At 64.4% G+C, this 113,628-nt stretch carries 103 protein-coding genes (2 of these 103 cut by a window edge); 47 read left to right on the forward strand and 56 right to left on the reverse strand.

What is annotated here, in order from left to right; all coding sequences use genetic code 11:
* From CKW40_RS05190 to ftsZ, 9 genes are all read right to left on the reverse strand, one after another.
* Positions 1-338, reverse strand: the start of a protein-coding gene (locus CKW40_RS05190) for a carbohydrate ABC transporter permease (RefSeq protein WP_023777019.1). 586 nt of this gene lie to the left of the window's left edge; only the first 338 of its 924 coding nucleotides appear in the window; its start codon is at positions 336-338; its stop codon lies off the left edge, out of view.
* Positions 339-496: 158 nt separating this feature from the next.
* Complete coding sequence (locus CKW40_RS05195) at positions 497-1,942, reverse strand: ABC transporter substrate-binding protein (protein ID WP_095198846.1); 1,446 nt, start codon at positions 1,940-1,942, stop codon at positions 497-499.
* 45 nt (positions 1,943-1,987) lie between these two features.
* The gene (locus tag CKW40_RS05200; protein WP_095198847.1) at positions 1,988-2,962 is read right to left on the reverse strand and encodes a sugar-binding transcriptional regulator; all 975 of its coding nucleotides are present in this window, start codon (positions 2,960-2,962) and stop codon (positions 1,988-1,990) included.
* A 235-nt stretch (positions 2,963-3,197) separates the two neighbouring features.
* Positions 3,198-4,433 (reverse strand): VWA domain-containing protein, encoded by a 1,236-nt coding sequence (locus CKW40_RS05205; RefSeq protein WP_095198848.1) that lies wholly within the window; start codon positions 4,431-4,433, stop codon positions 3,198-3,200.
* A complete protein-coding gene (locus CKW40_RS05210) occupies positions 4,426-6,669 on the reverse strand; it encodes a DUF5682 family protein (RefSeq protein ID WP_095198849.1) in 2,244 nt (747 codons plus the stop codon). Before CKW40_RS05210 ends, CKW40_RS05205 begins: the two co-directional genes overlap by 8 nt.
* A gap of 4 nt (positions 6,670-6,673) precedes the next feature.
* Entirely contained in the window at positions 6,674-7,753 is a 1,080-nt protein-coding gene (locus CKW40_RS05215; protein WP_095198850.1) for an ATP-binding protein, read from the reverse strand.
* A gap of 31 nt (positions 7,754-7,784) precedes the next feature.
* Positions 7,785-9,212: a DUF5691 domain-containing protein gene (locus CKW40_RS05220; protein WP_095198851.1), complete on the reverse strand. Its 1,428-nt coding sequence runs from the start codon at positions 9,210-9,212 to the stop codon at positions 7,785-7,787.
* Positions 9,209-10,594 carry an SWIM zinc finger family protein gene (locus CKW40_RS05225; protein WP_244571087.1) on the reverse strand — a complete coding sequence of 462 codons (1,386 nt, stop codon included), beginning with the start codon at positions 10,592-10,594 and terminating at the stop codon, positions 9,209-9,211. The genes CKW40_RS05220 and CKW40_RS05225 overlap by 4 nt, the downstream gene beginning before the upstream one ends.
* Positions 10,595-10,799: 205 nt before the next feature.
* A complete protein-coding gene (gene ftsZ / locus CKW40_RS05230) occupies positions 10,800-11,831 on the reverse strand; it encodes a cell division protein FtsZ (RefSeq protein ID WP_095199150.1) in 1,032 nt (343 codons plus the stop codon).
* Between the two features lie 564 nt (positions 11,832-12,395).
* Here ftsZ and CKW40_RS05235 point away from each other — a divergent pair.
* From CKW40_RS05235 to CKW40_RS05250, 4 genes are all read left to right on the forward strand, one after another.
* A complete protein-coding gene (locus tag CKW40_RS05235) occupies positions 12,396-13,094 on the forward strand; it encodes a GntR family transcriptional regulator (protein ID WP_095198852.1) in 699 nt (232 codons plus the stop codon).
* 220 nt (positions 13,095-13,314) lie between these two features.
* Complete coding sequence (locus CKW40_RS05240; protein WP_095198853.1) at positions 13,315-14,670, forward strand: glutamine synthetase family protein; 1,356 nt, start codon at positions 13,315-13,317, stop codon at positions 14,668-14,670.
* 118 nt (positions 14,671-14,788) lie between these two features.
* The gene (locus CKW40_RS05245) at positions 14,789-15,673 is read left to right on the forward strand and encodes a helix-turn-helix domain-containing protein (RefSeq protein ID WP_244571088.1); all 885 of its coding nucleotides are present in this window, start codon (positions 14,789-14,791) and stop codon (positions 15,671-15,673) included.
* A 136-nt stretch (positions 15,674-15,809) separates the two neighbouring features.
* On the forward strand, positions 15,810-17,999 hold the full coding sequence (locus CKW40_RS05250) for a TonB-dependent siderophore receptor (RefSeq protein ID WP_244571089.1): 2,190 nt from the start codon (positions 15,810-15,812) through the stop codon (positions 17,997-17,999).
* A 74-nt stretch (positions 18,000-18,073) separates the two neighbouring features.
* Here the strand turns inward: CKW40_RS05250 and CKW40_RS05255 are convergent, their stop codons facing one another.
* Positions 18,074-18,934, reverse strand: a complete 861-nt coding sequence (locus tag CKW40_RS05255; RefSeq protein WP_095198855.1) for a MurR/RpiR family transcriptional regulator — start codon at positions 18,932-18,934, stop codon at positions 18,074-18,076.
* A gap of 159 nt (positions 18,935-19,093) precedes the next feature.
* On the opposite strand from CKW40_RS05255, the gene murA reads away from it, so the two are divergent.
* From murA to CKW40_RS05305, 9 genes are all read left to right on the forward strand, one after another.
* The gene (gene murA / locus CKW40_RS05260; RefSeq protein ID WP_095198856.1) at positions 19,094-20,350 is read left to right on the forward strand and encodes a UDP-N-acetylglucosamine 1-carboxyvinyltransferase; all 1,257 of its coding nucleotides are present in this window, start codon (positions 19,094-19,096) and stop codon (positions 20,348-20,350) included.
* Positions 20,347-21,225: a glucosamine kinase nucleotide-binding domain-containing protein gene (locus CKW40_RS05265; RefSeq protein ID WP_095198857.1), complete on the forward strand. Its 879-nt coding sequence runs from the start codon at positions 20,347-20,349 to the stop codon at positions 21,223-21,225. The genes murA and CKW40_RS05265 overlap by 4 nt, the downstream gene beginning before the upstream one ends.
* Before the next feature lie 161 nt (positions 21,226-21,386).
* Complete coding sequence (murQ, locus tag CKW40_RS05270; RefSeq protein ID WP_095198858.1) at positions 21,387-22,310, forward strand: N-acetylmuramic acid 6-phosphate etherase; 924 nt, start codon at positions 21,387-21,389, stop codon at positions 22,308-22,310.
* Between the two features lie 123 nt (positions 22,311-22,433).
* Positions 22,434-23,951: an ABC transporter substrate-binding protein gene (locus tag CKW40_RS05275; RefSeq protein WP_095198859.1), complete on the forward strand. Its 1,518-nt coding sequence runs from the start codon at positions 22,434-22,436 to the stop codon at positions 23,949-23,951.
* A 34-nt stretch (positions 23,952-23,985) separates the two neighbouring features.
* Positions 23,986-24,945, forward strand: coding sequence for an ABC transporter permease (locus tag CKW40_RS05280; protein WP_095198860.1), 960 nt, complete (start codon positions 23,986-23,988; stop codon positions 24,943-24,945).
* Positions 24,945-25,784 (forward strand): ABC transporter permease, encoded by an 840-nt coding sequence (locus CKW40_RS05285; RefSeq protein WP_095198861.1) that lies wholly within the window; start codon positions 24,945-24,947, stop codon positions 25,782-25,784. The genes CKW40_RS05280 and CKW40_RS05285 overlap by 1 nt, the downstream gene beginning before the upstream one ends.
* A complete protein-coding gene (locus CKW40_RS05290; protein WP_095198862.1) occupies positions 25,781-27,529 on the forward strand; it encodes an ABC transporter ATP-binding protein in 1,749 nt (582 codons plus the stop codon). Before CKW40_RS05285 ends, CKW40_RS05290 begins: the two co-directional genes overlap by 4 nt.
* Positions 27,530-27,752: 223 nt before the next feature.
* Positions 27,753-28,751, forward strand: coding sequence for a serine hydrolase domain-containing protein (locus CKW40_RS05300; RefSeq protein ID WP_095198864.1), 999 nt, complete (start codon positions 27,753-27,755; stop codon positions 28,749-28,751).
* A 10-nt stretch (positions 28,752-28,761) separates the two neighbouring features.
* Positions 28,762-29,877 carry an anhydro-N-acetylmuramic acid kinase gene (locus CKW40_RS05305; protein ID WP_095199152.1) on the forward strand — a complete coding sequence of 372 codons (1,116 nt, stop codon included), beginning with the start codon at positions 28,762-28,764 and terminating at the stop codon, positions 29,875-29,877.
* On the opposite strand, the gene CKW40_RS05310 is transcribed toward CKW40_RS05305, so the two are convergent.
* The 3 genes from CKW40_RS05310 to CKW40_RS05320 form a co-directional block, all read right to left on the reverse strand.
* On the reverse strand, positions 29,874-30,296 hold the full coding sequence (locus tag CKW40_RS05310; RefSeq protein WP_095198865.1) for a GNAT family N-acetyltransferase: 423 nt from the start codon (positions 30,294-30,296) through the stop codon (positions 29,874-29,876). The genes CKW40_RS05305 and CKW40_RS05310 overlap by 4 nt on opposite strands.
* A 68-nt stretch (positions 30,297-30,364) precedes the next feature.
* Entirely contained in the window at positions 30,365-31,753 is a 1,389-nt protein-coding gene (locus CKW40_RS05315; RefSeq protein WP_095198866.1) for a sigma-54-dependent transcriptional regulator, read from the reverse strand.
* Positions 31,750-33,558 carry a sensor histidine kinase gene (locus tag CKW40_RS05320; RefSeq protein ID WP_244571090.1) on the reverse strand — a complete coding sequence of 603 codons (1,809 nt, stop codon included), beginning with the start codon at positions 33,556-33,558 and terminating at the stop codon, positions 31,750-31,752. Before CKW40_RS05320 ends, CKW40_RS05315 begins: the two co-directional genes overlap by 4 nt.
* 319 nt (positions 33,559-33,877) lie before the next feature.
* Here CKW40_RS05320 and CKW40_RS05325 point away from each other — a divergent pair, with 319 nt between their 5' ends.
* Positions 33,878-35,206, forward strand: a complete 1,329-nt coding sequence (locus tag CKW40_RS05325) for a dicarboxylate/amino acid:cation symporter (protein ID WP_095198868.1) — start codon at positions 33,878-33,880, stop codon at positions 35,204-35,206.
* Positions 35,207-35,278: 72 nt separating this feature from the next.
* On the opposite strand, the gene CKW40_RS05330 is transcribed toward CKW40_RS05325, so the two are convergent.
* The 12 genes from CKW40_RS05330 to CKW40_RS05385 form a co-directional block, all read right to left on the reverse strand.
* Positions 35,279-36,298 carry an ROK family protein gene (locus CKW40_RS05330; protein WP_095198869.1) on the reverse strand — a complete coding sequence of 340 codons (1,020 nt, stop codon included), beginning with the start codon at positions 36,296-36,298 and terminating at the stop codon, positions 35,279-35,281.
* Complete coding sequence (locus tag CKW40_RS05335; RefSeq protein WP_095198870.1) at positions 36,295-37,017, reverse strand: ribulose-phosphate 3-epimerase; 723 nt, start codon at positions 37,015-37,017, stop codon at positions 36,295-36,297. Before CKW40_RS05335 ends, CKW40_RS05330 begins: the two co-directional genes overlap by 4 nt.
* Positions 37,014-37,847 carry an alpha/beta fold hydrolase gene (locus tag CKW40_RS05340; protein WP_095198871.1) on the reverse strand — a complete coding sequence of 278 codons (834 nt, stop codon included), beginning with the start codon at positions 37,845-37,847 and terminating at the stop codon, positions 37,014-37,016. The genes CKW40_RS05335 and CKW40_RS05340 overlap by 4 nt, the downstream gene beginning before the upstream one ends.
* Positions 37,847-38,665, reverse strand: a complete 819-nt coding sequence (locus tag CKW40_RS05345) for a sugar phosphate isomerase/epimerase family protein (protein WP_095198872.1) — start codon at positions 38,663-38,665, stop codon at positions 37,847-37,849. The genes CKW40_RS05340 and CKW40_RS05345 overlap by 1 nt, the downstream gene beginning before the upstream one ends.
* Entirely contained in the window at positions 38,665-39,741 is a 1,077-nt protein-coding gene (locus tag CKW40_RS05350) for a Gfo/Idh/MocA family protein (protein ID WP_095198873.1), read from the reverse strand. Before CKW40_RS05350 ends, CKW40_RS05345 begins: the two co-directional genes overlap by 1 nt.
* 11 nt (positions 39,742-39,752) lie before the next feature.
* A complete protein-coding gene (locus CKW40_RS05355) occupies positions 39,753-40,574 on the reverse strand; it encodes a sugar phosphate isomerase/epimerase family protein (protein WP_095198874.1) in 822 nt (273 codons plus the stop codon).
* Between the two features lie 63 nt (positions 40,575-40,637).
* On the reverse strand, positions 40,638-41,480 hold the full coding sequence (locus CKW40_RS05360; protein ID WP_095198875.1) for a carbohydrate ABC transporter permease: 843 nt from the start codon (positions 41,478-41,480) through the stop codon (positions 40,638-40,640).
* Between the two features lie 5 nt (positions 41,481-41,485).
* Positions 41,486-42,382 carry a carbohydrate ABC transporter permease gene (locus tag CKW40_RS05365; protein ID WP_095198876.1) on the reverse strand — a complete coding sequence of 299 codons (897 nt, stop codon included), beginning with the start codon at positions 42,380-42,382 and terminating at the stop codon, positions 41,486-41,488.
* Positions 42,383-42,520: 138 nt separating this feature from the next.
* Entirely contained in the window at positions 42,521-43,768 is a 1,248-nt protein-coding gene (locus CKW40_RS05370; RefSeq protein WP_095199153.1) for an ABC transporter substrate-binding protein, read from the reverse strand.
* A 123-nt stretch (positions 43,769-43,891) separates the two neighbouring features.
* Positions 43,892-45,037 carry an ABC transporter ATP-binding protein gene (locus CKW40_RS05375; protein ID WP_095198877.1) on the reverse strand — a complete coding sequence of 382 codons (1,146 nt, stop codon included), beginning with the start codon at positions 45,035-45,037 and terminating at the stop codon, positions 43,892-43,894.
* Positions 45,038-45,128: 91 nt separating this feature from the next.
* Positions 45,129-46,079, reverse strand: a complete 951-nt coding sequence (locus tag CKW40_RS05380; RefSeq protein WP_095198878.1) for a PfkB family carbohydrate kinase — start codon at positions 46,077-46,079, stop codon at positions 45,129-45,131.
* Positions 46,080-46,082: 3 nt separating this feature from the next.
* Positions 46,083-46,883, reverse strand: a complete 801-nt coding sequence (locus CKW40_RS05385) for a beta/alpha barrel domain-containing protein (RefSeq protein WP_095198879.1) — start codon at positions 46,881-46,883, stop codon at positions 46,083-46,085.
* A 162-nt stretch (positions 46,884-47,045) separates the two neighbouring features.
* Between CKW40_RS05385 and CKW40_RS05390 the strand changes: the two genes are divergently transcribed.
* The 3 genes from CKW40_RS05390 (at position 47,046) to CKW40_RS05400 (ending at position 50,198) form a co-directional block, all read left to right on the forward strand.
* Complete coding sequence (locus tag CKW40_RS05390) at positions 47,046-47,807, forward strand: DeoR/GlpR family DNA-binding transcription regulator (RefSeq protein ID WP_095198880.1); 762 nt, start codon at positions 47,046-47,048, stop codon at positions 47,805-47,807.
* Between the two features lie 268 nt (positions 47,808-48,075).
* Positions 48,076-49,224: a Gfo/Idh/MocA family protein gene (locus tag CKW40_RS05395; protein WP_095198881.1), complete on the forward strand. Its 1,149-nt coding sequence runs from the start codon at positions 48,076-48,078 to the stop codon at positions 49,222-49,224.
* A gap of 23 nt (positions 49,225-49,247) precedes the next feature.
* Positions 49,248-50,198: an alpha/beta hydrolase gene (locus CKW40_RS05400; protein WP_095199154.1), complete on the forward strand. Its 951-nt coding sequence runs from the start codon at positions 49,248-49,250 to the stop codon at positions 50,196-50,198.
* Here CKW40_RS05400 and CKW40_RS05405 read toward each other — a convergent pair.
* The 12 genes from CKW40_RS05405 to CKW40_RS05460 form a co-directional block, all read right to left on the reverse strand.
* On the reverse strand, positions 50,186-51,220 hold the full coding sequence (locus CKW40_RS05405; RefSeq protein ID WP_095198882.1) for a LacI family DNA-binding transcriptional regulator: 1,035 nt from the start codon (positions 51,218-51,220) through the stop codon (positions 50,186-50,188). The two genes, CKW40_RS05400 and CKW40_RS05405, sit on opposite strands and share 13 nt — an antisense overlap.
* Before the next feature lie 194 nt (positions 51,221-51,414).
* Positions 51,415-52,941 (reverse strand): zinc-binding dehydrogenase, encoded by a 1,527-nt coding sequence (locus CKW40_RS05410; protein WP_095198883.1) that lies wholly within the window; start codon positions 52,939-52,941, stop codon positions 51,415-51,417.
* Positions 52,942-52,950: 9 nt separating this feature from the next.
* Positions 52,951-53,388, reverse strand: coding sequence for an SRPBCC family protein (locus CKW40_RS05415; RefSeq protein ID WP_095198884.1), 438 nt, complete (start codon positions 53,386-53,388; stop codon positions 52,951-52,953).
* Between the two features lie 41 nt (positions 53,389-53,429).
* The gene (locus CKW40_RS05420) at positions 53,430-55,616 is read right to left on the reverse strand and encodes a flotillin family protein (protein WP_095198885.1); all 2,187 of its coding nucleotides are present in this window, start codon (positions 55,614-55,616) and stop codon (positions 53,430-53,432) included.
* An 88-nt stretch (positions 55,617-55,704) separates the two neighbouring features.
* On the reverse strand, positions 55,705-57,936 hold the full coding sequence (locus CKW40_RS05425; protein ID WP_439330959.1) for an ABC transporter permease: 2,232 nt from the start codon (positions 57,934-57,936) through the stop codon (positions 55,705-55,707).
* Positions 57,929-58,714 carry an ABC transporter ATP-binding protein gene (locus CKW40_RS05430; protein ID WP_095198886.1) on the reverse strand — a complete coding sequence of 262 codons (786 nt, stop codon included), beginning with the start codon at positions 58,712-58,714 and terminating at the stop codon, positions 57,929-57,931. Before CKW40_RS05430 ends, CKW40_RS05425 begins: the two co-directional genes overlap by 8 nt.
* Before the next feature lie 23 nt (positions 58,715-58,737).
* Positions 58,738-59,985 carry an ABC transporter substrate-binding protein gene (locus CKW40_RS05435; RefSeq protein WP_095198887.1) on the reverse strand — a complete coding sequence of 416 codons (1,248 nt, stop codon included), beginning with the start codon at positions 59,983-59,985 and terminating at the stop codon, positions 58,738-58,740.
* 51 nt (positions 59,986-60,036) lie between these two features.
* Positions 60,037-61,065: a branched-chain amino acid ABC transporter permease gene (locus CKW40_RS05440; RefSeq protein WP_095198888.1), complete on the reverse strand. Its 1,029-nt coding sequence runs from the start codon at positions 61,063-61,065 to the stop codon at positions 60,037-60,039.
* Positions 61,062-62,108 carry a branched-chain amino acid ABC transporter permease gene (locus CKW40_RS05445; RefSeq protein WP_095198889.1) on the reverse strand — a complete coding sequence of 349 codons (1,047 nt, stop codon included), beginning with the start codon at positions 62,106-62,108 and terminating at the stop codon, positions 61,062-61,064. Before CKW40_RS05445 ends, CKW40_RS05440 begins: the two co-directional genes overlap by 4 nt.
* Positions 62,105-63,433 (reverse strand): metal-dependent hydrolase family protein, encoded by a 1,329-nt coding sequence (locus tag CKW40_RS05450; protein ID WP_095198890.1) that lies wholly within the window; start codon positions 63,431-63,433, stop codon positions 62,105-62,107. The genes CKW40_RS05445 and CKW40_RS05450 overlap by 4 nt, the downstream gene beginning before the upstream one ends.
* Before the next feature lie 52 nt (positions 63,434-63,485).
* Positions 63,486-64,265 carry an alpha/beta fold hydrolase gene (locus tag CKW40_RS05455; protein ID WP_095198891.1) on the reverse strand — a complete coding sequence of 260 codons (780 nt, stop codon included), beginning with the start codon at positions 64,263-64,265 and terminating at the stop codon, positions 63,486-63,488.
* Complete coding sequence (locus CKW40_RS05460; RefSeq protein ID WP_095198892.1) at positions 64,262-65,140, reverse strand: fumarylacetoacetate hydrolase family protein; 879 nt, start codon at positions 65,138-65,140, stop codon at positions 64,262-64,264. Before CKW40_RS05460 ends, CKW40_RS05455 begins: the two co-directional genes overlap by 4 nt.
* 224 nt (positions 65,141-65,364) lie before the next feature.
* Between CKW40_RS05460 and CKW40_RS05465 the strand changes: the two genes are divergently transcribed.
* Positions 65,365-66,036 carry a FadR/GntR family transcriptional regulator gene (locus CKW40_RS05465; protein ID WP_013896893.1) on the forward strand — a complete coding sequence of 224 codons (672 nt, stop codon included), beginning with the start codon at positions 65,365-65,367 and terminating at the stop codon, positions 66,034-66,036.
* A gap of 19 nt (positions 66,037-66,055) precedes the next feature.
* On the opposite strand, the gene pobA is transcribed toward CKW40_RS05465, so the two are convergent.
* Genes pobA through pcaD form a run of 6 tightly spaced genes read right to left on the reverse strand, consistent with a single transcriptional unit; the run spans position 66,056 to position 70,889 of the window.
* Complete coding sequence (gene pobA, locus CKW40_RS05470; protein WP_095198893.1) at positions 66,056-67,225, reverse strand: 4-hydroxybenzoate 3-monooxygenase; 1,170 nt, start codon at positions 67,223-67,225, stop codon at positions 66,056-66,058.
* Positions 67,225-68,277, reverse strand: coding sequence for a 3-carboxy-cis,cis-muconate cycloisomerase (locus CKW40_RS05475; protein WP_095198894.1), 1,053 nt, complete (start codon positions 68,275-68,277; stop codon positions 67,225-67,227). Before CKW40_RS05475 ends, pobA begins: the two co-directional genes overlap by 1 nt.
* A gap of 19 nt (positions 68,278-68,296) precedes the next feature.
* Positions 68,297-68,911 carry a protocatechuate 3,4-dioxygenase subunit alpha gene (gene pcaG, locus CKW40_RS05480; protein WP_095198895.1) on the reverse strand — a complete coding sequence of 205 codons (615 nt, stop codon included), beginning with the start codon at positions 68,909-68,911 and terminating at the stop codon, positions 68,297-68,299.
* Positions 68,911-69,666 carry a protocatechuate 3,4-dioxygenase subunit beta gene (gene pcaH, locus CKW40_RS05485; protein WP_095198896.1) on the reverse strand — a complete coding sequence of 252 codons (756 nt, stop codon included), beginning with the start codon at positions 69,664-69,666 and terminating at the stop codon, positions 68,911-68,913. Before pcaH ends, pcaG begins: the two co-directional genes overlap by 1 nt.
* Positions 69,656-70,063, reverse strand: coding sequence for a 4-carboxymuconolactone decarboxylase (gene pcaC / locus CKW40_RS05490; RefSeq protein ID WP_095198897.1), 408 nt, complete (start codon positions 70,061-70,063; stop codon positions 69,656-69,658). Before pcaC ends, pcaH begins: the two co-directional genes overlap by 11 nt.
* Positions 70,056-70,889 carry a 3-oxoadipate enol-lactonase gene (gene pcaD, locus CKW40_RS05495; protein WP_179297836.1) on the reverse strand — a complete coding sequence of 278 codons (834 nt, stop codon included), beginning with the start codon at positions 70,887-70,889 and terminating at the stop codon, positions 70,056-70,058. The genes pcaC and pcaD overlap by 8 nt, the downstream gene beginning before the upstream one ends.
* A gap of 68 nt (positions 70,890-70,957) precedes the next feature.
* Here pcaD and pcaQ point away from each other — a divergent pair, with 68 nt between their 5' ends.
* The 8 genes from pcaQ (at position 70,958) to CKW40_RS05535 (ending at position 79,052) form a co-directional block, all read left to right on the forward strand.
* Positions 70,958-71,875, forward strand: a complete 918-nt coding sequence (pcaQ, locus tag CKW40_RS05500; RefSeq protein ID WP_095198898.1) for a pca operon transcription factor PcaQ — start codon at positions 70,958-70,960, stop codon at positions 71,873-71,875.
* A gap of 141 nt (positions 71,876-72,016) precedes the next feature.
* Positions 72,017-73,333, forward strand: coding sequence for an ABC transporter substrate-binding protein (locus CKW40_RS05505; protein ID WP_095198899.1), 1,317 nt, complete (start codon positions 72,017-72,019; stop codon positions 73,331-73,333).
* Between the two features lie 21 nt (positions 73,334-73,354).
* Positions 73,355-74,098, forward strand: coding sequence for an ABC transporter ATP-binding protein (locus CKW40_RS05510; protein WP_095198900.1), 744 nt, complete (start codon positions 73,355-73,357; stop codon positions 74,096-74,098).
* Positions 74,095-74,823, forward strand: coding sequence for an ABC transporter ATP-binding protein (locus CKW40_RS05515; RefSeq protein ID WP_095198901.1), 729 nt, complete (start codon positions 74,095-74,097; stop codon positions 74,821-74,823). The genes CKW40_RS05510 and CKW40_RS05515 overlap by 4 nt, the downstream gene beginning before the upstream one ends.
* The gene (locus CKW40_RS05520; RefSeq protein ID WP_095198902.1) at positions 74,820-75,716 is read left to right on the forward strand and encodes a branched-chain amino acid ABC transporter permease; all 897 of its coding nucleotides are present in this window, start codon (positions 74,820-74,822) and stop codon (positions 75,714-75,716) included. The genes CKW40_RS05515 and CKW40_RS05520 overlap by 4 nt, the downstream gene beginning before the upstream one ends.
* Positions 75,713-76,780, forward strand: a complete 1,068-nt coding sequence (locus CKW40_RS05525; protein ID WP_095198903.1) for a branched-chain amino acid ABC transporter permease — start codon at positions 75,713-75,715, stop codon at positions 76,778-76,780. The genes CKW40_RS05520 and CKW40_RS05525 overlap by 4 nt, the downstream gene beginning before the upstream one ends.
* Before the next feature lie 2 nt (positions 76,781-76,782).
* Complete coding sequence (locus CKW40_RS05530; protein ID WP_095199157.1) at positions 76,783-77,568, forward strand: coniferyl-alcohol dehydrogenase; 786 nt, start codon at positions 76,783-76,785, stop codon at positions 77,566-77,568.
* Positions 77,569-77,606: 38 nt separating this feature from the next.
* On the forward strand, positions 77,607-79,052 hold the full coding sequence (locus CKW40_RS05535) for an aldehyde dehydrogenase (protein WP_095198904.1): 1,446 nt from the start codon (positions 77,607-77,609) through the stop codon (positions 79,050-79,052).
* A 34-nt stretch (positions 79,053-79,086) separates the two neighbouring features.
* Here CKW40_RS05535 and CKW40_RS05540 read toward each other — a convergent pair whose 3' ends face one another.
* Complete coding sequence (locus tag CKW40_RS05540; protein ID WP_095198905.1) at positions 79,087-80,013, reverse strand: aldose 1-epimerase; 927 nt, start codon at positions 80,011-80,013, stop codon at positions 79,087-79,089.
* Between the two features lie 61 nt (positions 80,014-80,074).
* Here CKW40_RS05540 and CKW40_RS05545 point away from each other — a divergent pair, with 61 nt between their 5' ends.
* The 8 genes from CKW40_RS05545 to CKW40_RS05580 all read left to right on the forward strand — a co-directional run bounded on the left by CKW40_RS05545 (position 80,075) and on the right by CKW40_RS05580 (position 88,338).
* Positions 80,075-80,866, forward strand: a complete 792-nt coding sequence (locus tag CKW40_RS05545) for a FadR/GntR family transcriptional regulator (RefSeq protein WP_179297837.1) — start codon at positions 80,075-80,077, stop codon at positions 80,864-80,866.
* Positions 80,863-82,590, forward strand: a complete 1,728-nt coding sequence (locus CKW40_RS05550) for an IlvD/Edd family dehydratase (RefSeq protein ID WP_095198906.1) — start codon at positions 80,863-80,865, stop codon at positions 82,588-82,590. The genes CKW40_RS05545 and CKW40_RS05550 overlap by 4 nt, the downstream gene beginning before the upstream one ends.
* 12 nt (positions 82,591-82,602) lie before the next feature.
* A complete protein-coding gene (locus tag CKW40_RS05555; RefSeq protein ID WP_095198907.1) occupies positions 82,603-83,382 on the forward strand; it encodes an SDR family NAD(P)-dependent oxidoreductase in 780 nt (259 codons plus the stop codon).
* A 32-nt stretch (positions 83,383-83,414) separates the two neighbouring features.
* Entirely contained in the window at positions 83,415-84,413 is a 999-nt protein-coding gene (gene araD1, locus CKW40_RS05560) for an AraD1 family protein (RefSeq protein ID WP_095198908.1), read from the forward strand.
* 52 nt (positions 84,414-84,465) lie between these two features.
* Positions 84,466-85,491 (forward strand): ABC transporter substrate-binding protein, encoded by a 1,026-nt coding sequence (locus CKW40_RS05565; RefSeq protein ID WP_095198909.1) that lies wholly within the window; start codon positions 84,466-84,468, stop codon positions 85,489-85,491.
* Between the two features lie 77 nt (positions 85,492-85,568).
* Positions 85,569-86,672, forward strand: a complete 1,104-nt coding sequence (locus tag CKW40_RS05570) for an ABC transporter ATP-binding protein (protein ID WP_095198910.1) — start codon at positions 85,569-85,571, stop codon at positions 86,670-86,672.
* The gene (locus tag CKW40_RS05575) at positions 86,669-87,541 is read left to right on the forward strand and encodes an ABC transporter permease (RefSeq protein WP_095198911.1); all 873 of its coding nucleotides are present in this window, start codon (positions 86,669-86,671) and stop codon (positions 87,539-87,541) included. Before CKW40_RS05570 ends, CKW40_RS05575 begins: the two co-directional genes overlap by 4 nt.
* Positions 87,538-88,338 carry an ABC transporter permease gene (locus CKW40_RS05580; RefSeq protein ID WP_095198912.1) on the forward strand — a complete coding sequence of 267 codons (801 nt, stop codon included), beginning with the start codon at positions 87,538-87,540 and terminating at the stop codon, positions 88,336-88,338. The genes CKW40_RS05575 and CKW40_RS05580 overlap by 4 nt, the downstream gene beginning before the upstream one ends.
* Before the next feature lie 25 nt (positions 88,339-88,363).
* Here the strand turns inward: CKW40_RS05580 and CKW40_RS05585 are convergent, their stop codons facing one another.
* The 7 genes from CKW40_RS05585 to CKW40_RS05615 form a co-directional block, all read right to left on the reverse strand.
* A complete protein-coding gene (locus tag CKW40_RS05585) occupies positions 88,364-89,761 on the reverse strand; it encodes an FAD-binding oxidoreductase (RefSeq protein ID WP_095198913.1) in 1,398 nt (465 codons plus the stop codon).
* A gap of 213 nt (positions 89,762-89,974) precedes the next feature.
* The gene (locus CKW40_RS05590; RefSeq protein WP_095198914.1) at positions 89,975-91,234 is read right to left on the reverse strand and encodes an ABC transporter substrate-binding protein; all 1,260 of its coding nucleotides are present in this window, start codon (positions 91,232-91,234) and stop codon (positions 89,975-89,977) included.
* Between the two features lie 49 nt (positions 91,235-91,283).
* Positions 91,284-91,715: a DUF4440 domain-containing protein gene (locus CKW40_RS05595; protein ID WP_095198915.1), complete on the reverse strand. Its 432-nt coding sequence runs from the start codon at positions 91,713-91,715 to the stop codon at positions 91,284-91,286.
* The gene (locus CKW40_RS05600) at positions 91,712-92,767 is read right to left on the reverse strand and encodes an aldo/keto reductase (RefSeq protein WP_095198916.1); all 1,056 of its coding nucleotides are present in this window, start codon (positions 92,765-92,767) and stop codon (positions 91,712-91,714) included. The genes CKW40_RS05595 and CKW40_RS05600 overlap by 4 nt, the downstream gene beginning before the upstream one ends.
* On the reverse strand, positions 92,764-93,117 hold the full coding sequence (locus tag CKW40_RS05605; RefSeq protein WP_095198917.1) for a TIGR04076 family protein: 354 nt from the start codon (positions 93,115-93,117) through the stop codon (positions 92,764-92,766). Before CKW40_RS05605 ends, CKW40_RS05600 begins: the two co-directional genes overlap by 4 nt.
* Before the next feature lies 1 nt (position 93,118).
* Positions 93,119-93,601 carry a DUF3830 family protein gene (locus CKW40_RS05610; RefSeq protein WP_095198918.1) on the reverse strand — a complete coding sequence of 161 codons (483 nt, stop codon included), beginning with the start codon at positions 93,599-93,601 and terminating at the stop codon, positions 93,119-93,121.
* On the reverse strand, positions 93,598-94,332 hold the full coding sequence (locus CKW40_RS05615; RefSeq protein WP_095198919.1) for a GntR family transcriptional regulator: 735 nt from the start codon (positions 94,330-94,332) through the stop codon (positions 93,598-93,600). The genes CKW40_RS05610 and CKW40_RS05615 overlap by 4 nt, the downstream gene beginning before the upstream one ends.
* Positions 94,333-94,460: 128 nt before the next feature.
* Between CKW40_RS05615 and CKW40_RS05620 the strand changes: the two genes are divergently transcribed.
* Genes CKW40_RS05620 through CKW40_RS05640 form a run of 5 tightly spaced genes read left to right on the forward strand, consistent with a single transcriptional unit; the run spans position 94,461 to position 99,193 of the window.
* Entirely contained in the window at positions 94,461-95,261 is an 801-nt protein-coding gene (locus CKW40_RS05620; protein WP_095198920.1) for an ABC transporter ATP-binding protein, read from the forward strand.
* Complete coding sequence (locus CKW40_RS05625; protein ID WP_095198921.1) at positions 95,258-96,007, forward strand: branched-chain amino acid ABC transporter ATP-binding protein; 750 nt, start codon at positions 95,258-95,260, stop codon at positions 96,005-96,007. Before CKW40_RS05620 ends, CKW40_RS05625 begins: the two co-directional genes overlap by 4 nt.
* Entirely contained in the window at positions 96,004-96,912 is a 909-nt protein-coding gene (locus CKW40_RS05630) for a branched-chain amino acid ABC transporter permease (protein ID WP_095198922.1), read from the forward strand. Before CKW40_RS05625 ends, CKW40_RS05630 begins: the two co-directional genes overlap by 4 nt.
* On the forward strand, positions 96,909-97,892 hold the full coding sequence (locus CKW40_RS05635; protein WP_179297856.1) for a branched-chain amino acid ABC transporter permease: 984 nt from the start codon (positions 96,909-96,911) through the stop codon (positions 97,890-97,892). Before CKW40_RS05630 ends, CKW40_RS05635 begins: the two co-directional genes overlap by 4 nt.
* Positions 97,889-99,193, forward strand: coding sequence for an NAD(P)/FAD-dependent oxidoreductase (locus CKW40_RS05640; protein ID WP_095198924.1), 1,305 nt, complete (start codon positions 97,889-97,891; stop codon positions 99,191-99,193). Before CKW40_RS05635 ends, CKW40_RS05640 begins: the two co-directional genes overlap by 4 nt.
* Positions 99,194-99,214: 21 nt before the next feature.
* On the opposite strand, the gene CKW40_RS05645 is transcribed toward CKW40_RS05640, so the two are convergent.
* From CKW40_RS05645 to CKW40_RS05660, 4 genes are read right to left on the reverse strand one after another with little or no spacing between them, the layout of a single operon-like run.
* Positions 99,215-99,871: a GntR family transcriptional regulator gene (locus CKW40_RS05645; RefSeq protein ID WP_095198925.1), complete on the reverse strand. Its 657-nt coding sequence runs from the start codon at positions 99,869-99,871 to the stop codon at positions 99,215-99,217.
* A 12-nt stretch (positions 99,872-99,883) separates the two neighbouring features.
* Positions 99,884-101,194, reverse strand: coding sequence for an aspartate aminotransferase family protein (locus CKW40_RS05650; protein ID WP_179297838.1), 1,311 nt, complete (start codon positions 101,192-101,194; stop codon positions 99,884-99,886).
* Positions 101,195-102,253 carry a phosphotransferase gene (locus tag CKW40_RS05655; RefSeq protein WP_095198926.1) on the reverse strand — a complete coding sequence of 353 codons (1,059 nt, stop codon included), beginning with the start codon at positions 102,251-102,253 and terminating at the stop codon, positions 101,195-101,197. It abuts the gene before it with no gap.
* Positions 102,250-103,551 carry an ArgE/DapE family deacylase gene (locus tag CKW40_RS05660; RefSeq protein WP_179297839.1) on the reverse strand — a complete coding sequence of 434 codons (1,302 nt, stop codon included), beginning with the start codon at positions 103,549-103,551 and terminating at the stop codon, positions 102,250-102,252. The genes CKW40_RS05655 and CKW40_RS05660 overlap by 4 nt, the downstream gene beginning before the upstream one ends.
* Before the next feature lie 177 nt (positions 103,552-103,728).
* Here CKW40_RS05660 and CKW40_RS05665 point away from each other — a divergent pair, with 177 nt between their 5' ends.
* The 8 genes from CKW40_RS05665 to CKW40_RS05700 all read left to right on the forward strand — a co-directional run bounded on the left by CKW40_RS05665 (position 103,729) and on the right by CKW40_RS05700 (position 112,794).
* Entirely contained in the window at positions 103,729-104,376 is a 648-nt protein-coding gene (locus CKW40_RS05665; protein ID WP_179297840.1) for a GNAT family N-acetyltransferase, read from the forward strand.
* A complete protein-coding gene (locus CKW40_RS05670; RefSeq protein WP_095199162.1) occupies positions 104,373-107,087 on the forward strand; it encodes a winged helix-turn-helix domain-containing protein in 2,715 nt (904 codons plus the stop codon). Before CKW40_RS05665 ends, CKW40_RS05670 begins: the two co-directional genes overlap by 4 nt.
* A gap of 84 nt (positions 107,088-107,171) precedes the next feature.
* The gene (locus tag CKW40_RS05675; RefSeq protein ID WP_095198927.1) at positions 107,172-108,293 is read left to right on the forward strand and encodes a class II histone deacetylase; all 1,122 of its coding nucleotides are present in this window, start codon (positions 107,172-107,174) and stop codon (positions 108,291-108,293) included.
* The gene (urtB, locus tag CKW40_RS05680) at positions 108,283-109,155 is read left to right on the forward strand and encodes an urea ABC transporter permease subunit UrtB (protein ID WP_244571092.1); all 873 of its coding nucleotides are present in this window, start codon (positions 108,283-108,285) and stop codon (positions 109,153-109,155) included. Before CKW40_RS05675 ends, urtB begins: the two co-directional genes overlap by 11 nt.
* The gene (locus CKW40_RS05685; RefSeq protein ID WP_095198928.1) at positions 109,152-110,138 is read left to right on the forward strand and encodes a branched-chain amino acid ABC transporter permease; all 987 of its coding nucleotides are present in this window, start codon (positions 109,152-109,154) and stop codon (positions 110,136-110,138) included. The genes urtB and CKW40_RS05685 overlap by 4 nt, the downstream gene beginning before the upstream one ends.
* Positions 110,135-110,839, forward strand: coding sequence for an ATP-binding cassette domain-containing protein (locus tag CKW40_RS05690; protein ID WP_095198929.1), 705 nt, complete (start codon positions 110,135-110,137; stop codon positions 110,837-110,839). The genes CKW40_RS05685 and CKW40_RS05690 overlap by 4 nt, the downstream gene beginning before the upstream one ends.
* A gap of 2 nt (positions 110,840-110,841) precedes the next feature.
* Positions 110,842-111,543: an ABC transporter ATP-binding protein gene (locus CKW40_RS05695; RefSeq protein WP_095198930.1), complete on the forward strand. Its 702-nt coding sequence runs from the start codon at positions 110,842-110,844 to the stop codon at positions 111,541-111,543.
* A gap of 81 nt (positions 111,544-111,624) precedes the next feature.
* On the forward strand, positions 111,625-112,794 hold the full coding sequence (locus tag CKW40_RS05700; protein WP_095198931.1) for a substrate-binding protein: 1,170 nt from the start codon (positions 111,625-111,627) through the stop codon (positions 112,792-112,794).
* Between the two features lie 43 nt (positions 112,795-112,837).
* Here the strand turns inward: CKW40_RS05700 and CKW40_RS05705 are convergent, their stop codons facing one another.
* On the reverse strand, positions 112,838-113,628 hold the 3' portion of the coding sequence (locus CKW40_RS05705; RefSeq protein ID WP_095198932.1) for an acetolactate synthase large subunit. 856 nt of this gene lie beyond the right edge of the window; 791 of the gene's 1,647 nt are visible here — the last part of the coding sequence; its start codon lies off the right edge, out of view; it ends in the stop codon at positions 112,838-112,840.

Consider the following 113,628-nt stretch of genomic DNA (forward strand, 5'->3'; position numbering starts at 1 on the left):
TTGTTCAGCGTCGAGCGCTTCTGCAGCAGCAAGGCTATGGCGAGGCCGAGAAGCAGTTCCAGCACGACGGTGGTGCCGGCATAGAGCAGCGAGACCTTGAGCGTGTTCCAGAACTTCGGATCGGTGAAGAAGGAGATGTAGTTGTCGCCCCAGTTGAACTGCCGCGCCCAGGGCTGGCTCAGCCGGTAGCGCTGGAAGGAATAGACGACCGAGGTCAGGAACGGGATCAGGATGCCGATGCAGACCAGCAAGGCCGGCAGGCTGAGCACATAGGGCAGTACCCGCTTGCTGATCCTGAAGCCGGATGGCTTGGGCCTTTGCGATACCACCGCGGTCATCGAGTTGCTCCGTTGTTGCTGTCGCTTCGCCCTGCCGGCCGCCTAAGGGAGCAAGGCGACCGGTCGGGCGAAATGGCGGCCACCTTCCGGCACCGCATCGCAAGCGTGAAACTTGTGACGAGGGCCGGCCCGCCAGGCAGGCCGGTCCTCGTTGCGACTTAGCCGAGACCGGCTTCCTTGAGCTGGCCGTTGATGCTTTCGGCGAGCTTGTCGAGGCCCTCGTCGACCGGCACTTCCTTGGCCACCATCTTTTGCAGCGTCGCCGCCCATTCGGTGGTGAGGTCGAAGAACAATGGCTGCGCCGTGAACTTGATCGAAGCGCCCGGCGCCGAGGCGTCGAACATCTCGACATAACCGGGATAGCTCTTGTTCAACTTGTCGCGGAACCCCTGGTCCTTCCAGACCGACTGGCGGACAGGATTGACGAAGTCCATCTTGGTGGCGCCGAACAGCCCATGTTCCGGGCCGGAGGCCCATTGCATGAAGTACCAGGTGGCGTCCTTGTCCTTCGAGAAGTTGGACATTGCCAGCGACCAGATCCAGATGTTGGGTGTCGCCGCCTTGGCTGCCGGATTGGCCTTGAAGTTCGCGAAAGCGAGCTTGCCGGCCATCTTGTTGTCACCGCCATTCATGAAGTAACCGAGGATGTCGGCGTCGAAGATCATCGCCGAGGCGCCGGCGCCGAGATCGGTACCGACCTGATACCAGGTGTAGGTCGACCAGTCTTTTGGACCGCTCTCCTGGATCATCTGAACCCACTGCTTGTGGAAAGCCTTGGATCCGGCGGTGTTCATCGCGGCTGACAGTTTGCCGTCGGCCGAGACATTCAGATCCTTCTGGTCGAAATTGGCATAGGCCGACAGGAAGCCCGGATGGATCGTCGCCCAGGAGCGCGAGCCACGCACGCCGATGCCGTAGACACCGCCGCCGACATCCTTGGTGAGCTTTGCCGCCGCGGCAACCATCTCGTCCATGCTGCCGGGAATGGTGACACCAGCCTTGTCGAACATCGCCTTGTTGTAGGTGATGTTGTTCTGCTCAAAGCCCCACGGAATGCACCACTGCTTGGCGTCGTCCGAACCCAGCGCGCCGCCCGGCTTGCCATTCCAGGCACAGGAATTCTTGACGCCGGGCAGGAAGTCGTCCCAGGCGTATTTCGGGTTGGTCTTGGCCGGATCCTTGATCCATTCGTTGAGGTCGGTGATCCAGCCGGCGGGGCCATAGGTCCAGGTCATGTAGGCGCCGGTCATGAAGGCATCATATTCGGGCGAGCTTGCCGAAAGCGCCGCTGTGACCTTGTCGAAATAGACGTCTTCGGGGAACACGTCATAGACGACGTTCATGCCGGTCAACTGCTTGAAGTTTTCCAGATCGGCGATCATCGCGTCGGCATAGGGATGCTTGTTGAGCAGGAGCTTGATGGTCTTGCCCTTATGCGCCTGCCAGTCGAAATCCGCGGCAAGCGCGCGGGTCTGCCCCAGATTGAGCAGCGTGCCGGCGGTGCCGGCGGCAAGGCCCATGGCACCGAGGCCCTTGATCAGTCCGCGACGGTCGACTTGTCCGCGCAGGAAGGCGTCAATGAGGTCTTTCTCTTTCTCATGCATTTCGTCTTCTCCTCCACAGGGTAGTTTCCACTAAAACGGTGCCGGCTACCCGACCGGCGTCTCTTCCACGAGTGATCGCGCCGTCCGCTCGTCTGTTATCAGGCCCTTGAGATAGCGGCCTTCGAGCACCGACTTGATGGCGCGAACCTTGATCTTGCCGCCGGCGACGGCGACGATCCGGCGGCTGGCAATGTCCTCACGTGTCAAGGCCAGCGCCCGGTCGGAAACGGTCGTCGCCACCGCCTTGCCGGCCTCGTCGAAGAAATGGCCGAGCAATTCGCCGACGCCGCCATTGCGGCGGATCTCCTCCATCTCGCCCTTTTCGATCATGCCGGTGGCGACCAGCGACGCCTCGCGTTCGGCGGTGCCGATACCGGCGAACAAAAGGTCTGCGGAGCGCGCGAGATCGAAGACCTCGCTGATGCCCTTCTGCCCGAGCAGGACGGTGCGGTCCTCGGCCGTGTTGGCGAACATCGGCACCGGCATGACATAGGCTTCGGCGCCGGTGCGTTCGGCGAGCCGATGAATGACATCATGCGGGTTGGCCGAGAATTTGCGCGTCAGGCCGCCAAGCAGCGAGACGAAGCGGATCTTGTCGGTCGAGGTGCGCGGCAGATATTCCACGCAAGCCGCCAGCGTGCGGCCGTGGCCGACACCGATCAGCGCCTCTTCGCCGCGCTCGATCTCGCGCTTGAGGAACTGCGCGCCGGCAATGCCGAGCGCCTTGAGCGGCAGATCCTCGGAATCGAAGTCCGGAACCACCTCGCAATAATCGAGGCCGTAGCGGCGGGACAGTTCGTCCTCGAGCTCGACGCATTCCGACACTTCGCCGTCGATATAGACCTTCACCAGCCCTTCCTGGTTGGCCTTGGTGATCAGGCGGTGGGCCTTGAGGCTGGTCAGCCCCAGCCGCTTGGCGACCTCGGACTGGGTCAGGCCGCCGGCATAGTGAAGCCAGGCGGCGCGCGTCGCCATGCTGGTTTCGTCGTCGCGCAGGAGACCGTTGCCGAACCCTACCATTTCCACCCTTTGATATTTTTATCAGTTGCTGCAAAATTTTTCACAAGGCTCGATCAGAGTCAAGCGACCCCTTGTGCAAATCGCGACATGACGGCCGAAACGGGTTTCGGCCGTCCGTCTGGCTGTGTCAGTGAATGGCGATGCGAGGGGCCTCTTCCAGCGTGCAGGTCAGCACCGCCGGCTGTTCAAGCCTGGTTTTGGATTGCCGCTTTTGATGACGCCAGGTCGAGCGCGGCTACGCGTCGGCCGCCGGACTGTCGTCCTCGGCGCGAACCAGCTTGATGTCGGCGCCTGCCGCCCATGCGCCGACATCTTCCCGACGCAGGGCCGCCGCCATCATGTCGGGAAACAGGTCCGGCGTGCAGGCGAAGACCGGAATGCCGAGTGCCGCCACCGAGCCCGCCATCTTTGGGTCATAGCCCGGCCTGCCCTGGTCCGTCAGCGCCAGCAGCACCACGACATTGACACCGGAGCGGACAAGCGCTGCCAGCCGCTGCAGCAATTCCTGGCCGTTGCCGCCTTCATAGAGGTCGGTGATCAGCACCATATGCGACTTGGTCGGCCGCTCGATGCGATCGGCGCAATAGGCGACGGCCTGGTTGATGTCGGTGCCGCCGCCGAGTTGCACGCCGACCAGGACCTCGACCGGATCGCTGAGTTCCTCGGTCAGGTCGACGATGGCCGTATCGAAACAGACGAGCTTGGTCCGCACCACCGGCAAGGAAGCCATCACGGCGGCGAAGATCGAGGCGTAGATCACCGAACTTGCCATCGAGCCCGACTGGTCGACGCACAGCACCACCTCATCCAGATCGACCAGCCTTCGCTGCTTGCGCATGAAGCCGACCAGCTTCTCCGGCACGATGGTCTTGTGCTCGGCCTGGTAGTGGCGAAGGTTGGCCGTGATGGTGCGCGGCCAGTCGATGTCGCGCGGGCGCGGGCGATTGGTGCGCTGCGACCGGTCGAGCGCGCCACGGATCGCCTCGGTTGTCTTCTGCTCCAGCCGCTGCATCAGCTTGGCGACGATGTCGGCGATGATGGTGCGGGCGATATCCTTGGTCTTGGCCGGCATGACCGCGCGCAGCGAGATCAGGTCGGCAACGAGATTGACGTCGGCCTCGATCGCCTTGAGGAATTCCGGCTCCATCAGCATCTGCTTCAGATTGAGCCGCTCGAAGGCATCCTTCTGGACGATCTGCACGACCTGCGCGGGAAAGAACGACCTGATATCGCCCATCCATTGCGCCACCTTCGGCGCCGAGCGGCCGAGCCCGCCGCGCCGCTTGCGCGGATCGGCTGCCGCATCGCCGGCGCCATCGCCGTAAAGCGCATCGAGCGCCGCCGACAGCCGCTTGTCGGTGTCCGAAAGCGCTGACGAGGTCTCGTCATCGGCGCCGATGGCCAGGCGCCAGCGACGCTCCCGGCCGTCGCCGGCCGGCTCGGTTTCGTTGATGTCGGCCTCGTCATCCATTGCCGCTCTCGCTCATCAGCAAAGGTCCAAGCCGTTCCAGATGCCGGCGCCAGGCCTCCTCGCCGTTCGGCGTCGGCGTCAGCCCGACCGGCAAGCGCCGGGCACGGCCGAGCACTGCTTCGATCAGCCGGCGCCGCTCCATCGAGTCGAGATGCGAAAACACCCGGCGCAGCAGCGGCAGATGCGCGATGAAGGCGTCCTCGTCGAGGGATTTGAGCCAGGCATCGACCGCGCCGCGCAGGCTTTCATCATAGATCAGCCTTTGGCCGGCGGTGCTGAAGAAGCCCTCGAAGAACCCTGCAGCCTCGGCGACAGGCGTGCCCGGCGACAGGCGCCGCTCGATCAGGCCCGCAGCTGCTTCGGCGGACAGGTGCCCGGCTTCGTAAAGCAGATGCGCGGCACAGCCTGCCACCAGCGCGGTCGATCGCGATCCGTCCAGCACCGCCGCCAGTCCGTTGCGCCAGGCGTCCAGAACGTCCTGTTCCGGTTCGACGAGCTTGATCGCCTCATCGGCCTTGCGCATCGCGCCGACCAGCGCCGTCGAAGCCTGGGCATCGAGATCACGGGCGGCATAGGCAAGCGCAATGCCGCCTTCGACGATCAGCCGCTCCAGCAGACCGGACAGGCGTGCCGTTTCCGTCTTGCGGGCTTCGCCATAGCGGATGATGTCGGCGAGCGGCGGCACCGATGCCAGGATTTCCAGGCATTCGCTGCTGCGTGCCGCGCGCTCCTCCAGTGCGGCAAGGCCGGCCGTCGAGGCCTCCGACAAATTGGCCGTGATGGCGCCCTGAACCAGCGCCGCCAGTGCGTCGAGCGATGTCGTGGCACCAATCATCTGAATCAGCCGGCCATTGGCGGCCTTTTCGATGGTCGGCCCATGGACCAGGTTCTCGACCAGGCGAACGGCATATTCCGGCTCCCATGACAGGGTCCAGCGCTCGCGAAACGTGCCGCGGCTGCGGCCGCTGTCGGTCAGCTTGCCCCAATGTACGCCAAGCACGTTCAAGCGGTGCAGCAAGGTCGACCGGAACAGCCCACTTTCGCTGCGCAGGTCGACCGACAATTCGCGCTCCAGCGCCTCCGGCTTCAGCCGCGCCGCCTTCTGGTTGCGCTGCAGATCCTCGATCAGCGGCGCCAGCGGGGTATCCGGTGGAATTTCACCGACATCGGCGCCCAGCAGAAGTTCGGCTTCGACGAGTGCCCACAATATGGCTTCGCCGTTGAACAAAGCGGCGATGGCCGCATCGCGCAATTCCTCGAAGCCGGGCTTTGGCCGCTCGCGAATCACGGCCAGCGTACGGGCCAGCCTTTCGGCTTCGATCAACGAGGCGGTCGAGACCATGTGCCCCTTGGCCCGCAGCACCGCCGCGATCATGGCGAGCCACAGGGTCGCGGCGTCGTGGCGGCCCCGCGTGCGCCACAGATGCTTGCACCAACCGGGCGCGACGACACCGGCGCCATAACCGAAGCCGAGCGCCAGGCGCGGGCCGGTCCATGGCGCCCAGGTCATCGTGCTCTTGCGCCGGGCGAGCCCCTTGAGCAGCGCCTGATCCTCCTTCAGCGGCCGCGTCGCCTGCAGCGCCGGCACATGGAAGGCGCCGCAGACGACAGCGATCGGCCCGTGGAATTCCTTGCGCGCGGCGGCGATTTCAAGCCGCATATGCGCTTCGCGCTTTGCCTCCAATTCGGCAAGCGGTCCTTCGCCCTCGCGCAGCGTCGTCATCGCGTCGGCGATTGCCGCGAAGATCGGGCCGGGCTCAGGGTTCTGCTCGATGATGTCGGCCCACCAGCTTTCGCCATCCTCATAGCCGGCGGCCTGCGCCAGCGTGCCGATCGGGTCGCGCAGATGCGGCGCCACCTCAGCCTCGACGGTGACTTCCGTCCCGTCGGTTTTTTCCGCGGCCTCAGCCGGTGCGACACGGGCCGAAGACGGCAGGTCGATGAACCGGACAATCGCTTTGTTGGCGACGGCCCAGAGCGTCGCCTGGTACTCCGGCGAGAACTCAGCAAAGGGCCAGAAACTGGTCGAGGCCGGATCGTCTTCGGGATAGCACAGCAGCGCCACCGGCGGCTGCATTTCGGGGCGGGCGAGCAAAGGCAGCAGCGCCGATGCATCGGCCGGCCCCTCGATCAGCACGGCGACCGGTTTCAACTCCTGCAACGCCTGCACCAGGCTGTCGGCGGAGCCGGGCCCGTGATGGCGTATGCCGAAATAGGAAACGTCGCTAAGCGCCATGGCGTCAGATCGCGGCGTTCAAGGCGGCGTAATAGCCGGCGTAGTCGGGCCGCTTCTTGAGCACGGTTTCCAGATATTCCTCCAGCACCAGCTTGTCCTGCACCGGATCCTTGACGATCGCGCCGACAAGGCTGGCGGCAAGGCCCTCAGCGCCGAGCTTGCCGCTGTCGAACCAGGCCGCCTGGCTGAGACCGCCAACCATGGTGGCAATCGCTTCGGCCGTGGACAGCGAGCCCGACGGCGTCTTCAACGTCACCTTGCCATCCGCCGTCGCGCCGGAACGCAATTCGCGGAAAATGGTCAGCACGCGGGCAATCTCCTCGCCGACATTTTTTGGCACCGGCAGGTCGAGGCCGCCGGCCATCTCGCCGACCCGCTTGGAGACGATCGCCACTTCCTCCGCCATGTCTTCGGGCAAGGGCAGCACGACGACATTGAAGCGGCGTTTCAGCGCCGAGGACAATTCGTTGACGCCCTTGTCGCGGTTGTTGGCGGTGGCGATGATGTTGAAGCCGCGCTGCGCGTAAATCGAGGTGTTGAGTTCGGGGATCGGCATCATCTTTTCCGACAGCACGGTGATCAGTGTGTCCTGCACATCAGAACCCATGCGCGTCAGTTCCTCAAGGCGGCAGAGCTTGCCGTCCTGCATGGCGCGGTAGAGCGGCGTCGGCACCAGCGCCTCCTGGCTTGGGCCCTTGGCCAGAAGCTGCGCGTAGTTCCAGCCATAGCGGATCTGGTTCTCGTCGGTGCCGGCCGTGCACTGCACGATCAGCGTCGAGTCGCCCATGATGGCGGCGGCTAGATGCTCGGACACCCAGGATTTGGCGGTGCCGGGAACACCGAGCAACAACAGCGCTCGGTCGGTGGCGAGCGTCGCCACCGCGGTTTCCATCAGCCGGCGGCGGCCGACATATTTGGGTGTTATCAGGGTCCCGTCATCAGCCTTTCCGCCAAGGAGATAGGTCAGCACCGCCTTTGGCGACAGGCTCCAGCCGGCGGGCTTTTGCCGGTCGTCATTGCGCGCGAGCGCCTGTAACTCAGTGGCATAGGCCTGCTCGACCGGAAGGCGGATGGCTGCGTTCATTTGCTGTTCTCCGGATTGATCATGTGTTGGTTCAAGGCCCGGCCAGGGATGCGTTGAGGCGCAGAAGACCGAGCGACGGTGCTGCCGGCGCCATGCCGGCCGCGACGACATCGCCGATCAATTTTTCCGCCGCCGCCGCGGTGGCGAGAAAGCCCAGCGTTTCCAGAAGCTGGTCGACGCCGCGCTTCACGGCGTCGTCGTTTCCCGCGACAGCGGCGCGCAGCGCCGGCAGCGTCTTGCCGTTGGTCAGGTCGGCCCAGTCCAGCCAGCCTGCTTCGACGCCCTCGGCGAGGCTGAGCGCACCAAGATATTGCGTGTCCTTCAGGATCAGCCTGACCAGGACACGCTGCCGGCGACTGTCCAGACGCGGCATCAAATGGAGGACGAAAAGCGCCGGCTTGCCGCCCTCGGCGACCAGCGTGTCGGCCATGTGCGTCACCGCGGCATCGCTGCCCGACGCTGCGACCATGCGGGCGACAAGGATATCGACATTGTTGTCGGCGCCGAACTGCCATGCGCCGATGAAATCAGACTCGGAGACGCCAAAGCGCGCGGCGAGGTCGACCAGGTTGCAGGTCTCGAACAGTTCAGCGCGGCGCCGTTCCTGTGCCGGGGATTTCAGCTTTGCCGGCGCGTAGGTGGTGCGGCGGCGGATGAAGCCGGATTTGCCTTCCGTGATGAAGGCGGCGAGTTCGGCTATCGGGTCTTCCGGCCCGCCATCGCCTGGCTGGCCGTGCTGGCCCAACCGCGCCAGCAGCCGGCCGGCCAATTCGCGCACCTTGCCGGAGCGGTCGGTAGACAGGCTTTTCAGGAAGGGCACGTCATCGACGCCCAGGCCGAAGTGCATGAGCGCGATGAGCGCAAGCCTGACCTCCGCCGGCTCGCTTGATCCCTTGGTCTCGATCAGCTGCCGGGCCACAGCCGGCGCGGTTCGGCGCATATCGGCCAGCGCCGTACGGCGTGCGGCGGGATAGAAATCGTCCCAATTCTCCGCTGTCAGTTGCTCCCGACTTGTGTGTTTTTCGCCGTCCACCCCGGCCTGCCAGTCGATCCACGGTGCATAGACATCCGGACTGGTCTGATCCGAGGCGGCCGGCATCCAGTCCATCGGATGCAGCACGAAGCCGCGGCTGGCGACGAGGGTCACCACGCGCGACTTGCCCCTTGCGTCGGCGGCCTGTTTCAGCGCCGCCCGCAAAAACGGCCGCAGCCGCTCAGGCAGCATCGGCAAGGCAAGCTCAGGCAGCGGCGGGCGACGCTTCAGCGTCTTTGGTGCTGCCGGCCGCAAGGCGATTTCGAGGGCTTGCGCGGCGATCGCCAGCAATCGGCGCTCACGCTCGTCGGGGCTGGCGCCAGCTGCGAACTCCTTCCACGCGGCCGGAGCCAGCTCAAAGCTCGTTCCGCCGGTGATCCAGCAATCGCGCATGGTCGCTAGGCCCGTCTGCTCGATCTCGTTCACGACAGATCCAGCCTCCCGAAGCCGCTTTGCGCCGCCAGAAGATGAAGCCGGCTGCCGCTCCAGAGTGCTGCCGTCGCCGCGAGGTCGAGACCGAGCAGCGTCGGGCTGACGGTATCGGCGATCGGCAAGGCGATGCCGTGCGGATCATCAGTGGATTGCCACCAGGCCTCGCCGCGATCGTCGAGCAGGATCGCACCGGGCGGGAGCATGACGGGACAATCGGTGAGCCAGGGGGCTGTGTCCTGGCAAGCGACATGGGCCGCGAGCGGATCGGCCGCGTCAAAGCCGAAATCCGGCCATTGCCCTGACGGGATATCGCCCTTGCGCTCGACCACCAACGCCCGCAGCGGCTGGCGCGCCGGATAAAAGACCAGCCTTGCATCGAAGCGATCGCCCGAAGTGAAAGCGTTGGACCGGCGACCGGCAGAGGCCGGGAAATAGTCGAGCAGGAGAGCAAATTGCGGGGCGGCGCTGTTCAGGTCGAGCAGCCAGGTCGAATGGCTGACAAGGCCGTCGCGGCGCGTTTCGATCTTCTCGCCAAGCACCTCCCAGATGCTTTCGACCTGGATCGCGTCGGGATTGGCGAGCACCTGCTCGCGACTTTCCGACGTCGACACCAGCCGTCTCAGTTCGGCGTCGTCAGGCGTCGATCGCCATGCCTTGGCCAGCAGCACGAGTTTGCCGAGCTCGCGGATCGCCGCATCCGGGCGTTCTTCGCTGCGCAGACCCATCAGCCGTGACGGAATCTCGTCGATGCGGCCGGCGAGCGCCGTCGCCTTCATGTCGACCAGCCGTGCTGCAATCCGGCGGCACCGATCGCTGCTGTTGTCGACAAAGCCGGCAAGACCAAGCCGCAACTGATCCGATATCCATTGATCGAGTTCGTCCAAAGCCGCCGAGACCGAGGACCGCGTATCCTCGGCGCGCTTGCGCTGCGCGGCCTCGCGGCGCTCGATCGCGGCGGGATCCTCGACAGCAGCGTTTTCATCGTCGCGCGCGGCCTCGCCAATGCTCTTGCCTGCCGCGCCGGGCGCGGGTGCGGCCGGCTGCGCTGCGGTCTTCCGGCGACGGCCGAGCCAATCGTTCACCCATTCCGGCGTCGAGCCGGCGGCGGTGAAACTCGCCGGCGCGGTGGCAGCGATCCACATCAGCGCGAGAGTGTGCTTGCAGGGGAACTTTCGCGACGGACAGGTGCATTTGTAGCCGTGGTCACCGGTGTCGACGACGACGCGATAGGGATTGGAGCCGGAGCCCTGGCATTCGCCCCAGATAAGCGCCAGCTGTTCGTTCTTTTCGAGCCGGGGCCAGTTCGATTGCTTGGTCAACTTGGAAGCGGAGCTCAGCGACGCCTGGTCGGGCGCGAGCGCTTCGATGGTTTTCAAGTCAAATTCCAAGCCGCGCCTCTCGTCGCTCGAACAAACGCCCATTGCCAGTATAGATGGCCTGATGTGACGGATTCTTGTAGCAGCAGAGGGATAGAGGTCGATACAGCCGACTGCAATAGTTGCGCCGGCCGATCCGGCCCGCAGGCAGACAGCTGTTTTTCGGCGATGTCTCCCGACAGAATGCTTATGCGACGGATATGGCTTATTGCAGCGTCCGCAATGGCGACTGAACAGCGCGGTCATGCGCGATGCCGGCATCGGCATCGCCGATCGCTCTATCGAGACCGGTCGCCACCACCGAGACCCGGAAGCGGCCTTCCATGCTCTTGTCGAAGATGGCGCCGACGATGATGTCGGCGTCCTCATAGACCTCTTCGCGGATGCGGGTGGCGGCCTCGTCGACCTCGAACAGGGTCATGTCGCGGCCGCCCGATATCGAGACCAGCACGCCCTTGGCGCCCTTCATCGACACTTCGTCCAGCAGCGGATTGGCGATCGCGGCTTCCGCGGCCTTCATCGCCCGGCTTTCGCCCGAGGCCTCGCCGGTTCCCATCATGGCGCGGCCCATGCCGCGCATGACCGATTTGACGTCGGCGAAGTCGAGATTGATCAGGCCTTCCTTGACGATCAGGTCGGTGATGCAGCTGACGCCGGAATAGAGCACGCGGTCGGCGATGACGAAGGCGTCGGCAAAGGTGGTCTTGGCATCGGCGATGCGGAACAGATTCTGGTTCGGGATGACGATTACCGTGTCGGCGGCCTCGCGCAGCCGCTCGATGCCCTCCTCGGCCATCTGCATGCGGCGCCTGCCCTCGAAGGTGAAGGGCTTGGTGACGACGCCGACGGTCAGGATGCCGGCCTTGCGCGCGGCTTGCGCAATGATTGGGGCTGCGCCGGTGCCGGTGCCGCCGCCCATGCCGGCGGTGACGAAGCACATATGCGTGCCGGCCAGATGATCCATGATCTCGTCGAGCGATTCCTCGGCCGCGGCACGGCCGATCTCGGGCAGCGAGCCGGCGCCAAGGCCTTCGGTGACATGCGCGCCGAGTTGGATCAGCCGCGTCGCCTTCGACATGGTCAGCGCCTGCGCGTCGGTGTTGGCGGCGATGAATTCGGTCCCCTGAAGTTGCTCCGTGATCATGTTGTTGATGGCGTTGCCGCCACCACCGCCGACGCCGATAACGGTGATCTTGGGTCTCATCTCGGAGATTTCCGGCTTCTTGAACTCGGCCATGCCTTGCTTCTCCTTCGCCAATTGCGCGCGCTTCACGACCCACGAGCAGACTGTCTCTAAGACATTGCAATCGACCGGCATGACGCGAATCAGTCCGTTCGGATGGGTGTCCCAAAAAGCCAGAGAGCGGCCGGACGTGCAAGTGCGGGGAAGGTCAAGATTTGTGATTGCGATATTGCAAATCGCAACGCGGATGCTGCGTGCCTGCAAACCAGGCCGAAAGGCCAGCAATTCCGGCTTCCTCGCGAATGTTGTGGCGAGGCGAGTTCCGACGCATAGCGCAAATGCTGATCATGCGTGCCAATCACCGGCAAAGCCAACGACGTGCCGGAGTGTCTCTACCGCGACTACCGCGTACGCAGGCATCGTGCCGCGCGACCCGCCCCTTGGGCGCATTGCTACACGGCTTGCCGCGTAACGATTGAGGCGTCTATCATGTGTCGACAAATCGCTGACTTCGGCGTCCCGCCATTCTCGGCCCAATCAGGATCATCTGCGGCTGTCGTCGTCAGACCAGATTTTAGAACGCCAGATTTCAGAACGAATGAAGTAGCGCCCCCGCCAATGGCCGACAAAACACAATTCGGGTTGAGCGCCGTCGACAGCGTGCCCCTGCATGAGAAGGTCTATCTGGAGCTTGTGCGGGCGCTGATGTCCGGCCAGTTCACGCCCGGCCAGAAGCTGACCTCGCGCAAGCTCGCCAAGGAACTCGGCACCAGCGACATGCCGGTGCGCAGCGCCTTCATGCGGCTGCAGGCACTGCGGGCGCTGAGCCCGATGCCGAACGGCAGCGTCGAGGTGCCGGTCATTTCGGCCGAACGGTTTTCGCAATTGACCGCCGTGCGCACGATCCTGGAAGGCTCGGCGACGGAGTTCGCGACAAAACGCATCAACGGCAACAATCTGCGGACGATCCGCCGCCACAGCACCGAATTGACCCTGGCGGCGCGCGGAGGCGATATCGACGACTATCTCAGGAAGAACTACGCCTTCAAATTCTCGATCTACCGCCATTGCGGCAACGAGCAGATGATCTTCCTGATCGAAACCGTCTGGATGCAGGTCGGCCCCTTCCTCAGGAACCTCGCCACGGGCTTCGAGGACGATCTCGCCTCGATCCTCGACATCGATTATCACGAGGAAGTCGTCGCCGCGATCGAGGCGCAGGACGCCGCCCGCGCCCGCGCGGCCATCGTGCGCGACATCGACGAAGGCGCGGCGCATATCCTGCGCCAGGCCAGATTTCCGGACGCTAGGCTCTAGAAATGTCCCTTGGCTTTCCGCCTTCTTGCCTCTATGTTGCGATCGCAGATCGCGCAATTGGTTTTGAAATGCCTCCAGACATCCCGGTTAGTGACTTGAAAAAATAAGGAAAAATATCCGGCAACTGTCGGATAGGCTTCCCGAAAACTCACAAGCATTTTTTACCAGGGACAGTTCAGCCGATCAGGCTGAGGCACCTTCGAAAACCAGAGGTTTTAAATTGAGCGATGCAATTGCGGACGTTCTGAGCTGGCTTGAAAGCAGAAGCGACATACAGAGCCTGAGGGCGGCGGTGTGCGACCTCAACGGCGTCATGCGGGGAAAACGCATACCCGTCGAGCAGGCCCGCAAGGCGCTGGAAGGCAAGCTGCGCATGCCCTACTCGCTGATCGGGCTCGACATCTGGGGCGAGGACATCGAAGGCAACACGCTGGTCTTCTCTACTGGCGACGCGGACGGGCTTTGCCAATGGACCGGGCGCGGCATCCTGCCGGTGGACTGGACGGCGCATCCGACAGCACTTGTCCCGCTCTGGCTCGCCGACGAAAGCGGCGCGCCCTATCTTGGCGATCCCCGGCGGGCGCTGGCCCGCATCCTCGACCGCTACAAGGCACTCGGCCTGACCCCGGTCGCGGCGACCGAACTCGAATTCTATCTGGTCGATCCGCAGTCGCAGCGGCCGGTCGGGCCGGTCTCGCCGGTCACCGGGCGGCGTCTCGATTCCGACGCGGCGCTGTCGATCGACGAGATCGACGATTTCGAATCCTTCATCCATGACGTCTACGAAGCCTGCCGGGCACAAGGCATTCCCGTCGACACGGCGATCGCCGAAAACGGCGTCGGCCAGTTCGAGATCAATCTGAACCATGTCGCCGACGCGCTGCGGGCCGCCGACGATGCCGTGCTGTTCAAGCGCACGGTGAAGGGCATTGCCCGCAAGCACGGCTTTGCCGCCTGCTTCATGGCCAAGCCCTATGGCGATCGGGCCGGCAATGGCTTTCACGTCCATTTCAGCCTGGTCGACGCCGAAGGCCGCAACGTCTTCGACGACGGCACGGATCAGGGTTCGGAAATCATGCGCCACGCGGTCGGCGGGCTGCTGGCGGCGATGGCCGAAAGCACGCTGGTGTTCGCACCGCACTTCAATTCCTATCGCAGGCTTCGCCCGCGCTCCTATGCGCCGACCGCGGTCGCCTGGGGCTACGAGAACCGCATGGTGGCGATCCGCATTCCCGGCGGTCCGACCGGGGCGCGCCGCATCGAGCATCGCGTGTCGGGAGCGGACGCCAATCCCTATCTGGTGCTTGCGGCGATACTGGGCGCGGCGCTGATCGGTATCGAAAGGCAGATGTCGCCGGGCGACCCGACCGGAAGTGATGGACAAGGCGCGGCACCAGCCAAGCTGCCGCCGGACTGGGCCTCCGCGATCGCCACCTTCGAAAGCGGAACGCATGTGGCGGAAATCTTCCCGGCGATCCTGCGCGACTCCTTCGTCGCCTGCAAACGCCAGGAACTGAACACCTTCGCCCTCAATGTCAGCGACTTCGAGATCGAGACCTATCTCGAAAGCGTCTGAGGCTCCACGGACCATCAGCTTTGGCGCGGCGATAAAGCAAGGGGCTTGCGGCGCAGTCGTCAACCGGGCATAAACATGATGATTTTTATCATGTATTATGCTTGGAGACAAACAGAAGTTGACCTTCGTTGCGCGCATGGAAAGCCGGATAGAGGGCTTTTCTGTCATCGGCGACCTGAAATGGCACCTGTGGGACGGCGTGGTTGCCGACCTCTGGGATGTCTCGTGCGGTGACAAGGCCGAGGGTTACTATGTCTCCCCCGATCCCCGACTGTTTGTCGCGCTCGACGTGGATGGCGACGGCGCCTTCTTCGTCGAAGGCGCCAAGGGCGAGCCGTGCCGCCACGACAGGGCCCTCTCCATGGCCTACATTCCGGCCGGCGTGCCGATCCGCGGCCGGGTCGAGGGGCTACGCCGCATCCGGCATCTCGACCTGCATTTCGACGTGGCGACGCTGACGCGCCGCTTCGGCCGCAGCCTCGACCGCGAAACCTTGCAGATGTCGCGCTTCCAGTTTCGCGACGACCGCATCGCCATGCTGGCCGGCCTGATCGCCGCCGAATGCGGCAGCGACCAGCCGCTGCATGATCTCTATGGCGAGGGCCTGCTCAATGCCTTGTTCGCCAGCCTTTTCCAGATCGACCCGCCGGATGTCGCCAGGCGTCGGTCACCGCTGTCGCGCCGCAAGCTGCGCCTGGTCACCGACTATATCGACGCGCACTGCCTGGACCGGATCCGGCTTGCCGATCTCGCCGCGCTCACCGGCCTGTCCGAAACCGCGATGAGCCATGCCTTCAAGGCGGCGACGGGCATACCGCCCCACCGCTGGCAGATGCAGGCTCGGGTCGACAGGGCCAAGGCGATGATGGCGCATGATGTCGCCTCGCTTGCCGACATCGCCGAGGCGACCGGCTTCTTCGACCAGGCGCATCTGACGCGGGTGTTCAAGGCTGTGGTCGGCGTGACGCCCGGCGCCTGGATGAAGAGCGCCGACAGCCCGTGACATTTCCGCAACATGACGCCGCGATGTCCCTCGTTTGGACAGGAATGGACAAGCCGCCCAAATCCGTCCAATGACCCGCAGATAAGTTGAGATAAATGATCAAGTATCTCAACGACGACAGGCGGGGACTTTCCTGATGAGCAGACTTTACCGGATGAAGGCGCTCCTGGCGGGCGGCGTCGCCGCTGTCGCTATGATCCCGCCGATGGCCGCCTTCGCGCAAACAGCGCCTGCGAGCACCCAGCTCGAACCGGTGGTGGTCGAGGGTGAGGCTGGCGGCAGCGCCACCGGACCGGTCAACGGCGTCGTTGCCAAGAAGACCACGACCGGCTCGAAGACGGCGACCGACATCAAGGAGATCCCGCAATCCGTCTCCGTGGTCGGCCGCCAGGAGATCGACGACCAGGGCGCGCAGAAGGTGGATGAGGCGTTGCGCTACACGGCCGGTGTCTTCGCCCAGCCGTTCGGCCCGGACAGCGACACCAACTGGCTGTTCATCCGCGGTTTCCAGGCGACCGCCACCGGCACCTACATGGATGGCTTGCAGCTGTTCAGCTACGGCTTCGGCGGCTTCTATGTCGACAGTTTCGGGCTCGAGCGCATCGAAGTGCTGAAGGGTCCGGCCTCGGTGCTTTATGGCGGCAGCAATCCCGGCGGCCTGGTCAACTATGTCAGCAAGCGTCCGGAGTTCGAACGCAAACGCTATGTCGAAACCGGCGTCAACGATGCCGGCAATGCCTATCTCGGCTTCGACGTCGGCGACGTGGCCAGCAACAACACGGTCAGCTACCGCATCAATGGCAAGGTCGCCGGCGGCGACACCTACAGCGACCTGCAGAACGGCTGGCGCGGCTTCATCTCGCCCAGCATCGCCTGGAGGCCGGACGAAGCAACCACGCTGACTATCCTGGCCAATTACAGCCACATCGACGAGAACCACAATGGCGGCAGCTTCCTGCCCTATGACGGCACGGTGACGGACCACATTGTCGGTGGGGTGAACTACGGCCGCATCGACCCCGATGCGAATTTCACCGAACCAAGCATCGATCCCTACACGCGTGAACAGGGCTCGATCGGTTATGAGTTCGAACACGATTTCGACAATGACTGGACCGTGCGTTCCAACGCCCGCTTCACCGCCGCCGACATCAATGAGGTCAGTGTCTATCCGAACGGCTGGTCGCTGACCGGCGGGCCTACCGACCTGGCACGAATAAATTTCGACCACGACACCACGGCAATGACCTTCCTTCTCGACAACCAGATCGAAGGCAAGGTGACGACCGGTCCAATCGAGCACACGATCCTCGCCGGTCTGGACTTCAAGTACTACAACATCGATCAGATACAGTCCTCTGGCCTCTACGATCCCAACTACGACAATCCCATTGATGCCTTCCATCCGGTATACGGCTCGCCGCTGACGCCGCGCGTCAGCTACCTCAACCAGAACCTGACGCAGAAGCAGCTTGGCTTCTATGCGCAGGATCAGCTGCGTTTTGGCGATGGCTGGCTGGTGACGCTGAATGGCCGCTACGACCGTGGCTGGCTCGACGCCGATAATCGTCCGACCTACTACTCGGCGAGTTCCAGCACGCAGAGCCAAACCGTCGGCGATTTCTCCGGCCGCGCCGGGCTCGCCTATGAGTTCGCCAACGGCGTAACCCCCTATGCCAGCGTCGCAACTTTCTTCAATCCAATCATAGGCACCGACGCGATGGGCAATCTGTTCAAGCCCGAAGAGGGTACGCAATATGAAGTCGGCGTGAAGTATGTACCGACCTTTGTCGATGGCCTGTTCACCTTGTCGCTGTTTGACCTGACGCGTCAGAATGTGCCCTCGAATGTCACCCTGTTCACGCAGATGCAGACCGGCGAAGTGCGGTCACGTGGCGTCGAACTCGAAGGCAAGGTGGATGTAACCGATGATTTCCGGATCACGGGCGCATTCACCGCCTACAATCTCGAAATCACCAAGGATGCCAACCCGGCGCTCATCGGCAAGACGCCCTTTATCGTCCCGGAAGTGATGGCCTCGGCCTCAGCCGACTACACATTCCGTGGTGACTGGTATGACGGCATCTCGATCGGCGGTGGTCTGCGCTATATCGGCTCGTCATGGGCCGACAACGCAAACACGGCCAAGGTGCCGGCCGTGACACTGGCCGACCTGAAACTCGGCTACGAGAAGGAGAATTGGGGCGTCGATCTCAACGTCACCAATCTGTTCAACAAGACCTATGTCGCCAGTTGCCAGACGACGCTGACCTGCTCCTACGGCGAAGGCCGCTCGTTCAAACTGAAGGTGCACAAGAACTGGTAGCCACCCACTTAGTCACAGCGTGCCAAACAGGCCAGTGATGCTCCATCCGTCCGACAGACGGCGGATGCTTGCGCTTACTCGGACCGCTCGGCCTTCAGCACCGAGACCGCCGCCTCGCTGTTGTGGACATAGTCGTTGGCGTCCGGCTGCCTCTGCACCAAGAGGATGAACAACAGGTCGGTCAGCGTCAGCTGCGCGTCGCGCGCGGTGATGGAGGAGGAGCGCGCGCGCTCCTCGTCGGCGATGGTGAAGAGGCGGATGTCGGCGACACGGCTCAGCGGATTGTCGTGCAGGCCGGTGACGGCGATCACCATCGTGCCGCGCTTGCGGGCAAGCTCGGCGATGCGCAAGGTTTCGATGCTGGCGCCGGAATAGGAAAGCGCGAACAGCACGTCGCCGGGCCCCAGCGTCGCCGCATTGGCCATCTGGATGTGGCTGTCGCTGTCATGCAGCACATTGCGGCCAAGCTTCATCAGCTTGTAGGAGAAGTCGCGCGCCACCAGCGAGGAGGCGCCGACGCCGACCAGATGGATGCGGCGCGCGCCATCCAGCAGCTCCAGCGTGCGGCCGATGATCCGCTCGGTGTTGGCGGCGACGGTCTGCTGCATCGACAGCAGCTTGCTGCCGATCAGCTTCTTCAGGATGACGGGAAAGCCATCGCCGACCTCGATCGAGCCGTGGATGACGCCGGCAGGCACCTGCCAATCCTGCGCCTTGGCCTCACTGACGGCGAGCTTGAGTTCCTGATAACTGGCATAGCCGAGTTTCTGGCTGAACTTGACCACACTCGACTGGCTGCGGCCGATCTCGGCCGCAAGCGCTGCCGTCGACAGGCGCAGCATCTGGTCGGGATTGTCGACGATGTACTGGCCGATCTCGCGATCGCCGGGCGCCATGCCGTCGAGCTTCGCATTGATCTGCTTGAGAACGGACATGAACCCTCTGGAGCGCTTCGGTGCTTGGAGGAATAAAATATTCCAATTTCGATTGACAGCCAAGAACGCAGAATTAATTCTCGGACTGGCCATGTTCGGGAATCGAATGGCTCTCCCGGAGAGACCGGCGCCCGGCTTTCGCCATACAAGGGTTCAGCCATGGACAGATTGCGGATCGTCGGCGGACGAAGACTGGAAGGCGCGGTCACCATATCCGGCGCCAAAAACGCCGCTCTGCCGCAGATCGCTGCCGCCCTGCTCAGCCCCTACCCGCTCGAACTGACCAACCTGCCAGATGTGACCGACGTCGAGAACATGCTCGGCGTGGTGCGGCTCCATGGCGCCGAGGTGACGCGGTCGGCGCATGCCGCGACGATCGACACCAGTGCCGCCGTGTCCAAGGAGACGTCCTACGACACGGTGCGCAAAATGCGCGCGACGGTGCTGGTGCTGGCGCCGCTGCTCGCCCGGTTCGGCCATGCCCGGGTTTCGCTGCCGGGCGGCTGCGCGATCGGCGCACGGCCGGTCGACATGCATGTCTCGGCACTCGCAGCACTCGGCGCCAGGATCGCCATCGAGAACGGCCTGATCGTCGCCTCGGCACCGAACGGGCTTGTCGGTACGCGCATCGTGCTCAGCTCGCCGTCTGTCGGGGCAACCGAAACCGCCATGATGGCGGCGACCACCGCCAAGGGCGAAACCGAGATCCTCAACGCCGCGCGCGAGCCCGAGGTGGCCGATCTCGCCGCTTGCCTCAACGCCATGGGCGCACGCATCGAGGGTGCGGGCACCCATCGAATCCTGATCGCCGGCGATACCAGCTGGCATGCGGCCCGCCACGACATCATCCCGGACCGCATCGAGGCCGGCACCTATGCCATCGCCGCCGCGATCACCGGCGGCCAGCTCGAATTGACGCACGCCCGGCTCGAGCACATGGCCTCGGTGGTGCAATTGCTGGAGGCCACCGGCGTCAGCGTCTGGCCTGGCGATCGCGGGCTCATCGTCTCGCGCGATCGGCCGCTCAAGGCCGCCGACCTCACGACGGAACCCTATCCGGGGTTTCCGACCGACCTCCAAGCGCAGTTCATGGCGCTGATGTGTTGCGCCGAGGGCGCGTCGCTGCTGCGCGAAACCATCTTCGAGAACCGCTTCATGCATGTGCCCGAACTGATGCGGCTTGGCGCCAACATCAAGCTGCAAGGCACCATGGCTTTGGTGCGCGGCGGCGAAAAACTGCATGGCGCGCAGGTGATGGCCACCGATCTGCGCGCTTCGGTGTCGTTGGTGCTGGCCGCGCTGGTCAGCGAAGGCGAGACGATCATCAACCGCGTCTATCATCTCGACCGCGGCTATGAGCAGTTGGATCGCAAGCTGCGCCTGTGCGGCGCCGACATCGAGCGGCTGAGCGCATGAGCGGCGCGGACTATTTTCTCGGCGTCGATGGCGGCGGCACCGGCTGCCGGGCCCGCATCGAGGATGCGGAAGGCAACGTGCTGGGACAGGGCCTGTCAGGCCCGGCGACGACACGGCTCGGCATCGACGCGGCCTGGGCCTCCATTGCCAAAGCCTTTGGCGCGGCGATCGAAGAGACAGGCTTCGGACCAGCCGAGACTGCCCGGATTCGCGCCGGCATCGGCCTTGCCGGCATCGGCCGCAAGGGTGCGCTTGAAGCGTTGCGGGCGATCGCGCATCCCTTTGCCAGCATCGATTTCGTCAGTGACGGCGTCGGCGCCTGTCTCGGCGCGCACTCCGGTCAGGACGGGGCCATCGTCATTGCCGGCACCGGTTCGATCGGCCTTGGCTTCGCCGAAGGCCGCGATTTGCGTGTCGGCGGCTACGGCTTTCCGATCTCCGACGAAGGCAGCGGCGCCGATCTTGGCCTGAAGGTCGTGCAACTGGCGCTGCGCGCCCATGACGGCCGACACGAGCGGACAGCGCTGCTTGCGGAGGTGATGCAGCGCTTCGAGGGCGACCCGATGGAGGCGGTCGCCTGGATGGACCGCGCCAGCGCCACGGATTACGCAGCGCTGGCGCCGATGGTGATGCGCCATGCCGACCAGGGCGATCCGGCCGGGCGGCGCATCGTGCAAAGTGCGGCCGAGCAGATCGACACGCTGGTGCGGGTGCTGTTCGAAAAAGGCGCGCCGCGCGTGACCTTGCTGGGCGGCCTCGCCAGCCCGCTCGAACCCTGGCTTTCGCCCGATGTAAGGCGTCGGCTGAAGCCCGCCGACGGTGACGCCGTGTCCGGCGCGATCATTCTGGCCAAACGGTCGCTCTGCACACAGTAAGCTTCGCGGGAGTTGGAATAAAATATTCCAATCTCCTGTTGACGATACGAATATCCAATTCTAAAAAGTTAACAAAGAAGAACTGCGACGACGGACCCAAGGTCCGTGTGCCCTGGCGCCAATTCAGCCACGCCGGGCAGCAGATTTTTGAAAGCACTGAAATGACCGAGCAAGGGTTGATGTCTGAGCTGGACCGGCTGGTTTCCGAAGGCCGCAACCCGCGCACGATGGACATCGACCTGCTGCCGACCATCGATGTGCTGCGCAGGATCAATGACGAGGACAGGCTTGTCCCGGCGGCTGTCGAAAAGGTGCTGCCGGAAATCGCCGCAGCGGTCGACCGCATCGTGCTTGCCTTCCAGAAAGGCGCACGGCTGATCTATATGGGCGCCGGCACCAGTGGCCGGCTCGGGGTGCTCGACGCTTCGGAATGCCCGCCCACCTTCGGCGTGCCCGAGGACATGGTGATCGGCCTGATCGCCGGCGGGCCGGACGCTCTGGTACGGTCCACGGAAGGCGCCGAGGACGACCCGAAAAAGGGCGCCAAGGCATTGCAGGAGATCGGGCTCACATCCGACGATGTGGTGGTCGGCATCGCGGTCAGCGGGCGCACGCCTTACGTCATCGGCGGATTGAACTATGCCAGGCAGGTCGGCGCTACCACGGTTGCCCTGTCCTGCAATCCGGCATCGACCATTGCCGGCATCGCCGACATCGCCATCTCGCCGGTCGTCGGTCCGGAAGTGCTCACCGGCTCGACCCGGCTGAAGTCGGGAACCGCGCAGAAGCTGGTGCTCAACATGCTGACCACCGCCTCGATGATCCGCATCGGCAAGAGTTTTCAGAATCTGATGGTCGACCTCAACCCGTCCAACAAGAAGCTGGTTGCGAGGGCGATCAGGATCGTCATGCAGACCACCGGCTGCACGGCGCAGCAGGCCAAACAGGCGCTCGCCCAGACCGGCAATGATGTGAAGCTGGCGATCCTGGTGACGATCACCGGCCTCGATGTCGAGGCGGCGCGGGCTGCCCTCGGCAAGGCAGGAGGCTTCCTGCGAAAGGCAATCAGCGACGGAGCGGCGTAAGGCCGCTTGAGACAAGACGGCGCGAAGCCGCTTAGACTGGGCCGATACTCCGAAGCATGTGTGTCTTGGAAGCGGCTCGCAGAAACTGCAAGGCACCAAGTCAAATCATAATGGGAGACGAAAATGATAGGACATCTCACAAGAACATTGCTGTCGGGCATCACGGTAGCCGCGATGCTAGGCATGGCCACGGTTTCAACACAGGCGGCAACACTGCACATGGCCTGGTCGCAGGACGCCACCGGGCTCGACCCACACAAGCAGACGGCCTTTTCGTCGCTGCGGCTGTTGGAACTGATCTATGAGCCACTGGTGCGGGTCGACGCCAGCCTGCAGATCATTCCGGCGATCGCCACCTCCTGGGAATTCTCCAAGGACGGCAAGGAGCTGACCTTCAAGCTCGATCCCAAGGCGAAATTCCAGGACGGTGCGGCCGTCACTTCCGCCGACGTCAAGGCCTCGTTCGAGCGCATCCTCGACGAGAAGACGGGTGCGGCCGCCCGCGCCAATTTCCTGTCGATCGCCAGCATCGACACGCCCGATGCGGCGACCGTCGTGTTCCATCTGTCGCAGCCCGACGTGCCTATCCTGACGGCGATGAGCGACGTCAACGCAGCCATCGTCCCGGCCAGCGAAATCAAGGCCGGCTCGATCGGCACCAAGGCGGTCGGCTCGGGCCCGTTCAAGCTCGACAAATGGGACCCCAACGCCAAGGAAGTTCTGAGCGCCAACAAGGACTGGGCCGGCGGCGCGACCGGTGTCGACGGCATCGAGATCAGCGTGCTTCCCGACGAAGCGGCGATCCTGGCCGCCATGCGCACCAAGCAGATCGATTTCGCGCTGCTCAACGACCCGCTGGTCGCCACGCTGGTGCCGAAAGAGGCCAGCCTGCAGCTGAACCGGGTGCCGGTGCTCGCCTACCACGTGCTACAGCTCAACCCGTCGCGCAAGCCGATGACCGAGCTCAAGGTGCGCCAGGCCATCTCCTGCGCCATCGACCGCCAGGAGGTGCTGGACACCGCTTCGCTCGGCGAAGGCAAGGTCACCGGACCGCTGACCATCCCGGCGCTGGCAACCGATCCCAGCCAGCTGTTCTGCTACAAGCGCGATGTCGAAAAGGCCAAGAAGCTGATGGCCGAGGCCGGCTTTGCCGACGGCTTTTCGGCAACCGTGATCGGCGCCACCGGCGAGCCGCCGACGGCGGCGGCGGAAGCCCAGGTCATCCAGTCGCAGCTCGCCGAAATCGGCGTCAAGCTCGACATCAAGATGATGGAGCTCAACGTCTATGTCGACGCCTGGCTGAAGGGCGATTTCGACATGGCGATCGCGCTGAATGGCGGCCGCGCCGACCCCTACACCATGTACAACCGCTACTGGACCAAGGCAGGCAATCTGCAGAAGGTGGCGAACTACATCGACGACACGCTGGACAGCCAGATGCAGCAGGGCCGCGCCGAGACCGACCCGGCCAAACGCAAGGCGATCTTCGCCGAATTCGAAAAGCACCTCGCGGAAGTGTCGCCGTGGATCTGGCTCTACACGTCCTACAGCTACACGGCCCAGCAGAAGAACATCGCCGGCTTCGTGCCGACGCCGACCGGCACGCTGTTCAGCCTGAGCAAGGTTACCATCCAGCAGTAGCCGCGGCAGGCATCGGACGAGAGGACTTCTTCGCGTGAACTATCTGATGCGACGACTGGCGACGTTTCCTCTCGTCCTGCTTGGCGTGTCCATCCTGGTCTTCGTGGCGATCCGGATGGTGCCCGGCGATTCGATCACGGCGATGCTCGGCACCGAAGCCGGGCTGCTGACGCCGGCACAGCGGGATTCGCTCGCCGCCTATTTCGGGATCGACCAGCCCTGGTTCGTCCAGTACTGGCGCTGGATCGGCGGCATCCTGCATGGCAATCTCGGCATCTCGGTCACCTATGGCAGGCCGGTGCTCGACGTCATCCTCGAACGGTTCCCACTGACGCTCGAGCTGGCCGTCCTGTCGATGATCATCGCGCTCATCGTCGGTTTGCCGGCAGGCATCTTTGCCGCCACGCACAATGAAAAACTGTCCGACCTCGGGGTGCGTATCGCCGCCATGATCGGCCAGTCGACGCCGAGCTTCGTGCTTGGCCTTTTGATCATCTACACGCTGTCGGCCGGTTTTGGCGTGCTGCCTGCGATGGGTGAATTCGCGCCGCTCTGGCAGGACCCCTTGCGCAATCTCAGCCAGCTGATCCTGCCCGCCATCACGCTCGGCTTCGCCTTCGCCGCCTCGGTCACCCGCATATCGCGCTCGGCCATGCTCGACGTGTTGAGCGACGACTATGTGCGCACCGCGCGCAGCAAGGGCGCCTCGGCGCGCAGCGTCATCTGGCGCCATGCCCTGCCCAATGCGCTGATCCCGGTGGTGACGCTGAGCGGCATCGAGTTCGGCTATCTCCTGGGCGGCGCCGTCATCGTCGAGCAGATCTATGCCTTGCCTGGCCTCGGACGCATGGTGCTCGACGCCATCCTGCAGCGCGACTACGCGCTGGTGCAGGGCGCCGTGCTGTTCATCGCCTTCAACTTCATGATCGTCAATCTCCTGGTCGACCTCGCCTATGTCGGGCTCGATCCGCGCATCCGGCTGGGAGAGCAGTGATGCGCATCCTGCGCGCCATCTTCGGACACGGCAGCGGCCGTATCGGCGGCGTCATCGTCGGCGTCTATTTGCTTATCGCCATCCTCGGCCTGGTCGGGCTGACGCCGCACAACCCGATCACACAGTTCCGCATCGACCGGTTGCACGCACCCAATGGCGCCTATTGGATGGGTACCGACCTCTTCGGCCGCGACGTCGCCAGCCGGCTGATGGCGGGCATCGGCCAGTCCTTCACGGTTGCCTTCTTCTCGGTGGCCTTCGCGGCCCTTGCCGGCACTGTTCTGGGGCTGGCCGCCGCCTGGCTCGGGCGCCGCTGGGATGGCGTGGTGATGCGGATCATGGACGTGCTGCTGGCCTTCCCCGCCATCCTTCTGGCCTTGCTCATCGTCACTGTCGCCGGGCCTGGCACATGGACTAGCGTCGTCGCCATCGGCATCGTCTACACGCCGATCTTCACCCGCGTGGTGCGCGGCCCTGCTTTGTCGCTCAAGGCGCGCGAATTCGTCGACGCCGCGCGCACCTTCGGCAGCAGTTCGTTCTACATCGTCACGCGCCATTTGCTGCTCAACCTGGTGGCGCCGCTGACGGTTCAGGTAACCTTGGCGCTGGCCTGGGCGCTGCTGACGGAAGCCGGCCTAAGCTTCCTCGGCCTCGGCACGCAGCCCCCCGCCGCCTCGCTCGGCCTGATGCTGAGCGACAGCCGCAATCTGATGGAAACCGCGCCCTGGCTGATGATCTTTCCTGGCCTGACCATCATGATCAGCATCCTCGGCTTCAACCTCCTTGGCGACGCCTTGCGCGATATCCTCGACCCCAGGATGCGGAGGGCGCCGGCATGACGCCGCTGCTGTCCGTCCACGATCTACGTGTCGGCTTCGGCCGCAAGCCGCAAGCCAATGAGGTGGTGCGCGGCGTCAGCTTCGATCTCGCCGATGGCGAAACACTGGCCATTGTCGGCGAAAGCGGCTCGGGCAAGTCCGTCACCGCATTGTCGATCAACCGGCTGATCGATTTCGGCGGCGGCCGCATCACCGGCGGCGCGATGACGCTGAAGCGGGCCGACGGCAGCCTGTTCGACCTGATGGGAGCCACCGAACCTCAGCTGACCGGCATTCGCGGCGCCGAGATCGGCATGATCTTCCAGGAGCCGATGACCTCTCTCAATCCGGTGCTGACCATCGGTTCGCAGATCGAGGAATCATTCCGCCTGCATCGCGGCCTGACCGGCAGGCAAGCCACTGCCGCGGCCAAGGATGCGCTCGACCGCGTGCGCATTCCCGATGCCGCGCGGCGGCTGAAATACACGCCCAACCAGCTGTCGGGCGGCATGCTGCAAAGGGTGATGATCGCCATTGCGCTCGCCTGCAACCCACGCCTGCTGATCGCCGACGAGCCGACCACCGCGCTCGACGTCACGGTGCAGGCGCAGATCATGGCGCTGCTGGCCGAATTGAAGCGCGAGACCGGCATGTCGATGATCTTCATCACCCATGATATCGGCCTGGTTGCCGGCATCGCCGACAAGGTGATGGTGATGCAGAACGGGCAGGCCGTGGAACAGGGCGAGCTGAACCAGATCCTCGACAGGCCGCGGCACCCCTACACGCAGCACCTGCTGCAGGATGTGCCGCATTTCGCCAACGGAAGCGCCGCGCGTGTCGACGGCCAGCGCGACAAGGGCGAGCACATGAAACCCGCGCTGAAGGTCAACGGCCTGGTGGTGCGCTTTCCGCTCAAGAGCAATTTCTTCAGCCGCGCTTCAGGTGCGGTGCACGCCGTCGATGGCGTCGATTTCGACCTGATGCCGGGCGAGACTTTGGCGATTGTCGGCGAGAGCGGTTCAGGCAAATCGACAACCGCAAAGGCGGTACTCGGGCTGGTGCGCTCGACGCGCGGCAGCTTCTCGGTCGGCATTCGAAAAGCCTCTGCCGCGCAAAGCGCCAAGCCCGTGCAGATGGTGTTCCAGAACCCCTATGCCTCGCTCAATCCGAGGCTGACCATCGAAAGTATCCTGGCTGAACCGGTGATCGCCACCAGTGGCCGCGTGGATGCCGGAACGCGGGCCAGGATGGCGAGCCTGCTGGAACGTGTCGGCCTGCCCGCGAACAGCTTGCAGCGCTATCCGCATGAATTTTCCGGCGGCCAGCGGCAAAGGCTGTGCATTGCGCGTGCGCTGATGCTCAACCCGTCCGTGGTCGTGCTCGATGAGGCGGTGTCGGCGCTGGACGTTTCGGTGCAGGCCAAGGTGCTGGAGTTGCTGGTCGACCTGCAGCGTGAGTTCGGGTTGGCCTATCTCTTCATCTCGCACGACATGGCGGTGGTCGAGCGGATCGCGCATCGCATCGCCGTCATCTATGCCGGCCAGATCGTCGAAATCGGCGATGCGGCCTCGGTGCTGTCGATGCCGAAGCATTCCTATACGAAGAAGCTGATCGCCGCCGTTCCGACCATCGACCGGCGGCGTGAGCATTTCGAGATCGACACACGCCAGGTGCCGTCTCTGGTACGGCCGCAAGGGTTTGAGCCGGCGCCGGCGCGGTGGGAGCAGTTTGGCGGGGATCATAAGGCGAGGGTGGAAGGGTGACGGCCCTCAGATATCTCAGGTTGGCGGGACAGCGCCCCCCTCTGCCCTGCCGGGCATCTCCCCCACATGGGGGGAGATCGAATGTCACGCCGGCTTTCGCCAATCTCCAACGTTTGAAGGCGAGCGGGGCGCTCGAACCGCCAATCTCCCCCCTCGTGGGGGAGATGTCCGGCAGGACAGAGGGGGGCGCCAAGGATCGCAGCCTCTCAAGTGGAGGTCGGCATTGACCACCCTCGCCAAGCTCTTCGACCGCGCGTTCGCACCGCTGGAAGCCGCAGTAGCCGCCAAGCGCATCCCGGGCGGCGTACTCGGCATCGTCGACAAAAATGGCCACCGCATCACCCGCTCAATCGGCTCGGCGCAGCTCGTGCCGAAGCAGCGGCCGATGACCGTCGAAACCTGGTTCGACCTGGCATCCCTGACCAAGGTGATCTTCACCACGCCGCGCATCCTGGCGCTGGCGGAAGACGGCGTCATCGATCTCGACGCGCCGCTGATCTCGGTGCTGCCGGACCTTCGCCAATATGATGCAGGGGCCTGGGAGCGGAAGGTGACGTTTCGCCAATGCCTCGGCCATCAGACGCCGTTTCCGGCCGTGGAGCCGATCTACACTTACGGGCGTGACCCTGACCTGCTGCGCGCCTTCGTCCTGCAGCGCGAATGGCGCGCCCGTGACCCTGTCTATTCCGATATCAATTTCATCCTGCTCGGCTTCGCGCTCGAGCGGCTGTCAGGGAAAACGATCCGCGACATGGATCCCGGCCTCGGATTCGCATGGTCCACGGAGCCCGACGCCGCCGCGGCGACCGAGGACTGCACCTGGCGTCACCGCGTCCTGTCCGGCGAGGTGCACGACGACAACTGCTCTGCGCTGCAGGGCGCCGGTCATGCCGGCCTGTTTGGAACAGCCGCTTCGGTACTGGATTTCGCGCATGGGCTGCTGACCGGCGCATCCGAGCATTCGACCGCGCTGATGCGCACGCCCTTGTCCGCCACCCGCACCCATGGTTGGGAACGCCCCAATGAGGGCTGGTCGGGTGGGTCATTGTGCAGCCCGGAAACCATCGGCCACACCGGCTTTACCGGCACGGGACTGTGGGTCGATTTCGACAGCGGCAAGGCCTGGACCTTGCTCACCAACCGGATCCATCCGACACGTCATTTCGACAGCGGAATCGTCTCGCTGCGGCAAGCGGTCGGCGATCTCGTCAATGGACTTTAGGAGCTCAATGATGGAACCAATCTGGGCCGTTGGCCTGATGACCGGCACCGTGCTTGACGGCAATATCGACGTCGCGCTGATCAAGACCGATGGCGAGCGCATCGACGATTTCGGCACCTACAAGCTGATGCCCTATCCCCAATCGATCCGCTCCCTGCTGGAAGAGACGCTGACGGCGGCCAGAGCCTGGAATTTTGTCGGGCCGGAACCGGCGATCTTCCGCAAGGCGGAGGAAGCCCTGACGCGCGCCCAGTCGGCGGCGGTCAAGGAATTGGTCGAGGGCTACGGCATGACGATGGCCGATATCGGCGTCGTCGGCTTTCACGGCCAAACCGTGCTGCATCGCGCGCCGCAGGTCGGACGGACTGGCCAGACGCGGCAATTGGGCGACGGCGAGCTGATGCATTCCCTATTGGGTACCAAGGTCGCCTATGATTTCCGTTCGGCCGACATGCGCGCCGGCGGGCAAGGCGCGCCCCTGGCCGCCGCCTATCACACCGCGCTGATGCGCAGCGCCGGCGCCAATGGCGAGGTGGCCGTGCTCAATCTCGGCGGCGTTGCCAACATCACCTGGTGGGACGGCGCCGACAATGTCGTTGCCTTCGACACCGGCCCCGCCAACGCACCGCTCAACGATTTCATCAAGTCGAAGGGGCTCGGCGACATGGACCGCGACGGCGCGCTCGGCCGTGCGGGAACGGTCGACGAGGCAAGGCTCGCCAAACTGTTGCAGCATCCTTATCTCGTAAAACCCTATCCCAAATCGCTGGACCGGTTCGATTTCGGCGCAGCCATGGCCGACGGCCTCAACGCCGAGGATGGTGCCGCCCTGCTCACCGCCTTCACCGCCGGCGCCGTCGGCAAGGCGCTCGACCTCTTGCCACACCGGCCCAGGAAATTGGTGGTCAGCGGTGGTGGTCGGCACAATCCGACGATGATGGCCATGCTGGCCAGCCGCGCCGGCGTCGAGGTGGTGCAGGCCGAGAGCCTCGGCTGGAGCGGCGATGCGGTGGAGGCCGAGTGTTTTGCCTTCCTCGCGGTGCGCGTGCTGCGCGGCCTGCCGATCAGTTTTCCAAGCACCACCGGCGCGCCGCAGCCGATGCGCGGCGGCAAGCTGGCCGGTTAAGCCAGTTTCTTCTGCAGGAAGGTGCGGCTGCGGCCGACGGGAAAATCGGCCAGCGTGCCGAAGGGCTGATAGCCCTGGCGCTGGTAGACCTTGGCGGCGTTGGGATTGAAGGTGTCTATCCAGGCATTTTGGCAGCCACGCGCCACGGCTTCCTGTTCGGCCGCGTCCAGCATCTTGGCGGCCATATGCTGGCCGCGCAGCCGCTCATCGACCCACAGCCATTGCACGTAGAGCCAGCCCCAGGCGGTGTAGCCCGAAATGCCGGCGACGACCGCGCCGCCCTCGTCGCGCACGAACACGGCCAGGGCCTGTCTTTCGGAAGCGCCGACGTCGCCGTCGTTGAACGCCGTCAGCTGTTCGCTGAGAAAGGCGAGGTCTTGCGGCAAGGGGTTTGCCGTCGTTTCGAGGGTCGTGTTCATGGCTCTTTCCGGAATGCTCGGCTGGATCGGATTGGAGCGTTACGAGGCGTTAGGCCCTCACGCAACTTCTATGTCTGCTCTCGAACTGAATGCGGATCGCCGCCATTGCGGAACTCGGACGCGGCAATGCCGTAGCGCTTGAGCTTGTCGTAAAACGTCTTGCGCGGCACGCCGAGCGCGTCGATGGCGCCGCGCACGTCGCCGCCATGATCGCGCAGCGCGTCGCGGATGAGCTGCGCCTCGTAGTGGCCGACGCGTTCGGGCAGCGAGGCGGCCGCTGGCTCCGGCGATTGCGGGGAAACCGCTTTCGTCTCGTCGTCCGGGCCGAGACCGAGCGCGACGCGATCGGCGAAATGCGCGAGCTCACGCACATTGCCCGGCCAGGCATGCGACTGGAGATGATCGCTGACCGCGGCGTTGACCTTGGCAACCGGACGGCCGAAGCGCTCGGCCGCCTTGCCGAGGAAATGGCCGAACAGCATCGGGATGTCGCCACGCCGCTCGCGCAGCGGCGGGATGCGCAGCGTCACCACGTTGAGGCGGAAATACAGATCCTCGCGGAAATCGCCGCGCTGGTCGGGCCGGCCGAGATCGACCTTCGTCGCCGCCACGACCCTCAGATCGAGGCGCCGGATCTCGTTCGAGCCGAGCGGCGTGAGGCTGCGTGTCTCCAGCACCCGCAGCAGCTTGACCTGCAGGGCCGGCGGCATGGATTCGATCTCGTCGAGAAACAGCGTGCCGCCGCTGGAATGTTCGACGCGGCCGATCCGCCGCCGCTGCGCGCCAGTGAAGGCGCCGGCCTCGTGGCCGAACAGTTCGCTTTCGATGACCGTCTCCGGCAAGGCACCGCAATTCAGCGCCACGAAGGGTTTGGCACGACGCCGGCCCCAGCGGTGCAGGAGGTCGGCCACAACTTCCTTGCCGGTTCCAGTCTCGCCTTCCACCAGCACGTCGACATCCATGTCGGCGATCTGGCGCAAGGTCTCGCGCAGCCGCCGGATGGCGGGTGCCTCGCCGATCAGCGGCAGGCCGTCGGCGGCCAGTGCCGCGGCTTCGCGCAGCCGCCGGTTCTCCATCACCAGCCGCCGCTTTTCGCTCGCCCGCTTCAGCGCCTCGACCAGGCGATCACCGGCATAGGGTTTTGGAATGAAATCGTAGACACCGTCCTTCAGCGCGGCCACCGCAAGATCGACATCGCCATGTCCGGTGACCAGGATCACGGGTATATCAGGGTCAATCGCCTTGATGCGATCGAACAGCTGCAGGCCGTTCATGCCCGGCATGCGGATGTCGCTGACGACGACGCCGTCGAAATCCCTGTCGACGACGGCAAGTGCGGCCTCGGCGGCATCGCGCGCCACCACGGTGAAGCCGGCAAGTTCGAGCAACTGCGTGGTGGCGTGCAGCAGGTCGGCATCGTCGTCGACGAGCGCGACCAACCCTGATCCCTGCGTCATTCAATTCGCCTCAAATCGATGGTGAAGGACGCGCCTTTGGCGCTGTCGGGATCGAGCCGCAGCGTGCCGCCCAATTCCTGGGCGATCTCCTGCGAGATCACCAGCCCGAGGCCAAGCCCCTTCTCCTTGGTGGTCTGGAACGGCATGAACAGATTGCCGGCCGCTTCCGGCCCGAGGCCTGGACCATTGTCGCGCACTGAAATCAGCACCCGATCGTCGCGCTCGGCGAGGTCGATCTCGATGCGGGGATCAGGCTGGTCCTTCATGGCGTCAAGCGCGTTCTGCATCAAATTGACCAGGATCTGCTCCAGCCGGATGCGGCTCGCCATCACCACCGGCGAGGCGTTGCCGCGCGGCTTGACGATGGTGACGCCGGAATCGCGGATGCGGCCGGACAGCAGCGACAGCGCGCCGTCGATCGCCTCGCGCACCGGCAAGGGCGAAGCGGCGACACCCGGCCGGCGCGCGAAGGTGCGCAGCGTGTTGGTGATGGCGCCGATGCGTTCGGTCATCGAGACGATCGATGTCAGATTGCCGCTTGCTGGCTCGGTCTTGCCAGTTTCGAGGAAACGGCCGGCATTCTCGGCATAGGTGCGGATCGCGGCGACCGGCTGGTTGATCTCGTGCGCCACGCCGGCGGCGATCTGGCCGAGGATAGACAGCCGGTTGGCCTGGGCAAGATCGTCGCGCAGCCGGCGGACCTTGGCTTCGGCATTTTCGCGCTCGGCGATTTCGCCGGCAAGCGCGGTGTTGGAGCGCGTCAGTTCGGCTGTCCGTGTGCTGACCCGGCTTTCAAGTTCGGCATTCATGCGCGCCAGCGCCTCCTGCCGCAGACGGCGTGTGCGGCGGCGCCTTGTGAACACGTAGGCAAGCAGGCCGGTCAGCAGCAGCCCGAGCAGCGTCGTCAGCCGCGCCGTGTTGGCGGCGGATGAGAGGGCGGCGTCGGCGGGCGTCAACAGCCAGAGGCGCCAGCCGGGGACCGCACCGGGCAGGTCCTGCACCACCTCGACGAACTGGCGTGGCTTTCCCGAACCGTCGATCGTCGCCAGGCCGTCACCGGCACCGCGCCGTATCGGCAGCGGTTCGAAGGCGGCGTCCGTCAGCTGCAGCTGCTCATGGGCGGCGGCGGCATCCTGGGCGGAGAGTGGCGCCAGCGCATGAAACCGCCATTCGGGCTCACTGGTGGCCAGCACGACGCCGCGTTCGTCGGTGACGAAAACCAGGAACCCGCTGGAGCGCCAATTGGCTTCGACACCGTCAAGTTCGACCTTCAACACCGCCACGCCCAGCGGCTTGCCGTTGTCGTCGACGCGGCTCGAAAGATAGAGACCCGGCCGGCCGCTGATCGTGCCGAGCCCATACTGGCTGGCCGCGCCCTTGGCCATTGCCTCGTTGAAATAGTGGCGAAAATTATAGTCGATGCCGACAAAGCTCGTCGGCTCGCCGGCATTGCTGGCCGATATGGCGATGCCCGCCGTGTCGATGACATAGATGGCGGAGGCCGAGGCATCGCCGGCAATCGCCTTGAGCTTGTCGTTGAGGGCCGCTTCCTGCATCTTTCCGGCCCGGCGCAGTGCCCCGCGCACGGCATCGTCGCGGGCCAGCACCAGCGGCACCAGGCGCTGCTTTTCGATTTCGCCGGTCAGCGTTCCCGCCGCCAGCGGCAAAGCGGCGAGAGCGCCGTCGCGCAGATCATCCGCCGCCTGGCCAGAGGCGACGCGCCCGGCAATGGCGATCGCGCCGGCCAGGATGGCCAGGGCGATGACGACGACAAGCCAGCGGCCATCGCGCAGCCGGCCAACCACCTCGCGCAGCAGTTCGCGACCGGCAAACGCTGCGGGACCGCTATCGGTGCTTGCTTGCGGCGTCTGCCCTCTCCCTTTTTTCGCGGCTTAAGCGATCACTCTAATGCGAAATTCCGCCCAGGCAAACTTTTCGTGTGCGGAAATCCGCACAGGCATCCAGCGGAGGAGGCCGAAGAACGCCCAGAATCCCGGGATTCCGGGGCTTTCCCCGATCTGGCACAGCGCTTGCAAACTCCTTGTTAGCGGCGGGCGACCGGAACGCCGCGATGGGAGAAGTCACGCAGGGCGGGGTTCCGTCCATCCGGCCAGGGAGAGATCGATGCACATCGCAGACCAATCAGGCGCGCCCGCCGCGCAGCGCAAGCCCCTCTATGCCCAACTCTACGTGCAGGTGCTGGTGGCGATCACCGTCGGCATCCTGCTCGGCCACTACTATCCGTCGATCGGCGAGAGCATGAAGCCGCTCGGCGACGCCTTCATCAAGCTGGTCAAGATGATCATCGCCCCGGTCATCTTCCTGACGGTCGCGACCGGCATCGCCGGCATGAGCGACCTGCAGAAGGTCGGCCGCGTCGCCGGCAAGGCGATGCTCTACTTCCTCACCTTCTCGACGCTGGCGCTGATCATCGGCCTTGTCGTCGCCAATGTCGTTCAGCCGGGCGCCGGCTTCAACATCGACCCGGCAACACTCGATGCCTCGACCGTCAACACCTATGCCGCCAAGGCGCATGACCAGTCGGTCACCGGCTTCCTGATGAACATCATTCCCGGCACCATCGTCGGCGCCTTCGCCGATGGCGACATTTTGCAGGTGCTGTTCTTCTCGGTGCTGTTCGGCATCGCGCTGGCGTTGGTCGGCGACAGGGGCGCGCCGGTGCTCAACTTCCTGCAGGCGCTGATGGCGCCGATGTTCAAGCTGGTCAGCGTGCTGATGAAGGCCGCCCCGATCGGCGCTTTCGGCGCCATGGCCTTCACCATCGGCAAATACGGCATCGGTTCGGTCATCAACCTCGCCATGCTGGTCGGCACTTTCTACGCGACGTCGCTGCTGTTCGTGTTCGTCGTGCTGGGTGCGGTCTGCCGTTACAACGGCTTCTCCATCCTGTCGCTGCTGCGCTACATCAAGGAAGAGCTGCTTTTGGTGCTGGGCACTTCCTCCTCCGAAGCGGCCCTGCCCTCGCTGATGGAGAAGATGGAGAAGGCCGGCGCCAAGCGCTCGGTGGTCGGGCTGGTCATCCCGACCGGCTATTCCTTCAACCTCGACGGCACCAACATCTACATGACGCTGGCCGCGCTGTTCATCGCACAGGCGACGAACATCCATCTGTCGATGGGTGACCAGATCCTGCTGCTGCTGGTGGCAATGCTGTCCTCGAAAGGTGCCGCCGGCATCACCGGAGCCGGCTTCATCACGCTGGCCGCGACGCTTTCGGTCGTGCCTTCGGTGCCGGTCGCCGGCATGGCGCTGATCCTCGGCGTCGACCGCTTCATGTCGGAGTGCCGGGCGCTGACCAACTTCGTCGGCAACGCCGTCGCCACGCTGGTTGTCGCGCGCTGGGAAGGCGAACTCGACGAGGCCAAGCTTGCCAGGGCTCTTGCCGGAACGGCCGATGACAGCCTGCCGGCGGATGTCGTCCCCGCCGAGTAATCCAGGCGATCGCATAGCAATGCAAATGGCCGGAGGCTGCGATGCCTCCGGCCACTTTTTTACCTTGACGTGTCAGCCATTGAAGTCCCGCCTCGCTTCTGGAAACGTGCTTGGACCGACGGGCATGCGGGCCGCCAGGCTACCATCGTCGAACAGCACAAGGCTGGCGGCGCCGACCAGCCCGGCATGGCGGCCAAGCTGCGCCTGGACGACCGGCACGTCGCGATAGGCGCGCATGGCGCGCTGCCGGATGGTCGCCTCGATGACCGGGTGCATCAGGTCGAGCCCGTTGGCGATGCCGCCGCCGACCACCAACACGTCGGGCGAATAGAGATGCAGCAGATTGGTGAAGCCGACGCCCAGCCAGCGCGCCTCCTCCTCGAGCAGGGCCAGAGCGAGGTCGTCCTGCAGCCGTGCCGCCTCGACCACATGGCGGCCGGTGACCTCGGCATTGGCCGAGAGACGCCGCAGCGTCGAGCCGTCGAAAGCTGATGTCGCAGCATTGGCGCGGCGGCCAAGTGCCGTGCCCGAGGCGATGGCCTCGAAGCAACCGACGACGCCGCAGACGCAGCGCTCGCCTTCGTTGGTGATGGTCATATGGCCGATCTCGGCGGCCAGCCCACGGCGGCCGTGCAGGATGCGCCCGTCGGCAACGACACCGCCGCCAATGCCGGTGGAAACCGTGACAAAGACCAGCGAGCGAGCGCCATGGCCGGCACCGAAGCGCCATTCGCCGAGTGCTGCCGCATTGGCGTCGTTCTCCAGCCGCACCGGCAGGCCGAGCCGGCGCTCGAGGATGTCGGCCAGCGGCACGTCCTGCCAGCCGGCCAGCGTCGGCGGCCCGACCGCGATGCCGGCCAGCGGATCGAGCGGTCCCGGCGCGCCGACGCCGACGCCGACAATGGCGAGCCCCGGCGCCTCGGCATGCACGGTTGCGGCCAGCGCCTCGATCTGGCCGATCACCACGTCAGGCCCGGCCTGCGCCTGCGTCGGCACCGCGGCGAAGGCCAGGATCTTGCCGTCACGGTCGACCAGCGCGGCACGAAGCTCGGTGCCACCAAGATCGATCGCGAGGGCGACTTCGATGCTCATGCCGCGACCTTCAGCCCGTGCAGCCAACCGATGCGGCCGGCTAGGTCCTTGTCGCCGAAGGCGAGCGAACCCAGAACCACGGTTTCGGCGCCGGCGGCGCGCAGCAACGGCACCGTCTCGTGGCGGATGCCGCCATCGGCGGCAAGCACCACGGCGGCCTCGCGGCCGGCCTTTCTCAGGATGGCGCGGGTGGCGCCTAGCCTGTCGCAGGCTTTCTCCGACAGGCTCTGGCCCTTCACGCCGATCGCGGTGCCGAGCAGCGTGACGAAGGCGACCTCGGAGACGAAAGGCGTCACCGCCTCGACCGGCGTTTCCAGCCTCAGCACGACGCCGGCCTCGGCGCCGAGTTCGCGGGCCAGCCGCACCGCGCGCAATCCCGCTTCGCCGTTCTCGGCATGGACGCTGATCATGTCGGCGCCGGCCTCGATGAACTGGCGTGTCTGCGCTTCGACGATTGCCGCATCGACCATCAGGTGGACGTGGATGGGTTTGGCCGTCAGCCCGGCGATACGGGCGACGAGATCGGGGAAGAACAGGAAGGACGGCGCGAAATGGCCGTCTGCGACATCGATGTGATGCAGATCGACATGGGGTTCGATACGCCTCAAATCGCTCTCGAAATTGGCGAGATTGGCCGACCAGAGCGAGAATTCGGCGATCAACCGATCGCGCGGCAATGCTGCGATGGCCGCGGGGCCTGACAGGGGCTTTGAAGTCATGATAGGTCCTGGTTGTTGAAATTTCTGTCGAGAAAGCCGCCGATGGCGGCGCGGATTTCGGCGAAGTGGCGATCCTTGTCGGCGGCTTTCGGCGTCACCTCGGCGAAGGCCGTGTTGGGGATGGTCTCGGCGAGCTCGCGCGCGGTCGCCAGGGGATGGACGAGATCGATGCCGCTGCCGATGACCAGCGTGGGGATTGCGAGACCAGCGGCTTGCGCCCGCGTCACGCCAGGCCCATCACTGGCGATCCCCTGCATCACCTCGGCGAAGACGGTCGCGTCTTCGCGCGCGAAGAAGCCGAGCAGCGAGGCGAGATTGTCCGGCGCCTCTGTGCGAAAGCGGGCAGCGGTTGCCGAGGACGCGAAGGCGTCGCGCGCCTCATCCAGCGGAAGCCGACGGATGAGTTCCGCCACCTCCGTGTAAGGGCGCATGTTTTGCGGCGCCGCAGCGAAAGCCCAGGCTGGGCGCACCAGCACCATGCCGAGGACACGGTCCGGGTGGCGAGAAGCAAGGTGCAGCGCGATCGCCGCCCCCATCGAAATGCCGCCGGCCACGAAGCGGTCGAGCCCAGCCGCATCGGCGGCGGCCAGCACATCGTCGGCGAACATGGCGATCGAAAACGGACGCTTGCTGCCGGCGCCGGAAGCGCCCTGTGCGCGGCATTCGACCGTCAGCCGGCGGTATGATGGTTGGTCAGGAAAATTCTGCGCCACCTGGGCGGCATCGCCACCGAGACCATGCTGGAAGACGACGGGAAGCCTGCCCTGCCCGGTGTCGAAGACACGAAGCGCGGCATCATCCCGCAGCAGGATCGTCGGCGCGGCGCCCATCAGAGCAGTCCCCGCAGGAAGGCGGCGACATCAGGCGCCTCATCGGCCGACAGCCCATGTGTGACCAGCGCGCCGTCGAAACCCACAGCCTTCAGCCGCGCGACGAAATCGGGGAAGTCGACGATGCCTTGTCCTGCGGTGGCGAAGCGGCCGTCACCATGCCGGTCCTTGGCGTGCGCCATGGCGATGTGGCCGGCGGCTTCGCCGATCGCGGCAGCGACGATGGCGCGCGCCTGGTCTGCTGTCGCGTGCTCGAACAGATTGGCCGGATCGAGCACGATCTTCAGATGCCTGGAGCGCATGTCGGCGATCAGACGCGTCGCGTCCCTGGCCGAGGTGACGATGTTGGCCTGCTCGGGCTCGATGCCGAGATCGACGCCGGAATCCTCGGCCAGCGCCAGCGCCTTGCCCATTTCGGCAGCCATGTCGAACCAGGCGGAGGGCGTAGCATTTTCGGGATGATAGGCCCATTGATCGGCAATATTGCGCGAGCCGGTGCAGAGCGTGACCAGCGGGATGCCGAGGGATGCTGCCGTCTTGATGACGACGCCAAGACGGCGAAGGCCATCGTCGCGCACCGCCCTGTCGGGATGTGCCATATTGTAGGTGCCCGAGAGGGCTGCAAGCGAAACGCCTGTCGCCTGTGCGGCAGCGCGGATGGAAGCGATGGCATCCGCCGGCACCGCATCCGGCATTGACGGCAGGCCGGCGCAGGCGAGGTTGAATTGCGTCGTCTCATATCCGGCCTGCTTCACCGCGGCCAGCACGGCGGCGGGGTCAGTGCCCGCAAATGTCTTGGCGAAGATGCCGAGGCGCATCAGACCGCACCCGAAACGGAGGCGAGTTCGACCCGCTCGCCCGTTTCCACGGAGCGGGCAATGGCGACCATGGCGCGGATCGAGGCGATGCCGTCCTCGACATTGGCGCCGCGCATCGGCGTGCCGTTCAGCACGGTGTCGGCAAGGCCTTCCAACTGGCGGCGGAAGAAATGGCCGTCGGCGCCGAGCGGTTTGCGCGAGGTCGCGTCCTTCTCATGGAAGATGTCGACCTCGCTGGCGCGGAAGTACCAGGGGTTGAATGTCTTGGCGATGACCGAGCCGTTCTCGCCATAGAGCTGGAAGCCTTCGTGCCAGTCCATGCGCACGGCGACGGTCAGATCGAGATGGCCGAGCGCGCCGCTGGCGAATTCGGTTTCAACGAACCAGCAATAGGCGCCGAAGCGCTCGTTGAGGCGCGCGCGCACGGCGGTGATTTCGCCGCACAGGAAGCGCGCGGTATCGACGAGATGCGAGCCGTGCGCCAGCATGAAATATTGCCTGAGGTCAGCCTTCGGATTGCCCGAAGGTTTCCTCGCCAGCTTGCTGGTGACCGGCAGCGGCTGCACCGCATCGGTGTTGGTGTAGCGATGGGTGGAATCGCAGTACCAGGCCTTCAGCGCCAGCACCTCGCCCATCTCGTCGCGGACGAAGTCGCGCGCGGCTTCCAGCGCCGGGTCGAAGCGCTTCATGTGGCCGACCTGCAGCACCTTGCCCGACCGCTTCACGGCCGCCGCCAGCGCCTCGCCTTCCTCCACCGAAGTGCCGATCGGCTTTTCACAGAGAACATGCTTGCCGGCGTCGAGCGCCTTGATCGACATCGGCACATGATAAGCGTCCGACGTGGCGACGATCACCGCCTCCAGCTCGAGATCGGCGAGCATGGCGTCATAGTCGGCATACATCTTCTGGGGCTCGTAGGTGGCGCCCATGCGGGCGAGCAAATCGGGGGCCGCGTCGCAGATGGCGTAGAGATCGGCATTGCCGGCTTTCGCGCAGGATTCCAGATGCGCGAACTGCGCGATCGGGCCGCAGCCGAGCACACCGACTCTCAGGCGTCTGTCTTGTTTCTTGATCATCGTCTCGTTCTTCAGGCGCCGTAGCTGCGCATTGTCTGGCGGTTGGTCTTGACCGCGCCGGCGGGATCGGCGGCGGCCGTTTCGGATTCCTCTTCGAGCACCAGCCAGCCGTTGAAATGCGGCGCGGTGTTCGCGATCTCGATAACCTTCGGCGTGTCACAGACGCCCTTGCCCAGCATCGCCCAGGTGCCGTCGGCGTCGACGTCCTTCAGATGGATGTAGCGGATGCGGTCGCGGTAGGTGCGCAGCGTGTCGGCCATGTCCTTGTGGCCGCGCAATATGTGGCCGGTATCCGGCACCCAGCCGACCAGGTCGGGGTCGAGCAAGGCAAAGATCCTGTCGTAATCGGCGCGGTCGAACAGCAGCGTGTTGTGGTGCGAGCTCGGATGCACTGCCACCTGGACACCGGCCCTACGGCCGAGCTCACCGGCTCTGTTGTAAACCTCGGCGGCGATGGCGAACTTGTCGTCGCGCGGCCCGTCGGACACCACGGTTGCCGACCCCATCGACACCAGCGCACCGGGAAAGGCGGAAGCGAAATCGATCCAGCGCTGCGCCGCCTCGAGATCGGCGTCGATCTGATCCTTGAGCGTAAACCCGCTGTTCGAGCCGAAGGCAAAGGAGACCAGCGTCAGGCCGGACGACTTCAGCGCGGCGGCGAATTCCGTCGGCCGGTCGGCGTACCGGCCGATCATGGCGTCGGTGATCTCGATGCCGGAATAGCCGCCATCGGCGATGGCCTTCAACAGATCGTCGGGGCCGCCGGCAAAACGGTCGCCGAGCATTTCCCAGGTAAAGGTCTGGCAGCCGACTTTGAGGTCTTTCACGTTCATCCTTTCAATCCTTGATACCGCTTATTCCTTGATGCCACTCTGCGTCGCCGTGGGAAGAACATCCTACTTGACCGAGCCCGCGGTCATGCCGGCGAGGAAGTACCTCTGGGCAACGAGATAGATGAGCAAGAGCGGTAGCGAGCCGAGCACGCTCATCGCCATCATCTGGTTCCATTCGAAGGCGTGCTGCCCCATCAACAGCTGGATGCCGATCGGGACGGTGCGCATCGAGGTCGACTTCGTCAGCGTCAGTGCGAAGAGGAACTCGTTCCAGCACAACAGGAAGGTGTAGACCGACGTCGCCACGATACCAGGCAGTGAAATCGGGACGATCACCCGCCAGAGTGCGGTCCAGCTGCTGCCGCCGTCGACAGCCACGGCTTCATCAAGATCGCGGGGCAAGGTGTTCAGATATCCCGTCATCAGCAGGATCGCGTAGGGCAGTGTAAACACCAGGTAAGTCAGGATCAGCGCGACATAGGTATCGAAGATACCGTATGAGACGACAAGCCCGAAGAAGGGGATCAAAAGCGTGATCGGCGGTATCGTTTGCGTGCTGATGATGAGTGTGTTCAGGCTGCCCTTGCCGCGAAAGTTGAAGCGGCTGAACCCGTAGGCCGCCAGCAAGGCGATCAGCACCGTCAGCACGGTCACCGCTCCGGCCACGAAGTAGCTGTTGAAGAAGAAGCGCAGCTTTACCGGGTCGCCAAGGATGGCCGCATACGCTTCCAGCGTGAAGGCCTTGGGCAGGATGGTTGGCGGCAGGGCAAAGATTTCGGTATTCGATTTGAACGAGCTGCTCAGCATCCAGTAGATCGGAAAGGCCGCGAAGAACAGCCCCGCGGCAAGCGCGACATGCAGCGCGACGGTGATCAGCCTGTCTTTCGGCGTGTGCCTTTTCCTCATGGTGACTACCGAGCCTTTTGATAGCGGATGTAGAACAGCGTCAGGCCGAGAGAGATCAGCAGGATGACCACGGCGCTCGCCGACGCCTGCGACAGGTTGTAGCTCGAAAATGCCAGCTTGTAGGTGTAGGTGCTCAGCACCTCGGTCGAGTAGATCGGACCGCCACCCGTCGTGATCCAGATCAATGGAAAGACCTGCATGGTCCAGATGAAATCGAGCAGCGAGATGCTGATGATGATCGGCATCAGCTGCGGAATGGTGATGAAGATCAGCTTCTGGTAGGCCTTCGCTCCGTCGATGTCGGCGGCCTCGTAGAAATCCTTGGGAATGCCCTGCAAGCCTGCGAGCAGGCTGACCATGAAGAGCGGGTAGCCCGCCCAGATATTGGCAAAGGTGACGGCGTGCAGCGCGGTCTCGGGCGAGGAAAACCACTCGACCTTGGAACCGATGATGCCCAATTGCAGGAGAATACTGTTCACGACGCCGTTCGGCTCGAGCAGAAGACGCCAGATCACCGCGATGATCACCGCAGTGAACAGCCAGGGCAGTATGTAGAGCACGCGCAGAATATTGCGCAGCGTCGGATTGATGCGGTCACTGTTCAGCATGAGCGCGAAGGCCATGCCGATGGTCATGTGGAAAATGACACTCATGCATGTGAAGTAGAGCGTGTGCCACAGCGAGGCCCAGAACACGGGGTCGTCGAAGATCGCCTGGTAGTGTTTCAGTCCGGCAAAGGATGGATCACGACGCAGCACCGCGCTGTTCTGGAACGAGTAGGCAATCACCGTCACCATCGGCAGCAGCATCAGAAGCCCGATTATGAGCAGCGAGGGCGACAGATAGAGGTAGGGTGCGACCGCTCGTTTCAGCTTGTGGTGGGAGCGCTTTTGCCGGGTCATGTGCCAACCTTGGGATACGCCTTCAAGAGAAGGTAAGCTTCAAAAACAGGTCCATCTCAAATTACCGATCCGTTGTTGCCGGGTGGCCTGCCCGAAGTCAGGCCACCCGGTCGAAGATAGCAAACGGAAACAGGCCGATCAGAATTTCGCCATCCAGCCCTTCTGAGCGGCGGCGGCGGCTTGTTCCGGAGACTGCTCGCCGGCGAGCATCTTCTGGGCTTGCACGTCGAACTGGGTCATCAGGTCTTCGGCCACCGGCAGGCCCGTGAACTCATTGGCGAGATAACCGGTCTTGAAGATCTCGAAAGCCTTGCCGAAAGCCTTGTCCGAGGTCACGAAATCGGGCTTGGCGTTGACATTGCCCGGGAAGGCGTTGGCAAGCGACACGAGCTTGGCGTTCACCTTTTCGCTCATCAGATATTGGACGAGTTTCCAGGCCTCTTCCTGATGTTTCGAGGCAGCAGAGATGCCGATGCCCCAGGAGGCATAGGGAAGGCCGCGCTTGCCCGTATAGCCCTCCACGACCGGAACCGGGATAAGGTCGAAGTTCAGCTTGGGATTGCGCTTGCGGATGAGGTTCACATGCGCGAGCGAGTCGATCATCATGCCGACGCGGTCGTTGACGAATTCCTCGACCTTTTCCTGTTCGGTCTTGGTGGCGATGCCGGGCGAGATGGTGCCCGCGTCATTCAGCGACTTGACGAAGGTGAGCATGTCCACCACCGGCTTGCCCTCGAGGGCGGGCTTGCCGTCCGCCATCATCGACTGACCCGATGCCCAGACCCACGACATCATGTCGTTCTGGACGCCGGACGGTGTTTGCAGCGACAGGGGCAGCACCCAGCCATACTGGTTCTTGTCGGCGTGGGTCATCTTCTTGGCGGCTTCGAGAAACTCCGCGCGGGTCGACGGCAGCTTGGTCACGCCCGCCTGGGCGGCGAGGTCCAAATTGACGAAGACCGGATAGACGAAGGAAGCCACGGGAAACATCACCGCCTTGCCGTCTACCTTGATGATGTCGGCGACTTGGGCTTTGTCGAACTTGCTCGCATCCATCATCGGGTTCATGTCGGCGAGCGCACCCTGCGCGTTCAGATTGTTCACCCAGGCGCCGTCGAGCCCGACGACGTCGCTGAGCGTTCCGGTTGCAGCACCAACCGAGATCTGGTCTCGCGTGGTCGCATAGGGGCCGCTGACCAGCGTCACCTTGATGCCGGGATTCGCGGCCTCGAAATCGTCCATGATTTTCCGCAAGGAGCCTGCGGGCAATTCAGGCTCCCACCATTGGGTGAATTCCAGCGTCGTGTCCGCCATGGCGGCGGTTGCGCCAAGCAACCAGGCGGCCGCGGCTATTTTCAGCATCGCGGGCTTTATCCGAAACGTCATTTTTTTCTCCTCCTTCTCTAGGATCGACCGCACAATGCAGCCGATCGTCTGCTTCATTCAGAAGTCTTCTTACGCGTACTTCGCAGGCGCCTCGCTCTCGCCTGCGGGCTCTGCCACAATTCTTCAGATCGCCAGATGCGTCTCGGGATCGAAGAAATGGAGCTTGCTATCATCCAGGGCCAACCGGATTTCCGAACCGGAGCGGACTGCGCTGTCCGGTTCGAATTTCGCCACCGCATTCGACGTCAGGCCGAAATCCTGCACCGCGTCGGGGTCGCCGGAGTCCACCCGGACCGCGTCGATGTTCAGATGGACGATATGTTCCGACCCGAGTTCTTCGATCGAGGTCACCTTTGCCGGTATCGTCTGATACTTGCGGCCGGATTCGAGGCCGCTGTCATAGAGGTGCTCCGGCCGGATCCCGAACACGACCTTGCGCCCCGCATACGACCTCAAACCCGGCCTGCGCACAAAGGCTGCATCCTGCAGCCGGATGGTGAAGGCGCCGGCCACAAGCTCGTCGCCCGTCAGGGTCGCCTCGAAAAGGTTCATCGAGGGAGAACCGATGAAGCCGGCAACGAAGGCGTTCACCGGCGATTCATAGAGCCTCTTGGGTGTGTCGACCTGCTGCAGCACGCCGCCTTTCAGCACCGCGACCCTGTCGCCCATCGTCATCGCTTCGGTCTGATCGTGGGTCACGTAAATAGTCGTCACGCCGAGCTGCTTTTGCAGGCTGGTGATTTCGGCGCGCATCTGGACACGCAGTTTCGCGTCCAGATTGGAAAGCGGTTCGTCCATGAGAAAGGCGGCCGGCTCGCGCACCATGGCGCGGCCCATGGCAACGCGTTGACGCTGTCCGCCGGAAAGGTTGGCGGGTTTGCTGTCCAGCAGCGACGTCAGCTGAAGGGTCTTGGCGATCTCGTCCACGCGCTTCTTGCGTTCGGCCTTCGGCTTGCCTGCCAGCCGCATCGAAAAGGCGATGTTTTCGAACACCGTCATATGCGGGTAGAGCGCATAGCTCTGGAAGACCATCGCGATGTCGCGATCCTTGGGCGGCATGTCGACGACGTCGGTACCGCCGATCCGAAGGCTGCCGCTTGTGATGTCCTCCAGTCCCGCGATCATTCGCAACGCGGTGGATTTGCCGCAGCCGGACGGCCCGACGAGAATCAAGAACTCGCCGTCCTCGACCGACAGGTTCAATTGGTCGATTGCGCGAAAATTGTTCCCGTAGGTCTTGCAGATATTCTCAAGAACGACTTCTGCCATATTCCTCCCTCCACAAGTCTAAGCCACTGATTTTTATTATCCTTCTTGGCTTATTTTCACCTGTGAAAATGTTTCCTCGGATCGTTTCAGGCTATGTTCCGGTATCAAGTTGCGCATATCTGAGTTCGACTGCCGACGGCGCGTTCGCCGATGCCAGCAGTTCCGTGACCTGGTCATTCGTCGGAAGCGCCTCGCGCCCGCCGCGCCCCGTTATCGAAAGGGCCGCCGCCGCGGCAGCGAATGCCACCCGGCCTGCGGTGTCGGCGCCGCGCGTCAATGCATGGGCATAGGCGCCGTGAAAGCAGTCACCGGCGCCGGTCGAGTCGACGACCGCAACCCGGTGTGGCGGCAGGTGCCAGAGCCGTGTCTCTTCACGCCCGCGATAGTACACGCCCCTGCCGCCATCGGTCAGAACGACGGCGGATCGCGACGGCGACCACAATGCATCGAGCATCTCGGCGGGCAATCGGCAGCCCGTAGCGGTCCGCGCAAAGCCGAGGGGAAGAATGAGGTGGTCGCAGAGCGCGATCAGCCTCTCGGTGGCTGGGCCGCCGCTCCATTCGATATCGCCGAGGATCGCAAGGCCGAGGTCGCGAGCCCGAGCCACGACATCCAGCGAGCGGATCGCGTAACTGTCGACGATCAGGACGGTCGCGCGGCTGAGGACCTCGCCCGAGAAATCCGGCGTGGTGCCCAGCATCGCGTCGTCGTCATAGGCGATGAACCGCTCTCCGTCCGAGCCGACCGTGATGCGTGAGCGCACCGGGCGCGCGTCGGCGTGGCGCGGCGCGAATGCGGTTTCAACACCGCTCTCAATGAGATCACACAGCACGGCGTCGTCCGCGGCATTGCCCAGCCATCCGACGAACCCGGCGCTTCCGCCGAGCCGCGCGACGGCGGCAAGGGCCGTCGCGACATTTCCCCCGAAAGCCCGGGCACTTTGCCGAACCTTCCCCTTGCCCGCCGACAACGGCTGATCGACATAGACGATGTCGTCGATCGCAATAGCGCCGAAGCCGAGGATTGAGGGGACGGCGGGCATCGTTCAGGCCCCCGCTTTCGCCAGCGCGTCTTCTGCCGACAGGCCGTCATGGATGACGCCGCGAAAGGCAAGCGCGGCCTTCTGAGGATCACCATGCCCCCAGAGATTGCGGCCCACCACGGCACCGCGCGCGCCAGCACGGATGGCGTCCGCCGTCTGCTGAAGCGCGCCGAGCAGCGTATCGGTCTTCGGACCACCGGCGATGACGACCGGCACCGGGCAAGTCCGGACGGTCTCCTGGAACGACTCGAAATCGCCCGTGTAGCCGATCTTGATCACGTCGACGCCGGACTCGTAGCCGATGCGCGCCGCATAGGCGATCTCGTCGGGGGTGAAGACGATTTTTGGCCCGTCGGTGAAATCGCGAGGGTAGATATGCGCCACCACCGGCATGCCGTAGCGGGCCGCGGCATTCACCGAATCGGTCAGCCAGCGAATGTATTTGCCCTCGGTCGCGCCGCGCACCGGAATGGCCACGGCCAACGCATCGGCGCCAGCGCGTACCGCATCCTCGGGCGTTGCAATCAACTCACTGATGCGATCGTCCGGGGTGAAGCAGCCGGCCTGGATCACCAGGGAAGCCTTGCCCGCGTATTGCGGCCACAGATGGCGCGCGGTGCCAGGCTGGATGCTGACGTAGTCGGGTTTGCCCGCCATGACGCGTGCAAGCGCACCCGGCAGATCGGCAAGGCCGCCTTTGCGTACGTCGCCATAGCCGACAAAGTGGTCGACCGCGCCGCCAAAAAGGTTCCCCGATGGATGTGAGAAGAGGCGCGCCAGGCGCACCTTGGTTCCGAGGCTCATGAGTCCAAAACTCTCCAATCGATTGACTTCAAAATCCTGGACCCAGTGTTTTCGAAAGAAAGGATAAATGCAATCTTTCGAAATCTTTCGAATTCGCATATTTTTGGTAGAGTGAACCGAGGCCAGGGCGATCGCTTGGCGCATGGAGGCAAGGACAGGGCAATGTTGTCAGAGCAGAGACGCCAATCGATCCTGGGTGAAGTGCAACGCAGCGGACAGGTTCGCATCAAGGACCTGTCAGACGATTTTGGCGTGTCGGAAGTCACGGTGCGCTCCGACCTCGAGATACTGGACCGCAAGGGACTGCTGACCAAGACCCGTGGAGGGGCGGTGACCCGGACCACAGATTCGACCACGGCCGCGTTCGCCCGGCGGATGCAAACGAACCTCGATGCAAAGAAACGCATCGCCCGGGCGGCGGTAGAGCTGTTCGAGGACAACCAATCGGTCATCTTCGACGGCGGCTCGACATTGATGCAGGTTGCCATGCTGTTACCGCCGCTCAGCAATGTCGTGGTCGCAGCCACGGCGATGAATATCGTGCAGCATCTGATGCATCGGCCCGGGCTCGACGTTCACATGATCGGTGGCCGGGTCTATCCAGACACGGTGAGCACGCTGATCACCGATGCCGACACGGCTCTCGGCGGCTTGGTGGCGCATCAGGTCTTTGTTGGAGCGCATGCGATTGACTCGTCACTGGATGTGGTCGACGTGAACGAAGACATGGCGCGAACGAAGCGAAACCTCGTGCGCATGGCCCGGCGCGTTGTCCTCCTTGCGGATTCGAGCAAATGGGGCGTCAGCGGGACCTCCAAGGCATTTTCGCTGTCGAGCGTCGATGTTGTGATCACCGACGATGGCCTGTCCGACCCGATACGCAGCCAGCTTGATAGGAGCGGGGCCAAGGTGATCTATGCCTGACCCCGTCGCGGTCCCTGGCCGCGACGGAAATATCCAATGCGCGCATGACCCACGGGATTCGCATCGGCGCCCGGCCGTTTTTTCAGGTCTGTCATCTTCTCCTCCCAAGGCCGGCAGCCTCCCAATATCGCGCCAGCATTTTCGCATGTTCTATAAAAATTTTACGCGCGTCAATATTTAAAATGTTGTATAGCGCTTTTCGAAGATGATCCGTTGCCGGAGCAACGGATCCGGCAGAGCATGACGAAGTTGGGAGGTAAGGCCAAAAATGCAGGCAAAATCAAAGACGAAGCTCGGAATCGGCGTCATCGGATGCGGCAACATCTCAATGACCTACCTGCGCAATGCAGCCCTCTTTGGTGGAATCGAACTCAGCGCCTGCGCCGATATTTCCACCGACATGGCAGCGTTGCGGGCGAAGGAATATGGCATCCGGGCGCTTAGCGTCGATGCGCTGTTGGCCGACCCCGAGATCGATCTCGTCCTCAACCTGACCATTCCGGCAGCGCATTTCGACATTTCGCTTTCCGCGCTTTCGGCGGGAAAACATGTCTTCACCGAAAAGCCGCTGGCGACTTCGGCCAGCGACGGCCGCCGCCTGGTGGCGGAGGCGGCCAAGCGCGGCGTGCTGCTCGGCTCGGCGCCGGATACCTTCCTCGGTGCCGCCGGGCGCCGGGCGCGCCGCCTGATGGATGAGGGCGCCATCGGCCGCCCGGTCACCGGCACCGCCTTCATGATGGGGCGCGGCATGGAGCACTGGCACCCGAACCCGCAATTCTACTACCAGCCGGGCGGCGGCCCGGTGTTCGACATGGGCCCCTACTACCTGACCATGCTGGTCAATCTGCTCGGTCCCGTCGCGCACGTCATGGCGATGGCGACGCGCGGCCAGGAGGAACGCTTGATCACCGCCGAAGGACCGTTCAAAAACACCAGCTTCAAGGTCGGCACGCCGACCAACGTGCTGTCGCTGCTCGAATTCCGCTCGGGCGCCACCGTCACCTTCGGCGCGTCATGGGACGTCTTCAAGCACTCCAACCATCCGATCGAACTGCATGGCACGGAAGGCTCGCTGCGCCTGCCCGATCCCGACACGTTCGGCGGCACCGTGTCGCTGTCCGAACGCGGCGCCGAGTGGAAGGATTTTGCCAGCGAAGGCGAGCTCTACGGCGCCCGTAACTGGCCATACGCAGCGCCTGATCGCGCCAACTATCGCATGCTCGGCGTCGCCGATCTGGTGCGCTCGCTCCAGACAGGGGCAACGCCCCGCGCATCCGGCAATCTGGCGCTGCATGTGCTGGAAATCATGGAAGCGATCCTGCATTCGGGCGAAACCAAAAGCTCGGTCGCCATTGCTGGCGATGTCGTCCAGCCGGCGCTGCTGACCGAGGACGGGGCAAGCAGCCTGCTCGCATAGGCACGGGCATGACGGAGATGCGGATGACGCTCGATCCTGACGCTTTGCGTGTCCTCGAAATCGGCCGTGTGGCCGGTGGCGAGCCATTCGAGAACGGCAGCGTGGCGGCGGCGCGGGCCGCCTACAACGCTTCCTTCCCGACACAGCAGGGCGAGCACGAGCCGGTTGCGGCGACCTCGCAACAAGAGATCGACGGGCCGAACGGCCCGGTCACGTTCCGCATCCATCGCGGCATCGGCGCACCGCGAACCGGGGCGCGCGCCGTGCTCTATCTGCATGGCGGCGGCTGGGTCATCGGCAATCTCGATTCGCATGACGAGATCTGCCGCTGGCTCGCCAATCTGGGCAACGCCGTCGTCGTCTGCCCCGATTATCGACTGGCGCCGGAGCACAGGTTTCCGGCAGGGCTCGAGGATTGCGTGGCAGCGCTGCGCTTCATGGCGGAAAATCCCGGGGAACTGGGCATCGACCCTGCCCGCATCAGCCTTGCCGGCGACAGCGCCGGCGGCAATCTTGCCGCTGTCCTGGCGTTGCTTTCCCGTGACGGGCTGGCACCCAAGCTTGCCACCCAGATCCTGATCTATCCCAACGCCGATGCCCGCCAGATTGCGGACAGCTACCGGCGCTTCGGCGACGGCTTCGGGTTGACCGCCGCCACCATGGCCTGGTTCCGCGACCACTATGTGCGAACGCCGGACGACATCACCGACTGGCGCGTCTCGCCGCTGCTGGCCTCGAGCCTTGCCGGCGCCGCACCGGCGTTTGTCGTGATCGCCGGCCATGACATCCTTGCCGACGAAGGCACGGCCTATGCCGAGCGGCTGCGGGCCGAGGGCGTACCGCTGGTCCTGCGGCACTGGCCGGGACAGATCCACGGCTTCGTCTCGATGGGCCGCCACATTCTGGCGGCGCGGCAAGCGGTGAGCGAGGCGGCGGCCTGGCTCAAACTGCAGACGCGCGCTCAGGCTGATTGACGCATCACCAGCGTCGCGCCGAGCTTGACGTTGCGCGCCGGACCCTGGCCGGGCGGATCGGCCTCGTCGAGCAAGGCCAGCAGCATCTCGACGCTGCGGCCGGCCATGGCGGCGAAATCCTGCGCCATGGTGGTCAGCGCCGGACAGGTGTAGCGGCTCAGCGGATGATCGTCGTGGGCGGCGACACGGAAATCGCAATCGGCCCGGCGGCCGATCTTCAGCCCGCGCGAAAAAGCCGCCGCCATGACGCCGAAGGCGAGACGGTCGTTGGCGCATAGCAGCGTGCGCGCCGGCAGGCCGCCTTTTTCGAGCGTCCGCTCCATCCACTCATGGCCGATGCGCTCAAAATCCCAGTTGTAGCCGCCCGCCGCCTCAAGCACGACGGGTTCCAGGCCGGCGGCTCGCATCGTCTCGATATAGCTCTGCAGGCGTTCGCCCGAATTGTGGTTCACATGCGGAATGTCGACATAGACCGGCGGTTCGCCGGACCGGCAGAGATAGTCGACGATGGTCGACGTACTCTGGTGGTTGTCGTTGCCGACGAAAGGCGTGTCACCTTCGATGTAAGTGTCGAAATAGACGATCGGAATGTCCTCGCTCATCCGCTCGAAGACGCCGGGTTCGGAGACCAACCCGAGCGGAGCGACGATGGCGCCGGCGACCTTCAGCGACAACAGCGTCTTGACCGATTCCGCCTCCAGTGTCGGCGAACCGTGCGAGGAGATGACGATCGGCCAGAAACCCTCGTCGCGGCAGCGCAGTTCGATGCGGCTGACCATCTCGGCATAGAACGGATCGGTAATCGTCGGCACGACGATGCCGACATTGCGGGTGCGCTTGCGGTTGAGATTGCGCGCGAAAACGTTCGGCTGATAGTCCGAGGACCGAAGTGCTGCCTCGATGCGCGCCCGCGTCGCCGGCTTCACGCTCGCAGGATCGTCGAAATACTTCGACAGGGTCGGCCGTGACACGCCGGACGCCCTAGCGAAATCATCCATCGTGCGGTGGGTCTTCTCCGCCATCGATATTCCTTTGCCCGCGCCCGTCGACCTTCCCGGCCCGGCCAGAATCAGTCTTGCGGCCGTTGCCGTGAGGCAGCATTGCTTGACCGAATCTGTTCAGTCAAATTTTCGCGTTTCCACTACAACGCAAAAGAGTTGCGCGCGTCAAATTATTTATTGACGCTCTAAATGGAAACTCGGACTTGGAGCCTCGGTTACGGCTTCGGCAGCAGGACCAGCGCTCCTGTGGTGCGGCGCGATTCCAGATCGCGGTGCGCATCGGCGGCGTTGGCGAGGGTGTAACGCGTCGGCGCCTCTACGCGGACCACACCTTGCCGCAGCGCCTGGAAAAACCTGGCGACGTGTGGCGCGAGTTTTTCCGGCGTGTCGGTGTAATGGGCATAGTTGGGCCGCGAAATGGTCAGCGACTTCGAGGCGAAGCGGCCGATATCCCAATTGCCGATCGGTCCTGAAGCCTGGCCGAAGCTGACGAGATGGCCACGCACGGCAAGGGCCGCGAGCGAGCCGGCGAATGTGTCGTTGCCGACCGCGTCATAGGCAACACCGGCGCCCTTGCCCCCGGTCAGCCGCATGACCGCATCAGTGAAATTTTCACGGGAGTAGACGATGACATGGTGCGCGCCGAGACGCTCGACGACGCGGGCTTTGTCGTCGCTCGACACCGTCGCGATCACCGTCGCCCCGAGATGACGCGCCCATTGCACCAGCAACTGGCCGATGCCGCCGGCAGCCGCATGGATGAGGACGACATCGCCCGGCTTCACCGCATGGACATCGTGCAGCAGGAAACTGGCGCTGACGCCCTTGAGCAGGCCGGCAGCGGCGATCTCATCGGCAATGTCGTCCGAGAGGTGGACCAGCAGTTCAGGCGCCATGTTGCGCCGCTCACTGTAGGCGCCGACCGGCGGACAGGCATAGGCAACGCGGTCGCCGGCGGCAAAGCCCAACACCGCCGATCCAACCGCTTCGATGATGCCGGCCGCCTCCATGCCCGGCACGCCGGGCGGCTGCAGGAGGTCGAAAAAACCGGTGCGGCAATAGACGTCGATGAAATTGACGCCGATCACCGTGTGACGGATCCGCACCTCGTTCAAACCCATTGGCGGTAGTTCGATTTCCCTGAGCTGCAACTCTTCCGGTCCGCCGTAGCGCTCGACGACGATCGCCCGGGTCGTTGCGGCCTGGCCAGGCGCGGCCATTGACACGGAATGCCGTACATTCACGGATGGAGTCGGCTCGATAATTACTCGAGGCGGTCTCGTCTCGACTGGTGATCCCACGCGCCCGCGCAGCAGCAGATTGCGCACGGCCGCGAAGCCGGCCTGGTAGATACCTTCGCTGACCAGCCTGACCAGTTCGTCGCGGCGATGCGCCGGCGGGTTGAACTTGGAGCGCCATTCCCAGAAGGTGGCATTGGTGTCGGTCACCGGTTTCAGCCGCAGCGAGGCGACATAGCCCATCAGCGGCAGCGGCGCTTCGAGCAGGCAATAGCTCAGCCGCCGGTCCTTGTCGGACAACGCCAGCAATTGCTCGCGCAATTCGCCGCCATCGTTCAGCCGGAAGTGGCGCACCGCGCCAACGGCATCGACCGGCTCGCCACCCTCGATCTCGCTGAAGGCGATCGCCGGATGCCAGCGGTCATGGCCGTTGAAATCGCGCAGGATCGACCAGACCTCGTCGACCGGCGCCTCGATGATCGTGCTCTGGCAAACCTTGACCATCGGCCGGCGTCAGCGCCCGAACCGGTGTTTCAGCGCGGTCAAAGCGGTCTGGAACACGCCGTGGCCGATCTGGTGCATCAACGATGCCTCGCGGTCCGGGGCGCAGTCGAACTCCGCCTGCCATTCGGCGAGCGTCAGATTGCCGTCGGTGATCGGCGTCAGCGACAGGGTGGCGACATAGTTCTCCACCGCCATCGGGCTTTCGAGGATGGCGTAGCTGCAGGACAGGTCGTAGTCGGACAGCGCCAGAAGCCTTTCGCGGATGCGCCCGCCGTCCTTCAGCGTGAAACTTCTGATGCAGCCGATCTGGTCTGCCTGCGCATTCTGCTCGATGCGGCTCTCGGCGACGAACGGCGCCCAGCTCGGTAATGCGTTGAAGTTGCGGACGAGCTTCCACACCTCCGCTGCCGGCGCTGGAATGACCGAGGAGACATAGACCTTGGTCATTTCAGGCAACCGTCGATATCTGCAACCGCATGATCATCGCGTCAGTGATCGCGGTCGTCATCGTCGTCCTTGGCGGCCTTGCCCTTGCCCTTCTTGTCACGGGTCAGGCTGGAAATGTCCTTGGCGTCGCGCAGCACGTCGGTCATGCGGCCGAGCGAACCGCCCTCGATGCCGATCTCCTTCATCAGATTGTCGATCATCGGCGCCTGCACCCGGTAACGCAGCGCGGAGTCGATGACCTCGTCGGTGACGTTGCGGTTGCCGCCTGAGCCGCCATTGATGCCGTCGACATGCAGGATCTTGATGCCGTCGATCTTCTCCATCGGCTTGACGCTCTCGCGGATGATGCCTTCCATGTGGTCGAGCAGCTTTCCGCGCAGGCGCCCGGCCCGCGCACCTTCGGAAAGGATGTTCTCAGCCTCGTTGAGCTGGCGGTGGCCGGCGGCGTCGACCTCGTAGCGCTGAGCGGCGGCAAGGGCGTGGATCTTCTCAGATTCGGCCGAGGCTACGGCGGCAATCTTCTGCGCTTCGGCGAGGCTCTTCGCCGCCTTCATCTCGGCGTCCGCCGCGGATGTGATGCGCAGCGCCTCACGCTCAGCCTCGCGCTGCGCGCCGATCAGGTCGGTCAGCTTGCGGCGCTCGGCGATCTCGCGTTCGCGGGCGGTGAAGGCCTGTTCCTCGGCCTGGACGGCCTTGGCGCGCACGGCTTCGGAAGCCGCGATCGCGGAAGACCGCTCCTGCGTCTTCTTGGCGATGTCGATCGCTTTCTGGATTTCGGCGATCTCGATCTTCTGGTCGCGGTCGACGCCGAGCTGCCTGATGTCGCGGTCCTTGATCAGCCGCGCTTCCTCGATGCCGCGCTCGGTGGTGATGCGGGCGCGCTCGACCTCTTCGCTGGCCGAAATCTCGGCTTCCTCGAAGGCCTGGCGCTTGGCGATCTGCAGCGCTTCGAGGTGGCGTTCGCGCTCGATACGGACCTCGTCGACAACCCGCTCCTGTGCGATGCGCGCCGTCTCGGTCGCCTGGTTCTCGACGATCTCGGCGCGGCGCTTCTCCGCCTCGGCCCTGGTCACCTCCAGCGCCTTTTCGGCGAGTGCGATCTGGCGTTCCAGTTCGGCGACTTCAAGCAGCTTCTTGCGTTCGATCTCGAGCTTGCTTTGCGTGCCTTCGCGCTCGATGCGGGCCTTCTCCAGCGACAGTTCGAGCGCAATCTGCTCGCGCTCGGTCAGCTCGCGCATCTTCATTTCGGTCTCGTCGAGCGAACGGCGGCGTGCGATCTCACGGCGCTGCGTGTCTTCCTCGCTCTTGATGCGCTCCTCGGTGATGTTGCGCTCCTGGTTGAGCCGCGATTTTTCGACCGCCTCGCGCGACGAAAGCTGCGCCTGCTCCGATTCCTGGTCGCGCAGCGCCCGCTCGATGGCGAGCTCCGAACGTTGCGCGGCGCGGCGGATTTCGACTTCGCGCTCTTGTTCGAGGCGGGCATATTCGCTGTCGCGGTCGATCTCCAGCACCTTGCGCTGGGTATCGAGATTCTGGTTGCGGATGTCGACCAGCGTGCGCTGCTCGATCTCGTTGCGCATGCGGCGCCGTGTTTCGATCGATTCCGTCAGCTGCGTCAGGCCTTCGGCGTCGAAAGCGTTGGACGGATCGAAATATTCGAGGCTGGTCTGGTCGAGATCGACGATGGCGACGCTTTCAAGCTCCAGGCCGTTGGCGGCAAGCGACTCCTCGGCCAGCCTGCGCACCTTGTCGGCATAGTCGCCGCGCAATTCATGCATTTCTTCCAGCGTCATCTGGGCGGCGACGGTGCGCAGCGCGCCGGCGAACTTGCCTTCGAGCAATTCGCGCAAGCTGTCGGGCTGCAGCGTGCGGCGGCCGAGCGTCTGTGCGGCGGCGGCCACCAGTTCGCGGCTGGCGCCGACGCGCACGAAGAACTCGGCGATCAGGTCGACGCGCATGCGGTTGCGGGTGATCAGCGCCAGCCCATCCTCGCGACGCACCTCGATCCGAAGCACGTTCATGTTGACCGGGGTGATCTCGTGCAGCACCGGGATGACGAAGGCGCCGCCATTGACCACCACCTTCTCGCCCAGGAAGCCGGTGCGCACGAACGCCGTCTCCTTGGTCGAGCGGCGATAAAGCCAGCGCAAGATGTAGACGGCGATCACCACGACAACCGCGGCAATGATCAGCCACAACAGGAAAGCGCCAAAGGTCTGCGCGTCCATGATCTATCCTCCCCAAGACACTACGGTCGGCACGGGGCGACCGGCGATATTTCAAACATCCACCCGCACGGTGGCGAAGTCCAATTCTTCATGCCCGCCTCTGCAGCTTCGGCGTAATCGCGTGGAAGGCAGCAATCGCCGCGTCGACGAAAGGCGTGTCGTTGATGTTGGCCCGCACCCGTTCGACCTGGCGCAAGGGCGTGCGGCGAACCGTCTTCTCGATCGCCTCGAACAGCGCGTTGTCGGCTTCCGGATCATCAAAGGGCTGACCCGGCGAGTCGAGCATCGAGACGCCGCCCTCGGGCAGCAGGAAGCGCACAGGGCCGTTCATGGCGTTGAGCCGCGCGCCGATCCATTCGCCGAAAGCGCGGTTCTCGTCCCGCGTCGTGCGCATCAGCGTCACATTGGGATTGTGGATGACGAATTTGCGGCTACGGAATTTCTCCGGCACGCTGTCGCGCGGGCCGAAATTGACCATGTCGAGCGCACCGGTCGAGCCGACATAGGGCAGTCCGGTGCGGATCGCCGCGCCGAAACGATCCTCGGTTGCCGCGAAGACACCACCGACGATCATGTCGGCGACTTCCGTGGTGGTGAGATCGAGGAAGGCCGACAGCAGGCGGGAGTCGCCGAGATTTTCCATCGCCCGCCCGCCAATGCCGGTGGCATGGAAGACAAGGCAATCATAGTCGGCTTCGAGGCGTCTGGTCACCGCTTGCACCAGGGGCGTGGTGACGCCGAACATGGTGATACCGACGGCCGGCCGCGCCAGCTTGCGTTTTGCTTCCCAGGCCTCGGCATTGGGCAATTGCGCGACCATGCCGGCCATGGCGTGCGCGGCGTTGGACAGCACGGCTTCAGTGATCGAGTTCAGCCCCTGCACGTCGGCGACCGAATGGAACATCATGATGTCGGCGCCGCCGACATATTTGGCGACGTCGCCGGCCGCCACCGTCGACACCATCAGCTTGGGGATGCCGACGGGCAGCACGCGCATGCCCGCCGTCGCCAGCGTGGTGCCGCCGGAGCCGCCCGCCGAGATGACGCCGCCAATGCGCGGCTCACGCTCGATCCAACGCGCGAAGGCTTCCGCCATGGCGCTGACCGAGCCGCCGCGATCATTGGTGAAGACAGCGGAGGATCCGCGCACGTGCATGCCGGCCACCTGCATGGCGGGCACGTCGGCGCTTGTCGGTTTTCCCGATGTGGAGAGATCGACCGTGCGCACGGGCAGGCCGAGCGATCTCAGCCGGTCGGCGACGAAGCGCAATTCCTTGCCCTTGGTGTCGAAAGTGCCGACGACGAGCACGGTCCTGCCGATGCGCTCGGCAAAGGGAATGGCAAAAACCTTTTTCAAATCGTCCTGCGGTGCTGCCTTGTCGACCGCCGCCTGGCGCAGTTCGGTGACCGGGACATTCCAGCGGTTGGGCAGTTCGGTGACCGGTCTATAGACGCCGTTCTGCGGCATCGGCTCGGCCGAACCGGCGCCAGCCCTGTCGACGCGATAGACTTCCGCCAGTTGTTCCCTGGCCTGCGCCACGTCCGCCGGCGTGACTTGCGCCTCTTCGCCATGGCGGCCGACGCCGAGCAGGCGCTGCTGCAATTCGCGGTCGGCGGCGAGCGCCTTGGCGTCCATCAGCCGGTTGATGCGGCCGTTGACCATGATGGCGACCTGGTTCGACACCGCTGTCGCCACGCCGATATTCTGCTCGATGACCAGCACCGCCATCTCGCCTTCAGCGGCGAGGTCGACCAGCATCTTCTCGACCTGGTCGACGATGACCGGCGCCAGACCTTCGGTCGGCTCGTCCATGACCAAAAGCTTGGGATCGCTGAGCAGCGCGCGCGAAATCGCCAGCATCTGCTGCTCGCCGCCCGACAGCTGCGAGCCGCCGTTGCCGCGGCGTTCGGCCAGGCGCGGAAAGGTCTGGTAGACGCGCTCAACCGTCCAGCTGGCATCGCGCCTGTTGCCGGCGGCAAGACGCAGATGCTCGTCGACCGTCAGGCTCGGCCAGACGCGGCGGCCTTGCGGCACATAGCCGACGCCGAGGCGGTGGATTTCGTGCGGCTCGAGAGAGGTGATCTCGCGGCCGTCGACGCGGATCGAACCGGACTTCGCTCGCTTCAGGCCGACAATGGTGTTGCACAGCGTCGACTTGCCCATGCCGTTGCGGCCGACCACCGACAGCACGCCGCTTTCCAGCGTCAGCGAAACGCCCTGCAGCGCATGGCTTTCGCCGTAGAAGACCTGCAGATCGTCGATCCGCAGCATTGCCTTGGCGATCTTCTCGGTCGTTTGGCGAGGGGGACGCTCAGCCATGCTTGCCCCCGAGATAGATTTCCTGCACTTCCGGATCGGCTTCGATTTCCTGCGGTGTGCCTTCCTTGAACAGGCGGCCATTGTGCATCATCGAGACATATTCCGAGACACGCAGCGCAACGTCGAGATCGTGCTCGATGATGATGTAGCCGATGTGTTTCGGCAGCGCGTTGAGGATGGCGACGAGATCGCGGCGCTCGGTCGGCGACAGGCCGGCCGCCGGCTCGTCGAACAGGATGAAGCGCGGCGCGCCGGCCAATGCCAGCGCGATCTCCAGTTGGCGCTGCTGACCGTGGCTCAGCGTCGCCACCAGCGTGTCGCGGTAGGTTTCCAGATGCACGGCGTTGAGGATCGATTCCGCCTGCACCATGTTGACGTCGTTTGCCGCCGGGCGCAGCAGCGAGAACCGCCGGCGCGAAACGCCACGGCAAGCGAGAAAGATGGAATCGAGGACTGACAGGCCCTTGAACAATTGCGATATCTGATAGGTGCGGCGCAGCCCGCGCCGGATGCGCTCATGCGGCGGCAGGTCGGTGATGTCCTCGCCGAAGAAACGGATGCGCCCCGCCGTCGGCAGGAAGTCGCCGGTCACGGCGTTGAACAGAGTCGTCTTGCCGGCGCCGTTGGAGCCGAGGACCGCGCGCCGTTCGCCGGCCGCGATCCTCATAGTGATGCCCGAGAGCGCCACCAGCGCCCCGAAATGCCGCGCCACGCCATCGAGCTCCAGCGCATAGGCGCCGGTGCTCTGGAGACGGTTTGCTGCGAAGCTTTCGGTCACTGGCGGCTGCACTCGACGTCCGGTTACGGGCAGCTCGGATTGTCGCGGTTGACCGCGCCGAGCTTCATGAACTCGTCTTCGGGAATGCCGAGCGTCTGGTTGACCTGCGGCACGACCTTGACCAGCTTGTTGAGGAGATTGCCGTCGGCGCCTTCGGTGACCTCGGTCAGGAAGATGTCGGCGATGGCGTTGCGGTTCTTGTCGAGCGACACCTTGCCGGTCGGCGTGTCGAAGGACAGTTTCGACAGCGCGTCGCGCAGCTTCTTGCCGCCGTCGGAGACATCGCCGCCGACCTGGTCGAGGCCGAGCAGCGTCGCCTTCATGTCGACATAGTAGCCATGGGCGAAGAGCGAGGGCGACGGAAACGCGCCCGGCTGCTTCTTGTAGGCCTCGACGAAGGCCTTCCAGGCCGGCGCGTCATTGGTGTCGGCGGTCGGGCCGGCCGACGGCGTGCCCTTCAGCACATCCTTCAGCTTGCCTTTCGAGGTCAGCACGGTCTGGTCCACAGTGATCGAACCGCCGATCAGCGGCGCGGTGCCGCCGCTTTGTTGGTACTGGGTCAGGAAGTTGACAGCATCGGCGCCGCCGAGCGCGACATAGATCGCGTCGACGCCTTCAGGAATGGCGGCGATGACCGAGGAAAAGTCCTTGTTGCCGATCGGCACCCACGACTTCGACGGCACGTGACCGCCGGCCTTGCAGAACTCGGCCATGAAGCCGAACACCTGCGTGTAGGGGAAGGAATAGTCCTCGGCGACGGTGGCGACTTTTTTGTAGCCCTTGTCCTTGAAGGCATAGGTGCCGAGGCCGGCCATCCACTGCGCGCCATCGGTCGAGAAGCGGAAGAAGTTCTCCGCCGGATTGCGCAGCGTGGTGTCCTGCGCGGCCGAAGTGCCGTTGATGAAGGTCACGTTCGGCTGGGTCTTGGCGTAGTCTTTGACGGCGAGGCCTTCGTCGCCCGAGAGCGGGCCGACCAGCACCTTGACGCCGTCCTGCTCGACCAGCTTGCGCGCGGCGCGTACCGCACTGTCGGGCGAGGCATCGGACGAACCCTTGACGATCTCGATCTTCTTGCCGGCAACCTTGCCACCGACTTCCTCGACCGCGGTCATGGCGCCGCGCTCGCTATCCTCGCCGAGCACCTTGAACGGCCCCTCGAAAGTGGCGAGCAGGCCGATCTTGATGGTGTCGTCGGCAGCCAGCGCCATCGAAGGCGCGGTCAGCCCGGTGAACACGGCGAGCGCGAGCACTGTACGTCTATGCATCCTCATGATTTTCCTCCCATTGATTTCGTTTTGCAGTGGTTCATTCCATCCCGGCGCCTAGGGGCCGGGACGCAAGGACTCCTGGGCAAGATGTGGCTTGATCCTCCCCCACAACCCAAGAATTCCATCCTGTGAGACGAAGACGATCACCAGGAACACCATGCCGATCAGCGTGTTGAAGCGCTCGGCGCCGACGATGTCGATGGCGAAGGTCTGCATCAGGATAACGACGACCGCGCCGAGAAACGGCCCGATCGGGTGGCGCAGGCCGCCGATGACGGCAATGATCAGCACGTCGATCGCGGCATCGACGCCGATGGTGCCGGGCGAGACGCGGCCGTTGAACCAGACCAGCAGCACGCCGGCCAGTCCGGCGATCACGCCGGCCAGCAGCCAGGCGAAGACCTTGTGCGCGGTGACGTGGTAGCCCAGTGCGCGCATGCGGCGCGGATTGTCGCGGATCGCCTGCAAGGTCATTCCGAAGGTCGAGCGCGAGCCGTAGAGCACCGCCGCGTAGGACAACACCGCAAGGCCAAGGCAGAGATAGTAGAACGGCCGGGGATCACGCCAGTTGACGCCCCAGAAGACCGGGGCACGGATACCGGCATAGCCGGAATGGCCGTTGAAAATGGCGTAGTTCTGCTGCGCGAAATAGTAGGTCGCGGTGGCGATCGCCAGCGTGATCATGATGGTGTAGATGCCCTCGGTGCGCACCGAGATCCAGCCGATCAGCGCCGACGCCAAAGCCGCCGCAAGCAGCGCGAACGGCACGGCGAGCCACCACGGCCAGCCGAAACCCAGAATGTTGGAATTGTTGTTGCCGAGGATGGCGATGGCATAGGCAGCGATGCCGGCGACGGTGATCTGCGCCAGGCTGACCATGCCGCCATAGCCGGCAAGCAGCATCAGCGACAGGCCGAGCATGCCGAAGATCAGCGAATAGCCGCCGATCTGCGTCAGGAAGAAATCGGATGCCACCAGGGGATAGAGCACGAGTGCCGCGCCAAGGATGATGTGGCCGGCGCCGAGCTTCTCCAGCCAATTCTGCTGCGCCGTTGCGCTGCTGGTGGCGATGGCCAGGCTCATCTTGCCTTCCCCATAATGCCTTGCGGCCGCACCGCCAGCGTCACCACCATGATGACGAAGGTCAGCACGATGCCGTAGGTCGGGAAGTAGACGAGGCCGATCTGCTCGGCGAGGCCGATCAGCAGCGCACCGATGGCAGCACCGGTGATCGAGCCCATGCCGCCGACGATGACCACGACCAGCGAGGCCAGGAGATAGCGGACATCCTCGCCCGGCGCGACGGAAAGTGCTGAACCACCGACGACACCGGCAAAGCCGGCAAGGCCGGCGCCGACCGCAAAGACGATGGCGAACACCGCATGCACATTGACGCCCGAGGCCTGCAGCATGGCGCGGTCGTCGACGCCGGCTCGGATCATCATGCCGACGCGGGTCTTGTGCAGCATCAGCCATAGGCCGACGCCGATGACGATCGCCGCCGCCAGTACGACGACGCGGTAGAGCGGATAGGTGAGGAAGACCGAGGCGCCGTTGGAGCGTACCGCCGTGATGATCGGTAAGGTCAGGGCGCCGTCAAGCCATTCGGGCGTGGTGATCTGATAGGTGCCGCCGGCCCACACCGCCAGCATCAGATCGGCAGCGACGATCGAGATGCCGATCGAGACCAGCGTCTGGCGAAGGTCATCACCTTCGAGGCGGCGGAAGACGAAAACCTGCATGACGACGCCGACGATGGCAAGCACGGCGAAACCGGCGGCGACGCCAAGCAGCCAATAACCCGTGCGGGTGGTGACCTCGTAGCCGATATAGGCGCCAAGCAGATAGAGCGAGCCATGCGCGAGATTGACGTTGCGCATCAGGCCGAAGATCAGCGTGAAGCCACTGGCGACGAGGAAATAGAGGCCGGCCAGCGTGATGCCGTTGAGGATGGCGCTGACGAAGGCCTTCTTGGAGATCAGGATCGCATTCAGCCAATCCGGCCAGACAGCGAAGACCAGCCATGCGATGACGGCGGCGGCAAGCAGGCCGACGAGGCTCCAGGCCTGCCGGCGTGTCATGCCGCCGCTTGAGAGCGACTGAGATGGCTGGTCGAGCAGGCTCATGCCGTCAGCCGCCGGCGCTGCTCGTTCATACGCGGCGCCTTGTGGAACTTGCCGTCCTTCATGATGGCGAGGATGCGGTTCTTGTCCTGCAGGATGCGCACATCGGCGATCGGGTCGCCGTCGATCAACAGGATATCGGCGAGATAGCCTTCCTTGATCAGGCCGAGCTCGTCGCCCATGCCCATGATCTGGCCACCATATTTGGTGCCGGCCTGGATCGCTTCCATCGGCGAGAAGCCGAGCATCTCGACGAAGGTCTGGATGTCCTTGGCGTTGGTGCCTTGCGGCGTCCAGGCAAAGCCGTAGTCGCCGCCGATCAAGACGCGGATGCCGCGCCGGTGCATCTTCTTCATCGTGTCGATGCACATTTCGAGTTCGCGCTCATATTCGAGCGACAGCGGCGAGCCGGGCTTGATGCCCCACTGCTCGGCATGGCGCGCGGTGTTGATCAGCCAGGCTATGCCGGGCGCCACGAAATGCTTGTCCTTGACCGCCTCGAGCATGTCGAGCGCTTCCTCGTCGGCGAAGGAGGCATGGTAGATGTTCTGGATGCCGTGGCGCACGCACTGCTTGACCGAGCCGGACGAGCGCGCATGCGCCGACAGCACCTTGTTGCGGCAGCGCGCCTCGGAGGCCGCCATCGCGACCTCCTCCTCCGACATTGGCGTTTCCTCGGCGCCCATGCCGGTGATGCTTTCGCCGGACAAATTGAGTTTTATCGAGTCGACGCCGTATTTGATCAGCTGGCGCACGGTGCGGCGGATTTCCTCCGGGCCGGAGACAACGATGCCGAGGTTCAGCCCTTCATGCGGAATGTGCGACGGCGAGGAATCGCCGAGACCGCCGACCGTGGTGATCTCCGGCCCCGCCGCGAGATAGCGCGGCCCGGGGAAACGGCCCTGGTTGATGAACTTCTTGGCGACGACATCGAGACGCGGCTTGGCGGCGGCGGCACCCCGGCCGGCGGTGAAGCCGGCATCGAGCACCAGCTTGGCCATTTCCATGGTGACCAGCATGTGCTCCTCGATTTCCATCATCTGGATGGGATCGATGCCGGGCGCGTTGTTCCAGGACAGATGCAGATGCGCATCGATCATGCCGGGCATCAGCGTCGCGCCCATGCCGTCGATGACGGTTGCGCCGCCACTATAGGACGACGAGGAGGACGAGCCGAAGCGCGATGAGCCCTTGGTGATCTGCTTGATGCGGTTGCCCTGCACCAGCACCTCGCCGGTGTAGGGATATTCACCCGTCGCATCGAGCACGCGTACATTGGTGAACAGCGTGCTGCCCGAACCGTTGCCATTCCAGCTGTCGTCTGCCATCACAAGCCTCCCAACTTGCCGAGCGCGTAGTTCTACGCCCGATCTGAAATCCTCACCTATCAACCCGTCTCAAAAAATCGGCGAGCTTCTGGCTGCTTTCACGCGGGCTTTCCACCGTGGCCCAGTGCCCGCACCGATCCAGCGACGAGAATACGGCGCCCTTGATCTTGTCGGCAAGCGCCTGGGCGACCCCTTGCGGGTTGACCGTGTCGGCGTCGCCGGTGACCAGCAATGTCGGCGCCGATATCCTGCGCGCATCGACGGCGGTCGCCTTGGCCAACGCTTCGCAGGTGCGGGCATAGGATTCCGGATCCTGGCGGGTGATCGATTCCCGCACGAAGGCGACGGCGGCCGGCGAGGTTTCCCTGGTGTGGGCCGAGATCGCATTGGCGACGATCTGGTCGGCGATGTCGGCCATGCCGCCCGAGCGCGCCAGCCGCGCCCGGTTGCCGAGCCCTTGCCGTGTCTCCTCCGCCGGTTCCGCTAGCGCGCCAAACAGCGTGAGCGACGCGACCAGCGAGGGCTGCGTCGCCGCAATCTGCTGGCAGACGATGGTGCCCATTGAATGGCCGACGAAATGCGCTGTAGTAACACCCATGCCGGCCATGGCGCGGATGACGGCCTCGCTCATCCCCTCGATCGTTAGCGGCTCGATCGGGCGCGGCGAGCGGCCAGAGCCCGGCAGGTCGAGCCGGATGACGCGGTAGCCCGACAGTGCCGCCATCTGTGGCTGGAACATGTTCGACGTGCCGCCGAGGCCGTGAATCATCACCACGGCGGCGCCCTCGCCGACGGTTTCGGCAACCACCTGGCCAACCGTCACCGTGGTCATTGCGCGTGCTCCGCGAAGCGGTTCTCCAGCGTGCCGATGCCATCGATCTCGATGCGCACGACGTCGCCGGCCTTGAGGTATTTCGGTGGGTCGAAACCGATGCCGACGCCGACCGGCGTGCCGGTGGCGATGATGTCGCCGGGCTTCAGCGTGATGCCTTGCGACAGCGTGGCGATGATGGTCGGGATGTCGAAGATGAGCAGCGAGATGCGTGAATCCTGGCGCAGATCCTCGTTGACGAAACACCGGATGCCGGCCGTCGCCAGATCGAGTTCGTCCTTGGTCACCGCCCATGGCCCCATTGGACAGAATGTGTCCTGCGACTTGCCGATCAGCCACTGGCTGTATTTGCCTTGCAGGTCGCGCGCGGTGACGTCGTTGACGATGGTGTAGCCCCAGACATGGTCGAGCGCATTCTCCTTCGAAATGCCGCGCCCGCCCTTGCCGATGATGACAGCCAGTTCCGCCTCGTAGTCGATGGCCGTCGAGACCGACGGGTCGATCAGCACGCTGGCATGGTTGGCGACGACCGATTCAGGCACTTTGGAAAAGATGATCGGATGCTTGGGGATCGCGCCGGCGCCGGCGCTGGAATCGAACCCGCTGCGGGCGAATTCATGCGCGTGCTCGTGATAGTTCTTGCCGACGCAAAAGATGTTGCGGCGCGGCTGCGGGATCGGCGCTTCGATCTCGACCTGCGCCAGCGGGATCGGCGAGAGCGTGCGCGGCAGGCCGGCACCGTTGCGCTCGATCAAAGCCAGAATGCCTGATTTGGCCTGGTCGACGGAAAAATCGAAGGGGGCAACGGTCTGCGCATCGAGGTCGACAAGACCCACGCGACGTTCGCCAGCGATCGAAAAAGTCGCGACCCGCATCCAGTTCCTCCCTGAACCAATATTGAGCCAATTATTCGCTCTTTTGTTACACGCTAGCGCCGATTGGTTTAGCCCGCAAGAGGAATCTAGGCTGGTCATACCAAAAAGGATTCGACCGCCATCCCCACAGCCTCATAGGATGTCGATGGGCGCCGTGTGGTGGACGACGATAACCGAAGCTGCTATCAATGGTTCAATATCGGATCAGATAAAAGTTGCCAGACATGCCAAAGCTCGTCGCCAACGACATCGCCACCGCGCTGAAGAAACGCATTTCATCAGGCGAATGGATCGAGAATGGCCGCATGCCGCCGGAGCGCGACCTGGCGAGCGAATTCGGCGTGGCGCGCAACACGGTGCGACGCGCCGTCTCCTTCCTTGAGGATGATGGCACCGTCGTGCGGCATGTCGGACGCGGCACGTTCCTGACCACCACCAATCCCGCTTCGATGGCAGCGGTTGTCGGCCGGATGGAAGGCACCAGCCCGGCCGACATGATGGAGATCCGGCAGTTGCTGGAGCCGGCGGCGGCGGCGTTCGCCGCCACCAACGCCAGCGCCATGGAACTCAACGCGGTGCGCGAGGCGCACAAGATCGCCTCGGAGTCACAGGACATGCCGACCTTCGAGCATTGGGATGCGGAGTTCCACCACCGCATCTTCGCCTGCTCGCGCAACGATTTTCTCAAAGAGATCCACAATCTGATGCGCATCCTGCGCAATCAGGCGCCATGGTTCGAAATGAAGAAGCGCTCCTTTTCCGAGGAGCGCCGCAGCATCTATTGCAGCGAACACCAGACGGTTCTCGATGCGCTGCTGCGCCGCGACCCCGAAAGCGCCAGCCAGGCCATGCTGGCGCATCTGAGAACCGTCGAGCGCAATCTGCTGGGGCGGTAGATCCGCAGAACGACAGCCCTCACCAGGGCAGACCGACATAGTTCTCGGCGAGTGCGGTCGACGCCGCCTGCGAGTGTACGAGGTAGTCGAGTTCGGCTTCCTGGATGCGCTGGCCGAAGTCGCCTGTATCGGGAAAGCGATGCAGCATGGTCGTCATCCACCAGGAAAAGCGCACCGCTTTCCAGACGCGTGCCAGCGCCTTTTGCGAATAGGCCTCGATACCGGATTGGGACTTGTCGGTGTAGAAATCGCGCAGACCGGCAAAGAGATAGCGCACGTCGCTGGCGGCGAGGTTGAGGCCCTTGGCGCCGGTCGGCGGCACGATGTGGGCGGCATCGCCGACCAGGAACAGCCGGCCGAAGTGCATCGGCTCGGCAACGAAGGAGCGCAGCGGTGCGATCGACTTTTCGAAGGATGGCCCGGTGGTGACGCTCGCCGCCGTCTGTTCCGGCAAGCGGCGGCGCAACTCATCCCAGAAGCGGTCGTCGGACCAGGCCTCTACGCGATCGTCCTGCGGGCACTGCACATAGTAGCGGCTGCGATGCGTCGAGCGCATCGAGCACAGCGCAAACCCCCGCTCGTGATTGGCGTAGACCAGTTCGCGGTCGGCCGGCGGCACTTCGGCCAGCACGCCGAGCCAGCCGAACGGATACTGCCGCTCGAAGGTTTTCAGCGCGCGCTCCGGGGCCGATTTGCGGCTGACGCCGTGATAGCCATCGCAGCCGGCGATGAAGTCGCAATCGATGCGATGAGAGACGCCGTCCTTGGCGTAGGTGACGAACGGCGCGCCATCGAAATCATGCAGCGCGACATCGGCGGCCTCATACACCGTGACGAGGCCGGCCGCCTCGCGCTTATCCATCAAATCATGCGTCACCTCGGTCTGGCCATAGACGGTGACATGCTTGCCGCCGGTGAGTGCCGCGAGATCGATGCGGTGCAGGCGCTCGTCGAAAGCCAGTGAAATGCCGGAATGCGGCAGGCCTTCGGCATGCAGCCTTGCCGCAGCACCAGCCTCTTCCAGCAACTCGACCGTGCCCTGTTCCAGCACCCCTGCCCGCACGCGGCCAAGCACATGCTCGCGGCTCGAGCGTTCCAGAATGACGGTCTCGACGCCAATGCCGGCCAGAAGCTGGCCAAGCAGAAGGCCAGAGGGTCCGGAGCCGACGATGACGATTTGAGTGCGCATCAGTGGCCGAGACTTTCGATCTGTGCCGCCAGTTCGGCGGCGAGCCGCAGCGACGCGGCGGTGGCCACCACCATCTGCGGCAGCAGCAGCCATTCCAGCGTCCAGGCCGCGCCCGAGCGCTCCTGCTCATGCACCAGCGCCTGGTGCATGCCGGAAAGCTGCGTGGCGTTGAAACGGGCAAGCGCCACCAGCGCCTCGGCCTTCACCGGGTTCTGCTTGTGCGGCATGGCCGACGAGCCGCCACCACCGGACAGCGCGATGTCGGTTCCGCCTTGCGCCATCAGGGCGATGTCCTGGCCGAACTTGCCGAGACTGCCGGTCAGCAGCGACAGCCAGCCGGCAAAATCGGCAAACGCGTCGCGCTGGCTCTGCCATTGCGGCGCATCGGCAAGGCCGAGTTTTGCGGCAAGCGCGGCGCGCGCCGCCGGCCCCTTGCCGCCAAGCTTTTCCAGCGTGCCGGCGGCACCGCCGAACTGCACCACCAGCACGCGCCTGGATTGGTCCGACAATCTTTCCTGATGCCGTTGCAACGGGGCACGCCACGCCGTGATGCGGTCCGCAACTGTAATCGGAATTGCCGGCTGCATGCGCGTCATGCCGGTCAGCGCCCTGCCCCCGAAGCGTTCCTCAAGCGAGGTGAGCCGTATGATGGTTTCGGTCAGCAGCAGGCCGAGATGCTCGATGACGGATTTCAGCCGAAGCATCAGGCTCGTGTCGATGACGTCCTGGCTGGTGGCACCGAAATGCACTTTGTCACCATGCGGTTCGCCCACCGCAGCCCTGATCTGGCGCACCAGTTCGGGCACGACAACGCCGTCCTTGGCGACGCCTTCCCTGAGCAAGGCGGTGTCGGGCCGGAACGTGGCAAGCGCCGTCACAATCGCTGCCGCCGCATCCTTGGTTATGATCCCATTCTCAGCCTCGGCCTCCGCCAGCGCGCTCTCGAACGCCAGCGCCGCCTCGATTTCCGCCTCGACGGAAAAATGCCTCGACGCCTCCTCGTCACCGAGAAGAGCGGACAGCAGCGGATGGTCGAAGGGCGATACGGTCATGTCCTGTTCTTCCTGACCATCAGCTGTCGAAGAAGACTGTTTCCTTCTCCCCCTGGAGATGGATGTCGAAGACGTAGGTGTCGCCCTGGCGCTCGGCGATCAGCGTCGGCACGCGGACGCGGTGCTCGATGCGCGCCAGGATCGGATCCTCGGCATTGGCCTTTTCCTCGTCGGAGAAATAGAGCCGTGTGTGCAGGCCAAGATTGATGCCGCGCGCGACGATCCACAGCGTGATATGCGGCGCCATCAGGCTTCCATCTCGGAACGGCACGCGGCCGGGCTTGATCGTCTCGAAGGCGCAGACGCCGGTTTCCATGTCGGTCGGGCAACGGCCCCAGCCGAAGAAGTTCGGATCGGCGGCACCGCGCATCTCGGCCGGTGAGTTGTAAAACCCGTCGGCGTCCGCCTGCCATATCTCGATCAGCGCATCCTTTAGCGGCGTACCGGTGCCGTCCAGCACCCGGATTTTGAGACCGATGCGCTCGCCCTTGGTCTTGTCGCTGACCATGGTCGCGCCAAGATCGGCCGCGTAGACACCGCCGATGCCACAGAAATTCGGCGTCAGTCCGATATGGACGTAAGGTCCCGCGGTCTGCGAGGGGCTCTCCTTCAGCCGATCGAGCGATTGCGCCATCAATTGCCCTCCAGCCGGTTTTCGAACAGCGACGAGCGGCGGCCGCGCAGCACGATGTCGAATTTGTAGGCGAGCGCATCCATGGGGATGGTCGCCTGCGTGTCGAGGATGGCCGTCAGCGCCTCGATGGCCGCCTTGTCGGCGATGCCGCGCACGATCGGGCACTTCCAGATCAGCGGGTCGCCCTCGAAATACATCTGCGTGATCAGCCGCTGGGCAAAACCATGGCCGAAGACCGAGAAATGGATGTGCGCCGGGCGCCAGTCATTGGGTCCGTTCGGCCAGGGATAGGGCCCGGGCTTGACGGTGCGGAAAGCATAGAAGCCGTGCTCATCGGTGATGGTGCGGCCGCAGCCGCCGAAATTCGGGTCGAGCGGCGCCAGATAGCCGTCCTTCTTGTGGCGGTAACGGCCACCGGCATTGGCCTGCCAGAATTCGAGCAACACGCCGGGAACGCCAACGCCGCGCTCATCGAGCACGCGCCCATGGACGATGATGCGCTCACCGATGGCGCTCTCGCCCGGCCTGGCGAAATTGTGGATCAGGTCGGCGTCGAGTTCGCCGAGCATGGCGTGGCCGAAGACCGGTCCGGCTATTTCCGACAGCGTATTGTCGAAGGACAAAAGCGCCTTCTGCGGCGAGCGCAGCACCGAACTCTTGTAGCCCGGCGTCAGCGCCGGCGGATGCCATGTCCGGTCGCGCTGGAAGAAGGCGCCGGTCTCGGGCCTCCGGTTCGAGCCGGACTCAGCTGGCATTGTCGGTTCCGTCCATTTCCGAAAACACGTCCTTGGCTATTCTGAAGGCACGGTTGGCGGCCGGCACGCCGGCATAGATGGCGACATGCAGGAACGCCTCGCAGATATCGTCGCGCGTGGCACCGGTGTTGGCGGTGGCGCGCACATGCAGGGCGACCTCCTCATCATGGCCGAGTGCCGCCAGCAGCGCCAGCGTGACGATCGAGCGCTCGCGCTTGCTGAGACCCGGCCGCGACCACACTGTCCCCCAGGCAGCCTCGGTGATCAGTTCCTGGAAAGGCTGGTCGAAATCGGTGGCGGTGACCTCGGCCCGGTCGACATGGCGGTCGCCGAGCACGGCGCGCCGCACCGCGAGGCCGGTGCGATATCTGGCTGCGTTGCCGGGGACTTCATCCATGGGTTTGTGCTCCAGGGGCAAGCGATGCGACAAATTCGCGGATCAGCGCGACCAGCGCTTGAGGCTGTTCGACGCAAGGGATGTGTCCGGCGTCGCGGATGATCTCGAAGCGCGCACCGGGGATCAGGGCGGCCAGCGAGCGGACGAGATCGGGGGGCGTCGAGCCATCGTGGTCGCCGACGACGCAGAGCGTCGGCACCGCGATGCGGCGCGCGCTCTCGGTGAAATCCGCGTCGCGGACAGCAGCGCAGGTGCCGATGTAGCCGGCGAGCGCTTGCCGGGTCATCATGTTCCAATAGCCGTCGAGCTCGGCCACCCGTGCGGTGTGGAAGGCGGGGGTGAACCACACTTTGAGAACACCGTCGGCAATAGCCTGGATACCCTTGCGTTCGACGACCGCGATGCGTGTGTTCCAGCTCTCGTTGGTACCGATCTTGTGGGCCGTGTCGCACAGGATCATGGCCTCGACGATCTCCGGCCGCCTGGCATAGAGCCCTTGCGCGATCATGCCGCCGACCGACAGGCCGCACAGCACGATCTTCTCCAATCCGAAATGATCGATGAGCCCCGAGAGATCGTCGACATGATCGTCGATCGACCTGATGTCGCCGATGTCGGACAGCCCGTGGCCGCGCTTGTCATAGACCAGCAAGGACATTTCGCCATCAAGCGCGGCGACAATGTCGTCCCAGATGCGGAAGTCGGTGCCCAGCGAATTGATGAATATGATCGCGCGCGCATTGCCGGTCGCCTTGATGTGGCGATGGTGCAGCGTGATGCCGCCGATGGTGACGAATGGCACGATTTCGATCCTCCATCTCCACATTGCACAAGGCATTTGGTTCGGTAAAATGATATTTTGCGCCACTTCATTAACTCCGGGGTTATCAAATTATGGTCGAGAGCCGCATCCGGTTCCGTCATCTGCAGGCCTTCCTGGAGGTCGCGCGGCAAGGCAGCGTGGCCCGCGCCGCCGATTTCCTGCATGTCAGCGCGCCAGCGGTGACCAAGACGCTGCGTGAACTGGAGGAGGCGCTCGGTGTCGCCGTCGTCGAGCGTGACGGCCGCGGCATCCGCGTCACAAGGCTTGGCGAGATCTTCCTCGGCCATGCCGGCTCGGCGATTACGGCGTTGAAACGCGGCGTCGATTCCGTGCGCCAGGACGGCGCCATCAACCGCCATCCGATCCGCATCGGCGCGCTGCCGACAGTGTCGGCGAAGGTCATGCCACAGGCCATGAGCCTGTTCCTCGGGGAAAACACCGGGGCGGCGATCAAGATCGTCACCGGCGAGAATGCCGTGCTGCTCGAACAATTGCGCATCGGCGCGCTCGATCTCGTCGTCGGCCGGCTGGCGGCGCCAGAAAATATGACCGGCTTCTTCTTCGAGCACCTTTACTCAGAACAGGTGCTGTTCGTGGTGCGGGCCGGACATCCGTTGCTGGAACCGGGGGCGGACATCTTCGCGAGGCTCGACGAATTCCCGGTGCTGATGCCGACCCGGGAATCCGTCATCCGCCCCTTTGTCGACCGCCTGTTCATCACCAACGGCATGACCGCGCCTGCGACCGAGATCGAGACGGTCTCGGATTCGTTCGGGCGTTCCTTCATGCGGCAAAGCAATGCGGTGTGGATCATTTCGGCCGGCGTGGTGGCCAACGAGCTCGCCAACGGCACCTTCGTCGCTTTGCCGGTCGACACCGAGGAGACCAAAGGACCGGTTGGCCTGACGATGCGCACCGACACGGCGCCCTCGCCGGCCTTCACCATCCTGCTGCAAACCATTCGCGAAGCGGCCAGACCGGGCAAGTGAGGCATTGGACTGGTCGGACCGGGCGCCGTCTTCATCGGAAATCTCCTAACCCTGGGGTTAATGAAACACCGCAAAATATCATTTTACCGAACCAAACCACTGGTGCACTGTACCGATGGAGGACCACAGAGGGAGGAATGCATGACCTACGCTAGCGGTAGCAGATCCAGTATTCGTGGCGTGTCTCGGCGCCAGTTCATTGCCACCTCGATTGCCGGCGGCGCCGCGCTCGCGCTGGGCGGCAAGAGCGCCTTCGCGCAGGCAGGCGATACGCTCAAGGTCGGCTTTGTCAGTCCGCGCACCGGGCCGCTGGCCGGCTTCGGCCAGACCGACGGCTATGTGCTCGATCTTGCCCGCAAGGCGCTGGCCGGCGGCCTTGAGATCGGCGGCAAGAAATACAGTGTGGAAATCCTCGATCAGGATACGCAATCGGATCCCTCCCGCGCCGGCCAGCTCGCCAAGGACCTGATCAACAACCAGGCCATCGACCTGATGCTGGCGGTGTCGACGCCCGAAGTGATCAATCCGGTGGCCGATGCCTGCGAGGCCGCCGGCGTGCCGTGCCTGTCGACCGTCATGCCCTGGGAAGCATGGTATTTCGGCCGTGGTGCCAAGCCCGGCGCGCCCTCGCCGTTCAAATGGACCTATCATTTCGGCTTCGGCGTCGGCGAGTTCTTCAAGACCTACATCTCGCAATGGAACCTGATCGAGACCAACAAGAAGGTCGGCGTCATGTATCCCAACGACGCCGACGGCAACGCCATCCGCGCCAATCTGGCGCCGCTCTTGGCCAAGCAAGGTTTTACTATTGTCGATCCCGGTGCCTATGAAACCGGCACCACCGACTATTCCTCGCAGATCGCGCTGTTCAAGCAGGAAGGCGTCGAGATCTTCAACTCCTTCCCGATCCCGCCCGATTTCGCCGCCTTCTGGCGCCAGGCGGCGCAGCAGGGCCTGATCAAGCAGATCAAGATCGCGCAGGTCGCCAAGACCGGGCTGTTCCCGTCCGATATCGAGGCGCTCGGCGATCTCGGCATGAAGATTTCCAGCGCCGCCTACTGGCACAAGGCCTTCCCCTACAAGTCGCCGCTGACCGGCGTTTCGGGAACCGAGCTCGCCGACGGCTACGAGGCGGCGAGCGGCAAGCAATGGACGCAGCAGCTCGGCGCGTCGATGTCGCTGCTCGACGCGGGCTTCGAGGCGCTGAAGGCAAGCACCAACGCCAAGGACAAGGCGGCGGTGGCCAAGGCGCTGAGCACGCTCAAGACCGAGACGATGATCGGCAAGGTCGACTTCACCAGCGGACCGGTCGCCAATGTCTCGCCCGGCCCGATCATCGGCACGCAGTGGGTCGCCGCCAAGGAAGGCAGCAAATTCCCGCTCGACTATGTGGTGACCGAGAACGCCACCGACCCGAAAGTGCCTGTCGAAGCCAAGCTTCTTCCTTACAACGGTTGATGGGCCGCTGACGAGGATCGCCTGGTGACCCATCCGCAACAACAGGCTGTTCTCGCTGCCGCCGGCATCCACAAGCGCTTCGGCGCGCTTGTGGTGCTGGATGCGGTCGACTTCGCCATGGCCGCCGACGAGGCGGTCGGCATTGTCGGCCCGAACGGCGCCGGTAAGACCACGCTGCTCAGCGTGCTTTCAGGCGCCTTTCCGCCGAGTGCGGGCACGGTCAGCTTCAAAGGGGGCGATGTGACGGCGCTACCGGCGACGCAGCGCTGCCGGCTCGGCCTGGTGCGTACGCACCAGGTGCCAAAACCATTCAGCGGCATGACCACTTTCGAGAATGTCTTCGTCGCCGCCTCGCATGGGGCCGGCCTCGGCCGCGACGAGGCCTATGAGGAGGCGCTCGGTTCGCTCAAGCTGTGCGGCATGCTGGGTGTTGCCAACCGCCGCGCCGAGACGCTCGGCCTGCTCGACCGCAAGCGGCTGGAACTGGCACGCGCGCTGGCGGCAAGGCCGACGCTGCTTTTGCTGGACGAGATCGGCGGCGGGCTGACCGATGGCGAAGCCGGTGAGCTTGTCGACACGATCAAGGAATTGCGCCGGCGCAAGATCGGCATCGTCTGGATCGAACACATCGTCCACATTTTGCTGCAGGTGGCCGAGCGGCTGATCTGCATGGATGCGGGAAAAATCATCGCCGACGGCGAGCCGCAAGCCGTGATGGCCGACCCGGAGGTCGTGCGCGCCTATCTCGGCGGAGGCCCGAAATGAGCCTGCTGTCGGTCGAGAACCTGGTTGTCCGCCACGGCCTCTTACAGGCGGTGCGCGGCGTGAGCTTCACGGTGCAGCGCGGCGAGACGCTGGCGCTGGTCGGCGCCAATGGCGCCGGCAAAACGACACTGCTCAGGGCGATCGCCGGCGCACACCAGCCGGCCGCTGGCCGCGTGCTGCTGGATGGCGCCGATCTCACCAGCGTGCCGTCGCACAGACGCGTCGGCATGGGCATCGCGCTGGTGCCTGAGGGGCGAAAGCTGTTCGTGCAGATGACGGTCGAAGAAAACCTTCTGCTCGGCAAGACGGCCGGCCGGCCGGGCGACTGGAGCGTCGACAAGGTGCTGGAGATGTTCCCCAATCTGAAGCCGCGCCGCCATGCCAAGACGGGCCATCTCTCGGGCGGCGAGCAGCAGGCGACGGCGATCGGCCGCGCGCTGATGAGCAATCCGGACGTGCTTTTGCTCGACGAGGTTTCGCTCGGCCTGTCGCCGCTGATCGTCGATCGTGTCTATGCGGCCCTGCAAGGGTTGATCGTTTCCGGCACGACGATCATCCTCGTCGAACAGGACCTCAACCGCGCGCTGTCGGTCTCCAACCGAGTCATCTGCATGCTCGAAGGGCGCGTGGCGCTTGAAGGGCCGAGCAAAGCAGTTTCGCGCGACGATGTGACGAAAGCCTATTTCGGCCTGCACCGGAAAAGCCCCGGGAGCGTTCCGGCATGAGCAATCAGATCATCCAGGGCATTCTTCTCGGCGGCTACTATGCGCTGATCGCCTGCGGCCTGTCCTTCATGTTTTCGGTGATGCGCATCATCAACCTCGCCCATGGCAGTCTTGCCGTGTTCGCCGCCTTTGCGCTGTGGTGGCTGGCCTCGCGGTTCCATATCTCGCCGTTCCTCGGCCTGCTCATCGTGCTACCTCTGATGGCGGCGATCGGCTGGGCGCTGCAGCGCTTCCTGCTCGAACGCAGCGCGCGCGGCGGTGCGCTGCTACCGATCCTGACCACGTTCGGCCTGGCGATCGTCATCGACAACATGCTGTTCGAGCAGTTCGGCGCCGATACGCGTTCGCTGGCGCCCTATATCGGCAGCCTGTCCTACGATTCCTGGGAATGGCCGGGCAGCATCTATGTCGGCAAGCTCGCGGTGATCATGTTTGCCACCGCCGTGATCCTGCTTGGCGGGCTGCAGCTTTTCCTCACCCGCACCAGGCTAGGCCGCTCCATCCGCGCCACTTCGGAGGATCCGGACACCGCCGGTCTCGTCGGCGTCGATGCGCGCCGCGCCAACGCCATTGCGGCTGCAATAGCCATGGTCACGGTCGGTCTTGCCGGCGCCTTCCTCGGCATGCGCGCCACCTTCGATCCTTATGCCGGCGCGCCGCAATTGCTGTTCGCCTTCGAGGCCGCGGTCATCGGTGGCGCCGGTTCGCTGTGGGGCACGTTGATCGGTGGCATCGTGCTGGCGCTTGCGCAGACGCTTGGTGCGCAGGTGCATCCGCAGGGATTTCTGATCGGCGGCCATGCCGTGTTCCTTGTCGTGCTGTTCGTGCGGCTTTCGACATCCGGCCTCGGCCTGCGCGGCCTGTTGCGCCTGCCTTCGCGGAGCGCGCCATGAGTGCGGCCTCTACCTCGCCGGTTATCGAGCGCGGCACGACGACGTCGCGAATCGCGGCGATTGCGGTCGCTGTCATCATCGCGCTGCTCGCGATCGCGCCGCAATTCCTCTCGGCCGGCGCCGTCGACCGCATGACGGCGCTGTTCATCTATGTGATCCTGGCGGCGATGTGGAACGCGCTGGCCGGCTTCGGCGGCCTGGTCTCGGTCGGCCAGCAGGTGTTCTTCGGGCTCGGCGCCTATTTCGCCATCCGGCTGGCCGATGCCGGCCTCAACCCTTTCGCTTCGCTTTTCGTTTCGGCTGTCATTGTCGGCCTGGTTTCCTGGCCGCTCTCGCTGTTCATGCTGCGGCTGAGGAATGGCGAGTTCGCCATCGGCATGTGGGTGATCGCGGCGCTGACGCATCTCCTGGTCAATCTCGACCGGCTGGTGCAAGGCGAAACCGGTACGTCGCTGATCTCGCTCAACGTCTACGATGCCGGCACCAGGCGGGCTGTTATCTACTGGCTGGCGCTGGCCTCGATGACCGCCCTGCTCGCCATCCTGTTCGGCCTGCTGCGCGGCAGCACCGGTGCTGCCATCCGCGCCATCCGCGACAATGAGGATGCCGCCGCCTCGGTTGGCGTGCGTGTCACCGGCACCAAGCGGCTTTTGTTCGTGCTTGCCGCCTTCGGCATCGGCATTGCCGGCGCGCTGTGGCTGGCGACCTCCATCACCTTCCAGCCGAAAACCTACTTCAACGTGCAGTGGACCGCCTACATGATCTTCATGGTGCTGGTCGGCGGCATCGGCACGTTCGAGGGCGCCATTCTGGGCGCGCTGGTGTTCTTCCTCATCGAGACCTGGTTCGGCGGCACCGGCGTCTGGTACCTGGTCGGCCTTGGCGCCACCGCGGTGCTGTTCTCGCTTTTCCTGCCGCGCGGCCTGTGGGGGACGGTCGAGGAGCGTTTTGGGCTGCGCCTGCTGCCGGTCGGCTACCGTGTCAGGCTTCCGGGGAATGCTCCAGCCGATGAAGGAACTGCACCCTCGCTGGAGCGAACCACACTTGATCAGGAGAAGGCATGACCATGCTTTTCGGCAAGACGATCCTCATCACCGGTGTCGCCTCCGGCATCGGCGCGCGCACGGCGGAACTCGCCGGCCAACTTGGCGCCGATGTGATCGGCGTCGATGTGCGTGAGCCGGCCGCAGCGGCGGGCAGCTTCGTCAAGGCCGACATCTCGTCGAAGGCCGGTGTCGATGACCTCATCGCGCGCTTGCCGCAGCGCATCGATGCGCTCTGCAACGTCGCCGGGCTCTCCGGCAACACCGGTGCGGCAGCGACGCTGGCTGTCAATTTCTTTGGCCTCAGGGCGCTTTCGGAAGGCCTCGCGCCAAGGCTTCGCGAGGGCGGCGCCATCGTCAACGTCGCCTCGATCGCCGGCTATGGCTGGCGCGCCAATCTCAACCGCGCCGCCTCGATGGTCGGCATCGAGGGTTTTCCGGATGTCGCCAAGGTGGTCGAAGACCATGCGGTCAAGAACGAGGAAGGCTATCCCGTCTCCAAGGAACTGTTGCTGTTGTGGACCTTTCGTGCCGCGCATCAGGACCTGTTCAAGAGCCGTGGCATCCGCGTCAATGCGGTGAGCCCCGGACCTGTCGAGACGCCGATCCTGAAACAGTTCCGGACCGTGCTGGGTGACGCCCGGGTCGACAGCGACATTGCCAGGGTAGGACGGGCCGGCACGTCGGGCGACATCGCACCTGTCGTGCTGTTCCTGTGTTCGGACGGCGCACGCTGGGTCAATGGCGCGAATGTGCCGGTCGACGGCGGCCTCGAAGCATCGATCAATGCCGAAGTGCTCGGCTTCTAATTCAATGAGGCGCTCCTGATGGAGCGAGGGAGACAATCATGGATATCGGACTTCTGATCGACGGCGATAAAAGGGATGCGTCCGGTGCAGCCGCCTATGAGCGCATGGACCCGTTCACCGGCAAACTGGCAACGCGCGCCGCGGCGGCCGGCGTCGCCGACGCCAACGCCGCCGTCGAAGCCGCCGCAGCCGCCTTCACGACCTGGTCGAAGACCGGGCCTGGCGAGCGCCGCGCCTTACTGTCCAAGGCGGCTGACGTCATGGCCTCCAAGGTCGGCGAGTTCACGAAATTGATGATGGAAGAGACGGGAGCCACTGGTCCCTGGGCCGGCTTCAACGTCATGCTGGCGGCCAACATGCTGCGCGAGGCGGCGGCAATGACGACGCAGATCTCGGGGGAAATCATTCCCTCCGACAAGCCGGGCACGCTGGCAATGGCGATCCGTCAACCGGCCGGCGTGTGCCTCGGCATCGCGCCGTGGAATGCGCCGGTCATTCTCGGCACCCGCGCCATCGCCATGCCGATCGCCTGCGGCAACACCGTGGTGCTGAAGGCCTCGGAAATGTGCCCGGGCACACACCGGCTGATCGGCCAGGTGCTGGTCGAGGCCGGCCTGCCCAAGGGCGTCATCAATGTCGTCACCAATGACCCCAAGGATGCCGCTGGTATCGTGGAGGCGCTGGTCGCGCATCCCGCAGTCAAGCGCGTCAACTTCACCGGCTCGACCAAGGTCGGCCGGATCATCGCCGAACTCGCAGGGCGGCATCTGAAGCCAGCGCTGCTTGAACTCGGCGGCAAGGCGCCGCTGCTGGTGCTGGACGATGCCGACATCGATGCGGCGGTCAACGCGGCGACCTTCGGCGCCTTCATGCATCAGGGCCAGATCTGCATGTCGACCGAACGGCTGATCGTCGATGAAAAGGTCGCCGATGAATTCGTGACAAAGCTGGCGGCCCGGGCTTCCCAACTGCCGGCGGGTGATCCGCGCGGTCACGTCGTGCTGGGCTCGCTGATCAGCAGCCAGGCGGCCGACAAGATGGAGGAGCTTGTCGCCGACGCCGTTGGCAAAGGGGCCAAGCTTGTCGCCGGCGGTAAGCGGACAGGGACAGTGGTGGAGGCAACGTTGCTCGACCACGTCACGCCGGCAATGCGCGTCTATTCGGAAGAATCCTTCGGGCCGGTCAAGCCGGTCATCCGTGTGAAGGGCGCGGACGAGGCCGTGCGTGTCGCCAACGACACTGAATACGGCCTGTCGTCAGCCGTGTTCAGCCGCGATATCAAACGCGCCATGGCGGTCGCAGCGCGCATCGAAGCCGGCATCTGCCACATCAATGGCCCGACCGTCGGCGACGAGGCGCAAATGCCGTTCGGTGGCGTCAAGGGCTCGGGCTATGGCCGCTTCGGCGGCAAGGCCTCGATTGCCGAATTCACCGATCTGCGCTGGGTGACGATCGAGGATCCCGGCCAGCACTATCCGTTCTGAGCCGGCCTCGCTTTGGGCAACCGATAGCGAGGGATCAAACAGCCAGTGACGGCGTAAACCGAACACTGGCGGATCGCATCAGACCGGGCGCCAGTACGATGCAACCGGTGTCGATGCGGCCGCCCGTGTGGTTGAAGGCATCCGTGATGTTGCTGACCGGCTCGGCGCAAAAGAACGGCTCGCCTGGCGGCGTGTAGAGGACGAGGAAATCGAGCGGTGCTTCGGCCTCGATGTCCAGCTGCCGTCCGTGTTCGGGCCAGGAGATCCGAGCGCGGCGTTCCCATCCGGTGAAAACCGTGTCGAAATCCACTTCCGATACGTCAAAACCGATGGACGGGTCGGCTCCTACAGGCGGCAGGACATGCCTGACGGGCAGGACCTCCGTATCGGTTTCCCACATGCCGGATACCGGCGCCTGTACATGCGTCCATGGCGTCGACGGGAAATAGGGATGGAGGCCGAAGCCAGCCGGCATCGGCGCGTCCGACAGGTTGCGCACTGTTATGGTGATGCAAAGCCTGCCATCGGCCAGCGTGATCTCTTGCTCGGCCTCGTAGCTCCATGGCCAGGAATCGGCGGTGTGGCGATAGCGCAGGACGATCGTGCTGGTTTCATGCCTCACGACCGTCCAGGGCCGGCGCCAGCCATGACCATGCTCATGATGTGGATCGTCGGCAGTCGTCGGAAGCTGGATGGTGCGCCCGGCGAACTCGAAGCAGCCGCCCCTTATGCGATTGGAATAGGGAACGAGCGGGAAGCAGGCCATGGCGCCGGCATCGCGCCCGCTGATCGCCGCCGGATCCGCCGGGCGCAGCCAATCCACGGCAGCGCCATTGTGCCACCAGCGATACGACGCCAGCGCTCCGCCGGCGGCCGGCGCAATGTCGACAGTCGCAATGCCGTCGCTGATCGAAATCAGCTGCGTGTGCTGCGCGGCAACGGCAGCGAAATTCTTTGTCATCGGCGCTCCGCCGTCCCTTGACTCCAATCGCCACGGCTATAAGACATATCATATGAATAGTATGAAGAATAAGAAATCTTTCATCACGGCGCGCACGTCACGGGTTGCCGTGGCCGTTTCCAGTGGCTCCACCGCACTGCACGCAACGGTCGTCGAGCAGATCGGCCTGCGCATCGTGCAGGGCGACTTCCTGCCCGGCGAGGCCCTGCCCAATGCTGACGATTCCAGCGAGATGCTGGGGGTCAGCCGCACGGTGCTGCGCGAGGCGATCAAGGTGCTGGCCGGCAAGGGGCTGGTCGAATCGCGGCCGAAGACCGGCACACGGGTGCGCCCACGCGCCGACTGGAATTTCCTCGATCCGGACGTGCTGTCGTGGCGCTACGCCCGCGGCGTCAGCGCCGACGATGTCCGGGCGCTGTTCGAATTGCGCCGTGCCATCGAGCCGATGTCTGCAGCACTTGCCGCTCAGCGCGCCACACCCGCACAGATCGCCGAGATCCATGCGGCACTCGCCGAAATGGAAGCGGTGAGCGATGATGGCGACCGCTTCGCCAAGCCCGATCTGGTGTTCCACCAGACCATCCTGCGCATGACCGGCAACGAGCTGATCGGCTCGCTGGCGGCACTGGTCGAAACCGCACTGGTGATGAGCTTTCGCCTCTCCAACGACAATCCGGAAGGCCAGCGCCACTCCTTGCCACTGCATCGCGAGGTGGCCGAGAAGATCGCCGCCGGCGACGCCGCTGGCGCACAAAAAGCACTGCTGGTGCTCATCGACAACGCCGAGGACGACGTGCGTCGCAGCGTCGAGAACCGCAACGAGCGCCGCCAGGATCGGGAACAGACATCGTGACCGAGACCAGACGCAAACTGCGGTCCGAAGCCTGGTTCGGCGGTGAAGGCAAGAACGCCTTCATGCACCGCAGCTGGATGAAGAACCAGGGCATCCCGGCCGACGCCTTCGACGGTCGCCCGGTGATCGGCATCTGCAACACCTGGTCGGAACTGACGCCATGCAATGCCCATTTGCGGTTGCTCGCCGATCACGTCAAGCGCGGCGTCTATGAGGCCGGCGGCCTGCCGCTGGAGTTTCCGGTGATGTCGCTGGGCGAGAGCAACATGCGCCCGACCGCCATGCTGTTTCGCAATCTGGTCAGCATGGATGTCGAAGAATCCATTCGCGGCAATCCGATCGACGGCGTCATCCTGCTGGTCGGCTGCGACAAGACCACGCCGGCGCTGTTGATGGGGGCTGCCTCGTGCAACCTGCCGACCATCACCGTCTCCGGCGGGCCGATGCTCAACGGTAAATTCCGCGGGCAGGATATCGGCTCGGGCACACATGTCTGGAAATTCGCCGAAGAGGTGAAGGCCGGCCGCATGCCGGTCGCCGACTTCCTTGCCGCAGAACAGGGCCAGAGCCGGTCGGCCGGCAGTTGCATGACGATGGGCACGGCCTCGACCATGGCCAGCATGGTGGAAGCACTCGGCATCGGCATGCCGGACAACGCCGCGATCCCGGCGGTGGATTCGCGCCGTGGCGTGCTCGCCCAGATGGCCGGACGCCAGATCGTCGATCTCGTGCGCCGCGACGTGACGATTGCGCAGATCCTGACCAGGGAGGCGTTCGAGAATGCCATTCGCGTCAATGGCGCGATCGGCGGCTCGACCAACGCGGTGCTGCATCTGATCGCCATCGCCAACCGGGTCGGCGTCGATCTCAGCCTCGAGGACTGGGACCGCCTTGGCCGCGACGTTCCAACTATTGTCGACCTGATGCCGTCGGGCCGGTTCCTGATGGAAGATTTCTACTATGCCGGGGGGCTAGCTGCGGTCATGGCGTCGCTTGATGAAGTGGGGCTTCTTCATCGCGACGTCATGACCGTCAGCGACAAGACGATCGGTGAATTGATCGACGGCGCGCCCAACTATAATCGCGAGGTGATCCGGCCGCTGAGCGAGCCGCTGACCGAACAAGGCGGCATCTCGATCCTGCGCGGCAATCTGGCGCCCAACGGCGCCGTCATCAAGCCGTCGGCGGCAACGCCCGAACTGATGCAGCATCGCGGCAAGGCCGTCGTCTTCGAGAACATCGAGCATTACTACGCCCGCATCGACGATCCCGACCTGGACATCGACGCCTCCTCGGTGATGGTGCTGAAGAACTGCGGCCCGCGCGGCTATCCCGGCATGGCCGAGGTCGGCAACATGCCGCTGCCGGCGAAGCTGCTAAAGCAGGGCGTCTCCGACATGGTGCGCATTTCGGACGCGCGCATGAGCGGCACCGCCTACGGCACGGTGGTGCTGCATGTGGCGCCGGAGGCTGCGGCAGGTGGCGCACTGGCGCTGGTGCGCGACGGCGATCTCATCGAACTCGATGTCGTCGGCCGCCGGCTTGAGTTGCTGGTCTCGGACGAGGAACTGGCGATCCGCCGCCGCGACTGGCAGCCGCCGGCGCCGCCCGAAGGCGGCTACCAGAGCCTCTATGTCGAGCGCGTGCTGCAGGCCGACAAGGGCTGCGATTTCGACTTCCTCGTCGGCCGGCGCGATGCCGGCATCCCACGGCATTCCCACTAGGATAGGCGCGCAATGACGGATCCGATCGGCAGCTACGCGACCTATCCCAGCCTCAAGGGCCGCAGCATCTTCATCACCGGCGGCGGCAGCGGCATCGGCGAAAGCCTGGTGCGGCATTTCTGCGCGCAAGGCAGCCGCGTCGCCTTCGTCGATCTGGCCGAGGAACCATCCCGGCTGCTCGTCGATTCAATCGCTGCCGAAGGACATAGCGCGCCGCTGTTCATTCCTTGCGACCTGCGCGATGTCGAGCAGTTGCAGGCGGCAATCGTGCAAGCGATGCAGCACAATGGCCCGATCCAGGTGCTGTGCAATAATGCCGGCAATGACGACCGCCATCAGACCAAGGACGTGACGGTCGCTTACTGGGACGACCGCATGGCGGTCAATCTGCGCCACCAGTTCTTTGCAGCACAAGCGGTGCGCCCGCAGATGAGCGCGCTGGGCGGTGGCTCGATCATCAATTTCGGCTCAATCACCTGGATGGTCGGCGATCCCGATTGCCCGGCCTATGTCACCGCGAAAGCCGCTGTCTACGGCATGACGCGGGCGCTGGCCCGCGAACTCGGTCCCGAGCGCATCCGCGTCAACTGCATGGTGCCGGGCTGGGTGATGACCGAGCGCCAGATGCGGCTGTGGCTGAACCCGGCCGGCGAGCGCCAGATCGCGGAGAGGCAGTGCCTGCCCGACCGGCTGCAGCCCTCCGACATTGCGCGCATGGCGCTGTTCCTCGCCGCCGACGACAGCCTGATGTGCACGAGCCAGCAGTTCATTGTCGATGCGGGCTGGGTGTGACCCGCACGGCTCCAAGGGAAGAAGGTAGTCTCATGCGTCTTGTTCAGTTCAGAATGCCCGATGGCAGCAGGCGGGTCGGCCGCGTCTCCGATGACGGCAACCACCTGCATCCGCTCGACGAGACCGGCAGCGTACTGGAACTCGCCGAAGCGGCAATTGCCGAGGGCACTTCCATTGCATCGCTGGTCGAAAAGCGGACCGGCACCGCGACAGTCGACTATGACGCGGTGCTGCGCGATGGCCGTGTGCTCGCTCCTGTCGACCATCCGGAGCCGGCGCGCTTTCTGGTCACCGGAACCGGCCTGACCCACACCGGAAGTGCTGCCGCACGCAACCAGATGCATGTTCTGACCCATGGCGAAGGTGCCGACGAATCCGATTCCCTGAAAATCTTCCGCATGGGGCTGGAGGGCGGCAAGCCTGGCGCTGGCAAGATCGGCGTCCAGCCGGAGTGGTTCTTCAAGGGCGTCGGCACCTGCGTTGTGCCGCCAGGTGCCGAGCTGCCGATGCCGGCATTCGCGAAAGCCGGGGCAGAGGAAGCCGAGATCGTCGGGCTTTATCTCAATGGGCCGGATGGCCATCCCTATCGCATCGGCTATGCGCTCGGAAACGAATATTCCGACCACGTGACGGAGGGCGAGAACTACCTCTACCTCGCGCATTCCAAGCTTCGCTCCTGCTCGATCGGTCCGGAACTGCTGGTCGGCGACCTGCCCGAAGAGGTGCGCGGCCATTCCCGCATCCTGCGCGACGGCACCGTCATCTGGGAGCAGGAGTTCCTGTCAGGCGAAGCGCACATGTCGCACGCGATCGCCAATCTCGAGCACTTCCATTTCCGCTACCCGATGCACCGCCGGGCGGGCGACCTGCACGCCTATTTCTTCGGTGCGGCGGTGATGAGCTACGCCTCCGGCGTCAAGACGGCCTCCGGCGACGAGTATGAAATCCAGGCACAGACATTCGGCAAGCCACTGCGCAACCGGATGGTGTCGGTGCCGGACGAGGGACTGGTCACCGTCACCCCGCTGTGACGGCAAAGGTCCGGAATTCACGGTCCACCAGAACGACAATGGGAGATTGAAAATGGGACTGAAGAAAGCGTTTCTAAGACTGGCGACACTCGGGCTCGGCATCGGCCTGATGACCTCGGCGGCGCTGGCCGCGAACCTGCGCGTGCTGGCCTGGGACGGCTACGCCGACCCGGACTGGGTCAAGGACTTCACCGCCACCACCGGCATCGGCGTCGATGTCGTCTTCATCGGCAGCGATGACGAGATTTGGGCCAAGATCAAGGGCAGCGAAGGCCAGGATTTCGACGTCTTCGCCGTCAACACCGCCCAGTTGCAGCGGTACATCAAGGCCGACCTGGTGTCGCCGATCGATATCACGAAGCTGTCGAACCAGAAGGACGTGCTGCCGCGCTTCCGCGATCTGTCGCAGGTCAGCGGCGACACCAAGGACGGCAAGGTCTACGGCATTCCATTCTGCTTCGATTCCATCGGGCTGATCTACGACACCGACAAGGTCAAGCCTGCGCCGACCTCGATGTCGGTGCTCTGGGATCCGGCCTACAAGGGCAAGATCCTGGCCTATGATAATGGCGAGCACAATTTCTCGTTCACCGCCCTGACGCTCGGCTACAAGGACCCGTTCAACCTCGACGCGGAGCAGATGGCCGCGGTCAAGGCCAAACTGGTCGAGCTCAAGCGCAACGTGCTGAGCTTCTACACCACTGCCGACGAGGCGCAGCAGATCTACCAGAACAATGACGTTGCCCTGATCTGGGCCAATTACGGCCAGCAGCAGGTCAAGGCGCTGCAGAAGATCGGCGCCCATGTCGCCTACGTCAATCCGAGCGAGGGCGCGCTGGCCTGGCTCGACAATTGGGTCATCTCCAAGGGTGCCCGCGACACTGCGGCGGCCGAGAAATGGATCGACTTCATGCTGACGAAGAAGGTCAGCGGCGCGCTTTCCGAGCGCACCGGCTTCGGCAACACCGTGGTCGAGTCGAGCAGCGCCGGCGGCAATGACAAGCTGGTCTGGCTCAACAATGTCGAGGACCCGCTCAAGCGCTCGGATCTGTGGAACGAGATCAAGGCGACGCCCTGATCCTTTCCGCAGCCTGACTTCGAAGGACCCGGCGGTCCGGACATTCCGGACCGCCGCAGCGTATGCGAGAATAGCCTATGAACCTGAACACCGACCTGCTGACGCTGCGGTCCGTCTCGAAATCCTACGGCACGGTTCCCGTGCTGCACGACATCGACCTGTCGATCAAGGACGGCGAGTTCCTGACCGTGCTTGGACCATCGGGATCCGGCAAGACCACGGTGCTGCGGCTGATCGGCGGGCTGGAACCGCTGACCGCGGGCGAGATCCGCCTCGACGGCCAGGATATCAGCCGCATGCCGATCAACAGGCGGCCGTTCAACACCGTGTTCCAGGACTATGCGCTGTTCCCGCATATGACCGTTTCCGGCAATGTCGGCTATGGGCTTTCGGTGCGCCATATCCAGCGCAAGGAGATCGCGCGCCGCGTCGCGGAAGCGCTGGAACTGGTGCAGCTCGGACGTTTCGCCGACCGCTTCCCAGCACAGCTTTCCGGAGGCCAGCGCCAACGCGTCGCGCTCGCCCGCGCGCTGATCTGCCAGCCGCGCCTGATCCTGCTTGACGAACCGCTGGCCGCTCTCGACCTAGAGCTACGCCGGCAGATGCAGGAATTCCTGAAATCCATCCAGCGCGAGATCAAGACCACCTTCCTGTTCGTCACCCACGACCAGGAAGAAGCGATCGGCATGGCCGACCGGATCTGCGTCATGCAGGCCGGCCATATCCGCCAGCTTGGTACGCCGCACGAGCTCTACTACAAGCCGAATTGCGAGTTCGTGGCGCGCTTCTTCGGGGAGAACAATCTGGTGGCTGGAAAGCTCGGTCCCGTCCAGGGCGAGCAGCGGCCGATCGAGACGGCACTTGGCCGCCTGATCTGCTCGATCAGCGACCAGCTCCATCTGAAGACTGCCCCGGATGGCGCCAGCGCCTTCGCGGCATTCCGTCCCGAGGCCTTGCGTCTTGCGGATGCGACGGACAGCGGCAACCGTTTTTCCGGCACCATCGCCGACCTGGCCTTTGCCGGCTCATCTACCGTTGCCACCGTAACGGCGGGTGCGGACACTGCAGTGCAACGCCTGCGGCTGCGCATGCCGAGCCGGATCGACGGCAGCGCGCTCAAGTCCGGCGAGACGGTCTCGCTTTCGTTTGCGCCGCATGAAGGCCATCTGGTGCTGGCATGAGCGTGGCCGCCACGACGCAGCCCGCGGAAAAGCGTTTGTCGCTGCTGGTGACGGTGCTGGCTTTCGCCTTGCCGGTGATCTTCGTCCTGGTGCCGCTGGCGATCTTCCTGGTCTACAGTTTCTTCAGCGTCGACCAGGGCACGATCGTCTTCGCGCCGACGCTGGGCAACTATGCCAGGTTCTTCACCGACCCGATCTTCCTGCCGGTGTTCTGGAACACCATCGTGCTGTGCGTGTCGGTGGCCGTGATCTGCATCCTGCTCGCCTATCCCGCCGCCTATTTCCTGACGACGCTCAAGGGGCGGTGGCGCTACGCCTTGCTGATGCTGCTTCTGGTGCCGCTCTTGATGAGCTACGTCATCAAGATCTACGCGATCCGCAGCATCCTCGGCCTCAACGGCTTCCTCAACAAGGCGCTAGTGGCGCTCGGCATCCTGGATCAGCCGTCGACGCTTTTCGTCTTCAACATGAACGCTATCCTGTTGACGCTGAGCCTGCTTTTGATCCCCTTCGCCATCCTGCCGATCTTCCTGTCGCTGGAGCGGATTCCGCAGACCTTGCTGCGCGCTTCCGACGATCTTGGCGCGAGCGGCCTGCAGACATTCCTGCGCATCACCTTGCCGCTCAGCCTGCCCGGCGTCGCCTCGGCGGCAAGCTTCGTCTTCGTGCTGGCGATCGGCGATTTCCTGACGCCGCAGATGGTCGGCGGGATCAGCGGCTTCACCTTCGGCCGCATCCTCTACAGCCAGTTCGGCACGGCCTATAACTGGCCGTTCGGCGCCGCACTCTCGGTGGCGCTGGCGATCGTGGTGATCTGCGCCATCCTCATCGGCGAACGCTTCGGGCGCAACCGGGGAACGTCGATATGAACGCCCTGCCCCGGCCCTCCACCATCTTCCTGGCCGCGATCACGACGCTGGTCGCGGTGTTGCTCTACAGCCCACTGTTCGTGCCTATCGTGTCGTCGTTCTTCACGGTTTCGCATGGCAATGTCGACTGGTCTTCGCCAACCCTCTCAACCTATGTCGCACTGGCCGAAAACCACGACATATTGGCCGCCTTGCGCACCACGCTGATCGTCGGCGTTTGCACCGTCGTGCTTTCGGTGGTCAGCGGAACGCTGCTGGCGCTCTATTATCACGGGCGCCGCTCGGGACGCTCGATCCTGCAGTTCATCATCTTCCTGCCGTTCCTGATGCCGCCGATCATCAGCGGCCTGGCGCTGCTGATCTTCTTCCGCGAGATCGGTCTCGAGCGCTCGCTGTTGACGGTCGTCATCGGGCACACCGTTTTCGTGCTGGCGATCGTCTACCGCACCGTGCTGATGCGGCTGCAGTCGATGAGCCGCACGCTGGTCGAAGCCTCCTACGATCTCGGCGCCACGGGCTGGCAGACCTTCTGGCGCATCATCCTGCCGAACCTGTCGAGCGCCATGGTGGGCGGCGCCATCCTGGCCTTCGCGCTGTCATTCGACGAAACGATGATCACCATCCTGGTCACCGGCACACAGAGCACGCTGCCGGTCCGATTGTGGGCGATGATGCGGCTTGGCTTCTCGCCCGACATCAATGCGTTGGTCGCACTGATCCTGATGTTCACCGTGCTGCTCTGCGTGCTCGCCGCCCGCTTTCTGATCCCCAGGCAGATGGCGACGGAACGAACCTGAGTGCCGGCTTACAGGGCGACACTTATCATCGGGCCATTGGATCGAGATCGAAGACACGCCCCGGATTGAGGATGTTCCTCGGGTCGAGTGCCGTCTTCAGCCGCCGCATCGTGGCGATCTCGGCATCGCTGCGAACCAGATGCAGCCACTGTTTCTTGTCGAGGCCGATGCCATGCTCGGCCGAAACGCCACCGCCCGCCGCCGCCACGCCGCGATAGATGATGCCGTAGGCCGCCGCCGGATCCGCCGTCAGGACCTGATAGTGCAGATTGCCGTCGCCGAGATGGCCGAAGACATAGATGTCGGCGCCGGGATCCACGGCATGAATGGCGGCGTCGGCTTCCTGCAGGAACGCGCCCATGCGCGCCAGCGGGATACTGATGTCGACGCCTATCAGGCCTTTGATCGAAAACAGGACGCGATTGGCGTCTTCCCGGACATCCCACAGCGCACGGAATTCACGCGGCGACTGCGAGACGACGACATCGTCGACCACGCCGTCCTCGACCGCCTGCATCAGGACCTCGGCGAAGCGTTCACCGTCGCGCTCGGGCTCGCTGCCCTGGATTTCGGCCAGCACATAGACGGGTGAGCCTGCCGGCAACGGTGCCGGCATAGCCATGCTGGCGGCCATGACGTCATAGAGCGGTGCGAAATTGACCTCATAGGCTGACAATAACGGGCCGAGCTTTTGCCGCAGCAGCCCCAGCAAGGCGATCGCCGCGTCGAGCGAAGCGAGCGCGCAAAAGGCGTTCACCTCGGAGGCCGGTTTCGGATGCAGCCGGAGCGCGGCGCGGGTGACGACGCCAAGCGTGCCTTCCGCGCCGACGAAGAGCTGGCCGAGGTCGTAGCCGGAATTGTCCTTGGGCAGGCCCTTAAGCGAGGACAGCACGCTGCCATCGGCAAGCACCGCCTCCAGCCCCAGCACCTGCGCCCGGTACATGCCGTAGCGCAGCACGCGGATGCCGCCGGCATTGGTGGCGATGTTGCCGCCGACGGTGGCCGAACCGCGCGCGCCGATGTCGACACCGAACATCAGCCCGGCACTATCGGCCGCCTCCTGCACCGCCTGCAGCGTCGCACCGGCGTCGGCGACGATGCTGGCGGCTTGACTGTCCGGCGTGGCGAGGCCGGTCATGCGCTCCAGCGACAGCACGATCTCGCCCGGCTGGACGCGTGTGCCGCCGGCCAGTCCGGTGCGGCCGCCCTGGACGACGACCGGTTGGCCGACAGCATTGCACCCGGCGAGTGCCGCCGCGACACCGACGGTATCGCGCGGGCGCAGCACCACTTCGGGCAGTGCGCCAAGCTTGCCGTCGGGATCGTCGCGATAGCGCTGGTCGACATCAGAGCCGGCGAGCACGCCGCCGGCGCCCAGCCGATCGCCTAGGGCGGAGAGAAGTCGTTGCGTTTCGGGCGACATCGGGCTCAGGCGCCTGTGTGGCGAAGCGCATCGTCGGCATCCGCCGACCGGATGGCCCGATGAGTATTTCCGTCCGACACGCTCGCCATCCCTCAATTGCAGCCGGCCGATCCTATTCGGGATCGCCTGCCGTGCAAGCGATATCGGCCTGTCTAAGCGATGCCGGCATCAATCGCGATGTGACGCGATTGATGCCGGAAGAGTTGCGCGGCCTTACTGAAGCTTGGCTTGCAGCGCGTTGACGTCGTCGGTGGTCATTTCACCGTCGGTCGTCACCTTGCCGTCGACGATCTTCCACAGCCGGAACGGGCCGGTGATGTCGCCATATTTGTCGAAGGCGACCGGGCCGATGACGCCTTCGTAGCGGATCGGCTTGCCGTCCTTGATCAGGCCGAGCGCCTTGGCGAACTCCTCCTTGCCGGCGAAGATCGGCGTGCCGGCCGGATCGACCGCCTTGTACATGGCATCCTTGATCTTGGCCGGATCCTCGGAACCGGCAATGGCGATGGCGAGACCAACGATGGCGCCGGCGTCATAGGAACGGTCGGCCGCTGGATTGGACGGCTCGATGCCGGAGAATTCCTTGTAGTTCTTCATGAAGTAATCGGTGGAAGCCGTCGGGCTGGTGCCGGACGAGGTGCCATAGGCATCCTTGAGATAATCGGCGCCGACGGATTCAATGAAATCCGGGCTGTTCATGCCGTCATTGAGCAGGAATTTCTGCACGCCGCCTTGCGAAATCCAGGTGCGGGCAACGGTTGCGCCGTCGACCGGCGTGCTGACCAGATAGAGCCCGTCCGGTTCACCCGCCATCGCCGCCGTGACTTCGGAGGCGTAGCTCGACTGCTTCTCGTTGTAGGGCGTGTCGGAGACGATGGTGCCGCCGAGCGCTTTGTAGGCGCGAGAGAATTCGGCCACCATGTTGACGCCGAAATCGTTGTTGACGTGGATGATCGACAGCTTCTTGAAGCCCTTGTCGATGGCGTATTTGGCGGCGGCGACGCCCTGCAGCGCATCGGAGGTGATGGTGCGGAAGAAGATGCCGTTGGTCTTGCCGTCGCGGCCGAGCGCGGTCAGTGTCGGCGACGATGAGGCCGGCGAGACCTGGACGATCTTGGCAGGCGCTGTGACCGAGGTCAGGATCGGGATAGACACCGACGAGATGATGCCGCCGATGATGACCGGCACTTTCTTGACCTGAACCAGCTGGGTCGCGGCATCGACCGCGATGTTGCCCTGGCTCTGGCTGTCGCGCGTGTCTGTGGCGAGATCGCAGCCGCGCACGCCGCCGGCTTCGTTGATGTCGCGGAAAGCCATTTCGACCGACTTGGCGCCGGCCTGGCCGTACTCTCCGGCCGGACCGGTCAGTTCCATGACGAGACCGACGGTGATCTTGCAGTCGGCGGCCTGCGCCGCACCCGCCATCGTGACGACAGCAAGTGCCGTGGTGAGCTGGAGTATCGTCTTTGTCATTGTTGTTCCCCTTTCGTTACTCGACTCTAATTTGATCTCTGGAGCCTGTTCAGCGTTCCGGCACCTGCAGCCAGGTTTCATGCAGATGTCGCCATTCGACGCCGTTGGGCGCCGATGAACTGGTGGTGAAGACGGCACTCGACTGGCGGCGGCTGTGCTTGCCTGCGCGCTGCTGCGCCTCGACGTAGAAAACGACGATCGTATCAGCGCTTTGCCAGCCGGGCCGGATGTCCTCGATCGAGATGGCAAAGCCGTCGTCGCATGTGGCGCGGCTGGAGCGGACATGATCGACGACAGCAGCACGATCGAGCACCTTGCCGTCCGGCGCGACCATGCTGAGGCCGTCACCCATGGCGCGCTCGAAGCGGTCGAAATCGACCTTGTCGGCGCGCCCGGGGACGAACCAGTTGACGAAGAAGCGATGCAGGTCGATGACCTCCGCGCTGGCCTTGGAAAACAGTGTAGCGTTGATCGTGCTCATGTGCGGCCTGCATTCAGATTGTAATGCATGATCGAGCCATGGCGGCCATGGCGGTCGCGCTCCAGCGTGTAGACGTCACCCAGTGGACCCTGGCTTTGCGAAATCACGGCCGCGATCTTCGCCCGGTCGTCGGCGTCGAGCGCGACGTCCATGATTTTCGCATTAGCCAGCGCATGCGCCTGGTTGCGGGCGCCGACGATGACGGCCGCCACTTGGCGCTGTTCAAGCACCCAGGCGCTTGCGATGGTGGCGATATCGACGCCGTGGCGATCACCGACCACTTTCAGCGCCCGAAGCAGTTGCTGGAACAGGTCCCAGCCGCCGAAGTCATCGATGATCAGCTTGTATTTGACCAGCGAGCGGTTTTCGAGCGGTGTCGCGGGTTCAGCAACGCCAAGCCATTTGTCGCTGAGGAAGCCGCCGGCGACGGAGCCATAGCAGAGGAAGCTGACGCCGTTTTTCTCAGCAAGTGCGGCGAGGCTGTTGCCCGGCCGCTGGTCGAGGACCGAGTATTGCAGCTGCTGGCTGATCAGCGGAATGCCGGCGCCGAGGATTTCGGCGAGCCGCGGCGTGTCGAAATTGGTGGTGCCGAGATTGCGCACCTTGCCCTCCAGCCGAAGTTCGTTGAGCCAGCCCATCGCCTCGACATAGCGAGGCTGATCATAGTCCCACCAATGGAATTGCACGAGATCGAGACGCTCGGTCTTCAGCCTGCGCAGGGACTGGTCGACAATGCCCCTGATGTAGTCGCGGCTGATCGTGGCCAGCCGTTCGAGATCTGGCACCAGCTTGGTGTGCACCTTCATTTTTGCGGCGACATCGAGGCCACGCTCGCTGGCCAGCCGCAGGCGTGCGGCGCCGATCAGTTCCTCGACGCCGGTGTAGATGTCGGCACAATCATAGGTCCAGATGCCCGCGTCGAAAGTGGCGATCAGGTCGGTGACAGCTTGCTGACGATCGATGGCGCCATGTCCGCCAGCGAGCTGCCAGCCACCGCGAATGACGCGCGAGATGGTGTAGCCGGGGCCGAGCTCGAAGGTCTTGGCGGTCATGTCTGGTCGTTCTCCTTCGGCAGCGGCACGGCCGTGGTTTCGGCATGGCTGAACCGCCGCTTGGCCAGCCTGACGATCCGCAGCCGGCTGGCGCAATTGGGATCGGGACAAGCGATCTCGGCGTCTGTGGTCATCCAGTCATTGCGGTCGGTCGGGCGCTGCTTTGCCGCGAGAAACGGCAATACGGAGGCAAGCGAATAGATCGAAAAACTCTGCCCTGCCGGCATCGACAGCATCTCGCCCTTGAGCTCGAAATAGTCGCCGGGCTTGGCGCCGCAATAGATCGGCTTGCCCTCGGGGATGACCGCCTCGACGCGAAGATCGAAGAGCTCGAAACTGTCGTCCGCCATGTCAGGCCTCCACCAGGCTGAAGGTGATGTCGCAGGCGCCGTTGCGGCGGATGATGCCGCAGGCAGCGGCGAACTGGTCGCGCTGATCGGTCCGCACCTGCGCCACCACGCTGCCGGCGAGCCAGCCGATCGGAAACAGAAGCCGCGCCCCTTGTCCGTAGTAGAGGCCGATGTCGAAAATCGCATTGGGATTGCCGCCCCAAATGCGCGGCGGCAAATAGGACAACACGATGTCGCCCGGCTGCGGCGTCAGCGTGGCATTCTCCGCCGGCAAGGGTTTGGCATAGGCCTCCCCTTCGAGATCGGCTGACGGAACCGGGCAGGAGATCTCAGGTCCCGTCCACATGGCATGAATGCCCGGGACGACGCGTGGCGTGGCGAGATACGCGATGAGAAAGGCAGCGTTTTCCGGCGCCTTTTCGGGCAGCAGCTGCGCCGTCACGGAAAGCTTCGAGCGCGACTCGGTGATGCTGATGGAGGTCATGTCTGGTCTTTCGTGGCGGCGGACTGAAGCTTGTCGCGCAGGAAAGCAAAAGGCCGGCTGATATCGGCCACCAATGCCTCGCGCGCCGCTTGCGCATCCTGCTTGGCGAGAGCTGCGACGATGCTGCGGTGATAGTGCGCGGTGTCGACCTCGCCGGCGTCGGAAAAGGCATAGATGGCAACGCGGATGCAGGGGCCCGATTGCAGCCACAGGCTTTCGATCATCGGGATCAGCACAGCCGAGCCGCAGCAGCGGTAGATCTCGAAATGGAAGCTCTGGTTGAGCGTCGCCTCGCGGTCGATATCCTTCTTGTGCTTCAGTGCCCGCATCTCGTCCCATTCGCCGAGCATGGCTTCGATTGAAGCGATCTGGCGCGGGCTCATGCGCGTGGCGGCAAGCGCAATCGCTTCGCCTTCGATGAGGGAGCGGGCGCGCAGAAGGTCGTCGATGCGCTCCAGCGTGATCGGCGGCACGCGCACCGAGCGGTTGGGCAGCGCTTCCAGCGCCTTTTCCGTGATGAGCCGGCCGAGCGCTTCGCGCACCGGCATGGTCGAGGTGACCAGCGCATCGGCCAGGCCACGGATGGTCAGCACCTGGTTCGGCTCGAACAGGCCGCCGATCAGAGCCCGGCGCAACTCGGAATAGACGCGATCCTGCACGGTCTCGCGGCCGACCGGCGTAAGCTGGGCTGCGATCGTTTCGTTGTTTCGCTCGATGGCAGCCTTTTGCATGGCATTCCCGGTCTTGGCCCGTTTTCGGCTTGCGGATGAAATTAAAGCCGAATAGCGTGATCAAAGCAAGTGTGATCACAAATCAAAAATCAGGAGGCGACAATGATCGTCTTCGGCCAGAGGGTTTGATGAGCGAGGCAGCGGAGCGCCAAGGGCAGGAGAGCCGGGCACCTGTTCTGACGGCAAGCCATGTCGTCAGACGGTTCGGCGGCCTTGTCGCCGTCAATGATGTCTCGTTTGATGTCAAAGCGGGCGAAATCCTCGGCCTGATCGGTCCGAACGGTGCCGGCAAGACGACGATGTTCGACCTGCTCGCCGGCAGCATATTGCCGACCAGCGGCGATATCCTGCTCAACGGCGCGCGCGTTTCGGGCGAAGCCGCGCATCTGCGCATCGGCCGTGGTCTTGGCCGCACCTTCCAGATCCCGCGCCCGCTGCCCAATCTGACGCTGATCGAAAACATCATGCTGGCGGCACAGGGCCAGGCCGGCGAAAGGCTGCTCGCCAACTTCGTCACGCCGTGGCGGGTGGCAGCGCAGGAAAAAGCGGCCAGGACAAAGGCGCTCGACCTGCTGGAACTCGTCACCCTCACCCATCTCGCGCATGAGCCGGCGCGCGTGCTTTCCGGCGGCCAGCGCAAACTGCTCGAACTCGCCCGCGTGATGATGGCCGACCCGGCGATCATCCTGCTTGACGAACCGGCGGCCGGCGTCAACGCGACGCTGCTCGAAGTCATCATCGACCGCATCCGCGACATCAATGCGCGCGGCATCACCTTCCTTTTGATCGAGCACAATATCGACATGGTGACGCGGCTCTGCCATCGGGTCCTCGTCATGGCGAGTGGCCAGTTGCTCAGCGAAGGCACGGCGGAAGAGGTCGCGCGCGACCCGCGCGTCATCGAGGCCTATCTCGGAGGCACGGCATGAGCGAGACCGTCCTCGACGTCCGTAATCTCGAGGCCGGCTATGAACCGGGCGTGCCGATCGTGCGCGGCGCCTCGATCATTGTCAGAAAAAGTGAGATCGTCGTCGTCCTCGGCCCCAACGGCGCCGGCAAGTCGAGCTTCATCAAGGCGATCGCCGGCCTCGTCCCGATCACCGGCGGCACCGTGTTCCTGGATGGCAAGGACATCACCGCGGCACCCGCCCACACCATGGTGCGGCTTGGGCTCGCCTTCGTGCCGCAGACAGAAAACATCTTTCCGCTGATGTCGGTTGAGGACAATCTCAAGGTTGCCTGCGGTATCCTCGAGCGGCGCGAGATCCCTGCCCGCATCGAGGAAATGTATGCCGCCTTCCCCGACCTCGTTCGCCAGCGCAGCACCGCCGCCGGCAATTTGTCGGGCGGGCAGCGGCAGATGTTGGCTGTCGCGCGCGCCCTGATCGTCCATCCCAAGGTGCTGGTGCTCGACGAACCGTCGGCCGGCCTGTCGCCGAAATTCGTCTCGATGGTGTTCGAGATGCTGGCCGGCATCCGCAAATCCGGGGTCACCATCCTTTTGGTCGAGCAGAATGCCAAGGCGGCACTGGCCATTGGCGACCGCGCCTATGTGCTGGTCGAAGGCAAGGACCGGCACGAGGGCATCGCTTCCGAACTGTGGAACGACCCTGTCGTCGCCGAACTCTATCTCGGCCAGCGCCCTTCTCACGCAGGCAAGGGAGGCGCGGCATGAGCCTGCAATTTGTCGTAGACGGGCTGCTGACCGGCTCGATGATCGGCCTCGGCGCCATCGGCGTGACGCTGACCTATTCGATCCTGCGCTTCTCCAATTTTGCCCATGGCGACTTCATGGCCTGGGGCACCTATGCGACACTTGCGGTCGTCAGTGCCATCGGTGCAACCTTCGGCAAGGTGGCGCCGATCGCACCTTTGTCCTTCGGCTGGCCGCTGCTTGTCGCACTGGTCATTGGCATGGCCTTCACCGCTATACTGGCGCTGCTACTCGACAAGGTGCTGTTTTCGCGGCTTCGCTCGCAGGGGCAAGCCATCATCGTGGTGATGGCGAGTTTTGGTGCCTCGATGGCGCTGCGCAGCCTGCTCGAATTCACCTTCACCTCGCGGCCGACCTATTTCAGCCGGGCGATCCAGATCGCCATGCCGGTCGGCTTCGGCATCCGCATCACACCCGACCAGATCGCACTTTTGCTGCTGACCGCCGTGCTGGTGCTCGGCGTGCATCTGTTGATGACGCGCACGCAGACCGGCCGTTCCATGCAGGCGCTCAGCCAGAATGCGGCACTGGCCCGCATCGTCGGCATCGACGTCGCCTCCGTGGTGCGCGTCACCTGGGTCATCGGCGGGGCGCTCGCCTGCGTCGCCGGCGTGATGATCGGCATCCTGGTACAGATCCGTCCTTTCATGGGCTTCGACATGCTGCTGCCGATGTTTGCCGCCGCCATTCTGGGCGGCATCGGCAGCATCCCCGGCGCGGTGCTCGGTGGCCTGATCATCGGGCTCGCCGAAGCCGGCGCGGTGCAGCTGATCGGTGCCGAATGGCGCGCCGCCGTCTCCTTCATCATCCTGATGGCGGTGCTGTTCGTGCGGCCGATCGGCCTGTTTGGTGTGAGGGAACGCTGATGGATCTGCTCGGCTACGGCGCCTTCTTCCTGACCACCGCGCTGATCTTTTCGCTGGTCACGCTGGGGCTCAATCTGCAGTGGGGCCTGATCGGACTGTTCAATGTCGGCCTCGCCGGCTTCGTCGCCATCGGCGCCTATACATCGGCGCTGCTGACCACACCTGACGATGCCGCACGACTCGGCGGCTTCGGCCTGCCGATCCTTGTCGGCTGGCTCGGCGCCATGGTCGTCGGCGGCATTGCCGCGGCGCTGACCGGCATGGCCACATTGCGGCTGAGATCCGACTATCTGGCGATCACCACATTCGGTGTCGCCGTGGTCGTACAGCTGGTCGCGCTCAATGCGCAGAAGCTGACCGGCGGGCCGTTCGGCATCGGTTTCATCCCACGTCCGTTCGGCAGCCTCGCTGAGGCGCCGCTGCTGTTCAACCTGTCGAACCTCGCCGTCGTCTCGGCCGTCACATTGATCGCCTACCTCGCCCTTGAGCATCTGTCGCGCAGCCCCTGGGGCCGCGTGCTGAAGGCCTTGCGGGAGGATGAGCGGGCGGCGATTTCGCTTGGCAAGAGCGCGCGCTTCTACCGCGTCCAGGCCTTTGCCGTCGGCGGCGCCATCATGGCACTGGCCGGCGCATTGCAGGCACATTTCACCGGTTTCATCGCGCCGGACAATTATCTGCCGATCCTGACCTTCCAGGTGTGGGTGATGCTGATCGTCGGCGGCTCGGGCAGCAATCTCGGCGCCGTCATCGGCAGCATTCTGGTCTGGGGAATATGGGCGGGGTCGGGCACACTGACCAGCGTGCTGTTCGCGCCCGAACAGCAGGCGCGTGCGGCCTCGCTGCAGATCGTCGCCATCGGCGTCATGCTCTGCGTCATCCTGCTGATCCGGCCGAACGGGCTGTTCGGCGACAGGCCGCGGCGGCCACGTCTGGGCAAGCAGGCGAAGGTGACTACGGCCAAGAGCAGTTCCGGCTCATGAACACTGCGATCCGGCCGGAAACGCACGACGCTTCACTCTGGCATGCCGTCAGCCGCAACCGCCGCGACCGGCCTGCGCTGTACGACGAGCTCAATGTCGACCTCGCCATTGTCGGCGGCGGCTTTGCCGGTCTGTCGACCGCGCTGCACGCCGCCGGGAAAGGACTTTCCGTCGCCGTCCTCGAAGCCGAGATCATCGCCTGGGGCGCGACCGGCAGGAATGCCGGTTTCGTCGTGCCGAACTTCGCCAAGATGGACCCGGACAGCATTCTTGCGCATCTCGGTCCCGAGCGAGGCGAGAGACTGATCGATTTCGCCGCCGACAGCGCCGATCTGGTCTTCGGCCTGATCAAGCGACACGGCATTGACTGCGACGCGGTGCAGAACGGATGGATCCAACCGGCGCATTCGCCCGCCGCGTTCGAGAAGGTCAAATCGCGCGCCGGGCAATGGGCGCGGCGCGGCCGGCCTGCCGTTACTCTGGATCGGCAGGAGGTCGAGGCGCTGACCGGCGCGCGTGGCTATGCCGGTGGCTGGATGGATCGTTCGGGCGGCGTGCTCAATCCGGTCGCCTACGCGAACGGGCTGGCCGATGCGGCGGAAAAGGCTGGCGCGAAGATCTTCGAGCGCACGCCGGTCGCCTCGGTCGATCGCATGGCCGATGGCTGGTCGCTGAAAACGCCATCGGGCTCGGTGCGTGCCGGCAAGGTGCTGATCGCCACCAACGCCTACGGCGGGTCGCTCAATCCGTTGCTGCAACGGACCTATTTTCCCCTGAGGATTTTCCAGATCGCGACCGAGCCGCTGCCGAGCGAAATCCGCACGCGGCTGCTTCCCGGCGGGCAAGGCGTTGGCGACACCAGGCGCAATCTCTTCACCTTCCGCTTCGATGCCGACAACCGGCTGATCAGCGGCGGCATGCATATCGTCGGCGCCGGTGCCGACACGCGCGTGCCGCAAACGATCTGGCGACGGCTCGCCAGGCATCTCGACTTGCCTAACCTGCCGCCGCTTGCCTATGGCTGGTCGGGAATGGCGGCGGTCGAACCGGATTTCCTGCCGCACCTCCTGGATCTCGGGCCGGGGCTGATCGCCGGCCGCGCCTGCAATGGGCGCGGCATCGCCATGACGACGGCGATGGGCAAGGTGCTGGCCGACTGGGCAGCCGGAACCGAGACACGCGATTTGCCGCTGCCGTTCGCTCCGCCGACGTCGATCCCTTTCCATGCGCTGCTGCGGCACGCGCCCAACGCGCTGCTCGGCTGGAGCATGCTGCGCGACCGACTGGACGAGACAGCATAGGCCGACCCAGCCGCCGTTCGATCAGGCCGTCGTGCGGAGATTTTCGGACAGAACCGCGGCCGCCATGGCAATGTCCTGTTCAAGCGAAGCCCGAACAGCAGGGCCATTGCGCTGTTCCAGTGCGGCGACAATCCTGCGATGCGCGTCGTTCGAATGCGGAATGTAGCGATCGGCCTGCATCAGAAGCTTGAGATAAGGCCCGACGCGGCCCCAGAGGTCGCGGATCATGTTGAGCAGGATCGGCGCGCCGGCATGCTGGTAGATGGCGAAGTGGAAGGCTTCGTTCAGTGACAGATAGGCCCTGGCGTCACGAGCCTCGATGGCGCGCTGCATGCCGGCAAGCGTCGCCTGGATGTCGATCAGCCCGCTTTCGCTAATCCGCGACGCCGCCATCTCGCCCGCCAGCCCCTCGACGGCGATGCGGATGTGGGTCAATTCCTCGAAAGCCGGGGCCGACAGCAAGGGCACGATGATGGAGCGGTTGTTCTGCATCTCGAGCAACCGCTCGGCGACCAGCCTTTGCAGCGCCTCACGGATCGGCGTCGTCGAGATGCCGAAGGTCTCGGCGAGCTTGCGGATGACCAGCGTCTGGCCCGGGCTGAAGCCACCTGAAATCAATTCCTGCTTGAGCGCGCCATAGGCGCGATCGTTGAGGGTTTGATGTTCGAGCTTCAGCATGCGCGGTCCCGATCACCAGTTCGACAGTGCGCGATCGAGCGTCTCGGCCAGTTGCTCGGCATTGTCCCTGGCAAAGGGCAGAGGCGGCCTGATCTTCAGCACATTGCCGCGCGGACCGCAGGACGAGATCAGCACGCCATCCTCGCGCATGGCTTCGACGACAGAAGATGTCTTGGTGGCGGCCAGCGCTTCGTCGCCATCCGCCGTCAGTTCGACGCCGAAATAGAGGCCGTTTTGCCTGACGTCACCCACCATGCGGTGCCGGCCCTGCAAATTGCGCAGCAACTCAGCTGTATAGGCGCCGACCATGCGCGCGTTCTCGATCAGCCCCTCGCCTTCGATTACATCCAGAACAGCGATGCCGACGGCGGCCGCGACCGGATTGCCGCCGAAAGTGTTGAAGTAGCCGGTGTTGGAGCCGAAGGATGAAACAAGCCGCGGCCGCACCAGCACCGCCCCCATCGGATGCCCATCGCCGATGGGCTTGCCCATGGTGACGATATCGGGTTCGAGGCCATAATTGGCAAAACCCCACATGCCCTGGCCGAGGCGGCCGAAGCCGGACTGGACCTCATCGGCGATGACGATGCCACCTGCCTTCCTGACATGATCGGCCGCCTCGCGCATGACAGCCGCATCGGGGAAGAAAATGCCGTCGCTGGAAAAGGCCGAATCGAGCAGCAGCGCCGCCGGACGGATTTTTTGCGCACGCATGTCCTCGAGGGCGGCGGCGACATTCCTGGCAAAAACATGCGCGGCGCGGCCATGGTCGCGGAATGTGTCCGGCGCTGCCACCGTCCGGTGGTGGGCGGGCACGCCCTTGGCCCCGACCGCCGCTGGTGACAGCTGAGCGGTGGCGATCGTGGCGCCGTGATAGGCGAAATCGGTGATGATGACGCCGGTGCCGCCGCTCGAATGCTGGGCGATACGGATGGCGAGGTCGTTGGCCTCGCTGCCGGTGCAGGTGAACATGGCATGGCCGAGATGGGCCGGAACGGTGCCGTGCAGCTTTTCCGCGTAGTCTAGGATGATCTCGCTCAAGTAGCGCGTGTGGGTATTGAGCGTGGCGGCCTGTCCCGACAGCGCCTCGACGACGCGCGGATGGCAGTGCCCGACCGAGGCGACATTGTTGTAGGCGTCGAGGAACTTGCGTCCCTGGGCGTCGTAGAGCCAGACGCCGCTGCCGCGCACCAGATGGATCGGGTTGCGGTAAAAGGCACGGTAGGTCGGCCCAAGCAGCCTGGCGCGGCGTTCGAGCAGGGCTTGCTCGGATGCCGTCGAACCGGCATTTGCAGGATATGGCGAGGACTGGGACACGGGCATCTACTCCGGATTGGAATGGTCGAGAAAATAGCGGCGGGCGTCAGCGGACGACAGGCCGTCCAGCCGTTCGAGCGAGGCCCACACCTCGGTGATGAGGCGCAGCACATAGTCGCGCTTGGCCGGGAACCGTTCCGCCTGCCAGCTGGCGATGTTGGCGATGAGCGCAAGGCGGGCGCGGATCAGATCGAAAAGAATGCCGATCTCTTCGGCCTCCAATGGCTGCACCGACTGGTAGCCGGCGACGAAGCGCGCGGCCGGCGCCAGCGGATGGCCTTCAGCCGGCCACCGGTAGACGGCGCCGATGGCGAGGTCGCAGATCAGCGGTGAATGGATCATGTCGCCGAAATCGAGAATGCCGGTCACGACCTCCGGCCGCGAGGCGTCCATCACCACATTGTAGGAGTTCATGTCGTTGTGGACGATCTGGGCGCGCAGCGTCGGTATGACCGGAGCCGCATGCTCCTCGAAAGCGTCCATGACGCGTTCGACCATGGCCCGGTGTCCGGCATCGGCTATATGCACCAGCATCGGTCGCGTCTTGGCGACCTTGCGGATATCCCAAAGCAGGTCGCTGCCGGCGGCCGGATGAAAGAAGCCGCGCAGTGCCCGACCAAGGCGGGCGAGGAAGATGCCGAGATTGCGATCCTGTGCCGCTGAGGTGGGCGAACGCGACAGCAACTGGCCGGGCAGATAGGTGACCAGCCGGATGATGCGCGGCGCCGATCCGCCGACGCTGACCGTGAATTGCGCTTCGCCCTCGAGACTTTTGCGCACCGAAGGAACCGGCAATGTCGGGTCGACCGCAAGGATATGGTCGAGTGCCTTGTTCTGGAAATCGGTGAAGCCGGCTTCTTCGGCCGGATGGGAAACTTTCAGGACGAACTCGCCCTCGCCGTCGGTCTGGATGTGGAAATTGTGGTCGCGTTCGCCCGGCAGCGGACGCGCGCTGCCGGTGAGCCCATAGTGCCGGCGCAAGATGTCCAACGCGTCGGCGATTGAAACGTCAGGCGCGTCCTCGGCGAGCGTTTCGCCGAAGCCGTCGGGCACGGCTGCGTTCATGAACTCGCCTCCGGATCGATCGGCTCAAGACCGCACCAGTCGGCGATGAACACCGCGATGGTCTGGGTAACCTTGCGCACAGAATCCAGATCGACGGCCTCGTCATAGCCATGCGGCATGCGGCAGATCGGGCCGTAGACGATCGCCGGCGTATCGGCATAGAGGCCGAAGAAGCGCGCATCCGTCGTCGCCGAGGTGACGTGCTCCGTCAACGGCTCGCCCCAGACGGCGGCATGGCTGCGGCGCAGCACGGCTTCCATCTCGTCGGCGCCCTCCAGCACATAGCCCTCGGCCATGAAGCCATTGTAGCTCATCTTGGGCGGGCGATTGGCAAGGAACGGATCGGCGCGTGCCGCATCGGCGATGCAGGCTTCGAGCTCGGCCCTGGCGTCCTCGAGCTTCTGGCCGGGATAGGTCGCGACACGCATCTCGAAAACACAGCGCGCCGGAACGCTCGATGTCCATTCGCCGCCTTCGATCTTGCCGAGGTTGAAGCGGATCGGATGCGGGTGATTGCAGAAATGCGGATCGTCAACCTTGCGCGCATTCCAGACGATTTCGAGCTGCTTCAGCGCCTGGATGATGACGAAGGCCTTTTCGATGGCATTGGCGCCGGCCGAGAAGGCCCCCGACGCGTGCTGCGGATCGCCATCGACCTCGACCCTGAACCAGATTGGCCCGACCTGCGCCCGCATCAAGCGCGGTTCCAAGGGCTCGGGAATGAAGGCGGCGTCGGCGCGGTAGCCGCGCTGCAGGCAAGCGAGCGCGCCATTGCCGGTGCACTCCTCCTCGACCACCGACTGGAGGTAAACATTCGCGGCCGGCTGATAGCCGAGGCTGCGCAAAGCAGTTAGCGCGTAGAGGCAGGCCGACAGGCCGGCCTTCATGTCGCCGGCGCCACGGCCATACATCCAGCCATCCTCGATCGCCGGCTCGTAGGGGTCGCGCAGCCAGCGGTCGAGCGGCCCCGTCGGCACCACATCGATATGGCCGTTGAGGATCAGCGATCGGCCGGTGGCGTTTCGCGGCGTATGGGTGGCGACGACGTTGAAGGCGTCGTCATAGGAAACCGCCACGGGCGAAAACCCCGGCAGGTCGCGGATCGCCTCGACATCGACACGCCACATGTCGACCGCATAGCCATCGGCCTGATAGGCAGCCGCCATGAAGGATTGCGCAGCGTGTTCCTCGCCACGCTGGGAGGGAAAGCGCACGAGGTCCGCCAGGAATGCGACTTGCCTTGCGAAGCCGTCATCGACCGCGCGCAAAATGGCTTCGTCGGCAATTCGCTCAGGCATGATATTCCGCTTTCCCGTGAATGGTGTATCATATCTCATATGCCATTCTAGGGAAAGGCAAAGAGACAGGTCGGGCCAAAACGATGGCCCAACCCGGGAACCTCTTGGCAGGCGTGCGCAGACTTGGCATCAGCTTAGCGCATGCCAGCGAAATTGCATGGCAGAGATCGAGGACAGATGCTGGTCACCGAAGGCGCATTGCCGGATGAAATCACCGATCTATCGTCCGGCTACCGGCGTGTGCCGGCCGGCAAGATCGTCAATGCGGTGACCTGGATAGAAGCGCGCGCCCCGGTGCCCGGTCTCGCCCAGCCGCTGGCAATGACCCGGATCACCAAGCCCGACTGCACTTCGTACCGTGCGATCTTCCTTGAGATCGGCGCTCCCTGGCTGTGGGACCGCGCTGCGGAAATGTCGGATGCCGAAGTCGCCGCGCATCTCGCCGACCCTCGCCAGCATGTCTATTACGGCCATGATGATAGCGGCGACCATGTCGGCATGGTCGAATTCTCCGTGGGCGACGACAATGAGATCGAGATCACCTATTTCGGCCTGTTCCCCGCCTTGACCGGCCGTGGCCTTGGCAAGCGGCTGATGGCCGGCGCGCTTGATCACGCATGGCGCCTCGGCCCCCGCCGCATCTGGCTGCACACCAGCAGTATCGATCATCACAGCGTCATCGGTTTCTACAGGGCTTGCGGGTTTGAACCCTATGCGGCCGGTTTCGAAGTCACCGACGATCCCCGGATCAAGGGAACACTGCCGCGCGATGCAGCCCCGCAAATCCCGTTGATCGAAACGGAATGGGTGCCCGGCGCCAGATGAGACCGTCTTCGCAACCCGCCGGCCTTTCATCGTCTCACCATCGCCGGTGGGTGCGGCGCGAGAGCATCCTGTCGAGGCTGGAGCGGCACATCGACACGCGCATCGTGCTGTTCGCCGCGCCCGCAGGCTTCGGCAAGTCGACGACGATGGCGCAGTGGGCCGCCGAAGTCGCGCGCCACGGCCGGCTGACCGCATGGTTCTCCTGCGAGGCGACGGACAATGACGAAGGCGCCTTCCTGTCGCATCTGGTGGGCGCGCTGCGCCATCTCGTCCAGAACCCTGCCGAGCTCGACCTCGCCTTCCAGTCGAGCCCGATCCCACAGCTCGATGTCGTGCTCGCGGCAATGGTGGCGGGTTTTGCGGCGCGCGACGCCGAGATCACTCTGTTCTTCGACGACTACCACGCCATCGAAGCGCCGGCGGTGAAGCGCTTCATGGAGCGCCTGACCCGGCAGGCGCCCGCCAGCGTCGCCTTCGTCATCGGCTCACGCAACCTGCCCGACCTGCAGCTCGGCAAGCTCAGGGTGCTTGGCGACGTTTTCGAAATCGGCCCGGACGATCTGCGCTTCGCCTCGTCGGAAGCGGAAGCCTTCTTCAACGACAAATTGGGCCTGAGCATCAGCAGCGGCACGGTGGAGACCTTGTGCTCACGGACCGAAGGCTGGGCCGCCGGACTGCAACTCGCTTCGCTGTCGCTCAGTGCCACGCATGCTCCGGAAACCGTCATCGGCAATTTCACCGGCGCCAACCGCAACGTCGCCGATTTCCTGATGGGCGAAGTCTTTCTGGGGCTGCCGCCGGCCCTGGCGAAATTCCTGCTCCACAGTTCGATCTTCGAGCGCTTCAGCGCCGAGGCGTGCCGGGCGGTGATGCGCGCTGCGGACGCAGAGGCCGATATCACCGAAATCGAGACCCGCAATCTGTTCCTGGTGCCGCTCGACGAGGAGCGGCGCTGGTTCCGCTATCATCATCTGTTCCACGACTTCCTCAGCCGTGAAATGGAACGGCGCGAACCGGAGATGATCGCACCGCTGCATCTGGCAGCAGCCGAATGGTTCGGCGAACGCAAGATGCTGACCGAGGCGATCGGGCACGCGCTCGCCGCCGGCGACCAGGCCCGCGCGGCGGTGTTCGTCGAGAACAACGCGCTCGAACTCATCGCCCAGTGCCAGCTGCTTTATGTGCGCCAATTGCTGGCGCTGCTGCCGAGGAAACTGGTCGACCAGCGCATCCGGCTGCAGCTTGTCGTGCTGTGGCTGGCGGTGCACTCAAGCCAGCCCGAGATCGCCCAGCAGACGCTCGCCAATGCGCGCAAGCTTGTCGAGACCGGGCCGGCCGACGGCAAGGATCCGGGCACGCTGACCGGCACCACGATCGAGGCCGAAATCGCCGTGCTCGAAGCCGCCGTGCACAGCACGCTGGAGCGGTTCGAGGCCGCGCGCGACACCGCACTGTCTGCCCTGCGCATCATCGCGCCCGACGCCTGGTTCATGGAAGGCGCGACGGCCAATGTCATCGGCTACAATCTCTATGCGCTGGGCGACCTCGAAGGCGCGCGGGCGGCGGCGGACGCGGCGCGCAAGGCGCATGAGCGAAGCGGCAGCCTGCTCGGCGTCACCATCGCCAATTGCTACATGGCCGTCATCGAACGCTCGGCCGGCCGACTGCCCGCCGCCGAAAGGCTGCTGCGCAACACGATCATCGAGGCGAGGACGCGGATCGGCGCGAACTCCTATGCCGAGGCGCTGGCCGGAACGCTGCTTGCCGAACTCGCCTATGAGACCAACGCATCGGGCGAGGCGCTGACGCTGGTCGAGAATCTCGGGCCGCTGATCGAGGGTGCCGCGGTGATCGTCTATCCGCTGGCCAGCGTGCCGACCTATGCCCGCGTGCTGCAGCTGACCGGTCGCGGCGATGCGGCACTCAACATGCTGGAGCGCGTCTACCAGCGCGTGCGCGGCTCCGTCTATCGCCGCCTTGCTTCGGTGCTGGTGCATGATCGCATCCGGCTGCTCATCGACCAGAACCGCACCGCCGAGGCACGCGCCCTGCTCGACGAGCATCGTCGCGAAAGCACTGAGACCGCCCCCACTGTCGCCAATGAATTCGAGTTCTTCGCTGAAGGCAGGCTGCTGACGGCGGAAAAATCCTACGCGGCGGCCGCGGCACTTTTCGACGCGCTGCTGGAGCGGACGAAAAGCAGCGGGCGCATGCGCCGCCACATACTGGCGCTGATCCTGCGCGCCAAGAATGCCGGCCAGGACCAGCGCGAGGCCGATCGCCATCTCCTCGAAGCGCTGCGCCTTGCCCAGCCCTCCGGCTTCATCCGCTCCTTCGTCGACGAGGGCAAGCCTGTCGTCGAAGTGTTGATGCGGCTGCGCGCGGCACAGGCAAAGACCGACCCGGCCCTGTCGGCCTATGCGACGCGCATCATCGATGCCGCGCAGGCCATGCCCGTGGCGACACGCAAGCCGGCGACACCGGCTGTCGAGAAGGAGCAACTCACCCAGCGCGAGTCCGAACTGCTGCGCTGCCTGTCGGAAGGCATGTCCAACCGCGACATCGCGGTCGCGCTGTCGGTGAGCGAAACGACGGTGAAATGGCATTTGAAGAACATTTTCGGCAAGCTCTCAGTATCGAACCGCGTCCAGGCCGTGCGCGCAGCCCAGGCCGCCGCAACCCTCCGTCCCCCTCCGAAAGGAGGGGCATAGACATCCGGCACAGCCCCCTCTTTAGGGTCGGGCCATGGGATCGTTAGCCTGCTAGCGTCGTCCGGATTGTAGAGGACGCTGCTTATGGCGACAGGTTACGTTTTTCACGAACAGCTGATGTGGCATGACACCGGCCCCAGCGCCGACATGATGCCTCCCGGCCGTTTCGTGGAACCCGGACGCCATCTGGAATCGCCGGGGTCGAAGCGCCGGCTGAACAATTTGATCCAGGTCAGCGGCCTGGCGCGCCATCTGGTGCCGATCCTTGCCGAGCCGGTGACGGTCGAGGACCTGCTGCGCGTGCACACGCAGCGCCACGTCGACGACATCAGGATGCTCAGCGAACGCGGTTCCGGCTTCGCCGGCCCGCAGGCGCCGATCGGCCTCAACAGTTTCGACATCGCCCTGCTCTCGACCGGAACCACCTATGCGGCGATGCGCGCGGTGCTGACCGGCCGTGTCGACAACGCTTACGCGCTGGCGCGGCCGCCGGGGCACCATGCCGAGCCCGACCAGGCGATGGGCAACTGCCTGTTCTCCAACATCGGCGTCTCCGTGCGCCGGCTGCAACATGAGGGCCTGCTCGGCCGCGCGGCGATAGTCGACTGGGATGTGCATCACGGCAACGGCACCGAGACGGTTTTCTATTCCGACCCGTCGGTGCTGACGATTTCCCTGCACCAGGACAATCTCTATCCGACCGGGCGCGGCGCGCTGGCCGACAATGGCAAGGGCGAAGGCGAAGGCTACAACATCAACATCCCGCTGCCTGCCGGCAGTGGCACCGGCGCCTATGAGGCGACCTTCGACCGCGTCGTCGCTCCGGCGTTGCGTGCCTACAAGCCGGATCTCGTCATCGTCGCTTCCGGTTTCGATGCCTCGGGCTTCGATCCGCTCGGGCGCATGATGCTCAACAGCGAATGCTTCCGGCGCCTTGCCGCGCGCATGGTGGCGCTCGCTGCCGAGACATCGAACGGACGCCTGATGATGTCCCATGAAGGCGGCTACTCCGAAGGCTATGTGCCGTTCTGCGGCCATGCCGTCATCGAGACCTTGGCCAATCACCGCACCGAAGTAGTCGACCCGCTGTCGGATCATATCGACGAATGGGCCGGGCAGGATTTGCAGCCGCATCAGGCAGCGGTAATCGACGCCGCCGAAGGCCTGCTCGCCGGCCTGCGTCAACGCCTCGCAAGTGCTGCCTGACACGATGGATTTTGTCGTCACCACACTCCTCAACGCGCTGACGCTGATCAGCATTCTGATGCTGGTCGGGCTCGGGCTGGCGATCAGTTTCGGCCTTATGAACGTGACCAATCTGGCGCATGGCGAGTTCGTCACCGTCGGCGCCTTCGCGGTCTATTTCGTCCAGAGCATCGGCGGCTCCTTCTGGCTGGGGCTGGCCGCCGCTCCCATCGCCGGCGCGGTGGTCGGCTGCATCCTGGAATTCGCCATCATCCGCCATCTCTATTCGCGGCCGGTCTCGACCGTGCTTGCCACCTGGGGCGTCAGCCTGATCCTGCAGCAAGGGCTGGAACTGACCTTCGGTCTTGGCGCCAAGCCGGTGACGCCACCGATCGAAGGCACGCTCGACCTGTTCTTCACCGTCTATCCGGCCTACCGGCTGATCCTGATCGCCATCGCCATGCTGACCTTGCTCGGCGTCATCCTGCTGATCAGCCGGACCTCCTTCGGGCTCGATATCCGCACCGTCATCCAGAACCGCGAAATGGCAGAGGGCGTCGGCATCAACACGCGGCGCACCTACGCCATCGCCTTCACCTTCGGTGCGGCCATTGCCGGGCTCGCCGGCGGGCTGGTCGCGCCGCTGGCGATCGTGCTGCCGCAGATGGGCGTGAACTATCTCGCCAACGCCTTCTTCGTCGTCATTGTCGGTGGCGTCGGCTCGATCGGAGGCCTCGTCGCCGGCAGTGTCTTCGTCGGCGGGCTGACCAGCGTACTCAACTACCAGATCTCGCCATCGCTGGCGCAAGCGATCGTGCTGCTGGCGGCCATCGTCGCTGTCCGTCTGCGGCCCAACGGCCTGTTCAACGGAGCGTCGCGATGATCGCGCGGGACCGCAACTGGCTGCTGATCTTTGCCGTCTGCGCGGCACTCGCGGTTCTCTATCCCCTTTTCGCCGACGGCTACCAGCTGACGGTGATCCGCGACGCGCTGATCTTCGGCCTGTTCGCGGCCAGCCTTGATTTCTTTTGGGGCCGCACCGGCATCCTGTGTTTCGGCCATGCCGCCTTCTTCGGCATTGGCGGCTACATCATGGCGCTCATCACGCTCAACGACGCCATCCCCTTCGGCAGCCTGCTCGGCATCATGGGCGCGGTGGCCGGGGCTGCCTTCATTGCCGCCATCATCGGCTACTTCCTGTTCTTCGGCGGCATCCGCGGCAGCTACTTCACCATCGTCACGCTCGCCATGGGCGTCATCTGCCAGCAAGCCGCCGTCTCCTGGAGCTCGGTCACTGGCGGCGACAGCGGCCTGATCGGCATCCCGCCGATCGAATTCGATCTTGGCGGCACGCATGTCGATCTCAGCCAGGATCTGCCCTCCTACATCTTCGTCGCGGCCATCGTCGCGGTGGTCGTGCTGGCGCTGTGGTCGATCAGCCGTGGCCGCTGGGGCACCGTGCTCACCGCCATCCAGGACAATGAAGTCCGCGCGGCGGCCCTCGGCCACAATGCGCCGTTGCGGCTGCTCGTCACCTTCGTCGTTTCGGCGGCAATCGCCGGGCTTGCCGGCGCGCTCTATGTCTGCATGGCCGGGCTGGTGGCGCCCGATCTGTCCGGACTGCTGCTGTCGACTGAAGTGATCGTCTGGGTGGCGGTCGGCGGGCGCGGCACGCTGCTTGGTCCGGTGCTCGGCGCGATTTTCATCCAGCGTGCGCAGCAGACGATCAGCAGCTTCAACCCGAGCCTGTGGCCGCTGCTGCTCGGCTGCGTCTTCGTCATCATCGTCTTCGTGCTGCCGGACGGCATCTTGTCGATCTACGCGCGGCTGAAGAGCCTGCTCAAAGGCAGGAGGCGCGCGCAATGAGCGACGTCCTGCTCCAGGTCGAAAATGTCGGCATCCGCTTTGGCGGGCTGCAAGCGCTGGAAGGCTTGAACCTGACCGTGCGCGACAAGGAGCTCTGCTGCATCATCGGGCCGAACGGCGCCGGCAAGAGCACTTTCCTCAACGTGCTGACCGGCACGCTTCGCCCGACCAGCGGCAGCGTGCGCTTCCTCGGCGACGACATTGCCGGCCTGCCGCTTCACCGCATCGCGCGGCTCGGCATCGCCCGCAAATTCCAGATCCCGTCGGTCTTTCCAAGCCTCTCGGTGGAAGACAATCTCAAGGTGGCACGGTGGGGCGCGCCCTCGCCGGCGCGCCCGGTCGGTGAGTTGCTGGAACTGGTCGCGCTCAGCAATCGCGCGGCCACGCTGGCCGGCGAACTCGCGCATGGCCAGAAACAATGGCTGGAAATCGGCATGGCGCTGGCGATCGAGCCAAGGCTGCTGCTGCTCGACGAGCCGACCGCCGGCATGACGCCGCAAGAAACGTTGGCGACCGCCGAGATGTTGCTGCGGCTCAAGGGCGAGTTCTCGATCGTCGCCGTCGAACACGACATCCGTTTCGTGCGGGCGCTGAACTGCGAGACGCTGGTGCTGCATCAGGGGCGCCGGCTGCGCAGCGGCCCTTTCCACGACATCGAGACCGACGAAATGGTCCGCGACGTCTATCTGGGGAGGCGCTGACCATGCTGCGGACACTCGCGGTCTCGGCCGGCTACGGCCTGCTCCCGGTGCTGAACGGCATCGACCTCAGCGTGGCATCAGGCGAAGTCGTCGGCCTGCTCGGCCGCAACGGCGCCGGCAAGACGACGCTGCTGCGCGTCATCGCCGGCGGCCTGAAGGTGAGCGGTGGTGCCGTGGTTCTCGGCGATCAGGACCTTACCAACGCGCCGGCCTTCCGCCGGGCGCGGGCGGGCATCGCCCACGTGCCGCAAGGACGTGGCATCTTCAACCAGCTGACCGTGCGGCAAAACCTGGAGGTCGGCACGCGTGCCGCCAGGGACCGTGGCGACGGCGGCATTCCTGACGATATCTTCGGCTATTTTCCGATCCTGCGCGAACGCGACGCACAGATCGCCGGCACGCTTTCGGGCGGCCAGCAGCAGATGCTGGCGATCGGCCGCGCGCTCTGCGGCCTGCCGTCGTTGCTGCTGCTCGACGAGCCCTCGGAAGGCATCCAGCCGAACATCGTGCAGTCGATCGCCGAGCTGGTGCCGCGCATCGCCCGCGAGCGCGGCATCGCGATCGTTCTGGTCGAGCAGAATCTCGATCTTGTTCTCAAGGCAGCGGACCGCTGCCTGGTGATGGAAAAAGGCAGGATCGTCCACGAGGGCACGCCAGAGGCGTTCGCCGACGAGAGCCTGCTCAAGGATTTGTTGGCCCTATAGAGCGCGCCTGAAGCGCGCCTGGGACCTCTTGGCTTTGTAAGGCGTGCATGGCGCGCGCCTGGACTGGAAGGGAACATAACAATGATAAGCAGAAGAACTATTCTCAAATCCGGCGGCGCTGCCGCCGCCTTCGCCATGGTCGGCGCGCCATCGATCCTGCGCGCCGCCGACACCGTCAAGGTCGGCCTGTCGATCCCGATCACCGGACTGCAGGCGATCCTCGGCGAGACGCTGCTCAATTGCTACAAGCTCGCCGCCGCCGAACTCAACGCCGCCAACGGCATTGGCGGCCGCCAGGTCGAACTGTTCATCGAGGACAACCAGACCACGACCAAGGGCGCCATCGACAAGGCGCGCAAGCTCCTCAACGAAGACAAGGTCGACGTGGTCATGGGCACGATCATTTCGCCCGAACGCAGCGCGACATTGTCGGTGACGTCGAAGGCCAAGAAGCTGTTCTTCTACCCGACCAATTTCGAGGGCGGCGAATGCAACCGCTACTTCGTCGCCACCGGCCCGATCCCGATGCAGCAGGTCGACCCGATGATGCCATGGGTGGCGGAGAATCTCGGCAAGACCATCTATGTCATGGCTTCCGACTATGCCTGGCCGCAGAAGATGACCGAGGCGATCACCGCGGCCTATGAGAAGGCCGGCGGCAAGATCATCGGCGCCGACTACTATCCGTTCGGCACCACGGATTTCGGCCCGGCCTTCCAGAAGATCAAGTCGCTGAAGCCCGATGTCGTGTGGTCGATGGTGGTCGGCAACGACGCCGTCACCCAGCTCAAGCAGTATCGCTCCTTCGACATCAAGCAGCCGCTGATCGCCCCGCTCGACGAGGTCTTCAACAAGGACGCGCTGCCGCCGGGCGTCGCCGCCGGCACCTACGCGCCGCAGCCCTACTGGATGGCGCTCGACAATCCGGTCAACAAGAAGTTCATCGCGAGCTTCCGCGAGAAATTCGGCCAGGAGAAGATGGTCAACGGTATCGGCGAAGCCGGCTATAACGGCCTGCATCTCTATGCGCTGGCCGCCGAGAAGGCCGGATCGCTCAGGGATGACGATGTGCTCAAGGCGCTGCCGACGATCGAGTTCGACGCGCCGCAAGGCAAGATCCGCGTCGATGCCTCCAACAACCACACGCTCTGCCATTCCTATGTCGGCAAGGCGGCGGCGGACGGCATCAGCTACCAGATCGCTAGGGATTTCGGCACCATCGCGCCGGTCACGCCTTACTGCAAGGTGTAGGACCTTACACCCAGCAATCCTGACGGCGGCTTTGCCGCTGCCGTCAGGGCGTCTGTGGCGCCGGCAGCCGCTCGCGCAATTCGTCGACAAGCACCCTGGTGTTTTCGGAATAGTCGATGGGCACGACGACGAGATGCACGCCGCCGCCGGCAAAAGCCTGTTCCAGCGCTGGCCGCAAGTCGGCAATCGCGCCGACCCTGGTCCCTTTGGCGCCATAGGCTTCGGCATATTTGACGAAGTCGGGATTGCCGAAGGTCATGCCGAAATCCGGGAACTCATCGACCGCCTGCTTCCAGCGAATCATGCCATAGGCATGGTCTTCGAGCAGCAGCACGACGAGGTTCAGCTTCAGCCTGACGGCGGTCTCCAGTTCCTGGCTGTTCATCATGAAGCCGCCATCGCCGCAAATGGCCATGACACGGCGCTGGGGATAGAGCAGTGCCGCCATCATCGCCGACGGCAGGCCCGCGCCCATGGTGGCCAGCGCATTGTCGAGCAGCAGCGTGTTTGCCATGCGCGTGCGGTAGTTGCGCGCGAACCAGATCTTGTACATGCCGTTGTCGAGGGCGAGGATCCCGTCCGCCGGCATCACGGCGCGCACGTCGTGCACGATGCGCTGCGGCGTGAAACGGTCTTCGGTGGCGCGCGCGGCGATCCGGCTCAAAATGCCTTCCCTGAGCGGCAGCAGGGCCTGCGCGTTGGGGATCTTGCCCTCGACGCGGTCGGCCAGCAGCGCCAGCGACGGGCCGAGGTCGCCGACGATCTCGGCCTGCGGGAAATAGACCTGCTCCACATCAGCCGTTTGGTAGCCGACATGGATGACCTTCGGTCCGT

It is taken from the genome of Mesorhizobium carmichaelinearum, from assembly GCF_900199455.1.
Classification (GTDB): domain Bacteria; phylum Pseudomonadota; class Alphaproteobacteria; order Rhizobiales; family Rhizobiaceae; genus Mesorhizobium; species Mesorhizobium carmichaelinearum.

What these genes read in the sequence shown, in the direction of transcription:
- CKW40_RS05380 (WP_095198878.1), bottom strand. Translation starts at nt 46,079, where the DNA reads ATGCCCGCCGTCCCCTCAATCCTCGGCTTCGGCGCTATTGCGATCGAC.
- CKW40_RS05535 (WP_095198904.1), top strand. Translation starts at nt 77,607, where the DNA reads ATGGATATCGGACTTCTGATCGACGGCGATAAAAGGGATGCGTCCGGT.
- CKW40_RS05690 (WP_095198929.1), top strand. Translation starts at nt 110,135, where the DNA reads ATGAGCGACGTCCTGCTCCAGGTCGAAAATGTCGGCATCCGCTTTGGC.
- CKW40_RS05620 (WP_095198920.1), top strand. Translation starts at nt 94,461, where the DNA reads ATGAGCGAGGCAGCGGAGCGCCAAGGGCAGGAGAGCCGGGCACCTGTT.
- CKW40_RS05420 (WP_095198885.1), bottom strand. Translation starts at nt 55,616, where the DNA reads ATGGACGCGCAGACCTTTGGCGCTTTCCTGTTGTGGCTGATCATTGCC.
- CKW40_RS05670 (WP_095199162.1), top strand. Translation starts at nt 104,373, where the DNA reads ATGAGACCGTCTTCGCAACCCGCCGGCCTTTCATCGTCTCACCATCGC.
- CKW40_RS05630 (WP_095198922.1), top strand. Translation starts at nt 96,004, where the DNA reads ATGAGCCTGCAATTTGTCGTAGACGGGCTGCTGACCGGCTCGATGATC.
- CKW40_RS05555 (WP_095198907.1), top strand. Translation starts at nt 82,603, where the DNA reads ATGACGGATCCGATCGGCAGCTACGCGACCTATCCCAGCCTCAAGGGC.
- murQ (WP_095198858.1), top strand. Translation starts at nt 21,387, where the DNA reads ATGACCGAGCAAGGGTTGATGTCTGAGCTGGACCGGCTGGTTTCCGAA.
- CKW40_RS05235 (WP_095198852.1), top strand. Translation starts at nt 12,396, where the DNA reads ATGGCCGACAAAACACAATTCGGGTTGAGCGCCGTCGACAGCGTGCCC.
- CKW40_RS05250 (WP_244571089.1), top strand. Translation starts at nt 15,810, where the DNA reads ATGAGCAGACTTTACCGGATGAAGGCGCTCCTGGCGGGCGGCGTCGCC.
- CKW40_RS05355 (WP_095198874.1), bottom strand. Translation starts at nt 40,574, where the DNA reads ATGAACGTGAAAGACCTCAAAGTCGGCTGCCAGACCTTTACCTGGGAA.
- pcaQ (WP_095198898.1), top strand. Translation starts at nt 70,958, where the DNA reads ATGGTCGAGAGCCGCATCCGGTTCCGTCATCTGCAGGCCTTCCTGGAG.
- CKW40_RS05700 (WP_095198931.1), top strand. Translation starts at nt 111,625, where the DNA reads ATGATAAGCAGAAGAACTATTCTCAAATCCGGCGGCGCTGCCGCCGCC.
- CKW40_RS05425 (WP_439330959.1), bottom strand. Translation starts at nt 57,936, where the DNA reads ATGGCTGAGCGTCCCCCTCGCCAAACGACCGAGAAGATCGCCAAGGCA.
- pobA (WP_095198893.1), bottom strand. Translation starts at nt 67,225, where the DNA reads ATGCGCACTCAAATCGTCATCGTCGGCTCCGGACCCTCTGGCCTTCTG.
- ftsZ (WP_095199150.1), bottom strand. Translation starts at nt 11,831, where the DNA reads ATGGCCGAGTTCAAGAAGCCGGAAATCTCCGAGATGAGACCCAAGATC.
- CKW40_RS05610 (WP_095198918.1), bottom strand. Translation starts at nt 93,601, where the DNA reads ATGACCTCCATCAGCATCACCGAGTCGCGCTCGAAGCTTTCCGTGACG.
- CKW40_RS05520 (WP_095198902.1), top strand. Translation starts at nt 74,820, where the DNA reads ATGAGCAATCAGATCATCCAGGGCATTCTTCTCGGCGGCTACTATGCG.
- CKW40_RS05415 (WP_095198884.1), bottom strand. Translation starts at nt 53,388, where the DNA reads ATGACCAAGGTCTATGTCTCCTCGGTCATTCCAGCGCCGGCAGCGGAG.
- CKW40_RS05450 (WP_095198890.1), bottom strand. Translation starts at nt 63,433, where the DNA reads ATGGCAGACGACAGCTGGAATGGCAACGGTTCGGGCAGCACGCTGTTC.
- CKW40_RS05310 (WP_095198865.1), bottom strand. Translation starts at nt 30,296, where the DNA reads ATGAACACGACCCTCGAAACGACGGCAAACCCCTTGCCGCAAGACCTC.
- CKW40_RS05475 (WP_095198894.1), bottom strand. Translation starts at nt 68,277, where the DNA reads ATGACCGTATCGCCCTTCGACCATCCGCTGCTGTCCGCTCTTCTCGGT.
- CKW40_RS05370 (WP_095199153.1), bottom strand. Translation starts at nt 43,768, where the DNA reads ATGACGTTTCGGATAAAGCCCGCGATGCTGAAAATAGCCGCGGCCGCC.
- CKW40_RS05305 (WP_095199152.1), top strand. Translation starts at nt 28,762, where the DNA reads ATGGAACCAATCTGGGCCGTTGGCCTGATGACCGGCACCGTGCTTGAC.
- CKW40_RS05350 (WP_095198873.1), bottom strand. Translation starts at nt 39,741, where the DNA reads ATGATCAAGAAACAAGACAGACGCCTGAGAGTCGGTGTGCTCGGCTGC.
- pcaG (WP_095198895.1), bottom strand. Translation starts at nt 68,911, where the DNA reads ATGGCGCAATCGCTCGATCGGCTGAAGGAGAGCCCCTCGCAGACCGCG.
- CKW40_RS05595 (WP_095198915.1), bottom strand. Translation starts at nt 91,715, where the DNA reads ATGAGCACGATCAACGCTACACTGTTTTCCAAGGCCAGCGCGGAGGTC.
- CKW40_RS05540 (WP_095198905.1), bottom strand. Translation starts at nt 80,013, where the DNA reads ATGACAAAGAATTTCGCTGCCGTTGCCGCGCAGCACACGCAGCTGATT.
- CKW40_RS05525 (WP_095198903.1), top strand. Translation starts at nt 75,713, where the DNA reads ATGAGTGCGGCCTCTACCTCGCCGGTTATCGAGCGCGGCACGACGACG.
- CKW40_RS05335 (WP_095198870.1), bottom strand. Translation starts at nt 37,017, where the DNA reads ATGACTTCAAAGCCCCTGTCAGGCCCCGCGGCCATCGCAGCATTGCCG.
- CKW40_RS05570 (WP_095198910.1), top strand. Translation starts at nt 85,569, where the DNA reads ATGAACCTGAACACCGACCTGCTGACGCTGCGGTCCGTCTCGAAATCC.
- araD1 (WP_095198908.1), top strand. Translation starts at nt 83,415, where the DNA reads ATGCGTCTTGTTCAGTTCAGAATGCCCGATGGCAGCAGGCGGGTCGGC.
- CKW40_RS05405 (WP_095198882.1), bottom strand. Translation starts at nt 51,220, where the DNA reads ATGGCGGAGAAGACCCACCGCACGATGGATGATTTCGCTAGGGCGTCC.
- CKW40_RS05205 (WP_095198848.1), bottom strand. Translation starts at nt 4,433, where the DNA reads ATGGATGACGAGGCCGACATCAACGAAACCGAGCCGGCCGGCGACGGC.
- CKW40_RS05660 (WP_179297839.1), bottom strand. Translation starts at nt 103,551, where the DNA reads ATGCCTGAGCGAATTGCCGACGAAGCCATTTTGCGCGCGGTCGATGAC.
- CKW40_RS05330 (WP_095198869.1), bottom strand. Translation starts at nt 36,298, where the DNA reads ATGAGCATCGAAGTCGCCCTCGCGATCGATCTTGGTGGCACCGAGCTT.
- CKW40_RS05265 (WP_095198857.1), top strand. Translation starts at nt 20,347, where the DNA reads ATGAGCGGCGCGGACTATTTTCTCGGCGTCGATGGCGGCGGCACCGGC.
- CKW40_RS05655 (WP_095198926.1), bottom strand. Translation starts at nt 102,253, where the DNA reads ATGAACGCAGCCGTGCCCGACGGCTTCGGCGAAACGCTCGCCGAGGAC.
- CKW40_RS05565 (WP_095198909.1), top strand. Translation starts at nt 84,466, where the DNA reads ATGGGACTGAAGAAAGCGTTTCTAAGACTGGCGACACTCGGGCTCGGC.
- CKW40_RS05210 (WP_095198849.1), bottom strand. Translation starts at nt 6,669, where the DNA reads ATGGCGCTTAGCGACGTTTCCTATTTCGGCATACGCCATCACGGGCCC.
- pcaH (WP_095198896.1), bottom strand. Translation starts at nt 69,666, where the DNA reads ATGCCAGCTGAGTCCGGCTCGAACCGGAGGCCCGAGACCGGCGCCTTC.
- CKW40_RS05580 (WP_095198912.1), top strand. Translation starts at nt 87,538, where the DNA reads ATGAACGCCCTGCCCCGGCCCTCCACCATCTTCCTGGCCGCGATCACG.
- pcaD (WP_179297836.1), bottom strand. Translation starts at nt 70,889, where the DNA reads ATGTGGAGATGGAGGATCGAAATCGTGCCATTCGTCACCATCGGCGGC.
- CKW40_RS05395 (WP_095198881.1), top strand. Translation starts at nt 48,076, where the DNA reads ATGCAGGCAAAATCAAAGACGAAGCTCGGAATCGGCGTCATCGGATGC.
- murA (WP_095198856.1), top strand. Translation starts at nt 19,094, where the DNA reads ATGGACAGATTGCGGATCGTCGGCGGACGAAGACTGGAAGGCGCGGTC.
- CKW40_RS05215 (WP_095198850.1), bottom strand. Translation starts at nt 7,753, where the DNA reads ATGAACGCAGCCATCCGCCTTCCGGTCGAGCAGGCCTATGCCACTGAG.
- pcaC (WP_095198897.1), bottom strand. Translation starts at nt 70,063, where the DNA reads ATGGATGAAGTCCCCGGCAACGCAGCCAGATATCGCACCGGCCTCGCG.
- CKW40_RS05410 (WP_095198883.1), bottom strand. Translation starts at nt 52,941, where the DNA reads ATGGTCAAGGTTTGCCAGAGCACGATCATCGAGGCGCCGGTCGACGAG.
- CKW40_RS05455 (WP_095198891.1), bottom strand. Translation starts at nt 64,265, where the DNA reads ATGACCACGGTGACGGTTGGCCAGGTGGTTGCCGAAACCGTCGGCGAG.
- CKW40_RS05545 (WP_179297837.1), top strand. Translation starts at nt 80,075, where the DNA reads ATGAAGAATAAGAAATCTTTCATCACGGCGCGCACGTCACGGGTTGCC.
- CKW40_RS05590 (WP_095198914.1), bottom strand. Translation starts at nt 91,234, where the DNA reads ATGACAAAGACGATACTCCAGCTCACCACGGCACTTGCTGTCGTCACG.
- CKW40_RS05625 (WP_095198921.1), top strand. Translation starts at nt 95,258, where the DNA reads ATGAGCGAGACCGTCCTCGACGTCCGTAATCTCGAGGCCGGCTATGAA.
- CKW40_RS05585 (WP_095198913.1), bottom strand. Translation starts at nt 89,761, where the DNA reads ATGTCGCCCGAAACGCAACGACTTCTCTCCGCCCTAGGCGATCGGCTG.
- CKW40_RS05375 (WP_095198877.1), bottom strand. Translation starts at nt 45,037, where the DNA reads ATGGCAGAAGTCGTTCTTGAGAATATCTGCAAGACCTACGGGAACAAT.
- CKW40_RS05315 (WP_095198866.1), bottom strand. Translation starts at nt 31,753, where the DNA reads ATGACGCAGGGATCAGGGTTGGTCGCGCTCGTCGACGACGATGCCGAC.
- CKW40_RS05365 (WP_095198876.1), bottom strand. Translation starts at nt 42,382, where the DNA reads ATGACCCGGCAAAAGCGCTCCCACCACAAGCTGAAACGAGCGGTCGCA.
- CKW40_RS05505 (WP_095198899.1), top strand. Translation starts at nt 72,017, where the DNA reads ATGACCTACGCTAGCGGTAGCAGATCCAGTATTCGTGGCGTGTCTCGG.
- CKW40_RS05695 (WP_095198930.1), top strand. Translation starts at nt 110,842, where the DNA reads ATGCTGCGGACACTCGCGGTCTCGGCCGGCTACGGCCTGCTCCCGGTG.
- CKW40_RS05275 (WP_095198859.1), top strand. Translation starts at nt 22,434, where the DNA reads ATGATAGGACATCTCACAAGAACATTGCTGTCGGGCATCACGGTAGCC.
- CKW40_RS05445 (WP_095198889.1), bottom strand. Translation starts at nt 62,108, where the DNA reads ATGAGCCTGCTCGACCAGCCATCTCAGTCGCTCTCAAGCGGCGGCATG.
- CKW40_RS05345 (WP_095198872.1), bottom strand. Translation starts at nt 38,665, where the DNA reads ATGCGCCTCGGCATCTTCGCCAAGACATTTGCGGGCACTGACCCCGCC.
- CKW40_RS05400 (WP_095199154.1), top strand. Translation starts at nt 49,248, where the DNA reads ATGACGCTCGATCCTGACGCTTTGCGTGTCCTCGAAATCGGCCGTGTG.
- CKW40_RS05575 (WP_095198911.1), top strand. Translation starts at nt 86,669, where the DNA reads ATGAGCGTGGCCGCCACGACGCAGCCCGCGGAAAAGCGTTTGTCGCTG.
- CKW40_RS05285 (WP_095198861.1), top strand. Translation starts at nt 24,945, where the DNA reads ATGCGCATCCTGCGCGCCATCTTCGGACACGGCAGCGGCCGTATCGGC.
- CKW40_RS05515 (WP_095198901.1), top strand. Translation starts at nt 74,095, where the DNA reads ATGAGCCTGCTGTCGGTCGAGAACCTGGTTGTCCGCCACGGCCTCTTA.
- CKW40_RS05195 (WP_095198846.1), bottom strand. Translation starts at nt 1,942, where the DNA reads ATGCATGAGAAAGAGAAAGACCTCATTGACGCCTTCCTGCGCGGACAA.
- CKW40_RS05200 (WP_095198847.1), bottom strand. Translation starts at nt 2,962, where the DNA reads ATGGTAGGGTTCGGCAACGGTCTCCTGCGCGACGACGAAACCAGCATG.
- CKW40_RS05685 (WP_095198928.1), top strand. Translation starts at nt 109,152, where the DNA reads ATGATCGCGCGGGACCGCAACTGGCTGCTGATCTTTGCCGTCTGCGCG.
- CKW40_RS05650 (WP_179297838.1), bottom strand. Translation starts at nt 101,194, where the DNA reads ATGCCCGTGTCCCAGTCCTCGCCATATCCTGCAAATGCCGGTTCGACG.
- CKW40_RS05530 (WP_095199157.1), top strand. Translation starts at nt 76,783, where the DNA reads ATGCTTTTCGGCAAGACGATCCTCATCACCGGTGTCGCCTCCGGCATC.
- CKW40_RS05325 (WP_095198868.1), top strand. Translation starts at nt 33,878, where the DNA reads ATGCACATCGCAGACCAATCAGGCGCGCCCGCCGCGCAGCGCAAGCCC.
- CKW40_RS05435 (WP_095198887.1), bottom strand. Translation starts at nt 59,985, where the DNA reads ATGAGGATGCATAGACGTACAGTGCTCGCGCTCGCCGTGTTCACCGGG.
- CKW40_RS05440 (WP_095198888.1), bottom strand. Translation starts at nt 61,065, where the DNA reads ATGAGCCTGGCCATCGCCACCAGCAGCGCAACGGCGCAGCAGAATTGG.
- CKW40_RS05340 (WP_095198871.1), bottom strand. Translation starts at nt 37,847, where the DNA reads ATGGGCGCCGCGCCGACGATCCTGCTGCGGGATGATGCCGCGCTTCGT.
- CKW40_RS05665 (WP_179297840.1), top strand. Translation starts at nt 103,729, where the DNA reads ATGCTGGTCACCGAAGGCGCATTGCCGGATGAAATCACCGATCTATCG.
- CKW40_RS05615 (WP_095198919.1), bottom strand. Translation starts at nt 94,332, where the DNA reads ATGCAAAAGGCTGCCATCGAGCGAAACAACGAAACGATCGCAGCCCAG.
- CKW40_RS05675 (WP_095198927.1), top strand. Translation starts at nt 107,172, where the DNA reads ATGGCGACAGGTTACGTTTTTCACGAACAGCTGATGTGGCATGACACC.
- CKW40_RS05645 (WP_095198925.1), bottom strand. Translation starts at nt 99,871, where the DNA reads ATGCTGAAGCTCGAACATCAAACCCTCAACGATCGCGCCTATGGCGCG.
- CKW40_RS05640 (WP_095198924.1), top strand. Translation starts at nt 97,889, where the DNA reads ATGAACACTGCGATCCGGCCGGAAACGCACGACGCTTCACTCTGGCAT.
- CKW40_RS05255 (WP_095198855.1), bottom strand. Translation starts at nt 18,934, where the DNA reads ATGTCCGTTCTCAAGCAGATCAATGCGAAGCTCGACGGCATGGCGCCC.
- CKW40_RS05465 (WP_013896893.1), top strand. Translation starts at nt 65,365, where the DNA reads ATGCCAAAGCTCGTCGCCAACGACATCGCCACCGCGCTGAAGAAACGC.
- CKW40_RS05385 (WP_095198879.1), bottom strand. Translation starts at nt 46,883, where the DNA reads ATGAGCCTCGGAACCAAGGTGCGCCTGGCGCGCCTCTTCTCACATCCA.
- CKW40_RS05390 (WP_095198880.1), top strand. Translation starts at nt 47,046, where the DNA reads ATGTTGTCAGAGCAGAGACGCCAATCGATCCTGGGTGAAGTGCAACGC.
- CKW40_RS05605 (WP_095198917.1), bottom strand. Translation starts at nt 93,117, where the DNA reads ATGGCGGACGACAGTTTCGAGCTCTTCGATCTTCGCGTCGAGGCGGTC.
- CKW40_RS05290 (WP_095198862.1), top strand. Translation starts at nt 25,781, where the DNA reads ATGACGCCGCTGCTGTCCGTCCACGATCTACGTGTCGGCTTCGGCCGC.
- CKW40_RS05360 (WP_095198875.1), bottom strand. Translation starts at nt 41,480, where the DNA reads ATGAGGAAAAGGCACACGCCGAAAGACAGGCTGATCACCGTCGCGCTG.
- CKW40_RS05600 (WP_095198916.1), bottom strand. Translation starts at nt 92,767, where the DNA reads ATGACCGCCAAGACCTTCGAGCTCGGCCCCGGCTACACCATCTCGCGC.
- CKW40_RS05460 (WP_095198892.1), bottom strand. Translation starts at nt 65,140, where the DNA reads ATGCGGGTCGCGACTTTTTCGATCGCTGGCGAACGTCGCGTGGGTCTT.